The 115,343-nt window shown below is 65.2% G+C and carries 91 protein-coding genes (2 of these 91 running past the window's edge); 55 read left to right on the forward strand and 36 right to left on the reverse strand.

Going from position 1 to position 115,343, the window contains the following annotated elements; translation table 11 throughout:
* From O0881_RS00635 to O0881_RS00650, 4 genes are all read right to left on the reverse strand, one after another.
* A protein-coding gene (locus O0881_RS00635) for an alpha/beta fold hydrolase (RefSeq protein ID WP_289909618.1) crosses the window boundary here: on the reverse strand, positions 1-960 show its 5' portion. 99 nt of this gene lie to the left of the window's left edge; 960 of the gene's 1,059 nt are visible here — the first part of the coding sequence; the start codon lies at positions 958-960; the stop codon falls past the left edge of the window.
* Between the two features lie 101 nt (positions 961-1,061).
* A complete protein-coding gene (locus O0881_RS00640; RefSeq protein ID WP_251349026.1) occupies positions 1,062-1,907 on the reverse strand; it encodes a universal stress protein in 846 nt (281 codons plus the stop codon).
* Positions 1,908-1,930: 23 nt separating this feature from the next.
* On the reverse strand, positions 1,931-3,736 hold the full coding sequence (locus tag O0881_RS00645) for an alpha/beta fold hydrolase (RefSeq protein ID WP_289909621.1): 1,806 nt from the start codon (positions 3,734-3,736) through the stop codon (positions 1,931-1,933).
* 330 nt (positions 3,737-4,066) lie between these two features.
* Positions 4,067-4,228 carry a hypothetical protein gene (locus O0881_RS00650; RefSeq protein ID WP_289909622.1) on the reverse strand — a complete coding sequence of 54 codons (162 nt, stop codon included), beginning with the start codon at positions 4,226-4,228 and terminating at the stop codon, positions 4,067-4,069.
* Here O0881_RS00650 and O0881_RS00655 point away from each other — a divergent pair.
* Positions 4,227-4,415 (forward strand): hypothetical protein, encoded by a 189-nt coding sequence (locus O0881_RS00655; protein ID WP_289909623.1) that lies wholly within the window; start codon positions 4,227-4,229, stop codon positions 4,413-4,415. The two genes, O0881_RS00650 and O0881_RS00655, sit on opposite strands and share 2 nt — an antisense overlap.
* Here the strand turns inward: O0881_RS00655 and gcvA are convergent.
* The gene (gene gcvA, locus O0881_RS00660) at positions 4,412-5,314 is read right to left on the reverse strand and encodes a transcriptional regulator GcvA (protein ID WP_289909624.1); all 903 of its coding nucleotides are present in this window, start codon (positions 5,312-5,314) and stop codon (positions 4,412-4,414) included. The two genes, O0881_RS00655 and gcvA, sit on opposite strands and share 4 nt — an antisense overlap.
* Positions 5,315-5,437: 123 nt before the next feature.
* Here gcvA and O0881_RS00665 point away from each other — a divergent pair, with 123 nt between their 5' ends.
* From O0881_RS00665 to O0881_RS00675, 3 genes are read left to right on the forward strand one after another with little or no spacing between them, the layout of a single operon-like run.
* A complete protein-coding gene (locus O0881_RS00665; protein WP_289909625.1) occupies positions 5,438-6,835 on the forward strand; it encodes an MFS transporter in 1,398 nt (465 codons plus the stop codon).
* Positions 6,832-7,455 (forward strand): glutathione S-transferase family protein, encoded by a 624-nt coding sequence (locus O0881_RS00670; protein WP_289909626.1) that lies wholly within the window; start codon positions 6,832-6,834, stop codon positions 7,453-7,455. Before O0881_RS00665 ends, O0881_RS00670 begins: the two co-directional genes overlap by 4 nt.
* Before the next feature lie 18 nt (positions 7,456-7,473).
* Positions 7,474-8,496 carry an LLM class oxidoreductase gene (locus tag O0881_RS00675; RefSeq protein ID WP_289909627.1) on the forward strand — a complete coding sequence of 341 codons (1,023 nt, stop codon included), beginning with the start codon at positions 7,474-7,476 and terminating at the stop codon, positions 8,494-8,496.
* A 7-nt stretch (positions 8,497-8,503) separates the two neighbouring features.
* On the opposite strand, the gene O0881_RS00680 is transcribed toward O0881_RS00675, so the two are convergent.
* The 8 genes from O0881_RS00680 to O0881_RS00715 form a co-directional block, all read right to left on the reverse strand.
* Positions 8,504-9,790, reverse strand: coding sequence for a DUF445 domain-containing protein (locus O0881_RS00680; protein ID WP_289909628.1), 1,287 nt, complete (start codon positions 9,788-9,790; stop codon positions 8,504-8,506).
* Between the two features lie 77 nt (positions 9,791-9,867).
* Complete coding sequence (locus tag O0881_RS00685) at positions 9,868-11,265, reverse strand: amino acid permease (protein ID WP_289909629.1); 1,398 nt, start codon at positions 11,263-11,265, stop codon at positions 9,868-9,870.
* A 209-nt stretch (positions 11,266-11,474) separates the two neighbouring features.
* On the reverse strand, positions 11,475-13,262 hold the full coding sequence (locus tag O0881_RS00690) for an MFS transporter (RefSeq protein WP_289909630.1): 1,788 nt from the start codon (positions 13,260-13,262) through the stop codon (positions 11,475-11,477).
* 44 nt (positions 13,263-13,306) lie between these two features.
* On the reverse strand, positions 13,307-14,401 hold the full coding sequence (locus O0881_RS00695) for an amidohydrolase family protein (RefSeq protein ID WP_289909632.1): 1,095 nt from the start codon (positions 14,399-14,401) through the stop codon (positions 13,307-13,309).
* 3 nt (positions 14,402-14,404) lie between these two features.
* Positions 14,405-15,172 carry a DeoR family transcriptional regulator gene (locus O0881_RS00700; RefSeq protein WP_034781637.1) on the reverse strand — a complete coding sequence of 256 codons (768 nt, stop codon included), beginning with the start codon at positions 15,170-15,172 and terminating at the stop codon, positions 14,405-14,407.
* A gap of 35 nt (positions 15,173-15,207) precedes the next feature.
* On the reverse strand, positions 15,208-16,551 hold the full coding sequence (locus O0881_RS00705; RefSeq protein ID WP_289911432.1) for a D-tagatose-bisphosphate aldolase, class II, non-catalytic subunit: 1,344 nt from the start codon (positions 16,549-16,551) through the stop codon (positions 15,208-15,210).
* A 5-nt stretch (positions 16,552-16,556) separates the two neighbouring features.
* Entirely contained in the window at positions 16,557-17,504 is a 948-nt protein-coding gene (locus O0881_RS00710) for an ROK family protein (RefSeq protein ID WP_289909634.1), read from the reverse strand.
* Positions 17,491-18,639 carry an SIS domain-containing protein gene (locus O0881_RS00715; RefSeq protein ID WP_289909635.1) on the reverse strand — a complete coding sequence of 383 codons (1,149 nt, stop codon included), beginning with the start codon at positions 18,637-18,639 and terminating at the stop codon, positions 17,491-17,493. The genes O0881_RS00710 and O0881_RS00715 overlap by 14 nt, the downstream gene beginning before the upstream one ends.
* Positions 18,640-18,984: 345 nt before the next feature.
* Here O0881_RS00715 and O0881_RS00720 point away from each other — a divergent pair, with 345 nt between their 5' ends.
* From O0881_RS00720 to O0881_RS00740, 5 genes are all read left to right on the forward strand, one after another.
* A complete protein-coding gene (locus O0881_RS00720) occupies positions 18,985-22,335 on the forward strand; it encodes a TIM-barrel domain-containing protein (RefSeq protein ID WP_289909636.1) in 3,351 nt (1,116 codons plus the stop codon).
* Positions 22,336-22,439: 104 nt separating this feature from the next.
* Positions 22,440-25,385, forward strand: coding sequence for a TonB-dependent receptor (locus O0881_RS00725; RefSeq protein ID WP_289909637.1), 2,946 nt, complete (start codon positions 22,440-22,442; stop codon positions 25,383-25,385).
* 503 nt (positions 25,386-25,888) lie between these two features.
* The gene (locus O0881_RS00730) at positions 25,889-28,933 is read left to right on the forward strand and encodes a TonB-dependent receptor (protein WP_289909638.1); all 3,045 of its coding nucleotides are present in this window, start codon (positions 25,889-25,891) and stop codon (positions 28,931-28,933) included.
* 66 nt (positions 28,934-28,999) lie between these two features.
* Positions 29,000-30,391, forward strand: a complete 1,392-nt coding sequence (locus tag O0881_RS00735) for a Gfo/Idh/MocA family oxidoreductase (protein WP_289905232.1) — start codon at positions 29,000-29,002, stop codon at positions 30,389-30,391.
* 127 nt (positions 30,392-30,518) lie between these two features.
* Positions 30,519-31,835 (forward strand): DUF3472 domain-containing protein, encoded by a 1,317-nt coding sequence (locus O0881_RS00740; protein WP_289909639.1) that lies wholly within the window; start codon positions 30,519-30,521, stop codon positions 31,833-31,835.
* A gap of 10 nt (positions 31,836-31,845) precedes the next feature.
* On the opposite strand, the gene O0881_RS00745 is transcribed toward O0881_RS00740, so the two are convergent.
* Complete coding sequence (locus tag O0881_RS00745) at positions 31,846-32,358, reverse strand: hypothetical protein (protein WP_289909640.1); 513 nt, start codon at positions 32,356-32,358, stop codon at positions 31,846-31,848.
* 247 nt (positions 32,359-32,605) lie between these two features.
* Here O0881_RS00745 and O0881_RS00750 point away from each other — a divergent pair, with 247 nt between their 5' ends.
* The 3 genes from O0881_RS00750 to O0881_RS00760 all read left to right on the forward strand — a co-directional run bounded on the left by O0881_RS00750 (position 32,606) and on the right by O0881_RS00760 (position 36,640).
* Complete coding sequence (locus O0881_RS00750) at positions 32,606-33,118, forward strand: sigma-70 family RNA polymerase sigma factor (protein WP_289909641.1); 513 nt, start codon at positions 32,606-32,608, stop codon at positions 33,116-33,118.
* Positions 33,091-34,092, forward strand: a complete 1,002-nt coding sequence (locus O0881_RS00755; protein WP_289909642.1) for a FecR domain-containing protein — start codon at positions 33,091-33,093, stop codon at positions 34,090-34,092. The genes O0881_RS00750 and O0881_RS00755 overlap by 28 nt, the downstream gene beginning before the upstream one ends.
* Before the next feature lie 85 nt (positions 34,093-34,177).
* A complete protein-coding gene (locus tag O0881_RS00760; protein ID WP_289909643.1) occupies positions 34,178-36,640 on the forward strand; it encodes a TonB-dependent receptor in 2,463 nt (820 codons plus the stop codon).
* A 4-nt stretch (positions 36,641-36,644) separates the two neighbouring features.
* Here the strand turns inward: O0881_RS00760 and O0881_RS00765 are convergent, their stop codons facing one another.
* Together O0881_RS00765 and O0881_RS00770 are read right to left on the reverse strand one after the other, a co-directional pair.
* Positions 36,645-37,022, reverse strand: coding sequence for a SirB2 family protein (locus tag O0881_RS00765; RefSeq protein WP_289909645.1), 378 nt, complete (start codon positions 37,020-37,022; stop codon positions 36,645-36,647).
* 87 nt (positions 37,023-37,109) lie between these two features.
* The gene (locus tag O0881_RS00770; RefSeq protein WP_289909646.1) at positions 37,110-37,556 is read right to left on the reverse strand and encodes a GNAT family N-acetyltransferase; all 447 of its coding nucleotides are present in this window, start codon (positions 37,554-37,556) and stop codon (positions 37,110-37,112) included.
* A gap of 283 nt (positions 37,557-37,839) precedes the next feature.
* On the opposite strand from O0881_RS00770, the gene O0881_RS00775 reads away from it, so the two are divergent.
* From O0881_RS00775 to O0881_RS00785, 3 genes are all read left to right on the forward strand, one after another.
* Positions 37,840-39,084, forward strand: a complete 1,245-nt coding sequence (locus O0881_RS00775) for a nitrate/nitrite transporter (RefSeq protein ID WP_289911433.1) — start codon at positions 37,840-37,842, stop codon at positions 39,082-39,084.
* On the forward strand, positions 39,081-40,466 hold the full coding sequence (locus O0881_RS00780) for a NarK family nitrate/nitrite MFS transporter (protein WP_251348993.1): 1,386 nt from the start codon (positions 39,081-39,083) through the stop codon (positions 40,464-40,466). Before O0881_RS00775 ends, O0881_RS00780 begins: the two co-directional genes overlap by 4 nt.
* Positions 40,467-40,527: 61 nt before the next feature.
* Entirely contained in the window at positions 40,528-41,223 is a 696-nt protein-coding gene (locus tag O0881_RS00785; protein ID WP_077403725.1) for a carbonic anhydrase, read from the forward strand.
* Here O0881_RS00785 and O0881_RS00790 read toward each other — a convergent pair.
* Entirely contained in the window at positions 41,209-41,580 is a 372-nt protein-coding gene (locus tag O0881_RS00790) for a ribonucleotide reductase subunit alpha (protein WP_099393481.1), read from the reverse strand. The genes O0881_RS00785 and O0881_RS00790 overlap by 15 nt on opposite strands.
* A 245-nt stretch (positions 41,581-41,825) precedes the next feature.
* On the opposite strand from O0881_RS00790, the gene O0881_RS00795 reads away from it, so the two are divergent.
* The 9 genes from O0881_RS00795 to O0881_RS00835 all read left to right on the forward strand — a co-directional run bounded on the left by O0881_RS00795 (position 41,826) and on the right by O0881_RS00835 (position 54,242).
* Complete coding sequence (locus tag O0881_RS00795; protein WP_289909647.1) at positions 41,826-45,524, forward strand: nitrate reductase subunit alpha; 3,699 nt, start codon at positions 41,826-41,828, stop codon at positions 45,522-45,524.
* Between the two features lies 1 nt (position 45,525).
* Positions 45,526-47,076: a nitrate reductase subunit beta gene (gene narH / locus O0881_RS00800; protein WP_251348990.1), complete on the forward strand. Its 1,551-nt coding sequence runs from the start codon at positions 45,526-45,528 to the stop codon at positions 47,074-47,076.
* A gap of 9 nt (positions 47,077-47,085) precedes the next feature.
* Entirely contained in the window at positions 47,086-47,754 is a 669-nt protein-coding gene (gene narJ, locus O0881_RS00805; protein ID WP_289909648.1) for a nitrate reductase molybdenum cofactor assembly chaperone, read from the forward strand.
* 27 nt (positions 47,755-47,781) lie between these two features.
* Positions 47,782-48,468 (forward strand): respiratory nitrate reductase subunit gamma, encoded by a 687-nt coding sequence (gene narI / locus O0881_RS00810; protein WP_151094938.1) that lies wholly within the window; start codon positions 47,782-47,784, stop codon positions 48,466-48,468.
* 15 nt (positions 48,469-48,483) lie between these two features.
* On the forward strand, positions 48,484-49,230 hold the full coding sequence (locus tag O0881_RS00815) for a peptidylprolyl isomerase (RefSeq protein ID WP_034781603.1): 747 nt from the start codon (positions 48,484-48,486) through the stop codon (positions 49,228-49,230).
* Between the two features lie 88 nt (positions 49,231-49,318).
* Positions 49,319-50,305 (forward strand): GTP 3',8-cyclase MoaA, encoded by a 987-nt coding sequence (moaA, locus tag O0881_RS00820; protein ID WP_251348986.1) that lies wholly within the window; start codon positions 49,319-49,321, stop codon positions 50,303-50,305.
* 26 nt (positions 50,306-50,331) lie between these two features.
* Positions 50,332-52,233 carry a type IV pili methyl-accepting chemotaxis transducer N-terminal domain-containing protein gene (locus tag O0881_RS00825; protein WP_289905214.1) on the forward strand — a complete coding sequence of 634 codons (1,902 nt, stop codon included), beginning with the start codon at positions 50,332-50,334 and terminating at the stop codon, positions 52,231-52,233.
* 24 nt (positions 52,234-52,257) lie between these two features.
* Positions 52,258-52,920, forward strand: coding sequence for a response regulator (locus O0881_RS00830; protein WP_034781594.1), 663 nt, complete (start codon positions 52,258-52,260; stop codon positions 52,918-52,920).
* A gap of 110 nt (positions 52,921-53,030) precedes the next feature.
* Positions 53,031-54,242, forward strand: coding sequence for an NnrS family protein (locus O0881_RS00835; protein ID WP_289909650.1), 1,212 nt, complete (start codon positions 53,031-53,033; stop codon positions 54,240-54,242).
* A 3-nt stretch (positions 54,243-54,245) separates the two neighbouring features.
* Here the strand turns inward: O0881_RS00835 and O0881_RS00840 are convergent, their stop codons facing one another.
* The 7 genes from O0881_RS00840 to O0881_RS00870 form a co-directional block, all read right to left on the reverse strand.
* The gene (locus O0881_RS00840; protein WP_257218626.1) at positions 54,246-54,371 is read right to left on the reverse strand and encodes a hypothetical protein; all 126 of its coding nucleotides are present in this window, start codon (positions 54,369-54,371) and stop codon (positions 54,246-54,248) included.
* Between the two features lie 33 nt (positions 54,372-54,404).
* Positions 54,405-57,848 carry a response regulator gene (locus O0881_RS00845; RefSeq protein ID WP_289909652.1) on the reverse strand — a complete coding sequence of 1,148 codons (3,444 nt, stop codon included), beginning with the start codon at positions 57,846-57,848 and terminating at the stop codon, positions 54,405-54,407.
* 84 nt (positions 57,849-57,932) lie between these two features.
* A complete protein-coding gene (locus tag O0881_RS00850; protein WP_289909654.1) occupies positions 57,933-59,390 on the reverse strand; it encodes a response regulator in 1,458 nt (485 codons plus the stop codon).
* Positions 59,387-59,749 carry an Hpt domain-containing protein gene (locus O0881_RS00855; protein WP_289905210.1) on the reverse strand — a complete coding sequence of 121 codons (363 nt, stop codon included), beginning with the start codon at positions 59,747-59,749 and terminating at the stop codon, positions 59,387-59,389. The genes O0881_RS00850 and O0881_RS00855 overlap by 4 nt, the downstream gene beginning before the upstream one ends.
* A gap of 34 nt (positions 59,750-59,783) precedes the next feature.
* The gene (locus O0881_RS00860; RefSeq protein ID WP_289905209.1) at positions 59,784-60,410 is read right to left on the reverse strand and encodes a response regulator; all 627 of its coding nucleotides are present in this window, start codon (positions 60,408-60,410) and stop codon (positions 59,784-59,786) included.
* Positions 60,411-60,551: 141 nt separating this feature from the next.
* Positions 60,552-61,196 carry a hypothetical protein gene (locus tag O0881_RS00865; protein ID WP_289909655.1) on the reverse strand — a complete coding sequence of 215 codons (645 nt, stop codon included), beginning with the start codon at positions 61,194-61,196 and terminating at the stop codon, positions 60,552-60,554.
* A 49-nt stretch (positions 61,197-61,245) separates the two neighbouring features.
* Positions 61,246-62,925 (reverse strand): methyl-accepting chemotaxis protein, encoded by a 1,680-nt coding sequence (locus O0881_RS00870; protein WP_289909656.1) that lies wholly within the window; start codon positions 62,923-62,925, stop codon positions 61,246-61,248.
* A gap of 312 nt (positions 62,926-63,237) precedes the next feature.
* Between O0881_RS00870 and O0881_RS00875 the strand changes: the two genes are divergently transcribed.
* Positions 63,238-65,688 (forward strand): membrane-bound PQQ-dependent dehydrogenase, glucose/quinate/shikimate family, encoded by a 2,451-nt coding sequence (locus O0881_RS00875; RefSeq protein ID WP_289909658.1) that lies wholly within the window; start codon positions 63,238-63,240, stop codon positions 65,686-65,688.
* 64 nt (positions 65,689-65,752) lie between these two features.
* On the opposite strand, the gene O0881_RS00880 is transcribed toward O0881_RS00875, so the two are convergent.
* Positions 65,753-66,844, reverse strand: a complete 1,092-nt coding sequence (locus O0881_RS00880; RefSeq protein WP_289909659.1) for a hypothetical protein — start codon at positions 66,842-66,844, stop codon at positions 65,753-65,755.
* A gap of 21 nt (positions 66,845-66,865) precedes the next feature.
* Positions 66,866-70,336, reverse strand: coding sequence for a DUF748 domain-containing protein (locus O0881_RS00885; RefSeq protein ID WP_289909661.1), 3,471 nt, complete (start codon positions 70,334-70,336; stop codon positions 66,866-66,868).
* 255 nt (positions 70,337-70,591) lie between these two features.
* Here O0881_RS00885 and O0881_RS00890 point away from each other — a divergent pair, with 255 nt between their 5' ends.
* From O0881_RS00890 to O0881_RS00935, 10 genes are all read left to right on the forward strand, one after another.
* A complete protein-coding gene (locus O0881_RS00890) occupies positions 70,592-72,736 on the forward strand; it encodes a TonB-dependent siderophore receptor (RefSeq protein WP_289909663.1) in 2,145 nt (714 codons plus the stop codon).
* Entirely contained in the window at positions 72,736-73,431 is a 696-nt protein-coding gene (locus O0881_RS00895; protein ID WP_289909664.1) for a hypothetical protein, read from the forward strand. Before O0881_RS00890 ends, O0881_RS00895 begins: the two co-directional genes overlap by 1 nt.
* Entirely contained in the window at positions 73,421-74,452 is a 1,032-nt protein-coding gene (locus O0881_RS00900; RefSeq protein ID WP_289909665.1) for a substrate-binding domain-containing protein, read from the forward strand. Before O0881_RS00895 ends, O0881_RS00900 begins: the two co-directional genes overlap by 11 nt.
* Complete coding sequence (locus tag O0881_RS00905; RefSeq protein ID WP_289909666.1) at positions 74,449-75,456, forward strand: substrate-binding domain-containing protein; 1,008 nt, start codon at positions 74,449-74,451, stop codon at positions 75,454-75,456. Before O0881_RS00900 ends, O0881_RS00905 begins: the two co-directional genes overlap by 4 nt.
* A 55-nt stretch (positions 75,457-75,511) precedes the next feature.
* Positions 75,512-75,907: a DUF2946 domain-containing protein gene (locus O0881_RS00910; RefSeq protein ID WP_289909667.1), complete on the forward strand. Its 396-nt coding sequence runs from the start codon at positions 75,512-75,514 to the stop codon at positions 75,905-75,907.
* Between the two features lie 88 nt (positions 75,908-75,995).
* Positions 75,996-78,083 carry a TonB-dependent receptor gene (locus O0881_RS00915; RefSeq protein ID WP_289909668.1) on the forward strand — a complete coding sequence of 696 codons (2,088 nt, stop codon included), beginning with the start codon at positions 75,996-75,998 and terminating at the stop codon, positions 78,081-78,083.
* 284 nt (positions 78,084-78,367) lie between these two features.
* Entirely contained in the window at positions 78,368-78,799 is a 432-nt protein-coding gene (locus tag O0881_RS00920) for a hypothetical protein (RefSeq protein WP_289909669.1), read from the forward strand.
* 119 nt (positions 78,800-78,918) lie between these two features.
* The gene (locus O0881_RS00925) at positions 78,919-80,238 is read left to right on the forward strand and encodes a D-serine ammonia-lyase (protein ID WP_289909670.1); all 1,320 of its coding nucleotides are present in this window, start codon (positions 78,919-78,921) and stop codon (positions 80,236-80,238) included.
* Complete coding sequence (dsdC, locus tag O0881_RS00930; protein ID WP_289909671.1) at positions 80,238-81,173, forward strand: DNA-binding transcriptional regulator DsdC; 936 nt, start codon at positions 80,238-80,240, stop codon at positions 81,171-81,173. Before O0881_RS00925 ends, dsdC begins: the two co-directional genes overlap by 1 nt.
* 43 nt (positions 81,174-81,216) lie before the next feature.
* Entirely contained in the window at positions 81,217-82,029 is an 813-nt protein-coding gene (locus O0881_RS00935; protein WP_289909672.1) for a ferritin-like domain-containing protein, read from the forward strand.
* Between the two features lie 26 nt (positions 82,030-82,055).
* Here the strand turns inward: O0881_RS00935 and O0881_RS00940 are convergent, their stop codons facing one another.
* Entirely contained in the window at positions 82,056-85,490 is a 3,435-nt protein-coding gene (locus O0881_RS00940; RefSeq protein ID WP_289909673.1) for a hypothetical protein, read from the reverse strand.
* A 264-nt stretch (positions 85,491-85,754) separates the two neighbouring features.
* Between O0881_RS00940 and O0881_RS00945 the strand changes: the two genes are divergently transcribed.
* Complete coding sequence (locus tag O0881_RS00945) at positions 85,755-85,985, forward strand: hypothetical protein (RefSeq protein ID WP_251348963.1); 231 nt, start codon at positions 85,755-85,757, stop codon at positions 85,983-85,985.
* Between the two features lie 5 nt (positions 85,986-85,990).
* On the opposite strand, the gene O0881_RS00950 is transcribed toward O0881_RS00945, so the two are convergent.
* A complete protein-coding gene (locus tag O0881_RS00950) occupies positions 85,991-87,040 on the reverse strand; it encodes a DNA topoisomerase IB (RefSeq protein ID WP_099664193.1) in 1,050 nt (349 codons plus the stop codon).
* Positions 87,041-87,132: 92 nt separating this feature from the next.
* On the opposite strand from O0881_RS00950, the gene O0881_RS00955 reads away from it, so the two are divergent.
* Positions 87,133-87,516 carry a DUF1232 domain-containing protein gene (locus O0881_RS00955; protein ID WP_099664192.1) on the forward strand — a complete coding sequence of 128 codons (384 nt, stop codon included), beginning with the start codon at positions 87,133-87,135 and terminating at the stop codon, positions 87,514-87,516.
* Here the strand turns inward: O0881_RS00955 and O0881_RS00960 are convergent.
* The 3 genes from O0881_RS00960 to O0881_RS00970 form a co-directional block, all read right to left on the reverse strand.
* On the reverse strand, positions 87,513-88,703 hold the full coding sequence (locus O0881_RS00960) for a serine hydrolase domain-containing protein (protein WP_251348961.1): 1,191 nt from the start codon (positions 88,701-88,703) through the stop codon (positions 87,513-87,515). The genes O0881_RS00955 and O0881_RS00960 overlap by 4 nt on opposite strands.
* Before the next feature lie 109 nt (positions 88,704-88,812).
* The gene (locus O0881_RS00965) at positions 88,813-90,108 is read right to left on the reverse strand and encodes a cation:proton antiporter (protein ID WP_289909674.1); all 1,296 of its coding nucleotides are present in this window, start codon (positions 90,106-90,108) and stop codon (positions 88,813-88,815) included.
* Between the two features lie 50 nt (positions 90,109-90,158).
* On the reverse strand, positions 90,159-91,286 hold the full coding sequence (locus O0881_RS00970) for a mechanosensitive ion channel domain-containing protein (protein WP_289909675.1): 1,128 nt from the start codon (positions 91,284-91,286) through the stop codon (positions 90,159-90,161).
* 258 nt (positions 91,287-91,544) lie between these two features.
* On the opposite strand from O0881_RS00970, the gene O0881_RS00975 reads away from it, so the two are divergent.
* The 4 genes from O0881_RS00975 (at position 91,545) to O0881_RS00990 (ending at position 96,934) form a co-directional block, all read left to right on the forward strand.
* Complete coding sequence (locus tag O0881_RS00975) at positions 91,545-93,821, forward strand: trehalose-6-phosphate synthase (RefSeq protein WP_289909676.1); 2,277 nt, start codon at positions 91,545-91,547, stop codon at positions 93,819-93,821.
* Positions 93,821-94,582 carry a trehalose-phosphatase gene (otsB, locus tag O0881_RS00980; protein ID WP_289909677.1) on the forward strand — a complete coding sequence of 254 codons (762 nt, stop codon included), beginning with the start codon at positions 93,821-93,823 and terminating at the stop codon, positions 94,580-94,582. Before O0881_RS00975 ends, otsB begins: the two co-directional genes overlap by 1 nt.
* A 3-nt stretch (positions 94,583-94,585) precedes the next feature.
* A complete protein-coding gene (locus tag O0881_RS00985; RefSeq protein ID WP_289909678.1) occupies positions 94,586-96,415 on the forward strand; it encodes a glycoside hydrolase family 15 protein in 1,830 nt (609 codons plus the stop codon).
* Positions 96,416-96,574: 159 nt separating this feature from the next.
* Positions 96,575-96,934, forward strand: coding sequence for a hypothetical protein (locus tag O0881_RS00990; RefSeq protein WP_289909679.1), 360 nt, complete (start codon positions 96,575-96,577; stop codon positions 96,932-96,934).
* Between the two features lie 103 nt (positions 96,935-97,037).
* Here the strand turns inward: O0881_RS00990 and O0881_RS00995 are convergent, their stop codons facing one another.
* Positions 97,038-97,961 (reverse strand): LysR family transcriptional regulator, encoded by a 924-nt coding sequence (locus O0881_RS00995; RefSeq protein WP_289909680.1) that lies wholly within the window; start codon positions 97,959-97,961, stop codon positions 97,038-97,040.
* A gap of 116 nt (positions 97,962-98,077) precedes the next feature.
* Between O0881_RS00995 and mdcA the strand changes: the two genes are divergently transcribed.
* Genes mdcA through mdcH form a run of 9 tightly spaced genes read left to right on the forward strand, consistent with a single transcriptional unit; the run spans position 98,078 to position 105,391 of the window.
* Complete coding sequence (mdcA, locus tag O0881_RS01000) at positions 98,078-99,754, forward strand: malonate decarboxylase subunit alpha (protein ID WP_289909681.1); 1,677 nt, start codon at positions 98,078-98,080, stop codon at positions 99,752-99,754.
* An 8-nt stretch (positions 99,755-99,762) separates the two neighbouring features.
* On the forward strand, positions 99,763-100,644 hold the full coding sequence (locus O0881_RS01005) for a triphosphoribosyl-dephospho-CoA synthase (RefSeq protein ID WP_289911434.1): 882 nt from the start codon (positions 99,763-99,765) through the stop codon (positions 100,642-100,644).
* Positions 100,631-100,939: a malonate decarboxylase subunit delta gene (locus O0881_RS01010; RefSeq protein ID WP_289909682.1), complete on the forward strand. Its 309-nt coding sequence runs from the start codon at positions 100,631-100,633 to the stop codon at positions 100,937-100,939. The genes O0881_RS01005 and O0881_RS01010 overlap by 14 nt, the downstream gene beginning before the upstream one ends.
* A complete protein-coding gene (locus tag O0881_RS01015) occupies positions 100,936-101,790 on the forward strand; it encodes a biotin-independent malonate decarboxylase subunit beta (RefSeq protein ID WP_289909683.1) in 855 nt (284 codons plus the stop codon). Before O0881_RS01010 ends, O0881_RS01015 begins: the two co-directional genes overlap by 4 nt.
* Positions 101,787-102,599 (forward strand): biotin-independent malonate decarboxylase subunit gamma, encoded by an 813-nt coding sequence (gene mdcE, locus O0881_RS01020; protein ID WP_289909684.1) that lies wholly within the window; start codon positions 101,787-101,789, stop codon positions 102,597-102,599. The genes O0881_RS01015 and mdcE overlap by 4 nt, the downstream gene beginning before the upstream one ends.
* 54 nt (positions 102,600-102,653) lie before the next feature.
* On the forward strand, positions 102,654-103,082 hold the full coding sequence (gene madL, locus O0881_RS01025) for a malonate transporter subunit MadL (protein WP_289909685.1): 429 nt from the start codon (positions 102,654-102,656) through the stop codon (positions 103,080-103,082).
* A complete protein-coding gene (gene madM / locus O0881_RS01030) occupies positions 103,075-103,839 on the forward strand; it encodes a malonate transporter subunit MadM (RefSeq protein ID WP_219308892.1) in 765 nt (254 codons plus the stop codon). Before madL ends, madM begins: the two co-directional genes overlap by 8 nt.
* Positions 103,839-104,456: a malonate decarboxylase holo-ACP synthase gene (locus tag O0881_RS01035; RefSeq protein WP_289909686.1), complete on the forward strand. Its 618-nt coding sequence runs from the start codon at positions 103,839-103,841 to the stop codon at positions 104,454-104,456. The genes madM and O0881_RS01035 overlap by 1 nt, the downstream gene beginning before the upstream one ends.
* A complete protein-coding gene (gene mdcH, locus O0881_RS01040) occupies positions 104,453-105,391 on the forward strand; it encodes a malonate decarboxylase subunit epsilon (RefSeq protein ID WP_289909687.1) in 939 nt (312 codons plus the stop codon). The genes O0881_RS01035 and mdcH overlap by 4 nt, the downstream gene beginning before the upstream one ends.
* Here the strand turns inward: mdcH and O0881_RS01045 are convergent.
* Together O0881_RS01045 and O0881_RS01050 are read right to left on the reverse strand one after the other, a co-directional pair.
* A complete protein-coding gene (locus O0881_RS01045; protein WP_289909688.1) occupies positions 105,388-107,691 on the reverse strand; it encodes a TonB-dependent receptor in 2,304 nt (767 codons plus the stop codon). The two genes, mdcH and O0881_RS01045, sit on opposite strands and share 4 nt — an antisense overlap.
* Positions 107,692-108,013: 322 nt before the next feature.
* On the reverse strand, positions 108,014-109,273 hold the full coding sequence (locus O0881_RS01050; protein ID WP_289909689.1) for a PepSY-associated TM helix domain-containing protein: 1,260 nt from the start codon (positions 109,271-109,273) through the stop codon (positions 108,014-108,016).
* 238 nt (positions 109,274-109,511) lie between these two features.
* Between O0881_RS01050 and O0881_RS01055 the strand changes: the two genes are divergently transcribed.
* From O0881_RS01055 to O0881_RS01075, 5 genes are all read left to right on the forward strand, one after another.
* The gene (locus tag O0881_RS01055) at positions 109,512-110,342 is read left to right on the forward strand and encodes an alpha/beta hydrolase (RefSeq protein WP_289909690.1); all 831 of its coding nucleotides are present in this window, start codon (positions 109,512-109,514) and stop codon (positions 110,340-110,342) included.
* Between the two features lie 11 nt (positions 110,343-110,353).
* Positions 110,354-111,895 carry an ATP-binding protein gene (locus O0881_RS01060; protein WP_289909691.1) on the forward strand — a complete coding sequence of 514 codons (1,542 nt, stop codon included), beginning with the start codon at positions 110,354-110,356 and terminating at the stop codon, positions 111,893-111,895.
* A gap of 19 nt (positions 111,896-111,914) precedes the next feature.
* Positions 111,915-112,430: a hypothetical protein gene (locus O0881_RS01065; protein ID WP_289909692.1), complete on the forward strand. Its 516-nt coding sequence runs from the start codon at positions 111,915-111,917 to the stop codon at positions 112,428-112,430.
* A 6-nt stretch (positions 112,431-112,436) separates the two neighbouring features.
* Entirely contained in the window at positions 112,437-112,883 is a 447-nt protein-coding gene (locus tag O0881_RS01070) for a hypothetical protein (protein WP_289909693.1), read from the forward strand.
* Between the two features lie 120 nt (positions 112,884-113,003).
* Complete coding sequence (locus O0881_RS01075; protein WP_289909694.1) at positions 113,004-113,702, forward strand: amino acid racemase; 699 nt, start codon at positions 113,004-113,006, stop codon at positions 113,700-113,702.
* 49 nt (positions 113,703-113,751) lie between these two features.
* Here O0881_RS01075 and O0881_RS01080 read toward each other — a convergent pair whose 3' ends face one another.
* The gene (locus O0881_RS01080) at positions 113,752-114,969 is read right to left on the reverse strand and encodes an MFS transporter (RefSeq protein WP_083299622.1); all 1,218 of its coding nucleotides are present in this window, start codon (positions 114,967-114,969) and stop codon (positions 113,752-113,754) included.
* Positions 114,970-115,263: 294 nt separating this feature from the next.
* Positions 115,264-115,343 carry the 3' portion of an SRPBCC family protein gene (locus O0881_RS01085; RefSeq protein WP_289909695.1) on the reverse strand. The gene runs 337 nt beyond the window's last position, so the window shows 80 of its 417 coding nt (coding positions 338-417); its start codon lies beyond the right edge, outside the window; the stop codon is at positions 115,264-115,266.

Below are 115,343 nucleotides of genomic sequence, written 5' to 3' on the forward strand. Positions count from 1 at the left end.
GTGGCTGCTGCCGGGCAGGGCGGCGGCCAGGCGCTCGCCGTCGGCCAGGCGCAGCGGCCGGATAAAGTCGAGTACTTCCTGCGCGGCGGCCCGGGTGGCGGGATCGGCTTGCAGCAGCCATGGAAACAGGTTGCGCAAGGTGCCGGGATCGACGGTGACGATCAGCGCCGGCGCGCGCACGCGGCGGTAGTCGGGCGAAAAATTGTGCGCGGCCACGTCCATGGCCCTGGCGATGGCGGGCGGCGTGTTCGGCCGCACCGAACCGTCGGGCAGCACTTCCAGCGCATCGCGCCAGTTCGCTTCCAGCGCGGGCCACCATTGCTTGTTGATACGCCTGGCATAGGCGATCGAGGCGTCCAGCGATGCCAGGTCGGCTTGGCCGGGCGGTGGTTCGTCGTAGGGCGTCGGTGCGGGTTCTTCATAGCCGCCGCTGGCCAGGTAATCGAAGGTCGTGTCCAGGTAGGCGAGGCCCCGCACGCGCCGCGGGTGGCTGCCGGCGAACAGGGTCAGTTCGTTGCCGGCGATGGAGTGCCCTGCCAGGATGATGCGCGGCACCTTCAGTGCGTCCAGCACGGCCAGCAGGTCGGCCACCAGGGTGGCGGGAGCGTAGCTGGCGTCGCTGGCGGGCGTTGGCTTGCTCGACGAACCGTAGCCGCGCCGCGTGATGGCCAGCACGCGGTGGCGGCGCGCCAGCGCGGGCGCCAGGCTGTCGAACGCATGCGCATTGGCGCCCAGGCCGGCCAGCAGCACGATCACGTCGTCGCTGCCGCCCCTTGCCGATGGCCAGTCGCGCACGTGCAGGCTGACGCCGGGGGCGACGCCGATCTGCCGGTCCGTCACGCCGGATGCGCGCGGCAGCGAATTGCCGCCGCATGCGGCGAGGCTGGCCAGCGCCGTCATCCCCGATAGAAAGTGTCTGCGGGCGTGGAAATGCGCGGGGGCGCCGTGTGTCTTGCTCATGCTGTACTCCTGGTGTGGGTGAGGGCATGAGCAGTGTCGCCGCCGCGCATGAAGCGCGGATGAGGGGCGGGTGAAGGAAGGCTGAAGGTCCTCCGGCCGCGCTAGTGCGACACCAGCACCGGCAACGTCGTCTCTTGCAGCACCGTGCGCGTGACGCCGCCCAGCAGCGCTTCGCGCAGGCGCATGTGGCCGTAGCAGCCCATCACGACCAGGTCGCAGCGCCGCTGCGCGGCCATGGCCAGCAGGGCCGTGCCCACGTCCTGGCCCGGCGGCGTGTCGTGCTGCAGCACCTCGACGTTGACGCCGTGGCGCGCCAGGTACAGGGCCAGGTCGGCGCCCGGCTGCTCGCCGTGCGCGGCCGGCTGGGCGTGCGAATTGACGACGGCCAGGGTGACTTGCCGCGCCTTTTGCAGCAGCGGCAGCGCATCGGTGATGGCGCGCAGCGCTTCGGCGCTGCCGTTCCAGGCCAGCAGCGGATGCTGCGCGGCGCCCGCCGGCGCGGCGGAGGGCGCGTGCGGCACCATCAGCACGGGCCGGCCGCAATGGAGCATCAGGTATTCGGCCGTGCCGGCGATGACGCGCGACGGCGTATCCTGCGCATCCGTCTGGCCCAGGATCAGCAAGTCGCAATAGCGCGCCTGCAGCAGCAGCGCGCCTTGCGCGTCGTCGTCGACGAAGCGCGTTTCGTAGGCGCCCAGGCCTTCCTCGCGCGCGATGCGCTCGAAGTCGTGCAAGGCTTCGCTGGCCTGGGTGCGCAGCGCCTGCATCTGCGCCGGCGCAAACTGCAGCGCGTTGACGCCGCCGCCATACGCGTAGCGCGAGATGCCGCTCATGGCCGAACCGATCAGGTGCGCCCCTTCGGCGATGGCCAGGCGCACGGCCAGGCGGATGCGCTGGGCGCAGTGGCGGGAATTGTCGACGTGGACCAGCAGGGTGGTGTAGGGCATGGCGTTTCCTCGGTTGTCAGTTGTCAGGTCTGCAGCACGTAGCTGCCCGGCGCGTCGCCCAGGTCGGGGCCCATGGCCGGCGGCGCCACTTGCGCGCCCGCTTGCTGCGCCAGCCAGGCTTGCCAGGCGGGCCACCAGGAACCGTCATGGTGCGGCACGTCGCGCTGCCAGCTGTCCGCGTCGACATAGGGCGCGTCGTGGCGGTGCGTGGCCAGCTGGTAGCTGCGGCGCGGCTGGCCCGGCGGCGAGACGACGCCCGCGTTGTGGCCGCCCGAGGTGAGCAGGAAGGTGACGTCCGTGTCGGTCAGCAGCTGCAGTTTGTAGACGGAGCGCCACGGCGCCACGTGATCCGTCAGGGTGCCGACGGCAAAGATCGGTGCATCGATGTCGGGCAGGGCGATGTGGCGGCCTGCCGTGCGGTAGCGGCCTTCGGCCAGGTCGTTGTGCAGGAACAGGCGGCGCAGGTATTCCGAATGCATGCGGCAGGGCATGCGCGTGGCGTCCCCGTTCCATGCCATCAGGTCGCTGTCCTGTTCATCTTGTCCCAGCAGGTAGTGGTTCAAGCGGCGCGACCAGATCAGATCGTTTGAGCGCAGCAACTGGAAGGCGCCCGCCATCTGCTTCGTATCGAGGTAACCCTGCTTCCACATGGCCGCTTCCAGGAAGCTGACCTGGCTGTCGTCGATGAACAGCGACAGTTCGCCCGGCTCCTTGAAGTCCACCTGCGAGGCCAGCATGGTGAGGCTGGCCAGGCGCGCATCGCCATCGCGCGCCATCGTCGCGGCGGCAATCGCCAGCAGGGTGCCGCCCAGGCAGTAGCCGGCCGCGTGCACCTGCGGCGCGCCCGTGATGCGGGCAACGGCGTCGAGCGCATCCATCACGCCCAGCTGGCGGTAGTCTTCCAGCGACAGTTCGCGGTCTTCTTCCTGCGGGTTTTTCCAGGAAATCATGAACACCGTGTGGCCCTGGCCCACCAGGTAGCGCACCAGCGAATTGTGCGGCGACAGGTCGAGAATATAGAACTTCATGATCCAGGCGGGCACGAACAGCAGCGGCGTGGCATGCACGCTCTCTGTCGCGGGCGCGTACTGTATCAATTCGATCAAGTCATTGCGGTAGACCACCTTGCCCGGCGTGACGGCCACGTTCCCGCCTACCTTGAACGTGGCTTCGCTGGCCGCGCCGGCGCCCATGGCGGCGCGCTGCCAGTCGTCGGCCGCGTGGACCATGCCGCGCGCCAGGCTGGCGCCGCCGCTCGCGAGGGTGGCTTGCTGCACCACGGGATTGGTCAGCAGGAAGTTCGACGGCGCCAGCATGTCGAGCCACTGGCGCACGGTGAACGTGACGACATCCTCGTGGTGCGGCGAGACGCCGCGCACGCCCGTGGTGGCGCGGTGCCACCACTGCTGCTGCAGCAAGAAGCCCTGGTAGACGAGATTGTAGGGCCAGCGTTGCCAGGCCGGGTCGTCGAAGCGCCGGTCCTGCGGCAGCGGCGCGATGCACGGCGGCTCGGCGGCGCCGCCGGTCAGGGCCGATTGCCAGGCATATTGCTGCCAGCGGCCGATCTTCTTCCACGCTTCCTGCAGCAGCGTTTGCTGCTTCGATGGCGCCAGCGCCAGGTGGCTGAGCCAGTCGGCATACGCGTTGCCCAGCGCGGCCGGCGAAATGCCGCCCGTAAACTTGCCCAGCCAGGCGTTCAGCAGCAGGTCGAGGGCGGCGCCTTCCGGCGCGCTTTCCGGATAGCCGGGAACCGGCACGCCTTGCCAGGCGCTGCCCAGGCGCTCGTGTGCAAACTTTTGCTCCGCATTGCTCGACTGCGTCTTGTTCATCCGGGGCTCCCGTCATTTTTTTACAGGATAGCAAGAGCTTGTTCAAAAAATTATGATCTACATCAAGTTTGGCCGGATGCCTGCGGCCGGCAACCTGCCGCCGGAATGGCCAAGTCCGTTTGCTGTATAAACGACATTTATTTAAATGAATTTACTGATTGCAATGATTAAAAGTGAATTTTTCATGCGGTAATACCCGGATTCGATGGCGGCGCCAGCCTCCAGTTCCCCATTCTACACTCTGTCAAGGCGGATTTCTTTGCGCCACGACGCATGCTGGCAAACCAAAAAATTGTTTCTTTTTGGATTTATTTATTGTATTTGGTAAATTTATGCAGCAAAATACCATTGCAGCCTGAGCAGCAGGCGTGCAGGCCGTTCAAGCCGGCGGGACAGGCCGGTAACCGGAATCGAGGAGAGGGGCATGCTTACCAGGATGACAAGCGGCAGGGCAGATGCCTGCAGGGGCAATACGGCGTTCAGGCGCGGCATGGCGCGCGATACCGCGGGCGCTGCGCGACCGGCCCTGGGCCGCCTGCAGGCGCTCGCCTACCTGGCGCTGCTGTTGGCCGTGCTGCCCGCCGCAAGCTGCATCGCCATGGGACGCGCCGGCGTGCCGGTGCTGTTCAGCACCGCGTGCGGCGTGGTGTCGTGCGCGGCCGGGGGCGATGTGTTCTAGCGCGTGGCCTGCGCTTCCTCGCAAATCCATGCCATGAATGCCTGCACGGCGGGGCGCGTGGCTGCGTCGGGCCGCGTCACCAGGTAGTAGGCAAAGCGCGCCGGCCACGGCAAGTCCAGCACTTGCACCAGGCGCCCGGCGGCGATTTCCTCCTGCGCATACAGCTGCGGCACCAGGGCCAGGCCCTGGCCCGCCTCGGCCGCGCGTATCAACAGAAAATCATCTTCGAAGGCCGAGCCGCGCAGCGCCCGCGCCGTATCCTCGCTGCCGTCCGGCGCGCCATGCGCGGCCAGCCACAGGGGCCAGTCGGCGCGGTCCGTATCGTGCAGCAGCGGGTAGCGCAGGCAATCGGCCGGCGTGGCGATGGGCGGTTGGCCCGCCATCAGGGCGGGGCTGGCGACGGGCACCAGCACGGGCGCCATCAGGCGCGTCACCTGCAAGCCCGGATAGTCGCCCAGGCCGTGGCGCAAGGCTACGTCGACCCGGTCGCGGCGCAGGTCGACCAGCGCGGATGTCGCTTCCACGCGCACTTCGATATGGGGATGGCGCTGGTTGAAGCGGCCCAGGCGCGGCACCAGCCACGCGGCGGCAAACGTGGCGACCGTGCTGACGGTCAGCGTCTGGCGCGCGCCCATGTCTTCCAGCGCCTGGCTGGCGCCGGCGATCTGCGCGAAGGCGCCCAGTAGGGCGGGGTGGACCATGGCCCCCGCCTCGGTCAGGCGCAAGCCCTGGCGTTCGCGCGTAAACAGGGGCATGCCGACCCGTTCTTCCAGCAGGCGGATTTGCTGGCTGACGGCGCCCGACGTCACATGCAGCGCTTCGGCGGCCGCCTTGATGCTGCCGCGCTGGCCCACTTCGACAAAGGCGCGCAGCGCCTGGAGCGGTAAAGGATGCGTCATCGATATAGTTTTTCTAAAGTTAAGCGCGAAAAAACATCGTTTCTGTTTCGCTCTTGGAAAACGCATTATAGGGGAATGCGGCGTTGTTTTGACGTCGAGTAAAACTATATCGATAGGAGCTCCATGTTACTTTCACATCGGCAACTTTGCCTGCTTTTGCTGTGCACCACGCAATTCGTTGCCTTGCTCGATTTTTCCATCACCATGATTCCCTTGCCGCAAATCCAGCACAGCCTGGGCTTCACTCCCGGCGGGCTGCAATGGGTGATCAATGCGTATGGCGTGGCCATCGCCGGCTTCCTGCTGCTGGGCGGGCGCGCGGCCGACCTGTTTGGCCGCCGCCGCGTCTTCATCGCGGGGCTGCTGCTGTTCACGGCCGCCTCCTTGCTGGGCGGCTTTTCGCACAGCCCGGCCATGCTGGTGGCCACGCGCGCGCTGCAGGGCTTCGGCGCCGCCATGTTTTCGCCGGCCGCATTTTCCCTGCTGCTGGCCGTGTTTCCCCAGCCGGCGCAGCGCAACCGGGCGCTGGGCGCCTGGACGGCCGTGGCGGCCAGCGGCTTTGTCGCGGGACTGATACTGGGCGGCTTCATCACGGACCTGCTGGGCTGGCGCTGGGTGCTGTGGATCAATGTGCCCGTCGGCTTGCTGGTGCTGGCCCTGTCGCCGGCCTTGCCTCAGGGCCGGCCCGATGCCGCCGCGGCTGGCGGCTCGCTCGACGTGTGGGGCGCGCTGCTGGTGGCGTCGGGTGCGGCGACGCTGGTGTTTGCCTTTGCCAATAGCGAGCATGTGGGATTGGCGCATCCGCTCACGTTTGCCCTGGTCGCGCTGGCGCTGGCCTTGCTGGCGCTGTTCGTCTGGGTGGAGGGGCGCGTGGCCACGCCGCTGATGCCGCTGGCCGTCTTCCTGCGCCGCTCGACGGGCGGCGCGAATATCGTCTCCCTGCTGGCCAACACGGCCCTCGGTCCCACCTTTGTCGTCGTGGCGCTGGCCATGCAGGAAGTGCTGGGGTTTTCCGCCACGCGCACGGGACTGGGCTTGCTGCCGATGGCCGTTGCCTTTACCCTGGCCAGCGCGTGGGCCGGACCGGCATTGATCGCCCGCTGCGGCACCAAGCCCGTCATCGTTGGCGGCATGCTGCTGTTCATCGGCGGCCTGGCCATGCTGGGCGCGTCGCTGGCCACGCTGGCGTCGTGGGCCGCATCCATCCTTCCCGGCACCGTACTGGCCGGCATCGGCTATGGCCTGGCGTTTCCCGCCTGGACCGTGGCCGGCATCGATGGCGTGCCGGAAGCGGACCATGGCTTGGCGGGCGGCATGCTGACGACCACGCAGGAAGTCGGCTCGGCCGTCGGCCTGGCCGTGGGTGTGGCGGTCAGCATCGCCGTGCTGGCCGGCGGCGGCACGGCCGCGCAAGGCTACAGCGGCGCCATCCTCGTTTCCGCCTGCCTGGTGGCGGCGGGCCTGGCCTGCGCCATCGTCATCCTGCCCGGCAAGGCCGCGCGCCAGGAGGCGGCGCCATGATGGAGCTCTATACCGACAGCTCGCCCAACGGTTTCAAGGCCACCATCGCGCTGGCCGAACTGGGCTTGCCCTATCGATTGCGCCATGTGCGCATCGAACAGGGCGAGCACCGCTTGCCCGCCTTCCTGGCCCTCAATCCGCACGGGCGCATTCCCGTGCTGGTCGACCACGACACGGGCATCACCGTGTTCGAGTCGGCCGCCATCCTGCTGTACCTGGCGGAAATGACGGGGCGTTTGCTGCCGGCGCAGCCGCAGCTGCGCTGGGCCGCCATCACCTGGCTGCAATTTCACGCGGCCAGCATGGGGCCGATGCTGGGCCAGCGCGTGCACTTTGAGATCGCGGACGCAGGCGCGAACGTGTCCGCCACGGCGCACTTCCGCCACTTGTGCGACGCCGCGCTGGCCACCATGGACGGCCGCCTAGCGGACCACGCCTACCTGGCCGGCGACGACTATTCCATCGCCGACATCGCCAGCTTCGGCTGGCTGCACATCGCCGACCTGGTCGGCTTCAAGCTCGATGACTGGCCGCACGTGGCCGCCTGGTACGCCCGCGTGGCGGCCCGCCCGGCCGTGCAGCTGGGCATCACGCTTCCCGCGCCCGCCACGGGCGCTTGACCTATATCAAGGAGCAATATGACGATCGATACCGGCGGCGCGTCTTCGCACGCGTTTGCCCACCATGCAGGCTACCGCCGCATGTTCGCGCCCGGCGCGCTCACCCTCGGCATTTATCTGCCGCTGCGCTTTTACCAGGGCGACATGCAGGCGCTGGCGGGCCAGGCCGACCTGGTCGCCGCCATGGACCGGCAAGGCTTTGCCGCCGCCTGGGTGCGCGACATTCCCCTGTTCGACCCGCGCTTCGGCGACGCGGGCCAGCTGTTCGACCCGTGGACCTATCTGGCGTATCTGGCGGCGCGCACGGAGTCGCTGGCCCTGGCCACGGGCAGCGCCATTTTCACCCTGCGCCATCCGATCGACCTGGCCAAGGCGGCTGCCAGCGTCGATCAGCTGTCGGGCGGACGCCTGGTGCTGGGCACGGCGTCGGGCGACCGGGCCAGCGAATTTCCAGCGTATGGCGTGCCATACGCCACGCGCGGTGCGCGTTATGCGCAGGCCGTGCACATGTTCCGCCAGCTGCTGCGGGCAGGCCCCGCCAGCATCGACGGCCCGCTGGGCAGCCTGGCTGGCCTTGAACTGCTGCCCAAACCCGTGACGGGCGCCATTCCCCTCGTCGTCACCAGTTCCTCGGGCCAGCCGCTGGAGTGGATCGGGCGCCACGCCGATGGCTGGCTGACGTATCCGGAAGCGACGGATACGCCGGAGGGGCCGCGCCGGCTGGCGGACAAGATCCGCGCCTGGCGCGCCTGCATACCGGATGGCGGCTTTCGCCCGCACATGTGCAACGAGTGGCTGGACCTGGTGGACGACCCCGATTACCCGCGCACGCCCGTGCGCAGCGGCTATGTGCTGCGCACGGGACGCAGGGGCTTGATCGACTTGCTCGGTGAATGGCGGGACGCTGGCGTCAACCATGCGGCGCTGGGCATCCAGCATGGCCAGCGCCCGGCCGCGGAGGTGCTGCAGGAACTGGCGCAGGAAGTGCTGCCGCATTTTCCCTCGCATGCGGCGCCGGCCAAGGCCGTGCCGCGCTGGTGAAGGCGGCCTAGAACAGCTGAGTAGCCGTATAAATCAGCAAGCCGGCCAGGCCGCCCACGATGGTGCCGTTGATGCGGATGAATTGCAGGTCGCGCCCGATGGCCAGTTCGATGCGCTCGCTCATTTCGTCCTTGCTCCACAGGTCCAGGCGGGCGGCGATGAAGGCGCCCACCTCGCCCCGGTAGCGGCGCACCAGCGCGCCGCTACCGGCGACGATGGCATCGTTCAGCCATGCCCGCGCAGCCTGGTCCGCGCCCAGCACCTTGCCCGTGTTCTGCGCCAGGCCGGCGATGGCTTGCGCCAGCACGGGCTGGTCGGCGTGCAGGTCGGCCAGCAGGCGCGCGCGGAGGTGGTTCCAGACGTCGCCCAGCATGGCTTGCACCGTATCGCTGGCGATCAGCTGCAGCTGGTAGCGGTGCACGGTGTCCTGCCACTGCGGGTCGGCCTTCAGGTGCAGCGCGCTGTCGGCGATCCAGCCGGCGATGCGCTGGCGCAGCGGGTGAGCCGGATCGACGCGCACGGCGAGAGCGAATTTCTGCAGCGAGGCGATCATGCGCGGTTCATACGCTTTCACGGCTTTTTTCACCAGCGCGTTCTCGATCTGGAAGGCGCCCAGCACGAAGTCGCCGATGGCGGCGTGGTGGTGCTCTTCGTCCAGGTAGGCGGCGCTGCGGTCGAGCAGGAAGTCCAGCAATTCCTGCGGCTTGCCGTCGGCGATCAGCGCATCGATGCAGTCGGCCGCCACGTCCGACAAATTCAATTGGCCCAGGTAGCTGCTGGCCTGCTCGCGCAGCAGACGCCCCAGTTTGTCGTGGTCGGCCATCGCCAGCAGCTGCCTGGCGACACCGGCGCCGGCCATGCCCAGCTGCCGCGCGTGGGTCTCGTCACCGAGCCAGGCGCCCAGGCGCGCGGCGGGGTCGGCTTGCACGATGCGTTCGGCGATGCCTTGCTCGGTAATGAAATGGTTTTCCACGAAGGCGCCCAGGCTGCGGCCGATGTCCGCCTTGCTGTTCGGGATGATGGCCGTATGCCACAGGGGGATGCCCAGCGGGTGGCGGAACAGGGCGACGACGGCGAACCAGTCGGCGATCGCGCCCACCATGGCCGCTTCGGCGAACGCTTCCACGTAGCCCCAGGCGGGGTGGCCGCCTCGCTGCGAACGGGCCACGGCGAAGACCAGCGCGGCCAGCAGCAGCAAGCCGACGGCCAGCCACTGCATGTTGCGCAGGCGCGCGCGTTTGAGCTGGTCCGTGCTCTGGTCCAGCTGTGCGATGAGGTCGGGGGAACGTTGCATGGATGGCGGCCTGCGGTGGTTGCGAGACCGCCATCTTAACTGGGGCAGCGACAGGATATGTCGCTGCAGGGGATTTTTTACTGCGGCGGGTGCAGCAGCGAACGGCGGCGCGCGTAGCCGAAGTAGATGACCAGGCCGATCACCAGCCAGATGGTGAAGGCCACCCAGGTGACCCAGCTGAGGAAGCTCATCAGGCCCACGCACAGGATCACGGCCAATGCCGGCACGTACGGCACGCCGGGGCAGCGGAAGGCGCGCGGCAGGTCGGGACGCCTCTTGCGCAGCACCACCACGGCAACCGATACCATGGTGAAGGCGGCCAAGGTGCCAATGTTGATCAGCTCAGCCAGGATGTTGAGCGGGATCACGGCGGCGATCAGGCCAAAGACGATGCCGACCAGCCAGGTGGCGAAGAACGGCGTGTGGAAGCGCGGGTGCACGGTGGACAGGCGCTTGGGCAGCAAGCCGTCGCGCGACATGGCGAAGATGATGCGCGTCTGGCCAAACGCCATCACGAGGATCACGGTGGTCATGCCGAGGATGGCGCCCAGGTCGACGAAGCCGGCGATCCAGTTTTCGCCTGCATACTGCAGGGCCAGCGAGACGGGATGGTCGACGCCGAGGAATTTTTGATACGGCACGATGCCCGTCATGATGGCCGAGACCACCACGTACAGCACGGCGCACACGGCCAGCGAGCCGATGATGCCGATCGGCAGGTCGCGCGACGGTTTCTTGACTTCCTCGGCGGCCGAGGTGACGGCGTCAAAGCCGATGAAGGCGAAGAAGACGAGGGCGGCGGCGCTCAGCATGCCGTGGTAGCCGAACGGCATGTAGGGCTGCCAGTTGGCCGGCTGCACGTGGCGCGCGCCGAAGATGATGAACAGCAGCACCACGCCTACCTTGATGGCGACCATGATGTTGTTCAGGCGCGCCGATTCGCGCACGCCCCAGCCCAGCATGGCCGTCAGGGCCAGCATGATGACGAGGGCCGGCAGGTTGATGAAGGTGGTCACGCCGGGCAGCGCGCCGGGGGCGGCGGTGAGCGCGACGGGCAGGGCGATGCCAAAGCCCGACAGCAGCGACTGGAAGTAGCCGGACCAGCCGACGGAGACGGCGGCGGCGGCCAGGCCGTATTCGAGCAGCAAGTCCCAGCCTATCATCCAGGCGGCCAGTTCGCCCAGGGTGGCGTAGCTGTAGGTGTAGATGGAGCCGGCCACCGGCACGGTGGAGGCAAATTCCGCATAGCACAGGGCGGCGAAGCAGCAGGCGACGGCCGCCACGACAAACGACAGCGACAGGGCGGGGCCGGCCGTCAGCGCACCCGTGCCGGTGAGCACGAAAATGCCCGTGCCGACGATGGCGCCGATGCCCATGAGGACAAGGTCGAAGGGCCCCAGCACCTTGGCCAGACCTCCTGGCTTCTTGCTGTGGGCAATCATGTCATCCAAATTCTTGGTTCTAAATAAGCTCACTGTGTCTCCTGGTGGTTTTTGTCATGGCGCCATTGCCGCCTCGTGAGTAGCACGACGCAGCCAGATTCTAGCCCAGGCGGCCAGGATTCCAGAAGGAAAACCGTACTGTGGCGTGCGCGCCAGCCCTGTAAACTTGTCCAGCAGGCAAAAAAACAGCCCCGGAAGTGCCCGGGGCTGAAAAGGAGACTGCTACAAATGGTTACTTTGGCTTACTTTGAAAAGTGCGCCTCGATCTCCTCCAGTGTCTTGCCTTTGGTCTCCGGCAGCAGGAAGGCCGCCGCCAGGAAGTACAGCACGGTGCAGCCGGCGCCAAAGAAGAACAGCGTCGAATAACCGTGCAAGCCCACGGTCGGCAGGAAGATGGCGGCGATCACCGTCGAGACGAACTGGTTCACCAGCAGGGCGATGCTCATGCCGTTCGAGCGGATGCGGGTCGGCATCAGCTCGGACAGGGCCAGCCACACGCACACGCCCGGCCCCACGGCAAAGCTGGAAACGAACACGCAGATGGCAATCGCCACCAGCCAGCCGTGCGTGGACGAGGGCACGGGGCCCAGGCTGGCCTTCTCGATGCGCAGCGGCGCCTCGCGCCCGGCGGCCGGGTCGGCGAAGGGGTTCAGGTGCAGCTTGCGGAAGAACACGCCGATCACGCTGTCGGCCTGCACGGCGTCCGCGCGGGCGATCGTCACCTGGCGCAGCACGGGATCGTCGCTGCGCAGGCTTTTCACGTTGGTGAACGGGCCGTAGGCGTAGGCGATGGTCAGCTGTTGCGGCGTGCCGTCGGTTGCCGCGCCCAGGGCCGCCAAGGTGGCCGCATCGAGGTGCAAGGCCAGGCTGTCCGCTTGCACTTGCGCCGCGATGGCGGGGCGCACGTCGGCCAGGTGCGCTTCGGCGCCGCGGAACAGCAGGCCGGCCGCCAGCAGCGAGACGACGATGCCGCCCGTGCCCAGCATCAGCAGGAATTTTCGGCCCTTGCGGTCCACCAGCAGCACGGCCACCACCGTCATCACGGCGTTCAGCACCTTCAACAACACGTCCGCCATGTTGGCCGAGGCGCCGGACAGGCCTGCCTGGTTCAGGATATTGACGACGTAGGCGAGGATGGAATTGATGCCCGTCGCCTGGGTGCAGGCGAGGATCAGGCAAGCGAGCAGGAAGGGCAGCACGTAGCGGCGGCTCAGCAGCGGATCCCTGGCCTTGCCGCCGGCCTTGGCCGTATTTTCCGGCGTATCCTGCATCTCGCGCAGTTCGATGTCGGCGTCGGCGGGCAGGCGCGTGCGCAGCAGCGACTGGCGCGCCTGCTCAATGCGGCCCCGTTGCGCCAGCCAGCGTGGCGATTCGGCCAGCAGCAGGGCGCCGACGGTAAACACCAGGCCCGGCGTCAGGCAGACCCAGAAGATGCTGCGCCAGGCGTGGTCCTTGGCGGTGAAAATGGCGGCGATGCGGCCCGCTTCCGGCAGCGCTTGCGCCGCCTGCGTGGCCGTTTCCACCGTCTGCGCCTGCAGCAGGCCAATCAGGGCTGCTGCCACCAGGCCGATGGTCAGCAGCAGCTGGAACAGGGCCGCGCCCCGTCCGCGCTGCTGCGCGGGCAGGCATTCGGCCAGGTACAGGGGCACGACGACGCCGATCAAGCCGCCGCTGATGCCTTGCAGCAGGCGGCCCAGCAGCAGCGGCATGTAGCCGTCGGCCAGCGCGATCAGCGGGATGCTGGCGCTGAACAGGGCGCCGGCCAGGAACATCACCCAGCGCCGGCCCAGGATATCGGCCAGGGCGCCGGCGAACAGCGAGGAGAGGACGGAGCCCAACAGCACGGCGGCGACGATAAAGCTCAGCTGCTGGGCCGTCAGTTTCCAGGCCACGGACGCCGTCGATTCCAGGTAGGGCAGGGCGCCGGCGATGATGCCGATGTCTATGCCGTACAGCAATCCCCCCATGCCGGCAATAAATAGCAGGTAGCGCATGGCCCACACGGGGGCCTTGTGTGACGTGTCGTGCATGAAAACTCCGGGACGGGGTTGGGGGCTGGGTCTAGAGACTGAATCTAGCGGGTGGAAAGATCGATGGTCGCGCCTTCGACGAAGACGGACACTGGCTGTAATGTGGAATCGAGGACGACGATATCGGCCCAGGCGCCGGGCGCCAGGCGGCCCCGTTCGGATTCGCCCAGGTAGTCGGCCGGGTACAGCGACAAGCGGTTCGAGGCGTCGGCCAGGTCCAGGCCCAGGTCGACGAAGTTGCGCAGGGCCTGGTCCATGGTCAGCACGCTGCCGGCCAGCGAGCCCGTGGCCAGGCGCACGCAGCCCAGGCATTTATAGACGCGCTGCGTGCCCAGGCCGTATTCGCCGTCCGGCATGCCGGTGGCCGAGGTGGCGTCCGTCACGCCGTACAGGCGGGGGATGGCGCGCAGGGCCGCGCGCAGGGCGCCCTTGGCCACGTGCTGCAGGTCGGGGATGATTTCCGCGTACTCGGCATGCGCCAGCGCGGCGCCCACCATGCCCGGGTCGTAATGCGTCATGCCCGTCATGCCGTTGTACAGATGGGTAAAGCCGGAGACGCCGGCGTTGAGCGCCGCCACGCCTTCGTCATACGTGCCGGCGCTGTGGCCGATCTGCACGCGCATGCCCATCGCCGCCAGTTGCGGGATCAGTTCCAGATGGCCGGGGATTTCCGGCGCCATGGTCAGCACCTTGATGGGGGCGATGGCGTGGAAGCGCTGCACCAGCGCCAGGCTGGCCTGCACCACGTCGGGCGGCTGCGCGCCCAGGCGGTGCAAATTCAGGAACGGGCCTTCCAGGTGCACGCCCAGCATGCGCGCGCCGTTGGCAGGGCGCTCGGCGATGACGCCGGCCAGGCCGTGCAGGGCGCGCAGGATCGACGGCTCCTTGGCCGTCAGGGTGGTGCCCAGCAGGGCCGTGGTGCCATGGCGCGCATGCACCTGCGCCACGGTGGCGCCCGCGTCGTCGCCTTCCATGATGTCGACGCCGGCCGCGCCGTGCACGTGCAGGTCGATGAAGCCGGGCAGGATGGTCAGCGCGCTGTCGGCGGCAGGGTCTTCTTGTATCTGGACGATGCGCTGGTCAAAGGTGATGGTGCCCGTGATCCAGCCAGATGGGGTAAGGATTCTGCCGCTCAGCATGTGTTATTCCGCTATAAAAAGTTCGATGCCCAGCTTTTGCAGCCCTTCGCGGTACTCCTGGCTGATGCTGGCATCGGTGATGACGGTATCGACGCGGTCCAGCTGCACGATGCGGTGCAGGCTGACGCGGCCGAACTTCGAGGCGTCCGTGAGGACGATGATTTTCTTTGCCCGTTCCACCATCTTGTGGTTCAGGCTTGCTTCCGCTTCGTGGTGGGTAGTCACGCCAAACTGCAGGTCGAAGCCGTCCACGCCCAGGAACAGCTTGTCGAAGCTGTACGCCTGCAGGCAGGTTTCGGCCTGGCTGCCCTGGATCGACAGCGACTGCTTGCGCAGCAGGCCGCCCGTGAGGATCAGGTCCACGCCGGGCGCATCGGCCAGTTCCCACGCGATGTTCAGGCCATTCGTCGCCACCGTCACGCCCGTCGCATCGCGCAGATGGCGTGCCAGCGAGATGGTGGTGGTGCCCGAGTCGATGATGATGTTGTCGCCCGGTTCCACCAGCCGCGCCGCATAGGCGCCGATGCGCTCCTTCTGCTCGTGGTTGATGGCGTCCTTCTGGCGTATCGTGTGCTCGGGCGGCGGCGTGCGCGTCAGGGTCGCGCCGCCGTGGCTGCGCGTGGCCATGCCTTGCGCTTCCAGCGCATTCAAGTCGCTGCGGATGGTGACCGCGGACACGCCGAGCTTTTCCACCAGATCGGTCACCTGCACCGAGCCCTGCTGGGCAAGCATTTGGAGGATGGATTCACGGCGTTGGCTGGTATTTCGCATGGTGGCGGGCTCAGTAAAAAATGAAAATACCGAGCTTAACAGATTGCCGCTTCGGCAATGACGGGGACTGCCGCATTGCGGTTGCAGGCGCGCGCATATTGCGCCAGCAAGCTGCCGATCTTGTGCTCGATCAAGGCCGGTGCCTGCGCTTGCAGGCTGCCCTGCACCACGGCCAGGTACTGTTCCGGCAAATGCTGGCTCAGCAGCGGCAGCGGAATGGCCACGGCGTCCAGGTTGGCCAGCAGCTTGCCGACGGCGGCCGCCACTTCCGGCTCGCCCCAGTAATAGCGGCAACGGTCGCTCAAGCCGTAGCGGCGCATCAATCGCTGTTCTTCCGGCGTACCCAGGTAATGCTTGATCCAGTTCTTCGGCTTGGCCACCATCACGTCGTCGAGCACTTGCATCAGCTGCGAGGTGGCGTGCGCCGGCAGCAGTTCTTCCTCGATCTGGCACAGGGCGAACAGCGCTTCGCGCAGGGCGAAGGTGGCGGCCGGGCCCACTTTCAGGATGGCGAAGTGGTCGCGCACCATGGCATGCAGGGCGGACTCGCGCTGATAGTCGGTGGAATGGGCTTCGAACACGAGGCCAGGCTGCTCGGCGACAAAGGCCGACAGCTCGGCGGCGGCATCCGCATCGTAGTGCTGGATGCTGCTCTGGTCGAAATCGACGCCCGGCTGCACCACCATGGCGATGACGCGGCGCCAGGCGCCATGCAGGCCGTTGTCGAGGAAGGCGCGGCGGTGCACGTCCAGCGTGCGGCGCGCCGCTTGCGGGCTGGTGACGGCGCCGGCCTGCGCCAGCGACGCTTCGCCGCCGGGAATCGGCACTTCTGTACCGATCACATAGACGGGCGGCGCGAAGCCGGCGGCGGCCGCCGCTTCCTCGGCGACGATGCACAGGCGCGCGGAACGGGCGGCCACGGTTTCATCGTCGAGCTGCAAGGGGTCATCCACGCAGCGCATGCTGCAATCGAGGTGGATTTTATGGAAACCGGCCGACGCATACGCGGCGATCAGGGTTTCGGCGTGATTCATCGCGGTGGTCGCATCGAGGTGCTGCCATGCGTTCGGACCCAGATGGTCGCCGCCCAGCACCAGGCGGCTGGCGGGGAAGCCCTGTTCGCGGGCCAGGGCCAGCATGGTGTCGCGGAAAACGGCCGGCGTCATGCCCGTGTAGCCGCCGAACTGGTCGACCTGGTTCGAGGTCGCCTCGACCAGCAGCACGGTGTCGTATTCGCTGGCCACGCGCATGGCGGCGCGCAGCACGCTCGGGTGGCTGCAGCAGACGGCGTACAGCCCCACGCGCTCGCCGCGGCGGTGCGCCTTGATCACTTGCTGGATCGGGGACAGGGTAAAAGTCGGGTTTTCCGCTTGCGTCATCATGTTTAGGCCTTTGTATGTTGTCGTATCAAAAGGGCCGCGCCGCGCGCGCCGCCGGCGTCGCCAAAGCGGGGCGGCAGGATAGGCGGCACGTGCACGCCGGGGAACAGGTGGCGCTTGACGGCGGCCGGCAGCTTGTCGTACAGGTGCGGCAGCTTGGACAAGCCGCCGCCGAGCACGATGACGTGCGGGTCGTAGGCCAGGACCAGGCCGGCCAGCGCGTGGCCCAGCACATCGAGGTGCACGGCGACCGTGCGCTGGGCCACGGCGTCGCCCATGTTGGCGCGCGCCACGATGGCCAGCGGTTCGGCGCCGTCGCCGCCAAAGTGCGCGTGGAGCTTGCGCATGGCGGGGCCGGAGACATAGCGTTCCAGGCAGCCCGCCTTGCCGCACGGGCAAGGGTATTCGGCCAGGCCATGCTGCGCCAGCAGGGTGGCGGGCAGGCTCCAGTGGCCCCATTCCCCGGCCACGCCGTTAAAGCCGCGCAGCAGCTGGCCGCCCACGCAGTAGCCGCCGCCGGCGCCCGTGCCGAGGATGGCGCCGAACATGCTGGCGGCATTGTCGGCCGCGCCGCCCTGCGCTTCCGACAGGGCGAAGCACTGGCAATCGTTGCCGATGGCGACAGGGCGCTGCAAGGCTTGCTGCAGGGTTTGCGCCACCAGGCGGCCGTTCAGGGCCGGCACGTTGGAACTGAGCTGGCGTCCGCTGGCGCTGTCGATCACGCCGGGCAAGCCGATGCCGACAGGCGCCGTCGTGCCCAGGGCGGCGTCGCCGCGCGTCACCAGGTCGACGATGGCTTGCACGAAGGCGGCAAAATCGTCGCCCGGCGTGGCTACGCGTTCGCGGAACGCTTCCGTCAGCACGCCATCGTCGTCACGGAAGGCGACCAGCTCCATCTTGCTGCCGCCGATGTCGATGCCGTGGTAGCCGGCGGTGCGATTAGAATTGGTCATGGCCATAGATGGTGACGCCCTGCACGACACGGTTGACGATGCCGCCAGCGAATGGATTGTCGGGGCGCAGTTGCAGCAGCGCGGACTGGTGCAGCGCATATTGCTGCGCCATCAGCAGCCACAGAGGGGCCAGCCAGGCGTCTGGCCAGGCCGGCGCATCGGCCGCTAAGTTGGCAGATAAGTCGCCGCCGATGCCCACCGTCAGGCAGCGCTGCGCCACGCTGTCGCGCTGCAGTTCCTTCAATAAATCGTCTTCGTACTGGCGCGCCAGCGGCTTGCTGCTGCGCAGCAGGATCACCAGCGATTCCGTGGTGACGGCCGATTTCGGGCCGTGGCGGAAGCCCAGCGCGGTATTCGCCATCGCCATCACGCGGCCGCCCGTCAATTCCAGGATTTTCAGGGCCGCTTCCTTGGCCAGCGCTTCCAGCGGGCCGCTGCCCAGGTAGACGACGCGCTGCACGGGTGTTGAACCCAGCTGCGCCACGGGGACCGACCAGTCGCGCAAGGCTTGCTCGCCCAGTTGCGCCAGCGTGTCGAGGCGCGTGAGATCCGTGTCCTTGCCCAGCACCGACAGGGCCGCCAGCAGCATGCTGCTAAAACTGCTGGTCATGGCGAAGCCGCGGTCGCAGCTGCCTTCCGGCATCAGTAGGTTATAGGTGTTGCCGTCGTTGGCGCCCTGGCGCGCCAGCTTGCCATCGGCGTTGCAGGTGATGTTCAGGAAACGCGCGCCGGGCACGACTTGGCGCAGCAGTTCCACGGCCGCCAGGCTTTCCGGGCTGTCGCCGCTGCGGGCAAACGAGACGAGCAGGGTGGGCGCATCCGCTTCCAGGTACAGCTCGTGATGCGTCAGCAGGGTCGTGGTGGCGATGGCGCGGATCTGCGCGGGCCAGGCCGCGTTCAGGGTATCGACGACGATTTCGCCCACATAGGCCGAGCTGCCGGCGCCCGTCAGGATGACGCGTTGCTGTGGATTGGACAGCGCGTCGCCTAGGAAGGCGGCCAGGCTGGCTTGCTCGTTGCGCAAAATGTCGGACAGCGCGCGCCAGATGGCTGGCTGGTGGGCGATTTCCTCGGCCGTGTGCAGGCCGCCGATGTCGCGCCAGGTTTGAATGTCACGCTGAAGAAGGGTAGTCATGGAGTGTCAGTAAAGTGTTTGTTGGAGAAAGCATAAATACTAAATTTCGAAAAGTCAAATACGAAAGTAAAACGAAAGTAAATTTTTAATCCACTTGCGAAATAGTGTCGTTTTAACGGTGTCGGAGCGTGCTGCAGTGCAGCGTGAAAGCGTGTGACGGCGCGGCCTGTCGCTGAAATGCGACGATAACGAAAGTATGTATCGTGATTTTTTAGTAAAACGTAAGATAAATGAGCTGATTTTAGGTATTTTATTAATAAATTGGCGTCAAAACTTTCTTTTGGTTGACGATATTTATTTTTCTTCTTAAAGTAATTTCATTGAATTACTTCTGAAAGCCAGCCGATGAAACCTCTCCCGCTTCCCCGCCGCTTCCTTGCCGCCTGTGTCCTCGCCGCCCTTGCCACCCTGTCTGCGCCTGGCCTGCAGGCCTCGACCATCGGCAATCTGCAGTCGCTCTCCGCCGTGCACTCGGCCGACGTGGCCAAGGGCGAGGCGCTGGGCTGGGATGTGCGCAGCGATACGGGCATGCAGCTGCGTATCAGCCTGCCGCAGGCGGACGTGCTGCGCATCCAGGCGGGCGGCAAGGGAGGCTTGACTGGTCCCGGCGACAAGGCCGCGCCCATCGTCGTGGGCCAGCCGGCCCCACAGGTGGCATACCAGATCGACGAACAGCCCGGCCATATCCTGATCAGCACCGAAGCCCTGAGCCTGCGCATCGACCGCAAGCCGTTGCGCTTTACCTTGTACCGCAAGGGCGACGCGGTGCCCCTGTGGCGCGAAGTGCAGCCGCTGTCGCTCGACGACAAGCAGGGCGTGCAGGTGCTTTCCAGCCTGCCCGGCGAACGATACTTTGGCGGCGGCCAGCAGAATGGCCGCTTCGAATTCAAGGGCAAGCAGGTGCCCGTGTCGTATTCGGGCGGCTGGGAAGAGGGCGACCGGCCGAATCCCGCGCCATTTCTCATGAGTTCACGGGGCTGGGGCATGCTGCGCAATACCTGGTCCGACGGGAACTACGACTTGCGCGACAAGGAACAGATCTCGCTGCAGCACGCGGAAGGCCGCTATGACGCGTATTTCTTCGTCGGCAAGGACTTGCGCGACGTCGTCGCCCGCTACACTGACTTGACGGGCCGCGCCCGCATGCTGCCCCGCTGGGCGCTGGAATACGGTGACGCCGATTGCTACAACGATGGCGACAACGTGAAAAAGCCCGGTTCCGTGCCGAAGGGCTGGACCGATGGCCCGACCGGCAAGACGCCGGACGTGGTGGAAACCGTGGCGCGCCAGTACCGCGAACACGACATGCCGGGCGGCTGGATTTTGCCCAACGACGGCTATGGCTGCGGCTATACGAATTTGCCGGAAACCGTGAAGGGCCTGGCCGGCTATGGCTTCCGCACGGGCCTGTGGACGGAGAACGGCGTCGACAAGATCGCGTGGGAAGTGGGCCAGGCGGGCAGCCGCGTGCAAAAGCTGGACGTGGCGTGGACGGGCAAGGGCTACCAGTTCGCCATGGATGCGAACAAGTCGGCCTACGACGGTATCCTGAACAACTCCGACAGCCGTCCGTTCCTGTGGACGGTGATGGGCTGGGCCGGCATCCAGCGCTACGCCGTGGCATGGACGGGCGACCAGAGCGCCAGCTGGGATTACATCCGCTGGCACATCCCGACCCTGATCGGTTCGGGCCTGTCGGGCCAGGCGTATGCGTCCGGCGACGTGGACGCCATCTTTGGCGGCAGCCCGGAAACCTATCTGCGCGACTTGCAGTGGAAAAGCTTTACGCCCGTCCTGATGGGCATGTCCGGCTGGGCCGCGGCCGAGCGCAAGCATCCGTGGTGGTTCGAGCAGCCGTACCGCGACATCAACCGCCGCTACTTGAAACTCAAGATGCGATTGACGCCGTATATGTATACGCTGGTGCGCGAAGCGGAGCAATCGGGCGCGCCGCTGGTGCGGGGCCTGATGTGGGACTATCCGCAAGACCCGGCCGGCTACACGGAAGCCTATAAATACCAGTTTCTGCTGGGCCGCGACGTGCTGGTGGCGCCCGTCTACCGCAGCCAGGCCGTCAGCGGCGGCTGGCGCAAGGGCATTCACCTGCCGCAGGGCACGTGGTACGACTACTGGGACGGCCGCCAGGCCACGGCGGACGCGAAAGGGCGCGACCTGGACATGCAGGTCACCCTGGACAAGCTGCCCGTGTTCGTGCGGGCCGGCGCCATCTTGCCCATGTATCCGGAAATGCTGTACGACGGCCAGAAGCCGAAGGACCAGCTCACGCTCGATGTGTACCCGCACGGCGATTCTGACTACACCCTGTATGAAGACGACGGCAGCACGCGCCAGTACCAGGGCGGCGCCTACAGCCAGCAAGTCATCCGCATGCGCCAGACGGGCGGCGATGTGCAGGTCGACATCGGCGCCGTCGATGGCCAGTACCAGGGCCAGGAAGCGCGGCGCGGCTATGCGCTGCGCATGCTGGCGGGCCAGGCCCCGGCCGCCGTGCGGGCCGGCGAACGGCTGATCGCGGCAGCCGGCGACCGCGCCGCCTACGACAAGGCGGCAGAGGGCTGGTATTTCGATGCTGCCGCCCGCCAGGGCACCCTGCACGTGAAGGTGGCGGCGCAGGATATCCGCCAGGCCTTGACCTTGCAGGTCGCCGGTGCGCTGGCCGTGGTGCGGCTGGACGCCGACTTCCCGGCCGCGCCCGTGCCGGGCCGCGCCTTGCCGGCCGATGCCATGCAGGTGGTGGGACGTCCCTTTGAGGAAAATGGCTATCCGCTGGAAAACGCCTTCGACGGCAAGCCGGAGACGTGGTTCCGCACCGTGCGCAGCCCGTCCGTGAAGAGCGGGCCGCACGAATGGGTGATCGGCTTTACGGAACGGCGCCTGGTCGACGGCATCGAACTGGCGCCGCGCAACGACCAGCACTGGAAGCATGGGCAGGTGCGCGACTATGAAATCTACATCGGCGACAACAATGGCGAATGGGGCGCACCCCTGCAGCGCGGCACCCTGAAACTGGAACAGGGCACGCAGACAATCAATTTCCCTGCCACGGCCGGGCGCCTGCTGCGCTTCCGCGTGATGAGCACGCAAAATCCGGAAGGCGATGGCGCGGCGTCCACCGACCCGATGGTCACGGCGGCGCAAGGCGCACCGGTGGCGCGCGCGTTCGATGCGGCGCTGGCGACCGACGTGGCGCCCGTCACCCTGTCCGAATTCCGCGTGCTCGAGCACCGCGTGGCCGAAGGCGAGGAGGTGCAGCGCTATCTGTCGGACCTGGCGCTGCCGAAGAATATCGCGAAAGACAGGCCAGCCGGCAAGGCGGCCGAGATGCGCATGAACGGGCTGTGGTTCCGCAAGGGCCTCGGCGTGGGACCTGCCAGCCGCATCGACTTGCAGTTGGCGGGCAACTGGAATCTGCTGCGCGCCGACCTGGGCGTGGACGATAGCTGCCGCAGCGCGGGCGGCTTGCAATTCCAGGTCTGGAGCGGTGAGCGGCTGCTGTATGACAGCGGCCTGGTCACGGCTCCCGGGGTGGTCAAACCCGAAATCGACGTGCGCGGCCTGAGCCAGCTCAGTTTGCGCACCCTGGGCGCGCGCGGCGCCCGCCCGGCCCAGGTCTGCGGCAACTGGGCCAACGCCGTGTTGACCGGCACGGAAGGCGCGACAGTCAAGCCGCGCTAAGCAACTTCACTTCATCATTTCACCAAAAACGAGCCCCTCTTCGGACCGGGGAGGGGCTCTTGCAACCTGACGAAAACAAATCACTGATAAAAAGGGAGATGGGAATGCACTTGAAAAAACTGATGGCCGCCATGGTGGCGGTAGGATTAGCATCGACGGCGCTGGCAGCGGAGGAAGAGAAACTGACGCGCGTCGAAGTGACGGGGTCCAGCCTGAAGCGCATCAACGCGGAAACGGCGTCGCCCGTACAGGTGATCAACGCCAAGCAGATCGAGAACATGGGCGCGCTCACCTTGCTGCAAGTGCTCGACAACCTGCCCGCCGCCCGTCCGGCGCAGCAGGATTTCCGCTCGATGTTCACGGGCTCGGATGGCGGTTCGCAGGCGAACCTGCGCGGCCTCGGCGCGCAGGGCACCCTGGTGCTGTTGAATGGCCGCCGCCTGTCGTTCTATGGCGCGCCGGCCGGCTTCCAGACCATGTTCGTCAATATCGACGCCATTCCCGCCGCCGCCATCGAGCGCATGGAAATTTTGACGGACGGCGCGTCGGCCGTGTATGGTTCCGATGCCGTGGCCGGCGTCATCAACGTGATCACCAAGAAGTCGTATCAGGGGCTGGAAGCGCGCGCCAATGGCGAGTTTTCGCCCAGCGTGAAATCCTATGGCGAGCGCCAGGCCAGCGTGCTGTATGGCCTGGGCGACCTGGCCAGCGACGGCTACAACATCTACGGTTCCGTGAACGTCTACCAGCGCGACCGTATCGCGCTGGCCGACACTTGGCAGAAGCGTCCCGCGTATTTTTATGCGAATAATCCCAACTTCATTCCGAACATGCGCGTGGGCGTCGGCAGCGAACCGGGCACGATGAACCCGGGGACCTTCTTTGTCTTCGACAAGGCCAACAACAATGCCCGCACCCAGCGCGCCGCGCCTGGCTGCAACACCAGCATCACGGAAGCGTCGGGCACGCGCTGCGTGTGGAATGCGCTGCCCAACCAGCTCGACACGGGGCCTACCTCGGAGCGGGCCACGGCGTATCTGAGTGGCCGGCTGAAACTGGGCGGCGACCTGGAAGCGTTCGCGGAAGGCGCCTTCACCCACATCAAGATGCGCGGCGAAAACGGTCCGTCCAGCTTCAACAGCGGCAGCACGAACAACTGGTTCGCCCGTAACACGGGCAATACCCTGAACACCTTCGCCACGCCTTTCCTGAGTCCCAACAACGTCTACCTGAAAGGCAAGCTCGATGCCGACATGGTGGCCAAGATGGGCGGCGCGGCCGGCTTGAACTACCTGCTGCAGGATGCGACGGGCCACTTCGGCCAGAAGAACGTCGATGAAAACTACCGCGCGCTCGTCGGCCTGCGCGGCAGCATCGGCGGCGGCTGGGATTTTGAAACGGCGCTCAGCGTGGCGGGCAGCCATTCCACGCTGTTCCAGACGGCGAACATCAACATCAAGGGTTTTGAACAGGCATTCGGCCCGTTCACGAAAGATCCCGTCAGCGGCCGCACGCTCATTTCGGACAATCCCGCCTACAAGTTCGGCGAAATCAGCGAGGCCAATGCGGCGCTGCTGCGCGCCGCCTATCCCACCTTCGCCATCGAATCCTGGACCAAGCTGATGACCTGGGATGCGAAGCTGGAAGGCACCTTGTTCAAGCTGGGCGAGCGCGAAGTGCGCGCCGCCGTGGGCACCAACGTCATGCGCGAGAGTTTTCTCACGCCCGGCAACACGGATGCGGCCAATGGCCTGATCACGCAGCAGGGCGGTTCCTGGTTCGACGGCCGGCGCACCATCGCCGCCGTGTTTGGCGAGGTGGTGGTGCCGCTCAGCGACACCCTAGAAGTGAATGCGGCCGCGCGCCTGGACAAATATCCGCACTTCGCCGCCAACCTGGCGCCCAAGCTGGGCGTGATCTGGCGCGCGCGGCCCGACCTGATGCTGCGCGGGACGTATTCCGAAGGCTTCCGCGCGCCCAACCTGGCCGAATCGGGCACGGGCGGCGTCTTTGCGCAGGTGGGCGGCATCCGCGACACGGTGCGCTGCGATGAAACGAATGCCATGGCGCGCGCGCTGATGAAGTCCAAGGTGGCGACGGATGCGGACCTGGGCAAGAGCCTGCTCAATTCGAATTGCTCCACGACGGTGGGCGGCCTGACGCCGCCGAACCAGAACCTGCGTCCGGAGAAGGCCAAGATTTCCACCGTAGGCCTGGTACTGCAGCCGGTTAAGGACGTGAGCATCTCCATCGATTACTGGTTCATCAACCGCCGCGACGAAATCGTGCGCCAGGACTTCAACGAGCTGTTTACGGAACTGGTGGACAAGTACGGCCCGACCCTGGCCGGCACGCCCAGTGCCATCCGCAATGACCTGACCGACGCTGACCGTGGCAATGTGGCGGCGGTGGCGGCCATGTGCGCCAATCCCGCCAACGCGGGCGTGTGCGCGGGCGGCGTGCCCGGCTACTCGGTGGGCAACCTGGGCGGCTTGATCAACTCGTATTCGAACCGTGGCCGCACCCTGATGGACGGCGTCGACATCGATGCGCGCACGCGCTTTTCGCTGGGAGACATGGGCAAGCTGAGCACGGGCATTGCGGCCACCATCCGCAAGCGCGACACCCACGACAGCGAAGACGGCAGCGACATCAAGGGCAACACCGTCGGCTACTACGATTCGCCGCGCTACCGCGCCACCGTCAACGCCGACTGGAGCTACCGCAACTTCGTCAGCAGCGTCTTCATCAATTACTCGGGCAAGACGCGCTGGGCGTATGGCCCCTGGGACAAGGACAACACGCCGGAAAACTGCACCGCCGCCTCCGTGGCGCTGCCGGCCGGCCAGTGCAAGGGAGCGCCGTCGTACACCACGGTGAACCTGGCGTTCAGCTGGAAGCCGATCAAGCACCTGGACGTGGGCCTGAACGTGAAAAACGCGTTCAACAAGCAGCCGTACTACGACCCGAACGGCTGGGAAGGCTACAACCATAGCCAGGACCTGTTCGGCCGCCAGTTTGCCCTGTCGGCCAGCTACAAGTTCTTTTAAGGCGTGACACTGCCCCGGTTCGCCAGCCTGCCTGTGGCGGGCCGGGGTTTTTTCACGAAAAAGAAAAGACAATGTTCCGAAATGCACAATACGAAAGATAAACGTAAGCGAAAGACGTTTGCCCTGTCGTCTTTCGTGTTTTCCTCCCCTGATTCCCGCACGTATCGTCCTCTGTTTGCCACCTTCCTGCAGACGCGTGTATCTGCCACACCACGATAACGAAAGTTATTTGACGCTCAACAGATTAAATCGAAAGATAAATTGCATTTATTTGCTCGATTGAGCGATAAATTACCGTTTTAACTTTCTTTTTGTTGACGATACTTATTTTTCTTTTTAAAGTAATCCCAAGAAAACGAAAATCAGCCGATACGGACTGATTTCCCGAAAGGTGCAACTGCCTGGCTGCACCGGCCGACGACCACCATAAAAATTGCGTTCCCCCGACTCCACCCTGGAGCGGGGAGGGCGCGCATAACCCTCGATATAGACGGAGAGACATCATGCATAGCACCCGACTCAAATTGCGCGACATCAGCCGCGCCGCCGCGATCGTGATCGCCCTGGCGGCCGGCGTGCCAGGCCAGGCCTGGGCACAGTCGAACGCCACGAGCACCATTTTCGGCGAAGTGAGCGCGCCGGCCGGCGCCACCGTGGTGCTGGAAAACCTGGCGACGGGCGTGCAGCGCAGCCTGACGCCGGATACGTCGGGCCGCTATGTGGCCAACTCCATGCCGCCAGGCCGCTATGCGGTGCGCGTACTGCGTGCCGGTTCGGTGGAAGCGTCGCAGGAAGTCGAGGCCCTGATCGGCGCCGGCGCGGAAGCGAACTTCGGCCCGGCCAGCGCGGCTGGCCCCGTGGGCCAGGAGCAGACCGTCGTGGTGAAGGCGTCGCGCAATCCGATCGACGTGTCGAACACCAACAATGGCGTGATCTTCACGGCCAAGGAATTGAAAGCGCTGCCGGTCGGCAACGACGTCGCCTCCATCGTGCAGCTGACGCCGGGCGTGGCGCGCGGCACCAACAGCGTATATGGCAATGCACCATCGATCGGCGGCTCGGGCCAGTCCGAAAACGCGTTCTACGTCAACGGCTTCCCCATCACCAACCTCCTGACCCAGGTGGGCGCGTCGGAGCTGCCGTTTGGCGCGATCTCCAACCTGCAGGTGCTGTCGGGCGGCTACGGCTCGGAATTCGGCCGCTCGACGGGCGGCGTGATCAACATCACCACCAAGAGCGGCGGCAACAAGGTCGAATTCGGCGGCAAGGTCTCCATCATTCCCCGTTCGCTGAAGGGCACGACGGAAAACCGGTATTACCCGAACACGGGCGCCAATCCGGACACGGATGGCACCTTGAAGTACTGGAACCGCGATAACGGCAGCACCAGCAAGGTGGTCGGCTTGTACGGCAGCGGACCGCTGATCAAGAACAAGCTGTTCGCCTTCGTGGCGCTGGAGCAGACGCGTACGGACGGCGGCGCCGTCGCCGGTGCGCGCGATGACTCGGACAAGGTGCTGCCGAACGGCTGGCGCGAGAGCAAGAGCAAGGTTGACCGCATGATGGCCAAGCTGGACTACAACCTGACGGACGACCATCACTTTGAGTATACCAAGCTGTATGACCGCACGACTACGGACAGCCAGAGCTATGGTTTCGACTATGCCACCTTGAAACGCAACAACGTGGCTGGCGGCGGGAGCGAGACCACCATCAACTGCTGCGGCTCGTCGGCTGCACCGGGTGCCAATGTCGACATCTTCAAGTACACGGGCTACCTGACGGACAACCTGACGGTGACGGCGATGATGGGGCAATCGCGCACCAGCCACCGTCGCACTCCCGAAGGCTATGACCCCAGCCTGGCGCAAACTAAGTCCATCCAATCGACGCAAGTCCCTGGCCTGGTCTACATGAACCCGCAATCGGTCACGGGCACCCTGACCGACCCTTCCTCGGAGGATCGCCAGAAGGCCAAGCGCCTGGACCTGGAATACAAACTGGGCAAGCATTCGCTGCGCGGCGGCATCGACCGCATCGACGTGGAATCGAAAGTGGGCCTGAGCCTGGCCGGCGGCTATCGCTGGAACTACCTGCGGGCGACAGATCCGAATCTGCCGATCAACGGCGCCTTTGAAACGCCGGCCCAGGGCGGCGGCTACGGCAAGGATGGCTATTATGTCAGCAAGGACCTGAACGCCAACCTGGCCCGTCCTACCAGCGTGCAATCGGCGCAGTACATCCAGGATCACTACCAGGTCACGGAACGGGTGCTGCTGGATCTGGGCCTGCGCCGCGAACAGTTCACCAACTACAGCACCGATGGCGTGGCCTTCATTTCGCAGCGCAACATGATCGCCCCCCGCGTGGGCGCCACCTGGGATTATCTGGGCGACGGCACCCTGAAATTCTTCGCCAACGGCGGTCGTTACCACTTGCCGGTGCCATCGAATTTGTCGAGCAACATGGCCAGCCCCTTCCTGGCCACCAGCGAGATGTTCACCTACACGGGCGTCGATCCCGTCACTGGCGCGCCGACGGGCCTGCACGCCATCAGCAAGCCGTATTCGGCCAACAACGCGTATGGCCAGAGCCGCGACGCGCGCGAAGTGACGGCCGTGGGCCTGAAGCCGCTGTCGCAGGATGAATTCTCGCTGGGCTTCGAACGCGCCCTGAGCAAGAAGCTGGTGGTGGGCGCCAGCTTCCTGTACCGCAAGCTGAACGACACCAACGACGACGTCTGCGACGAGCGTCCGCTGCAAGCCTGGGCCACGCGCAACGGCGTCGACACGGGCAACTGGAGCGGCTTCCAGTGCGCCATCATCAACCCTGGCCGCGACAACAGCCTGATGGTGGACTTTGACGATGGCAAGGGCCTGCGCCGCGTGGATATTTCGGCGGCGGAATGGGGCAACCCGCTGCCATCGCGCACCTACCGCGCCTTGAACATGTTCATCGAGCACCCGTACACGAATGGCTGGTACGGCAAGCTGACCTACACCTTGTCCGGCCTGAAGGGCAATATGGAAGGTCAGACGGACAGCATCGGCGGCGGCGACGTGGGCCTGACGGTCAGCGACGACCACAAGGAACTGATGTACAACGCGTATGGCTACCTGCCGGGCGACCACCGCCACGCCTTCAAGGCCTACGGTTTCATGCAGGTCATCCCGGACGTGATGGTGGGCGCCAACCTGTCGCTGACCTCGGGCGCACCGCGCAACTGCATCGGGGCGCTGCCCGATAACCTGAGGTTCGAGAAAGATTACGACGATTCCTACTTCTATTGCAATGGCAAGCCGGCGCCGCGCGGCAGCCAGGGCCGCCTGCCGTGGCAAGCCCAGCTGGACATGAATGTGGCCTATACTCCCAGCGCCGTCAAGGGCCTGAGCCTGAAAGTGGACGTCTTCAATGTGTTCAACAGCCAGACCGTGACCCGCTACACCGAAACGCGCGAAGACCATGGCGCCATCTCCCGCAATTACCTGCAGGTCGATGGACGCACGGCGCCGCGTTCGGTGCGCTTCACGGCTGAATACACCTATTAAACTGCAGCCGGCCCGCTGTATGGCTGGCCGGCGACGAACATTACCAATGGAAGCGAGTAGAGACCAATGACAACACAAATCAATCGACGCAATTTCCTCTCCGCCAGCGCCGCGCTGGCCGGTGGCGCCATGGCCGGCAGCGCACTGCTGCCCGGCGCCGCGAACGCCGCCCGCGTGGCCGGCCGCGACAAGGTGCGCCTGGGCGTAATCGGCACGGGCATGCGCGGCCAGGTGCTACTGGCTGAACTGGTGCGCCGCGACGACGTGGAAGTGGTCGCCCTGTGCGATATCGAGCCGATCATGCTGAAACACGCGCTGGGCCAGGTGGAAAAGGCGGGCAAGCCCCGTCCGCGCACGTATGGCGAAGACCGCGACCAGAAAGCCTACAAGCGCATGCTGGACGCGGGCGGCCTCGATGGCGTGATCATCGCCACGCCGTGGGAATTCCATGCGCCCATGGCGATCGCCGCCATGCAGGCGAAGATCGCCGTCGGCTGCGAAGTGGTGGCCGGCATCACCCTGCAAGACCACTGGGACGTGCTGAACACCCAGCTGAAAACGGGCACGCCGTACATGTTGCTGGAAAACGTGTGCTACCGCCGCGACGTGATGGCTGCGCTGCAGATGGTGCGTGCGGGTCTGTTCGGCGAACTGCTGCACCTGCAGGGCGGCTACCAGCACGATTTGCGCGCCGTCAAATTCAACAGCGGAAATCCGGCCAAGCCGTATGGCGGCGGCGTGGAATTTGGCGAAAAAGGCTGGTCGGAAGCCCATTGGCGCACGCAGCACTCGGTCGAGCGCAATGGCGAATTGTATCCGAGCCACGGCATCGGCCCATGCGCCATGTACACCAACATCAACCGCGGCAACCGTTTTACGCGCATCAACGCCTTCGCCACCAAGGCGCGCGGCTTGCACGACTACATCGTCAAGCAGCCGGGCGGCGCGCAGCATGCGAACGCCAAGGTGAAATTCAAGCTGGGCGACGTGGTCACCACCACCCTGGCGTGCGAAAACGGCGAAACCATCATCCTGCAGCACGATACGAGCCTGCCGCGCCCGTATTCGCTGGGCTTCCGCGTGCAAGGCACGGATGGCCTGTGGATGGACTTGAACAATGCCATCCATATCGAGGGCGTCAGCAAGCCGCACCAGTGGGATGACTTCAAGGCTTACCAGGACAAGTATGAGCACCCGGTCTGGCGCAAGTATGCCGCGCAAGCGGAAGGCGCGGGCCACGGCGGCATGGACTTCTTCGTCATCCACGCCTTTGTCGAAGCCCTGAAGGCCAATGCGCCGATGCCGATCGATATCTACGATGCCGTAACGTGGAGCGCCATCACGCCCCTGTCCGAGCAATCGATCGCCGCCAACTTCCAGACCCTGGACTTCCCGGACTTCACGGGCGGGCAGTGGAAATCGCGCAAGCCTATCTTCGCCCTCGACGGCAAGTACTAAGCCCCATTCGCCCGCTACCGCGCTTGCCGCCGTAGCGGGTTTTTTCTGTCCCAATCCGTTTTTCAACCGCGGCGCACACCGCAGGACTTCTTGCGCCTGTTGCACGCCGTACTACCAGGAGACGTTGATGAAACACAGAAGTTCATTACTCTGCGCAGTTCTTCCCGCCATGCCATTGCTGCTGGCAGCCTGCGGCGGCGCCACTGCCACCACTACCCCAGACATGGGCGGCACCGCCTTGCTGGCTACGGGCGTGGCCGCAGCGGTCACGCCCGCCACCGTGGAACTGGCCGGCAATGCCTTCATCACCAGCGGAGACAAGGGCGCCGTCATCGACGAGCATGGCCTGGCCGGCTGGAGCAATCCCGATGCCGTCGCCAGCACGTATTTCCGCGTGGACGGGGCGGGCCCCGTCCAGGTGGCGCTCGATGCCAGCCTGGCCGATGGCGGCAACAGCACCATCCGCGTGAAGATCAATGGCGCGCCGTTCGACGTCAAGCTGGCCGGCAAGGCCCGCAAGACCTATGCCGTCGGCACGGTCAATGTGCCGGCGGCCGGTTATGTGAAGGTGGACATGCAGGGGTTGACGCGTGCAAAGGCCACGTTTGGCGACGTCGCCGCGCTGAAGGTGACTGCGAACGCGGCGCTTAATTACGCTAACGACCCGGCCAATTACTACTGGTCGCGGCGCGGCCCGTCAGTGCACATGGGTTACACGGTGCCGGCCAATACCGAGTATTTTTATAACGAGATGACGATCCCCAAGGGCCAGGACGCCATCGGCTCCTACTTCATGGCCAACGGCTTTGGCCAGGGCTACATGGGCATCCAGGTGAAGTCGCCCAGCGAGCGCTGGATATTGTTTTCCGTCTGGGACGCCGACAATGGCGCGAAGACCACCCTGGTCAGCAAGGGCGCCGGCGTGGTCGACAACGCGTTCGGCGGCGAAGGCACGGGCGGCCAGACCTATTTGTCGTACAACTGGGCGGCCGGCACCACGTACCGCTTCATCACGCGCGCGCGGCCGGACGGCAAGGGCGGCAGCGATTACTCGGCCTGGTTCTACGCGCCCGAGACGGGCAAGTGGCGCTACATTGCCACGTGGAAGCGGCCGGCGATTTCCACGTATCTGACGGGCGTGCATTCCTTCCTCGAGAACTTCATCGATACCCTGGGCTACACGGAACGCCGCGTCCAGTTCGGCAACCAGTGGGCGAGGAACGTTTCAGGCGCCTGGTCCGAAGTGACGGCAGGGAGGTTCACGGGCGACGCCACGGCCACCCATGGGCAGCGCATGGATTACGCGGGCGGCCTGGAAAACGGCAAGTTCTACCTGCGTAACGGCGGCTTCTTTGCCGACTACGTGAAAACCAGCCAGAACTTCACGCGGCCCGCGACGGGGCAGGCACCAGCCGTCGATGTAGCGGCCTTGCCGATGCAATAGGCGTTGATCCTTATCCTGGCCGCTTGCCCACCATCGCTTCGATGCCGCGATAGTAAGTGAGCGGCCGGCCTATCGTCACTCCCATCAATGCCGCCGCCTGGATGATGTCGCCTGTATCGCGCCGGTACACGACCAGCGCATCCATCTGGTCGGTGCCGTTGCCGTCGATCTGGATCAGGTCATAGCCGCCTTCGTCCACGGCGCGCTGCGCCAGTTCCGCGTCCAGCCACTCGAAATAGGGCAGTGCGCTACCGTCGCCTCCCTCGAGCATTGCGTACGGAAAGTCGGGGAATTCGTCGAACATGTCCTGTATCTGTTCGTGCAGCTCATCGAGCTTGTCGCCCGACGCCGTATAGCCAGCCAGGTGCCAGAGGATCGCCACCGCGTAGGCATGCGCATCGCTGTCGATCCATTCGTCGCGTGGCGCGGACGGCGCGTTGGTGATGGCGGTGACGGCCGCGTCGAGTTCCTCGCCTTCCAGGTCACCGCAGGTCAGCTTGGTCAGCAGTTCAGATAACAGCATGTTTGCCTTTCAATGGAGGGACGCCAGGCCAGGATGGCCGGCTGGGTGATGTTGTCAATACTATCATTGCCGCGTACCGGGGCGCGCCCGGTAGAACTTGCACCGTGCACTGCGCCGGCGGACGTGGTCAGCCTGGCAATTTTGGAAAGAATCGCGTCAAACTGGCATTTGCAGGCCGCTTGCGCCGCAGCACCGCCTAGATATAGAATGCGAATCATTATTATTTGCGACCCAGGGAGCATGCGACGTGTCGGCAGCCCAACCCGGCGTTCACCAGGAGGTGGGCAGCCTGTACCACGATCATCACCGCTGGCTGCAAGGCTGGCTGCGGCACAAGCTGGGCAACGCGTTTGACGCGGCCGACGTGGCGCACGACACCTTCATGCGCCTGCTGAACCGCGACGAGGCCATCGCCGCGCGCGAGCCGCGCGCCTTTTTGACGACGGTGGCCAAGGGTGTGCTGGGCAATCTGTACCGCCGTCGCGACCTGGAAGCGGCCTACCTGGAAACCCTGACCAACCTGCCCGCGCAGTGCGCGCCCGATCCCGAGGCGCAGGCGATCCTGCTCGAAGCCCTGTTCGATATCGACCGCCGCCTCGATGGCCTGGCGCCCGCCGTGCGCCGCGCTTTTCTGCTGTCGCAGCTCGACGGCATGCCGCAGGCGGCCATCGCGCTGGAACTGAACATCTCGCTGGCCACCGTGCAGCGCCACCTGGTCAAAGCCATGCACCAGTGCTTCTTTTCCCCGTCGGCGCCGTGATGGGCGCCCTGACGCCGGAAGCGGCCAGTCTGCAGGCTGTCGAATGGCTGGTGCGCCTGCAGGCCGGAGACGCCACGCCTGAAGTGGAGCAAGCCTGGCGCGCCTGGCGCGGCAGCGACCCGGAAAACGAGCAAGCCTGGCAGCACGTGGAAGGCTGCATGGCGCGCATGCGTGCCTTGCCCGCGCCGCTGGCGCACGGCACCCTGGCGCGCAAGCCCGCGCATGCGCAGGCCAACGCGGCGCGCCGGCAGTCGCTCAAGCTGCTGGCGCTGCTGGCCGTGGGCGGCGGCGCCTGGCTGGCGGGCGGCGACGAACAGGCGGCCTTCTGGCTGGCCGATTACCGCACCGGCACGGGCGAGCTGCGCCACATCGTGCTGGCAGACGGCACGCGCATCGCGCTCAACACGGCGTCCAGCATCGAGGTGCGCTACGATGCGGGCCAGCGCCTGGTGACCTTGTTAAAAGGCGAGATCATGGTCAGGACGGCGCGCGATACGGCTGGCCGTCCTTTTTTCGTGCGCACGGCGCAAGGCCGCTTGCAGCCCGTGGGTACGCGTTTTGCCGTGCGCGCGGAAGGGGGACGCACGCACCTGGGCGTGTTCGCGGGCGCCGTCGATATTCTGCCGGAACAGGCGCCCGCCGCCGTGCGCTGGCTGCAGGCCGGCCAGCAAGCCAGCTTCACGGCGGCGCAGATCGGTAGCGTGCAAACCTTGCCTGCCGGCGCGGATGCGTGGACGGCCGGCATGCTGGTGGCGCACGATATGCCGCTAGCCGATTTTGTCGGCGAACTGGCCCGCTATCGCCATGGGCGCCTGGCCTGCGATCCGGCCATCGCCCACCTGCGCGTGTCGGGCATCTATCCGCTGGCCGACACGACGCAAGTGCTCGACATGCTGACGCGCACCTTGCCCGTCGACGTGCGCCAGAGCACGCGCTTCTGGGTGACCGTGGTGCCGCATCGGAAGCATCCATGATTATTTTCCGAAAAAGTGAGGGGTTTTCGATTTTCGCGTGACATAGCGAGTGAACCCTTCATTCACTTTCAGGAAAACAGTCCGCATGCCCAGCACAACACCTATTTACGCCACTTCCGTTTCCAGCACATGCCGCCGCAGCGTGGCGGCGCTGGCCGTCAGCCACGCCCTGTGGCTGCTCGCCGCCGGCGGCGTCTCGGCCGCCGCACCCCTCGCTCAGGCAGCCAATGCAGCGCGCATCGAGCTGGCGATACCCGCCGGCACCCTGGAACAGGTGCTGGTGCGCTTCGGCCAGGAGACTGGCACCATGATTTCCTACCAGGCCGCCGCCGTGGCGGGCAAGCGCAGCGCGGGCCTGGCGGGCAGCTACAGCGTGCCGCAAGCGCTGGGCGCCATCGTCGCCGGCTCGGGCTTGCGCGCCGTACCGCAGGCGAACGGCGGTTATGTGCTCGACGTGGCGGCGGCCGATGGCGGCCAGACCATGCCCGAGATGAAGGTCAGCGCCAGCTTTGATGCGAACGGCGCGACGGAAGGCAGCGGTTCCTATACGACGCAGACCATGCGCTCGGCCACGCGCCTGGGCCTGTCCGTGCGCGAGACGCCGCAAGCCGTCAGCGTGGTCACGCGCCAGCAGATGGATGACCAGAACCTGCAAACGGTGGAAGAGGTGCTGCAAAACGCGGCCGGCGTGGCCATCAACCGCTACGACAGCGACCGTACCTCGTTCTTCGCGCGCGGCTTTTCCATCTCCAGCTATCAATACGACGGCATCCCCACCACGGTCGACAATGCGTTCAGCGTGGGTGACAGCACCCTGGACATGACGGCCTACGACAGGGTCGAGATCGTGCGCGGCGCCACGGGCCTGCTGACGGGCGCGGGCGAGCCGTCGGCCACCATCAACCTGGTGCGCAAGCGCGCGTCATCTAGTCAGCTGGCCGGGAATGCATCCCTGAGCCTGGGCTCCTGGAACAATGCGCGCGCCAGCGCGGACGTCTCCACGCCGCTCACCACGGATGGCAAGGTGCGCGGGCGTGTCGTGGCCAGCTACCAGGACAGCGAATCGTATGTAAGCCTGTATCACGCCAAGAAAGCCATGGCGTATGCCACCGTGGAAGCGGACCTGGCGCCTGGCAGCGTGCTGATTGCCGGCTATGAGTACCAGGATAATCGCCCGCGCGGCGGCATGTATGGCGGCTTGCCGCTGTGGTATGCGGATGGCGAACGGGCCACCTTGCCCCGTTCCGCCACCACGGCAACCACCTGGAGCCGCTGGTTCAGCACCAGCCAGACGGCTTTTTTGCGCCTGGAGCAGGACCTGGGCAAAGGCTGGAACCTGACGGCCATGCTGAATCACGGCTGGGGCAATTATTCGGCGGCCGAGCTTTTCGCCAATACCTGGCCGGACAAGGCCACGGGCCAGGGCGTGACGGGCTACACCGGGTTTTACTCGGGCACGCGGCGCCAGGACAGCGTCGACGCCTATGTGCAAGGACCGGTGCAGCTGCTGGGGCGCACGCACGACCTGGCGTTCGGCGTCTCCGGCAGCAACCAGTTCTCCAGCAACCCGGGCATCTCGGGTGGCAGTGTCGATTATGGCAATTTCCATCAATGGGAGGGCGTGACGCCGGAGCCGGACTGGAACGACGCGAATTTCTCGCGCTGGCAGCTGCTCGACACGGTGCAGCAGCGCGGCATCTACGGTACGGCGCGCTTTTCGCTGGCCGACCCCTTGAAACTGATCGTCGGCGCGCGCTACAGCCGCTACAAGGCGGACCACGTCGACGACTGGGGCGGCAGCTATGCGTATGCCAAGCACGCCGTCACGCCGTACGCGGGCCTGGTGTGGGATATCGATGCGCAGCATGCGCTGTACACCAGCTACAGCAAGATCTTCAAGCCGCAGGGTAACCAGGACCGCTTCGGCCGCTATCTCGATCCCGTGCAGGGCAAGAATGTGGAAGCGGGCGTGAAGGGCGAGTATTTCGGCGGCCGATTGAACGCGGCGCTGGCCGTGTTTCGCATCGCGCAAGACGGCCTGGCGCAGGAGGACACGGGGCATTTCGTCGGCAATTCGCTGACGCAGGCGTATTACGCGGCTGCCGGCACCACCAGCAAGGGCGTGGAACTGGACGTCTCGGGCGAGCTGACAAAGGGTTGGAATGTGTCGGCCAGCGTGTCGCACGCGGCGGCCGAGGACAACACGGGCGCGCGCCTGAACAGCTATGTGCCGCAGACGCTGGCGCGCGTGTTTTCCACGTATCAGCTGCCTGGCGACTGGCGCGCGTTATCGGTGGGCGGCGGCGTGAACTGGCAGAGCGGCGCCTACCGCGACGCCACCGGGCCAAAGGGCACGGAGCGCGTGGAGCAGGGTGGTTACGCCGTGGCCAGCCTGATGGCGAAGTACGCGCTGTCGCGCCAGTTGTCCCTGCAGGCGAACGTCAACAACCTGTTCGACAAGCATTACTACAGCCAGCTTGGCATGTATAACCAGGGTTACTGGGGCGCGCCGCGCAACGCCAGCGTCACGTTGCGCTACATGTTCTGATGCATCAGAGCGGCCAGGCCTGCTTGGTGACGGCCACCGCGACGATGTAGGCGAATACCAGCACGGCGAGCGCGAAGGCGGCGCCGCGCACGGCCGGCGTCTTGCCGCGTTTTAGCGCGATGGTGCCCAGCACGATGTAAGCCACCAGCGCGCACAGCTTGGCGGCCAGCCACGGCTGGCTGCCCGGCGACTGGCCGCTCCACACGGCCAGGGTGATGGCGCTGGCCAGCAGGGCCGTGTCGACCAGGTGCGGCAATATCTTCACCCAGCGCTGCTGCAAGGCGGGCGAGGCGCGCAGCATCCACGCGCCGCGCAGGAGGAAAAGAAAGCCGCTGGCGGCGGCGCAACCCATGTGGAAATGCTTGAGGCTCAGATAATCCATGTGTGTGGTGGTGGGCGATGATTGACGATGGCGCCAGCATAGCCGCCTTTGGCGCGCCGCGCCATACGCCGTCGGGATAAGGCCGCCCTAGCGCAGGAATTTGACAAACACGAGTTCAGGATCGTTTTCGTCGAGATGCTCGATCTGGCCGCTGCGCACGAAGCCGGCGCTGGCGAACAGCCGTTGCGCAGCCAGGTTGCTCTCGTTCGTCGAGGTGAACAGCTTGGCCGTATGGCAGGCACTTTCGGCCGTCGTCAGCAGGCACCGCCCCACGCCGTGCCGCTGCTGCCCGGGGGCGACCACCACCAGCGAGACGAAGCCGTAGCCGAAGAAGTCGCCGTGCGTGAGGGCATAGCCGGCCACCTGGCCCGCCCGCATGGCCACCAGACAGTGTCCCTGGCAGACGGCGGCGCGCACGGCATCGCCCCGGCTGGCGTGCGCCTGCGCGTACGCATCGCAGGCCAGCATGGCTGCCACATCGCCAGCCTGGGCCACGCGGGTGATGATGGGGTCTGTTTCGTGCCTGTTCTGCATGCCGCTCCTTTTTCTCCAGGCGCCGAGTGTGCCAAAAATCCCTCCGCTTGTAAAACACCCGCCATCCAGGCTAGGTCCGCGCCGCGCCATCTAGTCACTTTTGCCGATACGGCTATCCAGATTGCCTTTCCAGAATCACCCTGTGACCGATAGTGCCTTTCCCCTCTGCCACGTAAGCTGGTCGGGACGGCTGGCCAGACGGCCAGTGCATTCATGGAGAAACATCGTGGCTACCCTAGATGGCACTAAGAACAACAGTAGTAACAAGGCAGTCGAACCCGGCATGCGGCGCAAGCAGTTTTCCGTGTTGGTCAGCAGCACCTTCGCATTTACCATCTGCTTTGCAGTCTGGATGATGTTTGCCGTACTGGGCATCCCCATCAAGACCAGCCTGGGATTGACTGAAACACAATTCGGCCTGCTGGCCGCCATGCCCGTGCTGACGGGCTCCCTCGTGCGCGTGCCCCTGGGCATCTGGACGGACAAATACGGCGGACGTCGCGTCTTCTTCTGGCTGATGCTGGCCAGCGTGGTGCCGATCTACCTGATCTCCTACGCCACCGCCTACTGGCATTTCCTCGTGCTGGGCATGTTCGTCGGCCTGGCGGGCGGCTCGTTTTCCGTCGGTACGCCCTACGTGGCGCGCTGGTATGAAAAGGAGCGCCGCGGCCTGGCGATGGGCATCTTCGGCGCCGGCAACTCCGGTTCCGCGCTGACCAAGTTCGTCGCGCCCGGCATCGTCGCCGCTTTCGGCTGGCAAATGCTGCCCAAGGTGTATGCGGTCGCCATGCTGGCCACTGCCATCATCTTCTGGTTGTTTTCGTACTCGGACAAATCGCATCTGGCGCCGTCGGGCGAAAGTTTTACCGAGCAGATGAAGGTGCTGAAGGATCCCCGCGTGTGGCGCTACTGCCAGTACTACTCGGTGGTGTTCGGCGGCTACGTGGCGCTGGCGCTGTGGATGACGAAGTACTACGTGGCTGAATACGGCTTCGACCTGAAGCACGCGGCGCTGCTGGCCGCCTGCTTCTCGCTGCCGGGCGGCGTGCTGCGCGCGTTTGGCGGCTGGATCTCCGACAAATACGGTGCGGCGAAAGTCACCTGGGCCGTGATGTGGGTGTGCTGGGTGTGCTTCTTCCTGCTGTCGTATCCGCAAACCCAGATGGTGGTGGAAACCGTCACCGGGCCGCTGGCCTTCCATATCGGCCTGTCGCCGCTGTGGTTCACCGTGCTGCTGTTCATCGTCGGCATCGCCATGGCCGTGGGCAAGGCATCCGTCTTCAAGTTCATCGGCGATGATTTTTCCGACAATATCGGCGCCGTCTCGGGCGTGGTCGGCCTGGCCGGCGGCTTGGGCGGCTTCATCCTGCCCGTGATGTTCGGCGCCCTGGTGGACTTCACCGGCGTGCGTTCGAGCTCCTTCATGCTCTTGTACGGCACCGTCTGCGTTTCCCTCGTCTGGATGTATTTCTCGTTCAAGCCGCTGCGCGCGGCACCTATCCCTCAACCTGCAGGAGCAAAAGCATGAGCCGCTACATGATCAATACGTGGGAGCCGGAAACCCCGAGCTTCTGGCAAAACACGGGCAAGGCCACGGCCGCGCGCAATCTGTGGATCTCGATTCCCGCGCTGCTGCTGGCGTTCGCCGTGTGGATGGTGTGGAGCGTAGTGGTGGTCAACCTGCCCAACATCGGCTTCACCTACAGTAACAACCAGCTGTTCTGGCTGACGGCCTTGCCGGGCCTGTCCGGCGCCACCTTGCGCATCTTTTATTCGTTCATGGTGCCGATCTTCGGCGGGCGCCGCTGGACGGCCATTTCCACCGGGTCCCTGCTGATTCCCGCCATCGGCATCGGCCTGGCCGTGCAGGATGTGAACACGGGCTATCCGACCATGCTGATCCTGGCGCTGCTGTGCGGCTTCGGCGGCGGCAATTTCGCCTCGTCGATGGCCAACATCAGCTTTTTCTATCCGAAGGCGAGCAAGGGCTTCGCGCTGGGCATGAATGCTGGCCTGGGCAACCTGGGTGTGTCGGTGGTGCAGTTCGTCGTGCCGCTGGTGATCACCTTCGCCGTCTTCGGCGCCTGGGGCGGCGATTCGCTCACCTGGGTCAAGAATGGCGTGAGCAAGGACATGTGGCTGCAAAACGCGGGCTTTATCTGGGTGCCGTTCATCGCCTTGAGCACCTTGCTGGCCTGGTTCGGCATGAATGACCTGGCGTCGGCGAAGGCTTCGTTTTCCGAACAGGCGGTGATCTTCAAGCGCAAGCACAATTGGCTCATGTGCTGGCTGTACACGGGTACCTTCGGCTCCTTCATCGGTTATTCGGCCGCCTTTCCGTTGCTGATTAAGATCCAGTTCCCCGACGTGAATCCGCTCGATTACGCCTTCCTCGGTCCCCTGGTCGGTGCGCTGGCGCGCGTGGCCGGTGGCGTGATTTCCGATAAATTGGGCGGCGCCCGCGTCACGTTATGGTCGTTCCTGCTGATGATCGGCGCCGTGCTGGGCGTGCTGTACTTCATGCCGCAAGCCGGCGTGGGTGGAAGTTTCACCGGTTTCTTCTGGATGTTCATGCTGCTGTTCGCCGGCACCGGTATCGGCAATGCGTCGACCTTCCGCATGATCCCCGTGATCTTCTTGACGGAACACCAGCGCGCGGCCGCCGGCAAGGGCAAGGCGGAGCAGGAGCAAGCCATCGTCGACGCCAACAAGGAAGGCGCTGCCGTCCTGGGTTTTACGTCGGCCGTGGCCGCGTATGGCGCCTTCTTCATCCCGAAGAGCTATGGCACCTCGATTTCGCTGACGGGCAGCCCCGACGCGGCCCTGTGGTGCTTCATCGGCTTTTATGTCAGCTGCATCGCCATCACCTGGTGGTGCTACGCCCGTAAAAACGCGCCGATGCCTTGCTAGTTAGCGTCAGAATGCCTGGCAAGTCCTTCTTGCCGGGCGTTGTATTCAGTAAGAGGTAGTCATGGAAGAACTGGAAAAATTCGTCAACGGCTTCAGCCTGTTTCAGCAGCAGTATTTCAGCGAGCCGCAGACTTTGTACGACAGCCTGCGCGACGGGCAGCGGCCCTCGACCTTGCTGATCGGCTGCTGCGATTCGCGGGTCGATCCCATGCTGCTGACGGGCAGCGATCCGGGCGACATGTTCGTCGTGCGCAATATCGCCAACCTGGTGCCGCCGTGCACGCCCGACGCGCCGCCCGGCGTCAGCTCGGCCATCGAGTTCGCCGTCTGCAAGCTGGAAGTGGCCAGGGTCATCGTGCTCGGACATGCGCGCTGCGGCGGCATCCGCGCGCTGCTCGAACCGCAGCCGCGCGCGGAAGGCCAGGAAACGGACTTCGTGGGACAGTGGATGCGCATTGCCGAACCGGTGGCGCAGCGGGTGCGGCGCGAGCTGGCGCACCGCTCGTCGGCGGAACAGCACCATGCGTGCGAACTGGCCAGCATCCTGCAGTCGCTGGACAACCTGCTCACCTACCCATGGCTGAAACGGCGGGTGGAGCAGGGATTATTGAAATTGCATGGATGGTATTTCGACATCGACAGCGGGGCGCTGATGGCGTATTCGGCGCGCCAGCAGCAGTTTTTGCCGCTGGTCTGTCCCATCGAAAGGGCGCGCCACCTTCATGAGCGCCCTTGGCCGGATTCAGCTAAAACGTAACAAATCCCCGCTGCGGTCAAACGCCAGCAGGCTGTCGATGCGGCCTTGCTCGATGGCCGTCACCATGGCGCGCAGGGGCGCTTCGCATTCCTGCGCCGCCGGCGGCTGGCCGTCCTGGCCCGCCAGTCCCGCCACGAAGACCACGTCCCAGTGCGTCTGCATCTGTTTCGACTCCTCCTTCAATGTTTCGAAGCTGTCCAGTTCCTCGGGCAGCTTGTCGGCGCACATCACGGGCGTGAGTGACTTGCCCTGGCCGCCAGGCTGGGCCTGCGCCTGCGTAAAGGTGAACAGCAGGCGTTGCGGCTGTTCCTGGTTGCGGGCGCTGCGCAGCAGGCTGGCGTAATCGGTAATCGACATGGTGCTCTTTCTCTGTGTTGAACGATGACGACAGGTATACCGCAGCGCCGCCTTGCCGCCCATAGGCAATAGTGACTATCCGGGTGACTACGCGCCTATGCATTCCTGGTGCCGGAAACCGACTTCTTGCCAATACCGCCGAGCATGGCGCATCGCTAGACTGTTTGTATCGACGCTTGAGCCATCCTGCTTGCAGCGTTTTTTAAGACCTGGCGCCGCTGCCTGCGGCGCACTGTGGAGGTAGCATGAGTCACTTTCTGGACCGCCTGAAATTTTTTAGCAAGCCCGCCGAGCCGTTTTCAAACGGCCATGGCACCGTGGTCGATGAAGACCGTACCTGGGAAAACGCCTACCGCCAGCGCTGGCAGCACGACAAGATCGTGCGCTCCACGCATGGCGTGAACTGTACCGGCTCGTGCAGCTGGAAGGTGTATGTCAAGAATGGCCTGATCACCTGGGAAACCCAGCAAACCGATTACCCGCGCACGCGGCCCGACCTGCCCAACCACGAACCGCGCGGCTGCCCGCGCGGCGCCAGCTATTCCTGGTACGTGTATTCGGCGCAGCGCGTGAAATATCCGATGGTGCGCGGCCGCCTGATGGAAATGTGGCGCGAAGCGCGCAAGACCATGGACCCCGTCACGGCCTGGGACTGGATCAGCCAGGACCCTGTGCGCTCGCAGCAGTACAAATCCATCCGCGGCCTGGGCGGTTTCGTGCGCGCCACGTGGGACGAATCGAATGAAATCATCGCCGCCGCGAATGCGCTGACGATCAAGAAATACGGCCCGGATCGCGTCGTCGGTTTTTCGCCGATTCCCGCCATGTCCATGGTCAGCTATGCCTCCGGCACGCGCTACCTGTCGCTGATCGGCGGCGTGGCCCTGAGTTTCTACGACTGGTACTGCGACTTGCCGCCGGCCAGCCCGCAAGTGTGGGGCGAGCAGACGGACGTGCCGGAATCGGCCGACTGGTACAACTCGACCTATCTGATGGTATGGGGCTCGAACGTGCCGATGACGCGCACGCCGGACGCCCACTTCTACACGGAAGTGCGCTACAAGGGCACGAAAACCGTGGCCATCTCGCCCGACTACGGCGAAATGGTGAAGTTCGGCGATATCTGGCTGGCGCCGAAGCAGGGCACGGACGCCGCGCTGGCGCTGGCCATGGGCCACGTCATCCTCAAGGAATTCCACTCGGAAGGGCAGAGCGCCTACTTCCGCGACTATGCGCGCCAGTACACGGACTTCCCGATGCTGGTGCTGCTCAAGGAGCATAACGGCACCCTGGTGCCCGACTACTTCCTGCGCGCTTCGCACCTGGACAACAACCTCGACGAAACCAACAATCCGGAATGGAAAACCCTCGTCATCGATGAAACCACGGGTGCGATCACCGCGCCGGCCGGCTCCATCGGCTTCCGCTGGGGCGAATCGGGCAAGTGGAACCTGGAGCAGAAGGCGGGCGGCAGCGGCGCGCCCATCGTGCCAATGCTCTCCATGATCAATGACAGCGACGCCGTCACGGAAGTGGGTTTCGCCTACTTCGGCGGCAAGGATGCGTCCGACATGCTGCTGCGCAAGGTGCCGGTGAAAACCATCCGCCTGGCCGACGGCAGCACGGGTCTGGTGACCACCGTGTTCGACCTGACTCTGGCCAACTACGGCATCGATCGTGGCCTCGGCGGCGAAAACGTGGCCGAAAGCTATGACGACGACGTGCCGTACACCCCCGCATGGCAGGAAAAGCACACTGGCGTGAAGCGCGCCGACGTCATCACCGTGGCGCGCCAGTTCGCGGAAAACGCGGACCAGACGCGCGGCAAGAGCATGGTCATCGTGGGCGCCGGCCTGAATCACTGGTACCACATGGACATGACCTATCGCGGCATCATCAACATGCTGATGATGTGCGGCTGTATCGGCCAGTCGGGCGGCGGCTGGGCCCATTACGTGGGCCAGGAAAAGCTGCGTCCGCAAACGGGCTGGACGCCTTTGGCCTTCGCCCAGGACTGGGTGCGCCCGATGCGCCAGATGAACGGCACCTCGTTCTTCTATGCCCACACGAGCCAATGGCGCCATGAAAAGCTGGAAACGGGCGACATCGCCTCGCCATCGGCAGCCGGCGGCACGGGCGACCTGACCCTGCTCGACTACAACGCCAAGGCCGAGCGCATGGGCTGGCTGCCATCGGCGCCGCAGCTGCAAACCAATCCGCTGGAAGTGGCCAAGGCCGCGAAGGCGGCAGGGCAGGCGCCGGCCGCGTATGCGCTCGACCAGATCAAGGCGGGCCAGCTGCAGTTTTCGTGCGATGACCCGGACAACCCGGCCAACTTCCCGCGCAATATGTTCGTCTGGCGCTCGAATATCCTCGGCAGCTCGGGCAAGGGTCACGAGTACTTCCTGAAATACCTGCTTGGCACGCAGAATGGCTTGCTCAGCGACGAGGACGACTGCCTCACGCCGAAGCAGGTGAAAGTGCGCCCGGCCGCCGAAGGCAAGCTCGATCTGCTGGTGGTGCTGGACTTCCGCATGTCGACCACGTGCCTGTACGGCGACGTGGTGCTGCCGACGGCCACCTGGTATGAAAAGGACGACTTGAACACGTCGGACATGCATCCGTTCATCCACCCCTTGTCGGAAGCCGTGCAGCCCTTGTGGCAATCGAAGTCGGACTGGGAAATCTACAAGGGCATCGCCGAGAAATTTTCGGAAATCGGCGGCGAGCTGCTGGGCACCCAGCAAGACATCATTTTGACGCCGCTGATGCACGACACCCCAGGTGAACTGGGGCAGCCATTCGATCCCAAGGATTGGCGCGCGGGCGAATGCGACGCCATTCCCGGCAAGACCATGCCGAACATGACGGTGGTCGAGCGCAATTACCGCGACGTCTACAAGAAATTCACCTCGATCGGCCCGCTGCTGGAAACCATCGGCAACGGCGGCAAGGGCATTTCCTGGAAAACGGGGCATGAAGTAGAGGTATTGCGCGGCGTGAACCGCACGGTGCTCGACGAGGGCGTGTCGAAGGGCCAGCCGCGCCTCGATACGGCCATCGATGCGGCCGAGATGATTCTGTCGCTGGCGCCGGAAACGAATGGCCACGTGGCCGTGAAAGCCTGGGCCGCGCTGTCCGCCATCACGGGACGCGAGCACACCCACCTGGCGCTGCCGCGCGAGCATGACAGCATCCGCTTCCGCGATGTGCAGGCGCAGCCGCGCAAGATCATTTCCTCGCCCACCTGGTCGGGCCTGGAAAGCGAAGAAGTCAGCTACACGGCCGGCTATACCAACGTGCATGAACTGATCCCATGGCGTACCCTGACGGGCCGCCAGCAGTTCTACCAGGATCACCTGTGGATGCGCGATTTTGGCGAGGGGCTGTGCGTGTACAAGCCGGCCATCAACACGAAGACGACGGAAGCGCTGCTGGGCACCAAGCCGAACGGCAACAAGGAACTGGCGCTGAACTTCCTGACGCCGCACCAGAAGTGGGGCATCCACTCCACGTATTCGGACAACTTGCGCATGCTGACCCTGTCGCGCGGCGGTCCCCACGTGTGGCTGTCGGAAACCGACGCGCAGACGGCCGGCATCGTCGACAACGACTGGATCGAAGTCTTCAACGTGAATGGCAGCCTGACGGCGCGCGCCATCGTCAGCCAGCGCATCCCGGCCGGCATGACGATGATGTACCACGCCCAGGAAAAGATCATCAATGTGCCTGGCGCGGAGATGACGGGCAAGCGGGGCGGCATCCATAACTCGGTGACGCGCGCCGTACCCAAACCGACGCACATGATCGGCGGCTACGCACAACTGGCGTACGGTTTCAATTACTACGGCACGGTGGGCTCCAACCGCGATGAATTCGTATTGGTGCGCAAGATGAACAAGGTCGACTGGCTCGAAGGCCCGTTGCAGGAAGAAGGAGCATAGTATGAAAATCAGAGCGCAAATCGGCATGGTGCTGAACCTGGACAAGTGCATTGGCTGCCACACCTGTTCCGTCACCTGCAAGAACGTGTGGACCAGCCGTGACGGCGTCGAGTACGCATGGTTCAACAACGTGGAAACCAAGCCAGGCATCGGCTATCCGAAGCAGTGGGAAAACCAGGACAAGTGGAATGGCGGCTGGCGCCGCACGGACGCGGGCAAGATCGAGCCGCGCCAGGGCAGCCGTCTGAAAATCCTGGCGAATATCTTCGCCAACCCAAACCTGCCCGCCATCGACGAGTATTACGAGCCGTTCACCTACGACTACGAGCACCTGCAAAGCGCGCCGCTGTCGCAGACGCCGCCGACGGCCCGTCCCATCTCCGTGCTGACGGGGAAAAAGATGGAGAAGATCGAGTGGGGCCCGAATTGGGAAGATGACCTGGGCGGGGAATTCGCTCAGCGCAGCAAAGATAAACTGTTCGACAACATGCAGAAGGAGATGTACGGCACGTTCGAAAACACCTTCATGATGTACTTGCCGCGCCTGTGCGAGCATTGCCTCAATCCGACGTGCGTGGCGTCTTGCCCGTCCGGCTCCGTGTACAAGCGCGAAGACGACGGCATCGTGCTGATCGACCAGGACAAGTGCCGCGGCTGGCGCATGTGCATCTCCGGTTGCCCGTACAAGAAGATTTACTACAATTGGTCCTCCGGCAAGGCGGAGAAGTGCACCTTCTGCTTCCCCCGCATCGAAGCGGGCCAGCCGACCGTGTGCTCGGAAACGTGCGTGGGCCGCATCCGCTACCTGGGCGTGCTGCTGTATGACGCCGACAAGATCGAGGCTGCCGCCTCCGTGCCGCAGGAGCAGGACCTGTACCAGGCGCAGCTCGACCTGTTCCTCGATCCGCACGACCCTGCCATCATCGCCGAGGCGCGCCGCCAGGGCATCCCCGACCTGTGGCTGGAAGCTGCCGTCAAGTCGCCCGTCTACAAGATGGCCGTCGAGTGGAAGGTGGCGTTCCCGCTGCATCCGGAATACCGCACCTTGCCGATGGTGTGGTACGTGCCGCCCCTGTCGCCGATCCAGGCGGCCGCCGAATCGGGCAAGCTGGGCGTGAACGGCATGCTGCCGGATACGCAAAGCCTGCGCATTCCCGTGCAGTACCTGGCCAATTTGCTGACGGCCGGCGACCAGCCGCCCATCGTCTCGGCGCTGGACCGCATGCTGGCCATGCGTGCCTACATGCGCAGCAAGACCGTCGAGAAGGTGGAAAACCTCACGGTATTGAAGCAGGTGGGCTTGACCAAGGCGCAGGTGGAGGACATGTACCACATCATGGCCATCGCCAATTACGAAGACCGCTTCGTCATCCCCAGCAGCCATAAGGAAATGGCGGAGGACAGCTTCAACGAGAAGGGTTCGTGCGGTTTCAGCTTCGGCAACGGCTGCTCGGACGGCACCAGCGAACCGACCTTGTTCGGCAAGAAAAAACACGGTTCGGCCATCTTCATGCAGATGCCGAAGTCGCGCAAAACGGCGCCCGGCGCTTAAGGAGCTCATATGGAACACGCTATGCATCACTACCAAGTCCTTTCTCGTCTGCTGCTGTATCCCGAGCCCGAGCTGATCGAACACCTGCCGCAGCTCGATGCCGCGCTGGCGGCCGTGCCGGAGCAGCACGCGCTGCTGCAGCCCTTGCTGGCGCACCTGGAAAGCAGCAGCCTGATCGACCTGCAGCAGCAGTACGTGGCTACGTTCGACCGCAACCCGTCGCACTCGCTGCACCTGTTCGAGCATATCCACGGCGAATCGCGCGACCGGGGCCAGGCCATGGTCGACCTGATGGAGGAATACAAGCGCCACGGCCTGCAAATGGTGGGCGACGACTTGCCCGACTTCGTGCCCCTGTTCCTGGAGTTCCTGGCACAGCTCGACGAGGCGGCTTCGGCGCCGCTGCTGGGCGACGCCGTCCACGTGCTGGCGCACATCGGCCGCAAGCTGACGGCCAACGGCAGCCCGTATGCGCCCATCTTCACCTTGCTAGAACGCCTGAGCCCCGTGGCGGCCGAAATGCTGGCCGAACCGCCGGTGCGCGACATGGATGAAGCGCTGGAAACCTTCGGTCCCGGTGCGGACGGCGTCGAGCCGTTGCTGCGCCAAGGTCAGGGCCAGGTCGCGGGCGGCGTCCATCCCGTGCATTTTCACCCGCAGCCGCGGCGCGCAGCTTGAATCGCGTCCGCATGAGGAGAGTACATCATGAGTAATTATTTGCATCAATTTGTGTATGGCATTTATCCATACATCGCGCTGGCCATCTTTTTCCTGGGTAGCCTGATCCGTTTCGACCGCGAGCAATATACGTGGAAGTCCGATTCCAGCCAGCTGCTGCACCGCGGCAGCCTGCGCCTGGGCAATATCCTGTTCCACATCGGCATCATCGGCCTGCTGTTCGGCCATGCGGCCGGCTTGCTGACCCCCGTCTGGGTATGGGATACCTTGGGCGTGTCGCATAGCCTGAAGCAGGGCGTGGCCATGGCGGCCGGCGGCGTGATGGGCGGCCTGTGCCTGGCCGGCATCCTGATCCTGCTGGCGCGCCGCTTCGGCAATGAACGGCTGCGCGCCGTCACCACGGCCGGCGACAAGCTGGTGATGGTGTGGATCTTGCTGACCTTGCTGCTGGGCCTGTCGTCGATCTTCGTCTCCGCTTCGCACATGGATGGCCACATGATGGTCTTGCTGATGAACTGGGCGCAGCACATCGTGACCTTCCGCGGCGACGCCGCCAGCTTCATCGTCGATGCGCCGCTGGTGTTCAAGCTGCATCTGTTCATGGGCATGTCGCTGTTCGTCATCTTCCCGTTCACCCGCCTGGTGCACGTGTGGAGCGGCTTTGGCGCCATTGGATATCTGGGCCGCGCCTATCAACTGGTGCGCCGCCGCTAAGAAAGGAGCTACATCATGGGAATCTCCGTCAATGGCATCGATATCGACGATGCAGACATCGCGCAGGAGCTGCCGCATCACGACGGCGCCGGCAATCCGCTGAAACAGGCCGTGCATGAACTGGTGCTGCGCCGGCTCCTGCTCGACGAAGCCGAACGCCTCGGCGTGCAGGGGGGTAGTACTGACGACCGCATCGAAGCGCTGTTTGCGCAGGAAGTGCGCGTGCCGCCCGCCGATGATGCGGCTTGCCGTACCTTTTATGCGCAGCGCCCGCAGCTGTTTAGCAGCGGGGCGCTGGTCGAGGCGCGCCACATCCTGTTCCAGGTGACGCCCGAGGCGCCGCTGGAGCTGCTGCGCACGACGGCGCAAGCCGTGCTCGATGCCCTGAAACTGGCGCCCGAGCGCTTCGGCGAACTGGCGGCGCAGTATTCGAACTGCCCGTCCGGCGCCCTGGGGGGCAACCTGGGCCAGCTGTCGCCGGGCCAGAGCGTGCCGGAGTTCGACGCGCTGCTGTTCCGCCTGGAAGAGGGTGCGCTGGCTGGCCATTTGCTGGAAACGCGCTTCGGCTACCACATCGTGCAGGTGCTGCGCCGGGTCGAAGGCCAGGCCATCGCCTACGAGGCGGTGCAGGCGCAGATCGCCGACCGCCTGTCGCGGGCCGCGTGGCAGCGCGCTGTGCACCAGTATCTGCACTTGCTGGTGGGGCGCGCGGAGATCGCCGGTGTCGAGCTGGAAGGCACAGCCAGTCCGTTAGTGCAATAGACCGGAAGGCGTAGGCCGCTAGGCCTTCTGGGGCACAGCCAGATCGTGCCCCAGCCTTTACAATCAAGGAAGAAACAGGAGTAGCGTCATGGGTAGCGTCAAGTTGCAGGACCGTTTTGGCCGTTCGATCGATTATGTGCGGCTGTCCGTCACCGACCGCTGCGATTTGCGCTGCAGTTATTGCATGCCCAAGGGCTTTCGCGGTTTCGAAGAGCCGAAGGACTGGCTGACGTTCGACGAGATCGAGCGCCTGCTGGGTATTTTTGTGCGCCTCGGCACGCGCCGCGTGCGCCTGACGGGCGGCGAGCCCCTGTTGCGGCGCAACCTGCCGGAGCTGGCGCAGCGGCTGTCCGCGCTGCCCGGCTTGCAGGATTTGTCGCTGTCGACCAATGCCACGCAGCTGGGCAAGCATGCCGTGGCCCTGCGTGCGGCCGGCGTGGACCGCATCAATGTCAGTCTCGATTCGCTGGACCGCGCCTGCATGCAGCAGATCACGGGGCGCGACAGCCTGCAGCCGATTCTCGATGGCCTGATGGCGGGCAAGGGGGCCGGTTTCGATCCGATCAAGATCAATATGGTGGCCATGCGCGGCGTCAATGATAGCCAGATCGAGGCCATGGCGGCCTTCTGCATCGAGCAGCAGTTCATCCTGCGCCTGATCGAAGCCATGCCGATGGGCAGCACGGGCCGCAATGCCCGCTACATGCCGCTCGGTCCCGTGCGCGAGCGCCTGGCGGCCCGCTTTGGCCTGGTGCCGCAGGCGATGGAGCTCGGTGGCGGGCCGGCGCGCTACATGGCGACCCCCGACGGGCGCTCGAGCATCGGTTTCATCACGCCCATGTCGCAGCATTTTTGCGCCACCTGCAACCGCGTGCGCCTGTCCGTCGATGGTACCCTGTACCTGTGCCTGGGCCAGGAAGAAAAATTCGCCTTTGGCCCCATGTTGCGCGGCGGGGCCACGGATGCGGAGATCGAAGCGGCGATCCGTGCCGCCATCGAACTCAAGCCGCAGCAGCACGATTTCAATACGCAGCCAGACAAGATTATCCGTTTTATGGCCCAAACCGGAGGCTGAACGGGGCGGTGCCAAGTAAAGGGTGTATGAAATTTAAAGCGATGTTTTCCTCCTGGCAGAAGCTGTCGACCAAGATCGTCGGCGCGCTGCTGCTCATGCTGGTGCTGGCCCTGAGTGCCATCGGCTGCACCCTGTTCCTGTCGTGGCAGCTCGAAGGCAGTTCGGCCGCCATCAACGAGACGGGCCGGCTGCGCATGCAGACCTACCGCCTGACCCTTTTGCTGGCCAGCGACGCTGGCGAGCAGGCGCGCCAGCAAGTGCTGCTGATCGACGAGACCCTGGCCAAGATCGGCCATGGCGACCCGCAGCGCCCCTTGTTCCTGCCGCCCAGCAGCGCCATCAAATCCGAATTCGAGCGTATCGGCACCGCCTGGCGCGGCGCCCTGCGTCCGGCCGCCCTGGCCGCCGACTCCAGCGCGCGCGCGCGCCAGTTCGAGCATGACGCCGACACCTTCGTGGGCCAGGTCGACCAGCTGGTGCGCCTGATTGAACACGATAGCGAACAGCGCACCTTCTGGCTGCGCGCCTCGCAACTGATCCTGGTCGGCATGGCCGTCATCGGCACGGTCAGCATGATTTACCTGATGTTCATGCTGATCATCGAACCCGTCACGCGCCTGCGGCTGGGCATGCAGCGCATGAAGGAACGCGATTTCAGCGTGCGTCTGGCCGTCGAGAGCAATGATGAATTCGGCCAGCTGGCCAGTGGCTTCAACCAGATGGCCGACCGCCTGCAGGCGCTGTACGGCAACCTGGAAGAGGGCGTGCGCAGCAAGACGGCCACGCTGGAATACCGCAACCGCGAACTGGCGCTGCTGTACGAAAGCGCTGCCTTCCTGCAGCGCCCGCAGCCGCTGGAAGACATCTGCGGCGGTTTCATGCAGCGCATCGTCGACTATTTCGAGGCCGACGGCTCCACCGTGCGCGTGCTCGACGCCGAGCGGGGCAACCTGCACATGGTGGTGCACCACGGCCTGTCCGAGGAACTGGTGGCGTCCGAGCATTGCCTGAAGGTGGGTGACTGCCTGTGCGGCACGGCCGTCGAGATGAAGGTGGCGAAGGTGCACGACATGCGCCGCATCGACAAGGCGCACGAGCTGCGCTGCCACCGCGAGGGCTTCGCCACCGTCTCCGTCTTCCATATCCACGCGCACGAACAGCACCTGGGCTTCTTCAACCTGCATTTCCGCCATGCGCGCGTGTTTTCCGCGCGCGAGCTGGCCTTGCTGGAAACGCTGGGCCAGTTGCTGGGCATCGCGCTGGAAAACCTGCGCCTGGCCGCGCGCGAACGCGAAATGGCCATTTCCGAAGAGCGCAACCTGGTGGCGCAGGGGCTGCACGACAGCATCGCGCAAAGCCTCAATTTCCTCAACCTGCAAGTGCAGATGCTCGACGACTCCGTGCGCAACGCCCGCTTCGACGAGGTGGCGGGCATCGTGCCGGCCCTGCATGCGGGCGTGAAGGAAAGCTACGAAGACGTGCGCGAACTGCTGGCGAACTTCCGCAGCCGCCTGATGGAAGATGACCTGATCGGCTCCCTGCGCGCCGCGGTGGACAAATTCCGCCGCCAGACGGGCATCGACGCCGAACTGCTGGCCGATGTCGACGGTGCGCCATTCCCCCGCGAGCAGCAATTGCAGTTATTATTCATCGTGCAGGAAGCGCTGTCGAACATCCGCAAGCACGCCCAGGCCAGCCACGTCGAGGTGCGTCTCGCCGACCACCAGGACTTTACCTTGACGATCAGCGACAATGGCGTCGGCTTCGACGCTTGCGCCGTGCTGGAAAAGGGCGACAGCCATGTCGGCATCCACATCATGCGCGAGCGCGCGCAGCGCATCGAGGCCACGTTCGACGTGCACGCCTGTCCTGGCGGCGGCACCACCGTCGAACTGCATTTGTCGCGCGAACAGCGCCGCGCCGCCTAAGTAACCACCTGAAAGTACAAAAAAATGGAGACACCCGATAAACCGATCACCGTCATGCTGGTGGACGACCACGCGCTGTTCCGCAGCGGCATACGCTCGCTGCTGCAGCGGCATACGGACTTTTCCGTCGTGGGCGAGGCGGCCGATGGCGTGGAAGGCATCAAGCGCGCCATCCAGTTGCAGCCCGACGTGGTGCTGCTGGACCTGAACATGGCCGGCATGTCCGGCGTGGAAGCGCTGCAGCTGATGCAGCACGATTGCCCGGACACGGCCATCGTCATGCTGACCGTGTCCGAAGATGCGGAAGACCTGGCGACGGCCTTGCGCGCGGGTGCCTGCGGCTACCTGATCAAGAATATCGACGCCGATTACCTGGTGCGCGCCATCCGCCGCGCGGCCGCCGGCGAAGTCGTCATCGCCGAAGCCATGACGGGCAAGCTGGTGGCGCAGCTGCAGGCGGGCACGCGGCGCGAGGAGCCCGTGTCGGAACTCGACAAGCTCACGCCGCGCGAAAAGGAAATCATCGACTGCCTGTCGCGCGGCGAGAGCAACAAGGGCATCGCCCGCACGCTGGACCTGGCTGAAAGCACAGTCAAGATCCACGTGCAGAACGTGCTGAAAAAACTCAACCTCACCAGCCGCGTGCAGGCGGCCGTGTACGCGGTCGAGCACCGCCAGGGCAAGTAGCCTGCGCCGGCGGCTAGTCCTTGCGGGCTAGCCGTCTAATCCTTTTGCCGATGGCGGCAGCTGTGCTTTTAAAGTAGTATATTGAATATATCTTTAAATGCGAGTCCATCATGGCCATCACCCCGATCAGCGAACCATCTCCTTCTCCCGCCGCCCCCGGCGCTGCGCCTTGGCATGCCGGCCACGCCGTCTGGCAACTGGGTTTCCGCCCGTTTTACCTGCTGGCGGCCGTGTTTGCGGCCATCAGCATTCCCCTGTGGCTGGCCAGCTACTTCGGCGTGCTGGCGGGCGGCTTGCACGTGGGGCTGGGCTGGCATATGCATGAAATGGTGTTCGGCTTCGCGCTGGCCGTCGTCGTGGGCTTCCTGTACACGGCGGGACGCAACTGGACGGGCTTGCCCACGCCGCATGGCGCGCCGTTGATGGCGCTGGCGGCGCTGTGGCTGGCGGGGCGCGTGGCCATGCTGTGCGGGCCAAGCCTGCTGACGGCGCTGGTCGACTGGCTGTTCCTGCCACTGGCCGCCTGGCCCCTGTATCGGGTGCTGCGCCGCTCGGGCAATACGCGCAACCTGTTCCTCGTCGGCTTGCTGGCCTTGCTGGCGCTGGCCAATGGCCTGTTCCACGCGGCCGTACTGGGCTGGCTGCCGCTGTCGCTGTTCCTGCCCGTGCAGGCGGCCATCTTCATCATCGTGCTGATCGAATCGGTGATCGGCGCGCGCGTGATCCCCATGTTTACCCGCAATGGCGCGCCTGGCAGCACGCCGGTGGCCAGCCCGCGGCGGGCCTTGATCGCCGTGGCCTGCATGGCGGCGGCCGCGATCGCGTGGCTGGCCGGCGCGCCGGCCTGGCTGACGGCGCCGCTGGCCTTCTGCGCTGCCGGCGTCTCGCTGTCCAACCTGCTGGCCTGGCAGCCGCAGCGCACCCTGGGCGTGCCGCTGCTGTGGATACTGCACCTGTCATATGCGTGGATAGGCATCGGCTTTGCGCTGCTGGCGGCCGCCAGCCTGGGCCTGCTGCCGGCCAGCGCCGCGTTTCACGCGCTGACGGTGGGCTCGATGGCGGGCCTGATCATCGGCATGATGACGCGCACCACCCTGGGCCACACGGGGCGGCCGTTGAAAGGCGGCAGGGCGGAAGCGGCGATGTACTGGCTGATCCAGCTGGGCGCGCTGGCGCGCCTGCTGGCCGCCGTCGGCCCCGCACCGCTGGCCATGCCGCTGCTGCTGGCAGCGGGCGCCTGCTGGTCGCTGGCCTTTGGCCTGTATGCGTGCGTGTATGCGCCGTACCTGTGGCGCGCCAGAGTGGATGGCCGCGAAGGCTAAGCGTCAGAAAGGGCGCCAGGCCAGCAGTTTCCTGATTTCCGGCGTCCAGTAGGACAGCGATTCGCCCACGACGAATAGCAGCAGGCCCAGCATCAAGGCTCTCAGCAGTAAATCCCTGCACCAGATCATGGCGTCTCCCAAAATTTCATATTGGCAAGTTTATCATTGGCATGCCCGGCCATGTTGCGTTTTTGGTACGGCCGCCTGGTCGGGCGGCGGCGTCCGTGCCGTAAAGGCGGCGACAGCCTCGAAGGCGTGCGCCAGCGCCTGCTCCAGTGTGTCGAGCGCGGTGGCCGCATCGTCGCCGGCGTGCAGCAGCTGTTCGGCATGCCGGGCCGCATGCAGGGTGGCGGGCAGGGCCAGGCTGCCCGCCTCGCCGGCCAGCTTGTGCGCCAGCGCGGCCGCGTCGCCGCGCGCATCGGTCGCCAGCAGCGCCCGCATGGCGCCGACCGTGTCGCCGTAGGTGTTGCTAAAACGCAACAGGTGATGGCGGTAGGGCGCTTCATCGAGCCACTGCGCCATCCCTTGCGCCAGGTCGATCGCGGGCGCCGCGCCGCCCGGCGGCTCGGTCATTGCCATTTTAACCATGGCAGGCGGCAGGGCAGGCAGCCCTTGCGCATGACGCCGGTGCGCGCGCGCCACCAGGGCGATGGTCTGCGGCACGTCGAACGGCTTGCTGATGAAATGGTTCACGCCCGCTTCCAGTGCCGCCGTGCGCTGCGTCTGGAAGGCGCCGGCCGTCAGCGCCACCACGGGCAAGTCCTGGAACTGCGGCAACTGGCGCAGCGCGCGCGTCGCCTGCAAGCCATCCATGACGGGCATCTGCACATCCATCAGCACGATGTCGACGTCGGCGGGGTGGGCCAGCAGCCAGTCCAGCGCCTGCCGGCCATCGCAGGCGAACGAGGGCACGGCGCCCTGGTCGCACAGGATATGCCTGACCACGTCGCGGTTGATTTCGCTGTCGTCGACCACCAGCACGCGCACGCCGGCCAACTGGCGCTCTTCCAGCGGAACCAGACTGGCGTCCATGCCGGCGTCCCTGGCGCGCTGCTGGCGCGCAGCCATCGCCGCGTTGTACAGGCTGGAAGCGGTCACCGGTTCGTTGAGGATGGCATCGGCGGCATAGACCGGGTCGGTGCGCCGCCGTGCCGGCGCCATTGCCGGCGCGCCGCTGGCGGCCAGGATGACGACGGGGCAGTCCTGCGGCGGCAGGTATTCGCGCAGTGCGCGCGCCGTCGCTTCGCCGTCCAGGTCCGGCATGCGCGCGGCCAGTACCACGACGCCGGGCCGCTCGCCCTCGGCGCAGGCCAGCGCATAATCGAGTGCCGCCTGGCCGCAGGACACGGCATGCACGCTCCAGCCCAGGCCGCGCGCCACGGCGCCCACCGCCTCGCGCGTGCCGGCGTTGTCGTCGGCCAGCAAGACATGCAGGCCCTGCATGTCGGGCGAGGACAGGGCGCCGGCGGGCATCAATTGCAGGGGCACCGTGAAACTGAATTCGCTGCCCTGGCCCAGGCCGCTTTTCAGCTGCAGGGTGCCGCCCATCAGGCGGACCAGTTGGCGGCAGATGGTCAAGCCCAGTCCCGTGCCGCCGAAGCGGCGCGTGGTGGAACTGTCGGCCTGGGCGAAGGCGGAAAAGATCGCTTCCTGCGCCTCGGGGGCGATGCCGATGCCCGTGTCGCGCACGCAAAAGCGCAGCACCGCGGCGTCGCCGTCGCGGCTGTCCAGCGTGCTCAGCAGCTCGACCGTGCCCTGCGGCGTGAACTTGATGGCATTGCTGCCCAGGTTGACCAGCACCTGCTCCAGCCGCAGCGCGTCGCCCAGCATGTGGTCGATACCGTCGGGCAACGGCCCGATCCGCACCTCAATCGGCTTGTCGTGCGCGGCAACGCCCATGCTGGCGGCAATCTTTTCGATCACCTCGGCCAGGCGGAACGGCGCCTGTTCGATGCGCATGTGGCCCGCCTCGATTTTCGAGACGTCCAGCACGTCGTTGATGATGCCCAGCAGGGACTGGCCGGCGGCGCGGATCTTGCGCGTCATCAACAGTCCATCTTCATCCAGGCGGCCCCTTTCCAGCAGCCAGGCCATGCCGAGGATGGCGTTCAGCGGCGAACGGATTTCATGGCTCATGTTGGCGAGGAATTCCGCCTTGCTGCGGTTGGCCGCTTCGGCCCCGTCGCGCGCCAGCAGCATGGCCGCCTCGGCCTGCTTTTGCGCGGAAATATCCTGGGCAAAGATCAAGGTGGCCGGCCCATCCTTGAGCATCACGCGCGTGCTGGTCTTGAGGGTGGGCACGGGCCGGCCCTGCTTGTCCAGGCCGACGGCTTCAAACACCTGTTCGCTGGCCGAATCGGCCTCGATCAGCGTCTCGTTGCTTGCCAGTGCCACTTGCGAGTCGGCCGTGAGCATGGTGCGCCAGGCCAGGCCGCTCAGGTCATCCTCGGGCGCATAGCCATGCAGGTGGCGGTAGCGCGGATTGGAATACACGAAGCGCCCATGGCGCAGGATGGCTATCGCCACGGGCGCATCTTCGATCAGGGTGCGAAAGCGCGTTTCGCTGTCGGACACGGCTTGCATGGCCTGGCGTTCCCTTTCCTGTTCCACCTGCCAGGCCGCCTGCTGCCGGCGCCGCCGCTGGCTCCAGAACAGCAGGCTGGCCGCGGCCAGCGCCAGCATGGCAAAACCCAGCACGTAGACCAGCGCCTGGCGCCGCAGGGGGGCCGCGATGGCCGCTTCTTCGCGGCTCAGGCCGATGATCAGGGCGCGGTCCATGTGCAGCGCGGCGGGGGCGATGGTTGCCATCGCTATGACGCGGGGGGAGGCGGACCCGCCGGCGCCGGCAATCTCGACGCCGCTCAGCACGCCCGCCTGAAAGCCGCTGTCGCGAAAGCGCCGCAGGAAGCTGCCGGGCGCGTCCACATTGCCGCCATTGGCGTTCCTGGGGGGATAGTTCAGGAATTGCCGGCCGTCGCCATGCACGACCACGGCCCAGACGTCGGGCGCATACATGGCGGTGCGGAACTTGGCCGTGAAATAGTCGGGGTCGAAGGTGGCCACGACGACGCCGGCGAAGCGGCCTTGTCGGTCCTGCACCATGCGCGCCGCCGTGATGACCAGGTCCCGCTTGAAGGACAGGAAAGGCGCCGAGATGTACAGCATGCGCGCATCGGGGGCGTCGCGCGCCGTCTGGAAGTAGCCGCGGCGCGAAAAATCCTGGCCGGCCAGTTCCGGGATGTTGGTGGCGACCGGCTTGCCGCCGGCATCGATGACGAGCATGGTGCGCACGCCCGGCATGGCGTCGACCAGCGCGGCCAGGCGCCGGGGCAGCGCTTGCCCGGCGTCGGGCGCGGCGCCGGCGGCAAGATAGTCGCGGATCACGCCGTCGAGCACCAGGTTGGTCGAAGCCAGGTCGACTTCGATATTTTTTGCCAGCAGCGCCGTCAGCACGCTGAGCCTTTCGCGCTCGGCCGCATCGTGCCGCGACGCTTCGGCCAGGTGCGCGTAGGCGAGGGCGGCAGCCACGATCAGCAGCCCAAGGAGCAAAAACAGCCATTCGATCAATCGCCTGTGCACTGCCGCCGCGTCTGTGTGGTAGGTCATGTGGCGATGCTATACCCGATATGCACGGAGAACAACTTTTGCGCATGACTACGCAGGTGATAGTGTGGCCAATTTGCCGCCAGGCTAGTGCGCCAGCCAGCGTTCCACCATGGCGCGCAGCTGGGCGGCCGTGAAGGGCTTGGACAGGTAATCGTCCATGCCGGCCGCCGCGCAGCGCTGCCGGTCGTCGTCGGTGACGCCGGCCGTGAGGGCGATGACGGGCAGGCGCCGTGCGCCGCTGGCCGCTTCGCGGGCGCGCAGGGCCTGGCACGCCTGGTAGCCGTCCATGACGGGCATCATGCAATCCATCAGGACCAGGTCATACTGCTGTTCGGCCAGCGCTTGCAGGCCCAGCGCGCCGTTCTCCGCCGTGTCGATGGCGTAGCCGCAGGTGCCCAGCTGCAGGCACACCAGCTGGCGGTTCAGCGCCGTATCCTCGACCAGCAGGATGCGCGCGCCCGGCGCTTGTGCCGGCGGCTTGGCGGCATCCGCTGGTGCCGCGCGCTCCTGCAGCGCCAGCACCATGTCCGCGTCGCGCTCCTGGCGCCGCAGCAGGGCCAGGATCAGCGCGACGGCCGCGGCCAGCACGAGCAGGCTGACGACGGCCGCGCCGCCCATGGTGAGCAGCATGCGCCGCCAGCCCGCCAGGTAGACGTCGTCCGTCACGGTCACGTTGATGGCCAGCGGATAGTCGCGCACCAGCCGTATGGCGGCCAGGCGGTCCACCGCGCGCCCCTGGTCGGCGACGCGCGGCGAGTCCACCTGCAGCACGCCATCGGTCTTGCCCTGTTCCAGCAGGCGGTAGGTGCTGCCCGTCAGGTTGCGCTTGCCCATCATGGCGGGTACGGCCGGCCAGCGGGCCAGCAGCGTGTAGTCGCTGCGGTACAGGGAAAAGGCCGTGTGTTCGCCGATGCTGGTGTTTTGGAAGAATGTGCTGAAGAAGTCGCACGACAGGCCCACCAGCACCACGCCCAGGAAGCGGCCGTCCGTGCCGCTGATGCGCCGGCTGATATAGAAGGTCCAGGCGCCATCGCCCTTGTTTTGCACGGGCGCGCTGACATGCATGCCGCCGTCCGGGTGGCGCCGGTGATACTCGAAGTAATCGCGCTCGTCGAGGCGGATGGACGGCGCGGGAAAGGCGCGGCTGAAGGCCAGCACGCTGGCATCGCCGCCGACGATGGATACCCCGTCCACCTGCGGCACGCCGCCGATCTTGTGTCGCAGCATCTGCTGCATGGCCGGGGTGCCGACGGCGGCGGCCAGCGCTTGCGCATCCGCCGGGGCGGCGGCATCGATGTCGCGGCTGACGCCGTCGAGCACCAGCCTGGCCGCCGTCATGCTCTGCGCCGTGTTTTCCGCCAGCAGCAGCGACAGCTTGGACAAGTCCTGCTTCCAGTCATCGACGGCTTCGCGGTGCAGCAGCACGCCGGAGACGACGATGCGCAGCGCCAGCAGGCCCACCAGCACCAGACCCACGAAGGCCGCCGTGGTGCGCGGCCGATAGCGGTGCACCAGGCGCAGGGCGGCCTGGCGCGCGTTCATGCCTGAGCGCCCGTGTAGTCGAGCATGCTGCGGCGTACCTCCTGCTCCACGGCGCCGACCAGCGCCGCCGTTTCAGCTAGCCAGCCCGTTGCCGGCACGCCCTGGTGGCGCACCAGCTGCTCGAATTCCGCCAGGCGCGCCGCCAGGGCGCTGGCGCCCAGCAGGACGACGGTGCCGCGCAAGGTATGGCAGCTGTGCACGATGGCTTGCGCGGCACCGCCGCGCACGGCCTGCTCGACGCGGGCAAACATGGCCGGCGCCGTATCGAGGTAGGTCTGCGACAGGGCGCGGAACATTTCCAGGTCGCGGCCGGTGGCCTGGAACAGCACGGCAGGATCGATGTGGCGATAGGCTGGCATGGCGGCTCCGTGGCGAGGGGAAGGCGGTGGCCGGCTAGGCGGCCAGGCTGTTGCGCCGCGCATGGCCGGCGCAGCAGGCGCGCAGATAGCCGCGCAGTTCGTCGTAATTGACGGGTTTGGCAAAGAACACCACGCCGGGCGGCACGCCGCCCCGTTCTTGCAGTTCCTCCGGCGTCAGGCTCGACAGCATGGCGATGTGCATGTCCGCCAGCAGCGGGTCGGCCAGGATGGTGCGGATCACCTCGTAGCCGTCGATGCCTTCCATGATGATGTCGGCCAACAGGATGTCGGGCTGGTCGCGGGCGATTTCCATCAGCGCCTGGTAGCCGTTTTCGCAAAAGCGCAAGTCCGCCTGCAAGCCCCAGGAACCGATCTGCTTTTCATACAGCGCCCGTTCGATCGGATTGTCTTCGATGACGAGGATGGACGGCGGGCGGCCCGACGGGACGGGGCGGTTGGCGCGTGCGGCACGCTGCTCCTGGCCCGGCTGGCCGGGATTGCCCTTGTAGGCTTCGACAGCCGCGAGGGGAATGCGGCGGTGGCCGCCCTTGGTCTTCCAGGCTTCGATCACGCCGGCCTCGACCAGTTGCTGCACGGATGTCACCGAGATGCCGAGGATTTCGGCGGCCTTTTGGGTAGTGCAAACGTCTGCAGTGTGCATGATGGGCTGTCTGGTCGCGGATGAAGTTGAAGGAGATGATACGCAATCGCGCTCAAAAAATCAATTTTAACGAATTAGATGAATTCAATAAAAACCTGGCTGGTTCAGGGTCGGGCAGGCGCGCCACGCCGACGCCCGCGCTCATGGCCGGCTGCCTGCGCCGCTGCGCTCCTCGGCCAGCACCGCGCCCGTTTGCAGGGCCGTGACGGCTTGCGACAGTGTGTCGAGCGCCATCAGCAGTTCCGCATGCAGGCGGCGCAGCGCGCCGATATCGTTGGCAAAGCCCGCATGCACGGCCTGGCGCGCCAGCGCCTGCAAGGGGAGCAGGCCCATGGCCAGGCTGCCGTCGAGAATCTCCTGCGCCAGCACGCGCGCCGGGGCGGTCCGCTCGCAGCGCAGCGCATGGGCGATGCCGGCGAGGCGGTCGCGCGTCTCGGCCACGAACAGGGCCAGAATCTCGCCCTGCAGGCGCCGGTCGTGGCCGAACATGGCGTCCAGGCGGGCCAGTTCGAACGGCGGCGCGCCCGGCGCCCTGGGCGCTTGCGGCGGCGGTGCGCTGTCAGCCCCCCTGGCCGGCGGGGCAGCTTTGCGCATCTGCAGCAGTTGATGCAGGTCGGACGGCGTGCTGGCGCCGGCCGCTGGCGCGCGGCCAGACTGGCGCCAGCGGGTGCGGCGCCAGAGCAGGGCAGCCAGCAGCAACAGCAGTCCTGCCAGCGCCAGCGCCGGGCGCATCAGCGACAGCTCTTCGCAGCGCAGGAAGGGGTGGATGGAGAGAAAGGCGTTCATGGCGGTGCTCCAATGCGGACGATGCGCGTGATCCTGCGTGAGGGCGGACCTAAAATACTTCCCAGTCGCCGGCATCGGCGCCGGCCGGCGCCGTGTTCCCGGCCTGGCCCGCGTGGCGCGTGGCGACCAGCCTGAGCGTGGCCTTGTGCTGTGCGGGCCGCCGGGCGGCAGGCGCGCGGGGCGCCGCGCCGGCTTGTCCTTGCGCCAGCTTGAAGGTGCCTACCACGTCGGCCAGCTTGGCCGCCTGTTCCTGCAGCGATTGCGATGCCGCCGCCGCTTCCTCGACCAGGGCCGCATTCTGCTGCGTGACTTCATCCATCTGCGCGATGGCGCGGTTGATTTCCTCGATGCCTGTGCTTTGCTCCACGCTGGCGGCCGAGATTTCGCTGACGATGCCGGTGACGCTGCGCACCGTGTCGACCACTTCCGTCATGGTCGCGCCGGCCTGCCGGACCAGCTTGCCGCCTTGTTGCACCTGTTGCACGGAGTCGCCGATGAGTGCCTTGATTTCCCTGGCGGCGGCCGCCGAACGGTGCGCCAGGTTGCGCACTTCGGTGGCCACGACGGCAAAGCCGCGTCCCTGTTCCCCGGCACGCGCCGCTTCCACCGCCGCGTTCAGGGCCAGGATATTGGTCTGGAAGGCGATGCCGTCGATGACCCCGATGATGTCGGCGATCTTGGCGGACGAGCTGTCGATCGCTTGCATGGTGCGGATCACGTCGCCCATCACTTGCCCGCCCCGCTGCGCCTGGTCCGAGGCGCTGACGGCCATTTGCCGGGCCTGGCGGGCGTTGTCCGCATTTTGCCGCACGGTGGCCGTCAATTCTTCCATGGCCGACGCGGTTTCTTCCAGCGAGCCGGCCTGCTGCTCCGTGCGCGCCGACAGGTCCAGGTTGCCCGCCGCGATCTCGCTTGACGCCGTGCCGATGGTGTCCGTGCCGGCACGCACTTCGGCCACGATGCGCACCAGGCTGCCGCTCATCTCCGCCAGGGCTGTCATCAGCTGGCCCACCTCGTCGTGCGAGGCGGCGCTGACCTGCACGCTGAGGTCGCCGCTTGCGATGGTGCGGGCCACGCCGATGGCATCGGCCAGCGAGGCGGCGATGCGCCGCGCCAGCAGCAGGCCCATGCCGGCCACCAGGGCCGTCACGGCCAGGGTCAGGCCGCTGGAAATCCAGCGCGCGCTGGCCGCGGCCGCGGCGCCGTCGGCAGCCCCCTTGGCGGCCAGGGTTTCGTTGTAGCGGTGATGGGCGGCGAGGGCGTCGACCAGTTCCTTGATCAGGGGCTGGCTTGCCATCAGCATGTCGCGTGCGGCGTCGAGTTCGCCCGCCTTCGACAGCGCCAGCACCTTGTCGCGCACGGCGTCGTAGCGCAGCAGCACGGCACGGTCCGTGGCCAGCAGCGCCTTGTCTTGCTCGTCTGAAATGTTTTCCTTTTCATACTGGTCGAGCGCCTTGCCGACCGCCGCGCGTGCCTCGTTGATGCCCGCTTCCAGCTTGTCGCGCCTGGCGGCGTCCTTGCTGGCCATGTGCTGCCAGACGGCCGTGCGCATCTGCGTGAACGGCACGAACGCCCGGTTCAGGGTCAGCAGGCTGGGAACCGTGTTGACGGTGGCATAGCTGGCCGCCGTGTACACGCGGTCCATCTGGTAGATGCCGAAGCCCGCCAGGGCGGCCAGTCCCAGAACGACGGAAAGGATCAAGACGTACAGCCGTTTAGCGATGGTCATGATGGGCGCCGCTCCAATGAAGTGAAATTCAAGAAAAATACTTTGCCTGGATGAGTTTTTTCATTTTACGCCAAAAATTTGTTTTATTCGAGAAATTTGTTGTTTATCTATTTTAATTTGTGTTCTTCATCAAAATCGCATCACAGAGGCTGGCTGAACGCGCATGTCGTGTATAAAAAGCCACACGGCACGCGGCGGGAGTTCTGGCGTGTGGCACGCTTTGTCAATTAGTGAAAAAATGCAATTTCATTGATTGCCATCAAATACGGTGCGCAGGCGCGTGCCGCCGACTGACTCTTGTAAAGGAGCATCATGACTGCCTCTGCCCGGCCTGGACCCTTGCTTGTCATCACCGCAGTCATCTTTATCTTGCTGGGCCTGGCGCTCGTTGGCGGCGGCGCCTGGCTCGTCAGCCTCGGCGGTTCCTGGTACTACGTCGTGGCGGGTATCGGCATGATAGTTGCCGGCGCGCTCGTGTGGAAAAGGCGGCGCAGCGCCCAGCTCTTCCTCGCGCTGCTGCTGTTCGGCACCCTGATCTGGTCCGTGATCGAAGTGAAGTTCGACTGGTGGCAATTGCTGCCGCGCCTCGATATCTGGTTCGCTGCCGCCGTCTGGCTGCTGCTGCCGTTCATCGACCGCCGCCTCGATCCGCCGCTGATCGCGGGAGCAAAGCCGCGCGACGCTGGCAAGAGCGCGCTGCTGGCGGCCGTCGTGGTGACGGCCGCCGTGGGCGTGTTCTCGCTGTTTCAGGATTACTACACCTTGCATGGCGAAGTGCCGGCCGAGAACATGGCCGCCGTGCCCGCAGGCGATTTCGCGCCCGGCGTGGCGCCCAACGACTGGGCCGCATATGGCCGCTCCGGCTATGGCGACCGCTATGCGCCGGCCGCGCAGATCACGCCGGCCAACGCGGCGCAGCTGAAACAGGCGTGGGTCTACAACACGGGCGACTTCAAGGGGCCGACGGATCCGGGCGAGATCGCCAACGAAGTCACGCCGCTGAAAGTGAACGGCATGCTGTACCTGTGCACGCCCCATAACATCGTCATCGCGCTGGACCCGGACACGGGCAAGGAAATCTGGCGCCACGATCCGAAGATCAACCGCGACGCGTCCAGCTACCAGCACATGATCTGCCGCGGCGTCGCCTACTGGGACGTCAACGCGGGCCGCGCCAAGGACAGCCCGGCGCCGGAAGCGGCCGGCATGGAATGCCCGCGCCGCATCTTCGCGCCCACCATGGATGCGACCTTGATCGCCGTCAATGCCGATACGGGCGAAGCGTGCAAGAGCTTTGGCGAAAATGGCGTCATCGGCTTGTACCACGGCATGGGGATGAAGAAGCGGGGCTTCCTGATGCCGACGTCGCCGCCGGCCGTGGCGCAAAACGTGGTGGTGATGGCCGCCAGCGTGACCGACAATTTTTCCACCGAGGAACCGTCTGGCGTGATCCGCGGCTACGATCCCGTCACGGGCAAGCTGATGTGGAACTGGGATGCCTCGAACCCGGACGACACAGCGCCGATTGCCGAGGGGAAAACCTACACCAACAATTCGCCGAATTCCTGGGGCGTTTCCAGCGTGGATGAAAAGCTGGGCATGGTGTACATCCCGATGGGCAACGAAACGCCCGACACGTGGGGCGGCAACCGCAACCCCCATGGCGAGAAATACAATAGCGCCATCGTCGCGCTGGACCTGGCGACGGGCAAGGTGCGCTGGGTGTACCAGACCGTGCACCACGACATCTGGGACATGGATATCGGCGGCCAGCCCACCCTGGTCGACATCGACACGCCGAAAGGCAAGGTACCGTCCGTGGTGGCCACGACAAAACGGGGCGATATCTATGTGATCGACCGGCGCGACGGCAGCCTGGTCGTGCCGGCGCCGGAAAAACCCGTGCCGACGGCCAACGCGGCCCCCGGCGACAAGCTGTCGCCCACGCAGCCATTCTCTGCCCTCACTTTCTTGCCCGAGAAAAACATCAGTGAAACGGATATGTGGGGCACGACGCCGTTCGACCAGCTGGCGTGCCGCATCATCTTCCGCCAGCACCGCTATGAAGGGCCGTTCACGCCGCAAACGGTGGCAGAAGGCAAGATCAAGGGCGCCATCATTTCGCCCGGTCCGCTCGGCATCTTCGAGTGGGGCGGGGCGGCCGTCGATCCCGTGCGTCAGTTGCTGCTGGTCAACCCCGACTATATGGGCTTCCTGGAACGCCTGGTGCCGCGCGCGCAAGCCAATGCGCCGGGCGGCACGGGCACGGAAATGGGCTTGCAGCCGCAGACGGGCGTGCCGTTTGCCGTGGAAATCAAGCCCTTCCTGTCGCCGCTGGGCTTCCCATGCCAGGCGCCGCCCTGGGGCTATATCGCCGCCGTCGACTTGCGCACCATGAAAAAAGTGTGGATGCACAAGAACGGCACCACGCGCGACAGCGCCCCCGTGCCCATCGCCTTGCCGCTGGGCGTGCCCAGCCTGGGCGGCATCAGCACCACGGGCGGCGGCGTGGCCTTCCTCAGCAGTACGCTCGACTACTACATCCGCGGCTACGACGTGCGCAACGGCAAGACCGTATGGAAAGCCCGCCTGCCGGCCGGCGGCCAGGCCACGCCGATGAGTTATGTCTCCGACAAGACGGGCAAGCAATATGTGGTGGTGATGGCCGGCGGCCACGGTTCGCTGGGCACGAAGATGGGCGATAGCCTGGTGGCGTTTGCCTTGCCGGACGAGGCGGTGAAGGAGGCGGGGAAAGGGAAGTAAGCGCTACGCATCCGCGGCATGGACCGGCCATGCCGCGGATGCGCTGCCATTGAAGCGTTCGACCTTATTGCAAGCGGCGATTCAAGACGATCAGTTCGGCATTGCCCGCGTTATCGTCTGCCATCGGGTAGAGCACTACCGCATAAGCACGATCGCTCGTCTTGTTGATGCTTGAAATGATCAAGTTGTCACGGGGTATAGACAAAAGCTCGTTGGTCAGCAAGTTCCTGTAGCCTTGCTCATCTTTGCTATAGAAGATTTCCAATAACTCATCATTTTTCGTGGTCAGCCAGCCATTTCCAAACTCGCTATTGAAGCGGGTGATGAAAGTGTCGTCGGCGATGTTGACTGGTTGCCATGTATTGAACAATGGGTCAGCAAAATCCACCAATTCAATGACGGTACTTGCACCATTCTCATCTATTTTCTGGATAACGAGCTTGTCTTTTTCCTGCGCCAGCAGATAAGAATTCCCATCGAAGGAAGCGCTTAATATCTGCAAAACATAGACGCCATCCGAGTCGATTTCGCGATGGCGAATCACATTGCCTTTTTCATCAAGCTCCCGGTGCAGCAGCAGGCTGTCTTCATTGGCCAGCAAATGAATCGCCTTGTTGGCAATGCTGATTCTGTTATTTGCGGGCAATGGGATCTTGATATTGTTTTTCTTTTTTAGTTTTCCATTGATAAATTCGATGGCCAGGATCTTATCGGGTTTGCTGTCATAGAAATCCACATCGTGAAATATCGAACAGGTTTCCGTTGTTCCAATGAAGGTTCCTGTAAATGGACGGCTGCCCTTCGGTATTTCCACATCTTCACGGTCAAAGATGGGAATGCTGATTTCCAGTTCCTTGTCAGGATGATAGGGGATGACGGACACATAGTTGTCCTGAGCCGGACTCAGGAACAATGTCGGCAAGATGCCGTCATCCTCGATGTAGTTGTCGATATTGCCATTAATCCCGACCACCGTATAAATCAGCTTGTACGTGCCATTTTTTGCATACACATAGTTCGCCAGCAGCGTCTTTTCAGCAAATGCAATGCTGTCTTTTGCCGATACCTGTGTCTCAGCGACGAGCGTTGTCATGGTGCACAAGTCGCCCTGTATAACAGACGATGCATAGGGCGTTACCTTGTCGAGGTTTTTCATGCGTCAGATTATCTCCGTGTCTTATTGCGTGGCCAGTCCCAGCTTCAGTCCCACCAGCTTGCCCGGCGCGGCATCCGTTTTTTCGGGCGCGCCCGCGCTGACCCTGGCCGCCGGCGTGCCGTCCTGCTGCAGGGCCGCCAGGATGGCCGCGCTGCGCTGGGCGCCCAGCTTGCTCAAGGCGTCGGCAGGCAAGGGTTGTTTGGCTTCCAGCTGCTCGCGCAAGCCGTTGTAGAAGGCGCCCGTGTCGGCCACTTGCGGCTCTCCCTCGATCAGCTTGCCCAGGCGTTGCAAGACGGGAATTTTGGCCGCCGCCGCAGCGGAGGCGCTGGCGGAGGCTGCCGCCGCTGTGGCTGGTACGGCCGATTCCGCCGCCTTTTTCTGCTTGTCCAGCTCGGCCTTGCCGAAGCGTTCGCCGTACAGGTCGCGCAGGGCGCCCCGTATCTTGCGTTCGCCCAAGTTCAACGGCCCCGGTTCCTCGCCCGCTTCCAGCTTGATGCCGGCCTTGGCGGCGACGGCGCGGCGCACGGCCTGGGCGCGCAGGGCGGCCGCATCCGTGTCGCTGTACTGGCCCGGCACGGCCAGCTTCAGCTGTTCGCGCTTGGCGAGGATTTGCGCCACCTGCTTGAGCTTTTCCCGTTCCGGCGGCAGCAGCACGGCGCTGCCCGCATCGAAATCGATGGCTTCGAGCTTGTCGGCGCTGATGCCCAGCAAGTTGCCCAGCGCGCGGAACGGCGCCGTGACGATCTTCGTCAGCACATTGCCCACGGCTTTCCAGATCAGGGCGCCGTAGCTGAATTGCGGGTCGTTCATGTCGCCCGACACGGGCAAGCCCAGGTCGATGCGCCCGTCGCTATCCTTGAGGATGGCCAGCGCCAGTTCCAACGGCAGTTTCAAGGCGTCCGGGCTGTCGATGCGCTCGCCCAGGGTCAGCTTGTCGAGCACGATCTGGTTGGTGCCGTCCAGCTGGCGGTTGCGCACCTTGTATTGCAAGTCCAGCGAAATCTTGCCTTCAGCCACTTTGTAGCCGGCGAACTTCATCGTATACGGCGAGGCGGACACCATGTCGACGTTCTTGAACACCACGTTCAAGTCCGTATTGTCGGTCGGGGCGAACGGATTTAATTGACCACGCACGCGGGCCAGGCCGAATTCGTCGATGCGGCCGTCGAGTTCGATCTGGCTGCGCGCATCGCGTTTCGTCGACAGGCCCGTGACGACGCCGTTGAGTTCATAGATCTTCGCGGCGAACTGGGGCCGCAAGCTCAGGTCGGCAAAGTCCAGCTTGGCATTCTGCAGGCGCACGCGGCGCACGCGCACGGGGAAGGCGGCGTCGGCGGCCGGCGTGGCGGTGGCCGACGGCGCGGGCGCTGGCGCGGCCGGTTCCGGCGCTTTCACCAGCAAGCGCTGCGCGTTCAGGCTGCGGTCGTTTTCGATGATCAACTGGGCGTTCGGTTCGACCACGCGCAATTCGGGGATGTCGACAAAATCGGGGCCCACGCTGGCCGTCAGCTTGTCGGCGCGCACGCTTTTCCACGAGGCAAAGCGCTTGCCATCCGTTTCATTGAGCACGAGGCCGGCGATGTCCACGCCGCCCACATAGCGTACTTTCGGCGCCTTTGGCGCGCCGCCGCCCGTCGTCAGGCGGCCGCTGCCGGAGAGCGAGCCGCCCGCCAGCTTCAGTTTCAGATGTTGCGCCAGCAAGGGTTGCACGGGGGCAAGGGTCAGCTGTTTCAAATTCAATTGGGCATCGACGGCGCCCGTGCCCGGCACGAACTTGCCGTTGGCAGTGAGCAAGCCGCCTTCGCGCAGGCCCACGCCCAGCTCGAACGGCAGCGCCTGCTGCATGTCGTTGCTGACGTTCTGCAGGGACAATCTGGCATCCTGCAGATTGCCCTTGATACCCGTGCCCGCATCGTCGAAACGGGCGCCGAACTTGCTCAGCTCTACCTTGTCTACCTTGGTGGACCACGGCGCGGATGGCGCATCCTTGGCCGGGTCGGTTTTGCCGGAGGCAAACACGGGCAGCTTTTGCGCAATCGCAAATTCGCCCTGGCGGTTGCGCGCCAGGTCGATCTGCGCGCCGCTGGCCGTCACGGAACCCAGGTGCACGGCATGCGCCGCCAGGTCGATCTTGCCTTCTGTAAAGCCCAATTGGGCCAGCTTGAACGGCGTTTGCGCGCCCCGCTGCATGGCGAGGTCGGCCAGGCTGAAGCTCGCGCCGTCGATCACGGTAGCCATGCCCGCTGGACCTTGTTGCAAGCCCAGTTGCAGCTGCAGTTGCAATTGTTTCGCGCTTAGCTGCAAGGCTGGCGAGACGGTTTCATCGATGGCGGACACGTCCACATTGGCCAGCGCCAGCTGTTTCAAGTCCACCTTCCATTTGCCAGGCTTGGCTGGTGCGGCAGGCACGGTGGCGGTAGGCGCGGGATTGCCCGGCAGCATCAGGTTCGCCACGTCGATCTCGCCCTTGCTGTCGCGGCGCACGGCCACCTTGCCGCCGTACAAGTTGATTTTATCCACGCTGACGCTCTGGCGCGCCAGGTCGGCATTCACGCCGGCGACGCCCAAAGTATTGAGGGAAGTAAATGCCTCGCCTTTTCCGTCGCGCACCAGCGCCAGGTCGTGCAGGGCCAGGCCCGCGCCTTTGACGGTCGCTTCCAGCTTGCCGTCCGCATAGGAAAAGGCGTAGGGCAGGCGCGCCGACAATTGTCCGCTCGTCACCGTGGCGCGCGTATAGGCTTTCAGGTAGGCGGCCAGGCCGGGCAGGGAAGCGTCGTTCAATATCAGTTCGCCTTCCCCCCGGATCGGGCTGAGCGAGGCCGTGCCGCGCCAGTGCAGCTTGCCGCCGCGCGCCGCATCGGCGCTGAGGCTGTAGCTGCCGTTGGCGTCGGGCAGGGTTGAGATATTGTCGAGCGTAAAGTTGATGGGCGTGAAGTTGTCCGCATAGCCCGCCTTCTGGTCGTGCCAATCCACTTTGCCTTGTTCCAGCGCAAAGTGGGCGATGACGAGGCGCGGCATGCCGCCTTCGCTTTTTTCCGGATGGTTGCGTTGCCAGGTGGCCAGCACTTCGGCCAGGTTGAACTTGCCGTCCGGCGTGATCGTCAGCTGGGCTTGCGGCGCCGTGATGCGGATTTCCGCCAGGCTCCAGGCGCGGCGCACGATGGATTTCCATTCCAGTTGCACGGCCAGGGCGCCGATGGACAGCAGCGGTGCGCCGTCCTTGCCATCCGCGCCGGCTGCTTCCTTGAAAGCGATCTGGTCCGCTTCCAGGCGCAGGGTAAACGGGTTGAAGCGCACGTCGGCGATGCTGGCCTGGCGCGCGAGTTCTTTCTCGGCAAATTTGGGTAGCTGGTGCTTGATGACGTAGGGCACCAGCCAGAAGCCGGCCGCGCTGTAGGCGGCCAGGGCGCAGCCTGTGCCAACGGCCCAGCGCTGCCAGCGTTTCCAGCGAAATGTTTTCGTCTGCACGCTTTTGTTGTCGATTGTATTCACAAACTTACCTTTTGATCTTGTTGGGCGGCACATCTTGCACGCCGTGACTGTCAGTATGCCTCTTTGCGGCTGTGTCTGCAAAATCCAGACGTGTTCAAGTGATAACAGGCGGCCTGGCGGACTGTTTATCTTATGAAATTCTCTGATTCTCACGAATTGTCACTTATTTATTGCGAATGATTCTCGTTACGGATATTATGCGCGGTAACTTGAAGTTTCCTTCTATCACTGTTCTCTGTTGAAAGACCCGTTTATATGCGCGCAGCTTTTCCTTCCTTGCAACTACTTCCAGTGGCCGCAGCCCTGTCGCTGGCTTTCGCTTCCCACACAGCCTGCGCCGCCAATGGCGCCAACGGCCAGGACGACTTGACGGCTGGCGATGAGAAAGTCATGCAGGCGGTGCAGGTGACGGGGGCGCGCGCGCAAGGCCTGGTGCCGACCACCACCGAGGCGGGCAGCTTCCGTGGCGCCAACATCATGGACGTGCCATCGACCGTCAACGTGATCACGCGCGAATTGCTGGAACAGCAAGCCGTGTCCGGCCTGTATGACGCCGTGCGCAATACGGCTGGCGTGACGCGCCAGCAAAACGGCGGCGATACCTGGGATCAGCTGGTGGTGCGCGGCATCGCCGTGGAAAACCGCACGAATTACCGCCTCAATGGCTCGTTGCCCATCATGAACTTTTCGCAAGTACCCATGGAAAACAAGGAGCGCGTGGAAGTGCTGAAGGGTGCCTCGGCCCTGTATTACGGCTTCACCTCGCCGGCTGGCGTGGTCAACTTCGTCACCAAGCGCGCCGGCAGCAAGCCGGTCACGAGCATGGGCCTGAGCCTCGATGACCGTGGCAGTGCCGTGGCGAATCTCGACATTGGCCGCCGTTTTGGCGCGGAGCAGGAATTCGGCGTGCGCGTGAATGCAGCCGGCGGCACCCTGGGTTCTTATCTGGATAATGTGGGCAACGGCAACCGCAGCTTCATTTCCACGGCGCTGGACTGGCGCGTGACGAACAAGCTGCTGCTGAAAGCGGATCTGGAATACGACCGCCGCCGGGTGACGGAGCAGGCGGGCGTGGCCTTGCCGGCCGCCGTGAAAGGCGTGATCAGCTTGCCGCGCGCCGTCGACCCGCGCAAGCTGATCGGCCCCGACTGGTCGAATTTCGAGGCGCAGACGAAAAACGCGCAATTGCGCGCCGACTACGCCATCACGGATGGCTGGGCCCTGACGGTCGAGGCGGGTCACTCGGAAACGGCGCGCGACCGCCGCCTGGCCATCTTCCGCCTGAACAATGCGGCGGCGCTGGCCACGGGAGCCGGCCGCATCACGGGCAATATGCAGCATCACGTGACGGCGTCGGACTTGCTGCGCGCGGAACTGGCCGGCACGTTCAAGACGGGTTTCATTGCCCATGAACTGACCCTGGGTGCATCGCGCACGGACAAGTCGCAAGACCCTATTTACCAGAGCAATTACACGATCGCCTCGCAAAACCTGTACAACCCCGTGCCCGTGACGAATGTCGTGTTCGGTCCCAAGCCGACTTCGCCGACGACGGCCGCGCTGGACACGCGCGACACGGGCCTGTATGCGCTCGACCGCATGGTCTTTAGCCCGCAGTGGCAAAGCGTCATCGGCGTGCGCCGCACCAGCTATCAAAGCGACCAGGGCGCCAGCCACTATGACGTCAGCAAGACCACGCCCATGGTATCGCTGGTCTACAAGCTGACGCCGGCGATTTCGTTCTACGCCTCGTCGGCGCGCGGCCTGGAAGAGGGCGAAACGGGGCCGACGGGTACCGTCAACCAGAACGTCAAGATGGCGCCCGGCGTGAGCAAACAGAAGGAACTGGGCGCACGCTGGCTGACGCCTGGCGGTACCCTGGTGTCGGCCGCGCTGTTCGACATCACGCGTCCCGGCTACTACACCAACAGCAGCAATGTGTTCACTTCGGATGGCGAACAGCGCTACCGCGGCCTGGAATTGTCGACCCAGGGCAAGCTGACGCGTCAGCTGTCGTGGCAAACGTCGGCCCAGTTCCTCGACCCGAAATTCGAGCACATCAACGCCGACTACAACGGCAAGGCGCCGGAAAACGCGTCCAAGCGCACGGCCAGCGCCTTCCTCGCCTACGCCCTCGACGCCGTGCCTGGCCTGTCCGTCAATGGCGGCGCGTATTACTACAGCGCCCGTCCCGTCAACGACCTGAACCAGGCATTCCTGGGCGGCGTGACCTTGTTCAGCGCCGGCGCCCGCTATGCCAGCACGGTGATGCAGAAATCCGTCGTCTGGCAGCTGAACGTGGAAAACGCGGCCGACAAGCGCTACTGGGCTGGCGCCGGCACGCGTCTGGCGTCTGGCGCGCCGCGCGCCATCAAGCTGAGCATGAAGGTGGACCTGTGATGCGTCTCGTCAAAACCGCGCTGGCGGCGGCACTGCTGGCAGGCACCTTGCATGTGCAGGCGGCGCAGACTGCACCTGGCAAACAGGTGTTGCTGGTGGTGCGCCTGGAAGGCAAGAGCCTGCCTTTCGACCAGAAAATCAAGGAACACCTGGAATCGCGCGGCTATGCCGTCACGCTGCACAGCCAGTACGCGCCCGTGTCCGGCGCGCAAGGCAAGGACCTGGTGATCCTGTCGTCCACCATTCGGGGCCGCGACCTGCTGGGCGCCTACCGCAACGTCACGGTACCCGTGCTGACGTGGGAAAACGATTTGTATGACGACATGTCGATGACGGGCAAGCGGGCCGGCGTGGACTATGGCACGGTGGAAAAGTCGCGCTATGTGTGGCTGGTCAACGCGCCGCACGCGCTGGCAGGCGGCTTGCCGGCCGGCACGGTGGATATCTATCAAAAGCAGGCGACCATGAGCTGGGGCAAGCCTGGCCTGGGCGCGACGACCATCGCCACCATCTATGGCGAGCCGGAAAAAGCCGCCATCTTCGGCTATGAAAAGGGCGCCACCATGGATTACGACAGCCTGGCGCCCGCCCGCCGGGTCAGTTTCTTCCTCGATAACGAAACCTTCACGAATCTGTCGCCGGCCGGCCTGCGCCTGTTCGACGCGGCCGTGGACTGGGCCAGCGATGGCAAATAGCCCATCCTTGCCGCTGGCCGCACTGATGCTGGCCATGTCCGCATCTGCAACTGCAACGGCCGCAGCCACGCTCGACCCCGCCTTGCCCGCCTACGTGCCGCAGGCCGTCAAGGTGCCGGCCACGGCCGGTTACCTGGACCGCAAGACGGGCGCGGCCATGATAGGCGGCGCCGAACACGTGGCTTCCGTCGTTGGCCAGTGGAATGCCCTGTTTGCGGCCAGCCACCCGGGCATCGTCCTGGGGTTTGACGGCAAGGGTACCAGCAGCGCCGTGCCGCTATTGATGCATGACAAGGTGCTGTTCGGCGCCATGGGCCGCGCCATCAATGCCATTGAGCTGGTGCCATACCGCAAGATAGTGGGGCGCGACGCGCTGGAAATCCGCATCGCGCACACGGCATCCACGCCGGGCGAGCACCTGGCCACGTCCCTGGCCGTGTACGTGAACCGCGCCAATCCCTTGACGCGGCTGACGGCGGCGCAAGTATCGCAAATTTTATCTATCGGCAATCCAGGCGGCGACTTCAGCCGCTGGGGACAGCTGGGCTTGAGCGGCGAGTGGCGCGAGCGCGCGATCCACCCGTACGGCACGGCCGCGTACACGGGCTTTGGCGACTACTTGCAGCGTGAACATTTCCAGGGCAGGGCGCTGGCAGCCAGCCATGAAGAGCTGGGCAACACGGCCGCCATCACGGGCCGCATCGCGCAAGACCCGGCCGGCATCGGCGTGGCCGCGCTCGGCGTGCAGCACCCGCAGCTGCGCCAGCTGGCCATCGTGGGTGCGGATGGCCAGCCGACGACGGGCACGGACGAGGAAGTGGTATCCGGCCGCTACCCGTACGGCCGCTACGTGTACCTGTACGTGCGCCGCTTGCCCGGCCAGGCCGTCGATCCGCTGGCAAAGGAATACCTGCGCCTGGTGCTGTCGCGCGAAGGACAGGCCATCATCGCCGCGCAGCCGGGCGGCTATCTGCCCCTGACGGCCGCGCAAGCCAGGGCTGAACTGGAGAAACTCGAATGACGCCGTTGAACAAGACCGCACTGGCCGTTTGCTGCGTGCTGGCGGCCGCCGTGCAGGCCTCGCCCCTGGCCGTTGATCCCGCGCAAACCTATGTGAACCGTGACGGCACGGTGGCCATCGTCGGCAATGATGGCCTGGAAGAAGTGATTACGCAGTTGAACGCGCTGTTTACGCGCCAGCATCCGCAGGTGCGCTTCAGCCTGCATATGGAAGGCTCATCGGCCGGCATGCCCGCGCTGACGGCGGGCGCCACGGCGTTTGCGCCGCTGACGCGCGATATGTGGCCGGGCGACCAGGCGGCCTTCCGGCAAGTCTTCGGTTACGACGCCACTCCCGTGCGCATCGGCTACAACGGCCACGGCCCCCGTCCGCCGGCCAAGACGCCGCCTGCCGTGTACGTGCACCGCGACAACCCGCTGGCGGGCTTGACGATGGAGCAGCTGGGCCAGGTATTCACGGCAGGCGCACCGGGAGGCGACGCCAACCTGTGGTCGCAGCTGGGCGCGACAGGGGATTGGGCGCCGCGCCGCATCCACGCCTACGGCTTGCGCGACGATGGCGGCTTCGCCACGGGCTTGCGCCATGCGCGTTTCGGCAAGCGTCCGTTTGCCGCCAGGTACGAGGCGCTGGCCTCGCGCGAAGCCGTGATCCGCGCCGTGGCCGCCGACCGCTATGGCATTGCCGTGCTGGGCTGGGTCAATGCGGCACCCATCTCGGACCAGGTGCGCGTGCTGCCGCTGGCGGCGGCCCGGGGCGCGCCATACTACGGTCCCGACAAGGCGACCGTGCGCGCCGGCAATTACCCGCTGACCATGCCCGTGCAGCTGTACGTGAACCGCGCGCCGGGGAAGGGGCTCGATCCGTTGGTGAAAGCGTACTTGCAGCTGGCCCTGTCGCCCCAGGGACAAGCCATCATTCTGGCCCAGCAAGATAGCGAAGAGGGTTACTTGCCGCTCAGCGAACAGGACTTGCAGGCCGAGATCAAGAAACTGGACGCTTTGTAAAGTTTCTTTGACCATATGGCTGGCTGCAGGGCAGGGCGGCCGCTATAATGCCGCCATGTTTATTCGCCAAGGCCGCGCCGTCGTCGTCCTGTGGATCGCGTGCCTCGCCATCCTCATGGCCGCGCTCGCCCCCACCTTGTCGCGCGCGTTCACGGTCGCCAGCGGCCAGGCCGTGCCCAGCTTCGAGATTTGCTCGGTGGCGGGCGGCATGAACATGCTGCCCGTGAAATTGTCCACGGACACACCCGATCCCGCCAAGGGCGGCATGCGCATGGGCGATTGCCCGTGCTGCAGCATGCATGCCGACACCCTGGCGATACCGCCCACCTCCCTCGTGATCGCTTCCGGCGAACTGATCACGGGCTTGCTGCCCGAGTTGTTCTACCAATCCGCCACGCCCCTGTTCGCCTGGACGCCTGTCCAGCCCCGTGGCCCGCCCGCCGCTTTCTGATCTGTCCTTTCCCTGAACGGCCTTGCTTCGCACCCGTCGTGCGCTGGCGCCTGTTCGTCTTGCCCATACAGAAACTGAAAGCAGCACCATGAAACATTTACCGTTATTGATTTCCCTCGCCATCGCCATGCCTGCCGTGGCGCAAACGCGTACCGAAGCCGGCACTACCGTGTTGCCCGAAATGAAAGTCATCGTCACGGCCATAGGCGACGGCTACCGTCCTGCCGCCGACACGGCATTAATGCTGTCTAGCACGCCCGGCTACAGCGTGGCGGCCGGTGGCGGCGTGTCCGGCTTGCCGGTAGTCAATGGTTTCGCGGATGACCGCATCAAGATCCGCATCGACGGCATGGAAGTGACGTCCGCCTGTGCCAATCATATGAATGCGCCGCTGTCCTACATTGATCCGCAACAAGTGCAGCGCATCCGCCTGATCGCGGGCGTGACGCCCGTCAGCGCGGGCGGCGACAGCATCGCTGGCACCATCGAGGTGCAGTCGAACGCGCCCGTGTTCGCCCAGCCCGGTGCAGGCTTGCTGACGCAAGGCAGCTTTGCCGTCTCGGGACGCAGCGTCAACAACAGCGTGGCGACCAGCGTGAATGCGTCGGCCGCCAGCGACACCCTGAGCGTCGGCTACAGCGGCGCTTACACGCGCGGCCACAGCTATGAAGACGGCCGTGGCAACACCGTGCTGGCCAGCATGTATGAAAGCATCAACCAATCCATCGTGCTGGCGGCGAAAGGCCAGGGCCAGCAGCTGACCCTGCGCGCCGGCGTGCAGCACATCCCGTACCAGGGTTTTCCCAACCAGTACATGGACATGACGGACAACCACGGCCAGTTCGCCAATCTCGCTTACAAGGGCGAATTCGGCTGGGGCGTGCTGGACGCGCGCGCCTACTGGCAGCAGACGGACCACGAGATGGGCTTCTTCAGCAGCGAGCGCAAGGGCTCGATGCCGATGCTTACGCATGGACGCAACACGGGCTATGCGTTGATGGCCAGCTTGCCGATGGCGGCGGGCGAGTTGCGCCTGGGCCAGGAGTGGCACGGCTTCCGCCTCGACGACTACTGGCCGGCCGTGCCCGGCTCCATGATGATGGGGCCGCGGACCTACCTGAACATCAATGACGGCAAGCGCGACCGCACCGTGCTGTTTGGCGAACTGGAAACGCGCCACGATGCGCGCTGGACCAGCGTGCTGGGCGTGCGCGGCGAATCCGTGCGCATGGACACGGGCGACGTGCAATCGTATGGCACCAACATGATGAACATGCCGGACCTGATGGCCGCGAATGCCTTCAATGCGCGCAGCCGCAGCCAGCGCGACACGAATATCGATGCCTCGGCGCAAGCCACTTTCACGCCCGATGCGGCCAGCAGCTATGAATTCGCGCTGGCGCGCAAGGTGCGCTCGCCCAATCTGTACGAGCGTTATTCCTGGGGCCGCGGTTCGATGGCCATGACCATGACCAACTGGTTTGGCGATGGCAACGGCTATGTGGGCAATATCGACCTCAAGCCGGAGACGGCTTACACGGCGGCATTGACGGCCGACTGGCATGGCGGCGGCGAGGAGGGCTGGTTCGTGCGCGTCAATCCCTATTACAGCAAGGTCGACAATTACATCGATGTCGACGTGCTGGCGTCTTTCCACCCGTACATGAAAATGGGCGCGAATGGTAATTTGCTGCGCTTCGCCAACCACGACGCCAAACTGTACGGCGCCAATGTGGCATGGCAGCTGCCGCTGGCGCGCAGCAGCCAATGGGGCAGCTTGACCGCCAGCGGCAATGCGGCCTACACGCGGGGCAAGCGCAGCGATGGCGGCGACTTGTACCGCATGATGCCGTTCAACGCCTTGCTGGTCGTCGAGCACAAGCTGGGCGCCTGGAGCAACCGCATCGAAACGAAGATCGTGGCCCGCAAGGACAAGGTCGATGCGCGCCGCTTCGAACCGGAAACGGGCGGCTATGCCCTCGTCAACCTGCGCAGCAGCGTGGCATTGAACAAGATGACCAGCCTGAGCGCGGGCGTCAGCAACCTGTTCAACCGCGCCTACGCGGACCCGCTGGGCGGCGTCTACCTGTCGGGTTTGAAGGCGAACGGCGGGGCGCTGCAAGCCTTGCCGGCCGAGGGCCGGTCGATTGATCTGGGGCTGCAGCTGAAGTTCTAACAGCAATGGCGCCTTCCCGTTGCCGGCGCGGGAGGGGAAGGCGTCTGCCGTATGCGCCGCATCGGCGCTGGCCAGGTACTTGTGACAATGTGCGCATGTTTCTTCTTGGTAATTTGTTATGCTGCATAGCGTCCGGTTTTCGGCGTTTGCCGCACAGGCGGGCGATGGCGAGGTTTGCGGGTGTGGTATGAAGTGGGCGCCGTGCCGCTAAAGCCGTAGGGGGATTACTTTTCCTGGTTAATTCATCGTCATCCTGTTTCACCAATTAGTGCCATCGGAAACCTGTGAAATATCAAAAAATACTCGGCGAAGATGCCGCCGCCATCGTGCTGTCCCTTAGCGTTGTTGCATATGTGGCATCCCTGTTTTTAACGGCAATCGTGGACTCCCACGAAGTCTTGCTGGGCGGGGGCGTGTTATTGCTCGGCTGGCTAGGGCCGCTGGCCGGCAGTTTTGCCTGGTTTGCCAATCCGCTGCTTATTTTTGCCATGTATTTTTCGAAAGAGAAGCCCAGTGCCGCGATGCTGGCCGTTTTTTTTGGCTTTGTGCTGGCACTGACCACCTTTGGCATTAAAGAAATTCCTAGTGATAATGGTTCTTACGCGGTGCTGGGATTCGGCGCCGGATGCTATCTGTGGCTGGCCTGTTTTCCAGCCGTGTTTATTGCATCGTTCTTGAGCAGCAGAAAATCCAGGGCGCTTGCTCCTGGCAAATAGCCTTTTTTTCTGTTGCGGCATGACAGGTGACCTCCCGTCACCTGTTGGCTGATCAACCATCCTTTGCCAGGCGCGCCCGGATGCGGTCTAATCATGGCTTGTTCCTTCACGAGGTTGTCATGCTGCCCACTTCCGCCATCGCCGCGCTGTGCGAAAAATTTCCCCTGATTACAGAACTGATGGCCTTGCAGCCCTTGAGCTGGTTCAATCCCCGCATTGCGCCGGCGGCCGAGGCCTTGCACGACGTCGGCTTGACGGCGGACGATGTGGCGGATGCCGGCGCGCGCCTGGCGCGCTTTGCGCCATATCTGGCCAAGGCGTTTCCGGAAACGCAGGCCAGCGGCGGCGTCATCGAGTCGCCCGTCGTGCCGCTGCCCGCCATGCAGGCGGCGCTTGGCATGATGAGCGGTCAGCTATGGCTCAAGCAGGATAGCCATTTGCCCATTTCCGGTTCCATCAAGGCGCGCGGCGGCATCTATGAAGTGCTGAAGCACGCGGAAACGCTGGCGCTCGACGCCGGCTTGCTGAAGGAGGGCGACGATTACAGCGTGCTGGCCAGCGACGCCGTGCGCGCCTTCTTTGGCCAGTATGCGATCGCCGTCGGCTCCACGGGCAATCTGGGCTTGTCGATCGGCATCATGAGCGCGCGACTGGGCTTTCGCGCCACCGTGCACATGTCGGCTGACGCGCGGCAATGGAAAAAGGACAAGCTGCGCAGCCACGGCGTCACCGTCGTCGAATACGCGACCGACTACAGCGTGGCCGTGGAAGCGGGGCGCAGGCAGGCGGAGAACGACCCGACCTGCCACTTCGTCGACGATGAAAACTCGCACGACCTGTTTCTCGGCTATGCGGTGGCGGGCCAGCGCCTGAAAGCCCAGTTCGCCGCAAGCGGCGTCGCGGTCGATGCGGCCCACCCCTTGTTCGTGTACTTGCCGTGCGGCGTGGGCGGCGGCCCCGGCGGCGTGGCCTTCGGCTTGAAGCTGGCCTTTGGCGATGCCGTTCACTGCGTCTTCGTCGAACCGACCCACTCGCCGTGCATGCTGCTGGGCGTGCACACGGGTTTGCACGAGGGAATCAGCGTGCAGGAAATCGGCATCGACAATGTCACGGCCGCCGATGGCCTGGCCGTGGGACGCCCGTCCGGTTTCGTCGGACGCGCCATGCAGCGGCTGATCGACGGCTACGCCACCGTCACGGATGAAGAACTGTACCGCTTGCTGGCGACGCTTGAGCAAACGCAAGGCTGGCGTTTGGAACCGTCCGCCGTGGCCGGTTTCGCCGGCATCCAGCCCGTCCTGGCCGCGCCGCAATACCAGCAGCACCTGGAAACGGCCACGCATCTGGTGTGGGGCACGGGCGGCAGCATGGTGCCGGAGCAGGAGATGGCCGCCTACGTGGCGCGCGGCCGCGCCTTGCTGGCGGCCGGAGCCGCTTGATGCCGGCCAGCGCGTCGCCTCCGGCCACGCTTGGGGCCACGCTCACGGCCAGCCAGTTCGCCAACCTGCACACCTTTCTAGTGGCGGCGCGCCATGCCAGTTTCGCGCTGGCGGCGCAGGAACTGGCGCTCACGCCCAGCGCCGTCAGCCACCGCATCGCGCGGCTGGAAGCGGGGCTGGGTCTGCGCTTGTTCGAACGCCTGACGCGCCAGGTCAGGCTGACGCAGGACGGCGAGCGCATCTTCGCGGCCCTGCAAACGGGCTGGGACAGCCTGCATGCGGCCCTTGCCGGCGGCGATGCGCTGACGGGCAGCGTCACCGTGCATGCGCGCCCGTCGGTCGCGCAATGCTGGCTGGTGCCGCGCCTGGCGGGCTTCGCTGCACAGTATCCGGACGTGTCGATCGACTTGCGCGTGGGCAATGACGCCGTCGACTTTCGCGCCGGCCAGGTCGACCTGGCCTTGCACTATGGCGACGGCCACTTTCCCGGCCTCGTATCGCGCAAGCTGATGGATGAATGGCTGGCGCCCGTCTGCAGCCCGCAGTATGCGCGCGACCACGGCTTGCAGGATGCGCCACACAACTTGCCCGGCGCGACGGTGCTGCACGACACCCTGGCCTGGCCCGCCTGCGCGCCCGATGCCGAGTGGCGGTTGTGGCTGGACAAGCAGGCACCAGGGGCGAGTCTGCCCGCGCGCAGCCTGCGCTTCGACCGCGCCGACCTGTGCGCCCAGGCGGCCATCCACCACGCGGGCGTGGCCATGGGCCGGCGCCAGCTGGTGCAGCCGTGGCTGGCCAGCGGCCAGCTGATCCTGCCGTTCGGCGGATTCAACTTGGCCAGCCCGCAGGCGTATTACCTCGTGCACGCCGCGCGCACACCGCTGCCGGCCAGAGTGCAGGCGCTGTCCGACTGGCTCGTGGGGCAGGCTATTTGATACACTGCGCCCCTTACCAAGCAACGCGCCAGAAAGCAGCCCCATGCAACCATCTCCCTTGACCTCCACCGCGCCAGCGGAATTGCGCGCATCTGCGCTCGCTTGCCTGCTCGAACCCGACCCGGCAACGAAGGTGGCGATGGTGGCGGCCATGGCCGCAGCCGGGCTGGCGCTGGACGTCAAGGCGCCGCTGGCGCCATCCGGCGTCGTGCCGGGCCGGCCCGCGCGTCCGGAGCTGGTGCCGCCGCGCCTGGTGGGACGGCGCTCGATGATCACGCCGGAAGGGCGCGCCATGCTCGTTCACGCTTTGGCCCACATCGAATTCAATGCGATGAACCTGGCGCTCGACGCCCTGTGGCGCTTCCCGGACTTGCCCGCTGAATACTATACGGACTGGTTGCGCGTGGCGAAGGAGGAAGCGACGCATTTCGCCATGCTGCAGGCGCATTTGCAGGTGCTGGGCCACACGTATGGCGACTTTCCCGGCCACGACAGCCTGTGGGAAATGGTCGACAAGACGCGCGGCGACGTGCTGGCGCGCATGGCGCTGGTGCCGCGCACCCTGGAAGCGCGGGGGCTGGACGCGATTCCGCCGCTGCGCGCCAAGCTGGCGCAGGCGGGCGACATGGCCGCCGCCGCCATCCTCGACATCATCCTGCGCGATGAAGTGGGGCACGTCGAGATCGGCAACCGCTGGTACGGCTACCTGTGCGATCAGCGGGGGCTGGAATTGCGCGCCACCTATGCCGAGCTGGCGCTGCGCTACGAAGCGCCCACCCTGCGCGGCCCGTTCAACCTGGAAGCGCGGCGCCGGGCGGGGTTTTCGGAGCTGGAACTGTCCGACTTGCCTGCCTGAATACGCCCGGGGCGCCGCCCGGCTGTTCAAGGATGGGCCGTCATGCTCAGATGCCAGTGGTGCAAGTGGGACGGGTCGATGCTCACCTTGAGGGGTTTGGTCCACACCGGCACGCCCGGTATCCGCGCGTGCGGCGGGTTGGCGAAACAGCCGTCGATGAGGGCCAGCTTGATGAAGCGGTGGCCGATGTAGACGACGCGCGTGCTGGCGGCGCCCGCTTCCAGGGTCAGCATGGCCCGGTTGGCCGTGATCCATGCCCCCAGCCTGGCCAGTTTCGGCTTTTTCGGCAAGCCGGCCGCCACTTCCGCTTCCGCATCGTTGATCAGCTGCAAAATGGCGGCGCCATTGCCCAGGCCGCCCAGCTCGTCCGAGTAGCCGCCCGCGCCATCCGCGTAGCGCATGTCGATCTGCTGGCCATCGCTGTGGCCGTCGTGGTCGAGGATGGAGCGGCCTGACGCCTCCTGCGTCACGTGCTGGCCGCTGATATCGTTGAAACGGTAGGGTTTTCCCGCCAGCCAGGCGATGGTCAGGCGCGTGGCCCACGAGTCGCCGCCGTCATCGCGCGGCCCGTAGCGCCGCTTCGCCAGCGCCGCTTCGTTGTGGGCAAGATACAGCGGGGTGAACGCCGTGTCGCCCTTGAGCGCCACTTGCCCCCCTTCCGCGGGGTCGGACACCGCGTTGGCATTGCCGACGCGTCCCTTCAGGCGGACGGTGAGCACGGCTTTCTTGTCGATTTTCGGCCCCGGAAAGTCGGGCAGCTTCAGGCGCGGGAAGGTGATCCTGTCCTTGCCGCGGATGTTGGCCTGGTCGAGCAGATTGACCGTGCTGAAGGCCGGGTTGGCGCCGTCGGCCGACATGCCGATATTCACCTCGGTCAAGTTGACCCGCTCCGGCGAATAGCGTACTTCCAGTGAGATGGTGTGCCGGTCGGGCGTGTTTTGCGGCACGGACACGTAGGGGCCGGGGAGGTTGTGCGTGAGATTGCGCGGCTGCAGCAAGGGATGCAGGTCCGCATTGATGGGGAAGAAGCGCGCCCGCGTGATCTTCAAGCCCTTGCAGGCCAGGCTCAGTTCCACCGTGGCGAGCGTGGCCAGCAGGCTGTCGCCGATATTCGTGGCGCTGACGGCGCCCGTGATGACGAGCGGCCCCGCCCTGGTTTGCTGGCTGACATCCACGCATTCCGTCCTGACGGTGGTGCCTTGCGTGAAATGCGACTGATTGACGGCGCCCATGTTTGCCAGGTCGACGCCCGGCAAGCCGACCACGACGTAGGACCAGGTATCGTTGTACTGGCTTTGCTGGGTCGTGTAGGTGGGATATTCGGCCGTCCTGACGGTGATTTTCACGCCCACGTCCTGCGTGCCTTTCGGTACCGTGTAGTTGAAGGGCCGCACGACGGTCTGGTTTTGCGGGCCGGCCGTGGCGGTGAAGGACTGCGTGCCGTCCAGGTCCTCATCCTGCGGCGTGGCCGGCGCCGGCGCCGGCGCCGGCGCGGCCATGGCCTGCGCCGCTTGCCGCGCCGGCGGCGCGGCGCCATCCTGCGTCACGGGTGCGGCGATCCATGGCGCCGTCGCCGCCTGCAAGCCGGGGCCGGCGGCATACGGGTAGGTGATGCTGACGTTGACGATGGTGCTGGTGGGGAAGATGGCCGTGCTGATGCCGACGACATTCGGATGGTCGAGGTCGTTCAGGGTCAGCTGGTAGGTGTCGGGAATGACGCCGTCGAAATGGAAGGCGCCCGCCGCGTCGATCACGGCCACGCGGCGCAGGTGGAAGTTATAGCCAGTGAGCAAGATTTTCTTGCCGGCCAGGCCGCTGGCGTTGCCGCCTGCCGGCGTGCGCATCTGGCCCTGCAGCACGGTGGCGGCCTTGATGACGGTGAGCGCGTACGACACGGCAAATTCGCCATCCTGCGTGACAAAATTCAGGTGCAGCTGCAGCGCGCCAGCCGGCAGCACGTTCAGCAGTTGCTGCATGGCCGTGGCGCTGATGCTGAAGCTGCCCGTGTCCGCATGAAAGACCCAGTAGGAATGGATGGCCACCGTCGCGCCGCTCTGCGCCGCCAGGAAGCCGCCGCTGTCGTTGCGCAGGTTCATCGGCGCCACGCCCTCGAGGCGGAAGGAGAGGCCGCCGGGCTGCAGCGTATTGTTCGGCCCCAGGCCGCCGATGGCCAGCTTCGGCGGCGCGGGCGGCAGCGAGCCGTTCTCGAGCGGCTCGACATACACGTGCAGGGCTGTCGGCAGCTCGCTCTGGATCAGCAGGTCGAGGGTGGTGACGATGTTGCCCTTGGTGACAAAAAACTGCGCGTGCTGGTCTTCGCCCGTGTCGCCCGGGGTGGAAAAGCGCAGGCTGCCATCTTTCAGCAGCACGTCCGTCACGGCGCCGCTGGCCGCGACCTTGTCGGCTCCGGCGGGAAAGCCCAGTTCGGCCAGCGGCAGGCTGACCACCTGCGCCGGTCGCACGGGGTCGAGCGCCACGCTGGCGCCGGACGTGATGTTCCACGCCAGGCCGCCAAGCTCGAACGGACGCGTGCGGTCGATGCGCAGGGTGATGGTGTCGTCGGGAGTGACCGTCGCGCTCGCGTCCATGCCGCCGGCCAGGACGCTGTCGTCCACGATGCTGGCGCCGGCGGGTACGCTGGCCAGGATGGCGCGCACGTTGCTTGCCGCTTCGCTGCCATTGTTGCGGATGCTGATGCGGAACGTGTATTCGTAGATGCGGCGGTTGATGCGCTGCTCGCCCACCTTGCGCAATGCCGTCACCGTGAAGGGGCCGGCAGCCAGGCCGGCGTCCGCGCTGGCCGCCAGGGGCGCGGCCGTGTCCGGCCCCAGCGTATCCGCATCCGCCGCCAGCATGACTTTCGGCGTGGGCGGCTGCGTGGGATCGTTCGAACCGCCGCAGGCGCACAGGCTCAGGGTCAGCAATGGGGCCAGCACGGCGGCGGCCAGCTGCCGGCGCCGCAGGCACAGTATGGCCAGCACGCCGGCCAGCAGCAGCCAGGGCGTGGAGGGCAGGGCGATGGCGGCCGGCTGCGTGACGCCCGTATCGAGTTCGATGAAGGAAACGGGGTCGAGGATGGAAAACGGCTGGGCGCCGGGGCTGCCCGCGCCCAGGTAGTCGAAGGTGACGGAAAAGCCCGTGGCCGTGGCGCCGGGATTGATGCCGCCGGCCAGCGCCAGCGCGTCGAGGTAGCCGCTGGCGGGGATGGCGGGATCGGGCTGTACCAGCAGCACGTCCCAGCCGGGCGCCGTGGAAACGTTGTGCAGGCTGGCGTACCGGCCCACGCTGAAGAACAAGGTGAATTCCCCGATGGGCACGCCCAGGGTGGTATTGCTGACGGTATAGTCGTAGCGCCACTGCGTGCCGCCCAGCGCCGTTGCCGTGTAGCCGATGCGGGTGGCGTGCGCGGCGGACATGGCGCACAGCAGCAGCGCCAGCAGCACCTGTTTGATAAAACCCATGATCGTCCCCCCGTTGACTGGCGCCAAGCGTGCCCAGGCAAGAGGTCAAGCAGGAAGCGTTCCCGTACAAAATATGGTGTAAAAACAAGGGCTTGGCTGAGGCGGGCTGGCGCCGGTGTCAAATCCGCCGACACGGGTTTTTATGGCTGAGCCTGTCAGCGCTGTCCTACTTATCTTGTCGAAACTGTCTGATTGTATGCCTTGCGGAAACACGCGATGATGATGTTCATGCTGCAACAGCCAACCAGTCCGACGGAGTATGCGATGCAAAAGCCAGTCCAGTCCATCCACGTGAACAAGCCGTTCCTGCTGATTTGCCTGTTTACTTTCTCGACCCTGGCGGCCACCTTGATGAATACGGACGAGGCGCGGACGGACGATGCCCCACCGGCGCCCGTGGCGCGCGATGCAGGTCACGGCGCCTTACCCGTCTGCCGCAGCGACGCCCTCACGCTGTCGGCCCAGTGCCAGCCCCAGCCAGCCCGCCAGGCTTGATGGGGTCAGGCCTGCAGGCGCTGCTGCAGCAAGGCCAGCACGGCCGCTTCTTCCGGCGCCAGCGCCGGCAAGTTTTCCTGTAATTGCTGCCGCGCCCGCGCGCGCATGCCTTCCCATAAACTGCCATCCAGATACGATTCCAGCACGGCCGGGTGCACATAGCACTTGCGGCAGATCGTCGGCGTGTTGCCCAGTTTTTTTGCCACCGACTCGATCGCTTGCACGATGTTTTTCTTCGCTTGCGCCTCGGAATCGACCTGCTCGAACGCCTGCAGGGCCAGCGCGGCCAGCAGGGTGCCGGACCAGGTGCGGAAATCCTTGGCCGTGTAGTCTTCGCCCGTCACTTCGCGCAGGTAATCGTTGACGTCGCCCGAATCGACGCCGTGGCGCGCGCCATCCTCATCGACATATTGAAACAGTTCCTGCCCCGGCAGCTCGCGCATGCGCTGCAGCACCCTGGCCAGGCGCCGGTCGCTCAGGCGGATATCGTGGCGCACGCCGCTCTTGCCCTTGAAGCGGAAGGCCACGGCGCTGCCGTCGAGCTGCACGTGGCGCGTGCGCAGGGTCGTCAGGCCAAATGATTTATTGGTGCGCGCATATTCTTCGTTGCCGATGCGCATCATCGTCAATTCCAGCAGGTGGACGATGGTGGCCAGCACTTTTTCACGGGGCAAGCCGGGCAGCTGCATGCCGCGCGCGACGGCAGCGCGGATGGCGGGCAGGGCGCGGCCAAAACTGAGCATGCGCTCATATTTCACTTCATCGCGCACCTGGCGCCAGCGCGCATGGTAGCGGTACTGCTTGCGGCCCCGCGCATCGCGCCCCGTCGCCTGCAGGTGGCCAGTCGCGTGCGGGCAGATCCACACGTCCGTCCAGGCGGGCGGTATGGCCAGTGCCTTGATGCGCGTCAAGGCGGCGGCATCGCGCAGGAACTGGCCGTCCCCGTCGCGGTAGCGGAACTTGCCGGGCTTGCCCAGGCGGGCGATGCCGCGCTGGTGGTCGCCCGTGTAGCGCAGGCCGGCGGCGCGGGCCGTGGTGGTGGCGGATATTTCCATGACGATAGCTTACCTTGCACGCCGCGCGCCCGGCGCGCCGTTATGCTAAGGTGCGCATTCGTAACGCCGTGCGCGGCAGACAGGAGCAGCAGATGTTTGGCAGAAAAAAGAATCTGGAAGAAGACCACGCCCCCCAGGCCGACAAGCAGTATGAAAAGAAATACACGGATGACAGCTTCTGGGACAAGGTCGTCAAGTTTGCCAAGACGGCGGGGCGCGAAGTCATCGAAAAAGCCCTGTGGCTGTACTACGCGGCGCAGCAGCCGAACACGCCGCTGTGGGCCAAGACGGCCATCTATGGCGCGCTCGGCTATTTCATTTCGCCCATCGATGCGATTCCCGACATCACGCCCGTCGTCGGCTATGCGGATGACCTGGCCGTGCTGGCGGCGGCCGTCGCCACGGTCGCCACCTACATCACGGCCGACGTCAAGGAACGGGCCGCCGAGAAACTGCGCGGCTGGTTCGGCGCCTAGGCTTTCTTTGCCGCCGGCGCGCCGCTGCCCCCATGGGCCAGCAGGCGCAGCACGACTTCTTTCTGGAATGAACGAAACTCCTTGTCCGCGCTGACGTTGGCGAAGGCCAGCACGGCCGTCTTGCTGGCGCGGTCGACGCAGACGACGGACGCGGCGCCCGGGTCGCCGCCGCTGTGCGTGGCCAGCGGCTTGCCGTCGACGTCGCGCAGCAGCCACACCAGGGCCTGGCGCACGGATGAATCGGCGGGCACGACGGGAGCCGCTTGCGGGGCGAAAAACAGTTGCAGGGTGGCGTCTTGCAGGTAGCGGTGGCCATCGACCCGGCCACCATTGCTGAAAATGGCCAGGAAACGGGCGAAGTCATGCGCCGAGCTGCGCAGCAGGCCGGCCGGCCAGTCCGGATAGCCGACGGGCGGCAGCACTTGCAGGCCCGGCTCCTTGTGCACATACGGCTGGGCGACGACGGCGCGCCGCGGCAAGCCGGCCAGGCTCCACGCCGTATGGTCCATGCCCAGCGGTTCGAACAGGTGCTCGTGCGTAAAGGCGTCGAGGCCATCGGGGTTCACGCGGCCCACCAGATAGCCGAGCAGGGCGATGCCGACATTGCTGTAGCGCCATTCCGTGCCGGGCCGTGCCGCAAACGACACATCCGCGTCGTACCAGGCGCCGCCGCGCGACAGATAGCCCTTGACGAAGTCGCGCAGCGGTAATCGCGGGTCGCCCTGCACGGCAAACGCCGTCGTCTTTTCGTACACGGCGTCGGAAATGCCCGAGGTGTGGTTGAGCAGATGGCGAAAGGTGATGGGCACGTCGGGAAACTTCGGGTGCATGAGCGGGAAGTCCAGGTAGGCCGCCACCTTGTCGTCCAGCTGGAAGGCGCCCTGTTCCAGCAGCATCATGACGGCCGCGGCCGTGACGAGCTTGCTGACGGACGCGACATGGAACACCGTGTTGGCATCGGCCTTCTTGCCGGCCTGGATGTCGGCCCAGCCATAGCCGCGCGCGAAAATGGTCTGTTCGCCGCGCACCACGGCCACGCCCATGCCCGGCGTTTCCGTGCGGGCCAGTCCATCGCGCATGAAGCCGTCAAATTCCGTTTCCCACGCCAGCCTGGCCGGATCGGTGGCGCAGCCCGTTTGCAGCAGGGCCAGTGAGACGCCCAGTCCCAGCACGCTTCGTCGTTTCATTGATTCTCTCTTTTGCCATTTTTAATTATCTTAACAACATTTCCGCCCAGCATAGGGGCGATTGACAAAACATTGCTTTGAACCAATGACAAAGTTGGCCGACTGGTGCCTATTTGCGCCAGTAGCGTTCCAGCAGGGGCTTGACCGTCAGGCCGTGCGCGACGATGGACAGGATGACGACGACCAGGGTGATGTCGGCCAGTTCGCGCGCCAGGCCGCGCGGCAAGCCATGCGCGATGGCATAGCTGAGGTAGTACAGCGAGCCGATGCCGCGCACGCCGAACCAGGCGGCCAGCCCGCGCAGGCGCACGCTGGTGCCCGAAGCGAGCAAGCCGAGCATCACGCTGGCCGGGCGCGCCACCAGCAGCAGGAACAGCGCCACGCTCCACGCCTGCCAGCGCCAGGCGGCGGCCGTGACGGCGCCGCCCAGCAACAGTACCAGGGTCAGTTCGGACAGGCGTTCCAGGTGTTCCTTGAAGACGAGCGATTCGCCGCTGACCGTCAGCGTCACCTCGCCGTCGTGCGCCCTGGCAGCGGACGCGGCGTGGGTTTCCCCCGCTTGCAGCAAGCCTTGCCGGTCTTTCGGCGCACCGGCCAGCCGCAGTTCCGTCTGGCGCAGGGCCACGCCGGCAAAGAACACGGCCAAGAAGCCCCACGCGTGCAGCCAGGTCGCCACGCCGTACACGCAGGCGATCAGGCCCAGGGCCGCCAGGTCGTCCAGCATCGCGTGTTTCGGTTCCTTGGCGCGCACCTGCCAGGCCAGCCACGCCAGCAGCGCGCCGCCGGCCGCGCCCAGGGCGATGGCGCCCGCGCTGGCCCAGACCAGATCGCGCCACAGCCAGGTGGCGCCATGGGGACCCAGCTCATGCAGGCCCAGCAATCCCAGGCCCAGCATGACGAAAGGAAAGCCGCTGCCATCGTTCATGCCCGCTTCGCTGGTCAGGATGAAGCGCAATTGCTCGCTGTCGCCCGCATGGCGCAGCTGCACGTCCGTGGCCAGCACGGGGTCGGTGGGCGCGAGGATGGCGCCCAGCAGCACGCCCGCGCCCAGGGGCAGGTCCAGCACCAGGCGTGCAAAGGCCGCCACCAGGGCCACGGAGATGGCCATCGACAGCCACGCCAGGCGCAGCGGCGGCAGCCAGCGCGCCAGGCTGAACGGCACGGGCATCTTCACGCCGGCGGAAAACAGGGAAATGAGGACGGCGATTTCCGTCAGGGTTTCCAGCAGGGGCGCCTGTTGCACCAGGTCGAAGGCAAACAGGCCGAGGAACATGGGGCCCAGCAGCAGGCCCACGCCCAGGTAAGCCATGGCCGAGGTCAAGGGCAGGCGCGCGATGCCGTCGGCGCCCAGGCCGCGCGCCAGCATCAGGCAGCCGATCAGGATGAACCAGGCGGTGGTGCTCATGCGCCTTATTCTAGCGGCGCGCGGGCGAGGGCAGCGCGCCGCAGGTTTTGTCAAGCCTTGTGCTGCGCCTTGTACAGCGACACGCTGTCGTTCTGTGCCTGCATGGCGTGCAGCTCGATGGGGTCGTGCGTGGAGCGCAAGCGGGGCAAGCCGTGCGGATAGTGGGCCGTGATAAAGGCCAGCATCTGCTCGCGCACGATGCAGCGCAGCTCGAAAGCGAGGCCCGAATCTGCCGCACTGACGAGGAAGCGCACGCGCACGGCCCGCTCGTTCGAATCCGTCGCCTGCACCGTGCAGACGCGGCCATCCCATTGCGCGGCTCCTTCGCAGATGCGCGTCAGTTCCGCGCGCAGCGGGTCGAGCGGGATGCTGAAATCGAGCCACAGGAACACCGTGCCCAGCAGGGTGGACGAGCTGTGCGTCCAGTTCTCGAACGGATTTTCAATGAACCATTGCAGCGGCACGATCAGGCGGCGCTCGTCCCACACGCGCACGACGACATACGTGCCCTTGATTTCCTCGACCTTGCCCCATTCGCCATTGACGATCAGCACGTCGTCGATGCGGATGGGTTGCGAAAACGCAATTTGCAACCCGGCAATGAAATTGCCCAGCACGGGACGGGCGGCGATACCGGCCACCAGGCCCGCCACGCCGGCCGACGCGAGCAGGCTGGCGCCGATCTGCCGCGCGCCGGGCAAGGTCAGCAGCACGAAGGCCAGGCCCAGGATGACGACGATGGCGTGCGCGCTGCGCGTGAGCACGCGGGCTTGCGTGATCAGGCGGCGCGCGCGCAGGTTGTCGGCCACGTCGACGGGGTTGACTTCGGAAATCGTGATGGACAGGGCCTGGATGCATTGCATGGCCAGCCAGGTCAGCGCGATGATCAGCGCCACGCTGGCGAGATGCGACATGGCCAGCAAGCCCGGCGTGTCGTCGGGCGCGCCGGCCAGCACCATGCGCAGGCCGAAGACGATCACGCACAGCTGGCTGGCGCGGAAGGCCAGGCGCGTGGCGTTGGTGGTGAACGGGCGGCCATTGGCCAGCCTTTTCAGCAAGCTGATGCCGGCCCGGTGCACGCCGATGGCGACCACGGTGACGAGCAGGGCGGAAACGAGCACGGTCAGCGCCGAGCGCAGCGGGCCTCCCATCAGCGAGTGGAACGTGCTGAGATCCATAGGCGAAAACTCCTTGTTCTTAGTGAAATGGATGTCGGAAGCGGTATTTTACGGGCAGATGGCGTAACGGGGGCGTGCGTTGCCGTACGGATAAGACCTGCGTCAAGGTGGATACTGGAAGAAATTGCTGCGCTGCGCCATGCCACGTTGACGTTTCGCTACGGAAAGCAAACGGGCGTCGCCGCAGTGGAAACATAGTCATACTTGCCATGCTTTTTGTTTTTGCAAAGGAAAACGATGATAGTACGATCACTCCGAATGTCCTTGCGCTTCATCCTGCCACTGGCCCTGGTGCTGGGATTGTTTGCTTATATCGTGGTACCCCTGCTCGACAACATCACCCTGCGCTGGTATGTGCGTGACCTCGACAGCCGGGCAGAATTGCTCGCTGGAACCCTCCGGCCCTCGCTCACCGAATACCTGCCCGCGCAAGACGCCACGCGCGTCAAAGAACTGTTCCGGGGCGCCACGCGCGACGAACGCCTGATCGCCATCGGCTTTTGCGACAATGCAGGCCACTTGCTGTACCAGTCCGCGCAATACCCAACTTCCATCGGCTGCTGGAGCACGCCTCCCACGGGCGGCCTGTACAAATCCCTCGCGCAATTGCCGCAGGGCCAGGTCCACCTCAGCGAAACCCCCGTCATGCAGGATGCGTCCCAGCTGGGACGGCTGGTGCTGGTGCAGGACATGAGCTTTGTCGAGCGCCGCAATACGGATACCAAGCGTTTCATCTTTGCCTTCCTGGCCGTGCTGGCCGTGCTGATTTCCCTGATGACCGTGTTCGTGGCCCACCTGAGCTGGCGCGGCTGGCTGTCGGCCGTGAAAGATATTCTGCGGGGCGAATTGTTGCCGAAAAGTAATGGGGCCGTGGCCGCCGCCGCACCCGCCGCCGCGCCCGCGCCGCCGCCGGAAATGCAGCCGCTGATCGGCGATCTGCGCGAATTGCTGCAGGAATACCACCTGGAACGCCAGGGCGATAACGGCTGGTCGTCCGACTGGACGCCGGACAAGCTGCGCGGCTTGCTGGAAGCGGATCTTGCGGGAGATCAAGTGCTGGTGGTATCGAACCGCGAACCGTACATCCACACGAAAACGGACGATGGCAGCGGCGACATACGCGTGCAGCGCCCCGCCAGCGGCCTGGTGACGGCCGTGGAAGCCGTGATGCGCGCCTGTTCCGGCACGTGGATCGCGCATGGCGCCGGTTCCGCCGACCGCGAGACGGTGGATAAACTCGACCATGTTCCCGTGCCGCCGGACAATCCCAGCTATACCTTGCGCCGCGTATGGCTGACGGAAGAGGAAGAGCAGGGCTATTATTATGGTTTCGCCAATGAGGGCATGTGGCCGCTGTGCCATATTGCCCACGTGCGCCCCGTGTTCCGCTCGTCCGACTGGGAGCAATATGTGAAGGTCAACCGCCGCTTCGCCGACGCCGTGATCGCCGAAGCGAAGACGGACAACCCCGTCGTGCTGGTGCAGGATTACCACTTCGCCTTGCTGCCGCGCATGGTGCGCGAAGCCTTGCCGAAGGCGACGATCATCACCTTCTGGCATATCCCCTGGCCGAATTCCGAATCGTTCGGCATTTGCCCATGGCGCGAAGAAATCCTCGACGGCTTGCTGGGCAGCACCATCCTCGGCTTCCACACGCCATTCCACCGCAAGAATTTCCTCGAAACGGTGGACCGCTACCTGGAAACCCGCATCGAGCCGGAAGCGTCGACCATTTCCTACGGCGGCGAGATGACGCAGGTCGAGGATTACCCGATTTCCATCGCCTGGCCCGAGGATGACCCGGCGCAGCCCGACGTGGCCACCTGCCGCGCGCAAATTCGCAGCGAGCTGGGCGTGGCCCAAGACCACTTGCTGGGCATCGGCGTGGACCGCCTCGATTACACGAAAGGCATCGTCGAGCGCTTCCAGGCCGTCGAGCGCATGCTGGAGCAGCAGCCTGGCATGGTGGGCAATTTTACCTTTGTGCAAATCGCCGCCCCCAGCCGCGCTTCGCTCGATGAATATCAGAGTTTTGACGCCAGGGTGCGCAAGATGGTCGAGCGCATCAACCGCCGTTTCGGCAGCGGAGATTACGTGCCCATCCTGCTGAAAGCGGAGCACCACGGCCAGGACGATTTGCAGCGCTATTTCCGCGCCTCGGAAGTGTGCATGGTGACAAGCTTGCATGACGGCATGAATCTGGTGGCCAAGGAATTCATCGCCGCGCGCGACGACGAACTGGGCGTACTTGTTTTAAGTCAATTCACGGGCGCCGCGCGCGAGCTGCACGAAGCGCTGATCATCAACCCGTATCACATCGAGCAGGGCGCGGACGCCCTGTACCGCGCCCTCGTGATGCCGCCCGTGGAACAGCGCGAGCGCATGAAGAGCATGCGGGCCCGCGTGAAACATTTCAATGTGTACCGCTGGGCCGGGCGCATGCTGCTGGACGCGGCCCGTTTGCGCCAGCGCGACAAGGTCATGACCAAGATCGACGCCCACAGCCGCATCAAGCGGCGCAAGGGGATGATCTGATGGCCGATACCCCTGACGATAGCGCGGCCTTGCTGCAACTGCTGGGTACGCCCGGCACAGGCGTTTTCCTCGACTTCGACGGCACCCTGGTCGACCTGGCGCCCACGCCCGACGGCGTGCGCCTGGAAGCGGGCGTCATTGAGGCGCTGGCGCTGCTGGCCGAACGCCACGGCGGCGCGCTGGCCGTCATTTCCGGGCGTCCCGTTACGCAGATCGACGCCATGCTGGCGCCCCTGGTGTTGCCGGTGGCCGGCGTGCATGGCGTGGAGCGGCGCGGCGCCGATGGCACGTTCAGCGTGGCGGCCACGCCCGACGTGTCGCCCGTGCTGGCGCGCGCGCAGGCGCTGGCGGCGATGCACCCCGGCTTGCTGGTGGAATGCAAGCGGGGCGCCGTGGCCCTGCATTACCGGCTGGCGCCCGAACTCGAACAACTGTGCATGCAAGAAATGACGGCGGCCGTGCAAGCGTGCCCAGGGGTATTGCTATTGCATGGCAAAATGGTCCTGGAAGCCAAGCCGTCCGCCACGGACAAGGGCGGCGCCATCGCCGCCTTCATGCAGGAAACCCCGTTCGCCGGCCGCCGGCCCGTGTTCGCGGGCGACGACACCACCGATGAGGCAGGCTTTGTCTTTGTTCAACAAGCAGGCGGGCAGGGCGTGAAAGTGGGCAGCGGCCCCAGCGCCGCCACCCTGCGCCTGGCCAGCCCGCGCGCCTTGCGCGCCGCGCTGCTGGCCGCGTCCGTATCCCCTTTCAAGGAGTAGCCGATGACCATATCCCATGAACAAGCTGATGACACCCCCGGCGGCGCGCCCGCGCAAGCGTCCCTCAACTGCGGCGTGGTGGGCAATTGCGCCTTCAGCGCCCTGATCGACCAGGCGGGGCAGGTCGTCTGGTCGTGCCTGCCCCGTTTCGACGGCGATCCCGTCTTCAACCGCTTGCTGGACGACACTGAAAACGGCAGCGTGTGGGCCATCGACATCGAAAACTTCGCCCGCAGCGAGCAAGTCTACGAGCCGAATACGGCCGTGCTGCGCACGCGGCTGTACGATACGCAGGGGCGCGGCGTGGAAATCACGGATTTCGCGCCCCGATTCCTCAGCCGCGACCGCATGTTCCTCCCGCTGATGCTGATCCGCCGCGTCCGGCCGCTCGACCACGCCGTGCGCATCCGCGTGCGCCTGCGCCCCCGCTACGACTGGGGCAAGCTGGCGCCGCAGATCACGCAGGGCAGCCACCACATCCGCTACGTGGGGCCGGAACAGACCTTGCGCCTGAACACCGATGTATCGCTCAACTATGTACTGAGCGAAACGTATTTCGTGCTGGGCGGCACGGCCAACTTCCTGCTTGGCCCTGATGAGACCCTGGCCGGCGGCATCGACGAAACGGCGCGCATCTTCGAAAAGGAAACCATCAATTATTGGCGCACCTACACGCGGCGCCTGGCCGTGCCGCTGGAATGGCAGGACGTGGTCATCCGCGCCGCCATCACATTAAAACTGTCTTTATATGAAGACACGGGCGCCATCATCGCCGCCATGACCACCAGCATCCCGGAAGCGCCGGGCAGCAGCCGCAACTGGGATTACCGCTATTGCTGGCTGCGCGACGCCTTCTTTGTCGTGCGGGCATTGAACAGCCTGTCGGAAGTGGGCACCATGGAAGAATACCTGCGCTGGCTGACGAATATCGTCGCCCGCTCGAAGGGCGGCCACATCCAGCCCCTGTACGGCATCGGCCTGGAAGAGCAGTTGCCCGAATCCATGCTCGACCACTTGCCCGGTTACCGCGGCAACGGCCCAGTGCGTGTCGGCAACCAGGCGCAGGAACATTTCCAGCACGATGTCTACGGCAACATTGTATTAGGCGCGGCGCAGGCCTTCCTCGACCACCGATTGTTCCACCGGGCGGGAAAAGCCGAGTTTGCCGCGCTGGAAGCCGTGGGCGACCAGGCATTCAGATTGCACGCGGAGCCGGACGCGGGCATGTGGGAGCTGCGCACGCGGGCCAGGGTCCACACCTCGTCTATGCTGATGAGCTGGGCCGCCTGCGACCGCCTGGCCAAGGTCGCGCACAAGCTGGGCCTGGACGACCGGGCCGACCACTGGAACAGCCGCGCCGTGCTGATCCGCGAACGCCTGTTGCGCGAAGCGTGGAGCGAAGAGCGCCAAGCCTTCGCGGAAAGCCTGGGCGGACGCGACCTGGACGCGTCCGTGCTCTTGATGGCGGAAGTCAACTTCATCGACCCCATGGATCCCCGTTTCATCGCCACCGTCGATGCGCTGGAAGCATCGCTGTGCGACGGCCCCTACATGCGCCGCTACGAAGCGCCCGACGACTTTGGCAAGCCCGAGACGGCCTTCAACATCTGCACCTTCTGGCGCATCGACGCCCTGGCCCGCATCGGCAGGAAGGACGAAGCCCGCAAAATCTTCGAAACGATGTTGATGGCGCGCAACCACCTGGGCTTGCTGTCGGAAGACACGCATCCCGTGACGGGCGAAATGTGGGGCAATTTCCCGCAGACGTATTCGATGGTGGGCTTGATTAACTGCGCGGTGCGGTTGTCGGCGCCTTGGGATAGCGCGATTTGATTGTACCGTGCTCCAGTCTCGTGAGCAGTCCATGCCAGTCCCTATAATGGGCGCGTTGACCTGCTTGCGGGCGTTTTAGCGTCAGGTCATAACAATCGTTGGCGCGCAGGCTCACGAAACGCCGAATGGCATCCACACAGATGAATACGAAATATCGAGATGACGACCGTAAGCGAAATCTTAACGACAATAAATAAGAGTATTTTTTTTGAGACTATTTTTCAGAAAGATACTGACTGGGATGCTGCATTGTGCGCCAGGGACACTTTTGAGTTTGATGGCGCATGGTGTGCCAGCTACGAAAAAGTGAGCTCATCTTGTCCACCCGAGGGCGCCCTGGTGAGGGAGATCAGGGAGATCGCATTCAAGAAAGTGTATCAAGTCACTGAAAATTCCGACCTTGCTGGATATGTGTCGGACGACATGGGCTTGATTGCGCAGGCGTGTCACAATAAAGTCGAGATCGACTTTATCGACAATCTCTGGAAAACCTATATGCACGGAGAATTTCCAACTTGAGCTGATACTGCCCAGTTGAAGATTGCAAGTGGCCCCGTTTTCCATGCGCCCCAGCATCGCAGCGCGGCGCTCCTGTGCCACTGTTTCCACGTGCGACTCCATTTCAGCTATCAGTTGCGCGCTCGCCACGCCCATACAACCTGCACTCCGCCGCCAGCGCCAGCAGATTCGGGTCGCGCTCGCGGCTGCTCAGCATCAGCAGGGTGATTTGCTGGTGCGAGCCGTAGCGGGCGTCCAGGGGCAGCAGTTCGATGCGCGAGCTGAAGGCGCGGACTCTGCCGGGCAGCAGGCTGTAGCCGATGCCGCCGCTCACCAGGTTGATCAGCGAGAAGATGTCGCCCACCCTCATGGCCGTGTCGGGCACGAAGCCCGCCAGCTCGAATGCATGGTTGAAGCTTTGCGAGGTGACGAAACCCTCGTTGAGCGTGACGAATTTGTCGTCGCGCAATTGTTGCAAGTCCACGGAAGCGGCCCCCGCATAGGGCGAAGCCAGCGGCGCGGCCAGGAAGATGTCGTCCTGGAACAGGGGCACGGCCACGAGGCCCGCATGCTGTTCGTCTTCCTGGACGCCGACGATGATGGCGTCCAGCCTGCCATCGGCCAGGCTTTGCAGCAGGTCGCGGTTCGAGCCCAGGGTCAGGTCGATGTCCAGGCCCGGCCGGCGCAGTTTCAGGGCGATCACCAGTTGCGGGATGCAGTGCAGGGTCAATGAATACAGCGAGCCGATCTTCAGGCGCACGGGGTTGATGCCCGACATTTCGCGCACCTTGCGCACGCCTTCCTCGCACTCGGCCAGCGCGCGCCGCGCCGATTCGGCAAAGGTGTAGGCCGCATGCAGGGGGATCAGGCTGCGGCCCTCGCGCTTGAACAGGGGGCAGCGCAAGCCGTCTTCCAGCGAGTGCAGGGCGCGGTGCACGCTGACGGTGCTCTGGCCCAGCGCATCGGCCACCCGCGCCAGGTTGTTCAATTCCATAAAGCTGAGAAACACTTCCAGCTTCTTCAAGGTAATTTCTTCGTTGATGGCCATGGCTAGCCTCTTTTATGGCAGTTCATTAACTTCAAGGTAATGAACATGGTAGCAGGTTGATTGTCGCGGTGACGCTTTCGTTCTATCGTCGGGGTTCGATAGCTCATTCCGGAGGCATGATGTCAACCGCCACAGCAGCGCCAGCGCAGCGGCAAAAACAATGGGACACGCGGCGCACGGAGAAGCGCCGCCGCCTGGAAGCCGTGCGCCAGTACGCGAGCGGCCCCGTGCTGCAACAGGGCGACATGGTCGCCGTGCTCGAAGCGCTGCTTGCGCCGGGCGACCGCGTCGTTCTTGAAGGAAATAACCAGAAGCAAGCCGACTTTCTCGCCCGCATGTTGACCCAGGTCAACCCCGACAAGATCCACCATCTGCATCTGATCATGCCCAGCGTCAGCCTGCCCGAGCACCTGGACTTGTTCGAGCGGGGCATCGCCCGCAAGCTCGATTTCTCGTTTGCCGGCACGCAAAGCCTGCGCATCGCGCAATTCCTGCAGGATGGCTTGCTGGAAGTGGGCGCCATCCACACGTATATCGAGCTGTATGCGCGCCTGTTCGTCGACCTCACGCCCAACGTCGTCATGGTGGCCGGCTACATGGCGGACCGCCAGGGCAATCTGTACACGGGCCCCAGCACCGAGGACACGCCCACGCTGGTCGAATCGGCCGCCTTCCGCGACGGCATCGTCATCGCCCAGGTGAACCAGATCGTCGACGACGTGAGCGACTTGCCGCGGGTCGACGTGCCCGGCTCGTGGATCGATTTCGTCGTGCAGTCCGACAAGCCGTTCTTCATCGAGCCCTTGTTCACCCGCGACCCGCGCGTCATCAAGCCCGTGCACGTGCTGATGGCCATGATGGCGATTCGCGGCGTGTATGAAAAACACCAGGTGCAGTCGCTCAATCACGGCATCGGTTTCAATACGGCCGCCATCGAACTGATTTTGCCCACCTACGGCGAGCAGCTGGGCTTGAAGGGCAAGATTTGCCGCAACTGGGTGCTCAACCCCCATCCGACCCTGATTCCCGCCATCGAGACGGGCTGGGTCGAGAGCGTGCACTGCTTCGGCGCGGAGCTGGGTATGGAAGGCTATGCGGCCGCCCGGCCCGACGTGTTCTTCACGGGCCGCGACGGTTCCATGCGCTCGAACCGCGCCCTGTGCCAGCTGGCGGGCCAGTATGCGGTCGACCTGTTCATCGGCGCCACCCTGCAGATGGATGGCCTGGGCAATTCGTCCACCGTCACCAACGGCCGCCTGGCCGGTTTCGGCGGCGCGCCCAACATGGGCCACGATCCGCACGGCCGGCGCCACCCGACGCCCGCCTGGCTGGACCTGATCGAGACGGACGACCCGCTCGCGCGCGGCAAGAAGCTGGTGGTGCAGATGGTCGAAACGTTCCAGGACGGCGGCCAGCCGACCATCGTCGAATCGCTCGACGCCGTGGCCGTGGGCCAGGCCAGCGGCATGCCGCTGGCGCCCGTGATGATCTACGGCGACGACGTCACCCACGTGCTGACGGAAGAGGGCATCGCCTACCTGTACAAGGCCCGTTCGCTCGACGAACGCAAGGCCATGCTGGCGGCGGTGGCTGGCGTGACGCCCATCGGCCTGCGCCACGACCCGAAGACGACGGCGAAACTGCGCGCCGACGGCTTGATCGCGCTGCCCGAGGATATCGGCGTGCAGCGGGGAGCGGCGAACCGCTCGCTGCTGGCCGCGAAAAGCATCGCCGACCTGGTCGAATGGTCCGACGGCCTGTATCAACCACCCGCCAAATTCAGGAGCTGGTAATGATGACAATGATGACCACAATGACGACGACAGTGCCGGTGCAGGTACGCCCTGCGGCGCTGGCGCGCCAAGTGCTGCAGGCGCTGCTCGATGAAGTGACCCTGACGCCGAAACCGGGCCTCGTCGATTTGCGCAGCCGTGGCGCCCATGCGGACTTGAACTGGGCCCTGATGTGCCACTCGGCCTGCGTGCTGCAGCCCGTGTTTGCCGCCATGGCGCAGGCAGGCTGGGATTGTGACGATGACGACGAGCTGCGCCAGCGCATCGGCGCCATCGGCCGCGACGGCGAAGCGCTGATGCTGGCAGCGACGGGCGGCGTGAACACGCACCGGGGCGCCATCTGGGCCCTGGGCCTGCTGGTGACGGCGGCGGCGCAGCAGGGCGCGCGCGGCGCGTCGCTGGCGCCGCAAGCCGTGGCGGCGCGGGCCGGCGCGCTGGCCCGCTTGCACGACCGCGGCGCGCCTGGCGCCACCGGCAACAAGGGCGAGCTGGCGTGCCGCCAGTATCAGGTCGATGGCGCGCGGGGCCAGGCCCGTGCCGGCTTTCCCCTGGTGACGGGCGCGGGCTTGCCCGCTTTGCACGCCTCGCGCTTGCGCGGCGACAGCGAGACGACGGCGCGCCTGAACGCTTTGCTGGCCATTCTCAGCGGCCTGGACGACACCTGCGTGCTGTCGCGCGGCGGCGAGCCAGCCTTGCTGGAATTGCAGGCGGGTGCGGCGCGGGTGCTGGCCGCCGGCGGCGCGGCCACGGCCGCCGGCACCGAGGCGCTGGTGGCGCTGGAAGCGGTGGCGCTGGCGCGCGGCGTGTCGCCGGGCGGCGCGGCGGACTTGCTGGCGGCCACCCTGTTCCTCGATCGATTGACAGAAGGAGAAGCGCATGGAAACGCGTGACTATACGTTCCCGGCCGGGCCAGCGGCGGCGGGGCGCGCCCTGGCCGGCGTCGTCGGTTCGGGCGACCTGGAAGTGCTGCTGCAGCCGGGCGACGACGGCGTGACCCGCATCGTCGTCAACACGTCCGTCGATGGCAAGGGCGCCGTGTGGGATGCGCTGTTGCAGCGCGTCTTCGGCGGTGAGCCGTTGCCGGCGGCGGCCATCGTCATCAACGATTGCGGCGCCACGCCGGGCGTGGTGCGCATGCGCATCGAGCAGGCGTACGAAGAATTGCAAGCGGGGAGGGCGGCATGAGCACATTACAACAACTGCTGGAGCGCGACAGCTTCATCGAGCGGGGGGCGCGCAGCCGGGCCAAGGCCTTGTTGGACTCTGGCAGCATGCGCGAACTGCTCGACCCGTTCTGCGGCATCGCTTCGCCGTGGCTGCCGAAACAAGGCGTGACGGCGCAGGCGGACGACGGCGTGGTGGTGGCCAAGGGCTTGTTCGACGGCCAGCCGGCCGTGGTGCTGGCCATCGAAGGCGCCTACCAGGGCGGCAGCATGGGCGAAGTGGGCGGCGCGAAGATCGCCGGCGCGCTGGAACTGGCGGCGCGCGACAACCGCAACGGCGTGCCGACGCGGGCCGTGATCCTGTTCGAAACGGGCGGCGTGCGCCTGCAGGAAGCCAACCTGGGTCTCGCTGCCATTGCCGACATCCATGCGGCCATCGTCGACTTGCGCCGCTACCAGCCCGTGATCGGCATCACGGCCGGCACCGTGGGCTGCTACGGCGGCATGTCGATCGCGGCGGGCCTGTGCAGTTATCTGGTCGTCACGCGCGAGGCGCGCCTGGGTCTCAACGGCCCGGCCGTGATTGAGCAGGAGGCGGGCGTGGACGAATTCGACTCGCGCAACAAGCCGTTCATCTGGAGCCTGACGGGAGGCGAACAGCGCTTCCACAGCGGCCTGGCTGACGCCTATGTGGAAGACGACACGGCGCAGATGCGCGCCACCGTGGCCGCATTGTTCGCGCGCGGCGTGCCGGCGCGGCACCGCAGCGACCAGGCGGAAGGCTACCTGGCCCGCCTGGCGCAAGTCGACGCGGGCCCGCAAGCCACGCCGGAAGCCGTACGTTTGATCTACAGCAAAGGAGCAGCAGCATGAACGCCATTACCGACACGAGCCGCGGCGCCGTCTGGCTGGCGGCACTCACGAATACCGCTGCGCCGCTGGACGGCTATCCGCCCTCGGTGCGCGTGGTGGACGCGCCGCTGGCGGGCGAGCCGGCGCGCTACCTCGCCGTGCTGCCCGATCCGGACAACCGTTTTACGCGCGCCCGCACGGGTGAAATCGGCCTGGTCGAGGCGTGGCAGCTGGCGCGCGCCGTGCAGCAGGTGCTTGCCGAGGACCGCGACTTGGCGCTGAAACGGCCCATCGTGGCCGTCATCGACGTGGCCAGCCAGGCGTATGGCCGGCGCGAAGAGGCGTATGGCATCCACCAGGCGCTGGCCGGCGCGGCGGGCGCGTATGCCGAGGCGCGCCTGGCGGGCCATCCCGTGATCGGCCTGATCGTCGGCAAGGCCATGTCGGGCGCCTTCCTCGCCCACGGCTACCAGGCCAACCGCCTGATCGCGCTCGACGATCCGCAAGTGATGGTGCACGCCATGGGCAAGGCGTCGGCCGCGCGCATCACCCTGCGCACCGTGGAAGCGCTCGAAGCGCTGGCCGCCACCATCGCGCCCATGGCCTACGACATCAGGAACTACGCCACCCTGGGCCTGCTGTGGCAAACCTTGCAGGTGGCGCAGCCGGACGCGCCGTCGGAGCTTGATCTGGCGCAAGTGCGCGCCAGCCTGCAAGCGGCGCTGGGCGATATCCGCGCCGATCCGGAACGGGGACTGGCCAGCCGCCTGGGCGCGCCGCACCGCCAGGCATCGGCAAGAGTCAGGGAGGTGCTGGGGCAGCAGTGGTAGGTGCAACAACAGAGAAGACATCAAGTCATTCCTATTCCTATAACGGAGACAATCATGATCATTTACGGAACCGCATTGCTGGCACTGTGCCATTTGCTCGGCATCTTCCTGGGCGACCTGCTCGGGCAGCTGATGGGCGTCAAGACCAACGTTGGCGGCGTGGGCATCGCCATGCTGCTCTTGATCTGCGCCCGGCTCTACATGCAGCGCCGCGCGTGGCTGCCGCAGATGACGGAGCGGGGCGTCGAATACTGGGGCGCCATGTATATTCCCGTGGTGGTGGCGATGGCGGCGCAGCAGGACGTGGTGGCGGCCCTGCGCGGCGGCCCGGTGGCCGTGCTGGCCGCCATCGGTTCCGTGCTCGTTTGCGGCGCCGTGATTTCGCTGATTAACCGGTCGGAAAGCCCTGCCGCCATCGCTGCCGCTGAAGCTGACCGCGTGCAGTCCGACTCGATGTTGATGAAGGAGCACCGTCATGCTTGAAATCTTTGAAAAAGCCGCCATCCACAATGGCCTGGTGACGGCCTTCGCCTTCGTCGGCCTGATCATGCTTGTCTCGGTGGCGCTGTCGAAGTATCTGACCCTGGGCCGCGTGCACGGTTCGGCCATCGCCATCGTGATCGGCCTGGGCCTCGCGTACTGGGGCGGCGTGCATAGCGGCGGCCACAAGGGCCTGGCCGATTTGTCGCTGTTCGGCGGCATCGGCCTGATGGGCGGCGCCATGTTGCGCGACTTCGCCATCGTCGCCACGGCCTTCGAGGTGCAGGCGACGGAAGCGCGCAAGGCGGGCCTGATCGGCGTCGTGGCACTGATGCTGGGCGTGGTGCTGCCTTTCCTCGTCGGCGCCGGCGTAGCCTATGCGTTTGGCTATTCGGATGCCGTCAGCATGACCACCATCGGCGCCGGCGCCGTCACGTACATCGTCGGCCCCGTCACGGGCGCGGCCATCGGCGCCAGCTCGGACGTCATGGCCCTGAGCATCGCGGCGGGCCTCATCAAGGCCATCCTGGTGATGGTGGGCACGCCCGCCGCGGCGCGTTTCCTGCGCCTGAAAACGCCCCGTTCGGCGATGGTCTTCGGCGGCCTGGCCGGCACCGTCAGCGGCGTGTCGGCCGGCCTGGCCGCCACCGACCGCAAGCTGGTGCCGTATGGCGCGCTGGTGGCCACGTTTCATACGGGCCTGGGCTGCTTGCTGGGGCCATCGCTGCTGTTCTTTGCCGTCAAGGCGGTGGTGGCTTGATGGACGCCTGGCGCGCGCATGACTTGCTGTGGGCGTCCGGCCTGCCGGACGGTGCATGCTTGCCCGCCTGGGCCGACGCGGCCTGGCTGCAGGCGGCGCCGTTGGTGGTGCGGCGCGCCAGCACGGCGCCCGGACGCATCCCCGTGGGCTTGCGCGGCCGGCTGCGCAGCGAACGGCATGCGTGCGAAGTGGAGTCTTCCGCCGTGCTGCGCCGCGTGACGCCGGAAATGCTGGCGCGGCTGGCGCACACCACGCCGTCCGGTTTTGACTGTACTGCGCTCGATGCGCTGCGGCTGGTGGCGCCGCTGCTCGATGCCACGGGCTGGGCCTGGGGCCCGACGGGCGGCGTGGGCTTCGCCCTGGCGAGCGGCTTGCCCGTGCTGCGCGCCGACAGCGACCTCGATCTGCTGCTGCGCATCGCCGCGCCGCCGGACGCCGCGCAGGCCGACGCCCTGCGCGCCATCGCCGCCACGGTCACGGCGTGCCGGCTGGATCTGCAAATCGACACGGGCCATGGCGGCTTTGCGTATGCGGAATGGGCGGCGGGCCGGGGCAGGGTGCTGCTGAAAACGGACCACGGTCCCGTGCTGACGGCCACGCCCTGGGAGGGGGCATGAGCGTATTGTTTACCTTTCCCGGCCAGGGCGCCCAGTACCCCGGCATGCTGCACGCGCTGCCCGACGATGCGGCCGTGGCGGCGGCCCTGGCCGAAGCGGCTGAAGTGCTGGGCCAAGATTCCCTGGCGCTGGACACGGCCGAAGCGCTGGCGTCGACGCGGGCCGTGCAACTGTGCTTGCTGATCGCAGGCGTGGCGATGGCGCGTTCGCTGGCGGCGCGCGGCGCGCTGCCCGACATGGTGGCCGGCTTTTCCATCGGCGAGTATGCGGCGGCCGTGGTGGCCGGCGCGCTCGATTATGCGGATGCCGTGCGCCTCGTGGCGCGGCGCGGGGAGTTGATGGAACAGGCGTATCCGGCCGGCTACGGCATGGCAGCCATCATCGGACTTGATCTGGCGCAACTCGAGCCGCTGCTGGCGCAAGTGCATGGCGCCGCGAACCCCGTGTATGTCGCCAACCTGAATGCGCCGCGCCAGATCGCCATCGCCGGCAGCGAGCCCGCCTTGCAAGCCGTGATGGCGCTGGCCCTGGCGCAGGGCGCCAGCAAGGCCAAGCGCCTGGCCGTCAGCGTGCCGTCGCATTGCCCGCTGCTGGAAGGCGCGGCGCTCGACATGGCCGCCGCCTTCGAGGGCGTGACCGTGCGACGCCCCTCGCTCGTCTACCTGAGCAGCAGCGCGGCGCGCGCGCTGTTCGACCCGGCCCGCATCCGCGACAGCCTGGCCGCCAACATGGCGCGGCGCGTGCAGTGGACCGCCACGTCGCGCCTGGCGTGGGAGCGGGGCGCCCGGCTGGCGCTGGAAATGCCGCCCGGCAGCGTCCTGACGCGGCTGACGGCGCCCGATTTCACGGACGGCGTGGCCGTCTGCTGCGACGGCAACCGGGGCGACAGCCTACTGGCGCTGGTGCAGCGGGAGCGAAACGGCAGCGTGCCTTAAAGCCTGGCGCTCAGGCCAACGTGAAAGCCACGGCCCGGCAGGGGCGCAATGTATTTCAGTGGGGAATTGTGCGGCCTGGCATCTGTATCGAGCAGGTTGCTGCCGCTGATAAACACCTCGATGCCTGCAAACGGCGAATTGGCTACCTGCAGGGCGCGGCTCACCTGGAAGTTCACCATGGTGTAGCCGTCGAGCGGCACTTCCTCGCTGACACTCTTGCCCAGGTACTTTTGCTTGTCGTAGCGGGTGCCAGACAGCCTGGCTTTCCACCCCTTGTTTTCCCACTGTACATTTGCGCCATAGCGGTTGGTGGGCATATTGGGCAGGTAGGCGCCGTCGTTGTGCGCGCGCAGCTTGTCGGGGTTATCTGCCCTGTTCTTGACCAGGTCGGCAAATGCGGAGAGGTTCAGCTTGCCGTAGCCGCCAAGCTGCACGACCTGGGAGGCGTCGATCTCGAATCCCCTCACCGTCGTATCCGTCTGCTTCCAGTATTTCAAGGGCAGGCGATTGGCCATCTGGGCGCCCGAGTGGCCAAGGTAGAGATAGTTCTCGTACTTCATGACGTAGCCGGTGGCCGACAGCTGGAAGCCGCGGTTGGCGAACAGGCCGGTGAGCTCCGTATTCTTCGCGCGCTCGGCCTTCAGGTTCTGGTTGCCTTCTTCCTGGGTCATGATCGAATAGTGGCGGTTGCTCGCATACAACTCATTGACGTCGGGCGCTCTTTCCGACGATGCGTAGCGCAGCTTCGCGCCGAACAGCTGGCCCAGCTTGGCCGAGGCCCCCAGGCTATAGCTGTTCAGGCTGAACGACCTGTCCTCGAGTCGGGAGTTGCTCGCATTCCTCGACGTCTTGAAGCCGCTCTTGCGGATATCGTGCTCGACTTTTTCATGGCGCAAGCCCGCGTCGAAGGTGGCCCAGTCGACATCGACGCTTTCCTTGAGGAACAGCGCACGGCTGACCGTGTTCGCGTCGGGCAGGTACAGCTGCGGCCCGCTGCCGGCGATATCCCTGGCCTTGTGGCTCAAGCCCAGCATGCCGCTCAAGGGGCCCGCGCGCCGGTGCGCCAGCAGAAGCTCGGCTTGATTCGTGTCGAATTGGTAATCATTCGCCTTGATGGAACCCAGGCGCTCTCCCGACGCATTGTTCAGGCGTGACATGCGCAATTGCACGCTTTCAAGATACGCAACGGGGCTGGACAGCCGGGCTTCCAGCGCATATTTATCCTGTTTGATTACGACGCCGACGGGCAGCCCCTCGTCATAATTCGCCCCGAACGACTTGTTTTCCATGGAAAAGCCCGGCACGCCATACTCGCTTTCCTTGGAGTCGAGACTGACGGCCACGTAGCCCTGGTCGAAAAAGTAGGTCGTGCCGACGGCAAAGTGGGCATTGCTGGCATGGCTGTTGCCCAAGGTGCCGTGGTAATCGGGCGTCACGTCCTTGTTGATCTTGCTCTGCGTCATCGACGGCGTACCCGGCACGTAAGCGGGATTGGCCGGGTTGACGTAGGTCTTGCGCTGCCAGACGGAGGTGGGATTATTGGTGTAGAAGGAAAAATCACCGTCCGCCCAGTCCGGATTTTCCTTCATGAACTGGTCGATAAACGGTTGCGACGCCTTGTTGTAGATTTGCTGGATGCGCGCTTCCTTCTGGCAACTGTCTGCCAGGAAGGTGTTGACACCGCCGGTTGCAGGGAACAGCTGGCTGTTGCACGCGCCGGCCTTGCTGTTGCCGGGAATATCGTAATGCCCGATCTTCTGGAAGGACAGTTGCAGATTCGTCGAGAAGTGCTTGCCATCGTTGAAGTTTGCGCGCAAGCCTTGCGCGTCGGCATCGTTAAAGCCCTTGCGCAGGATCAATTCCACGTCCTTTTGTTTGTCCTCCATCTTCCTGGAAACGATGCCGGAATCGACGTCGACGCTGCCGCCGATGGCATTGCCGCCGAAACGCACGCTATCGGACGATTTGTTCACCGTCACGCTGCGCGCAAACAGCGGGTCGAAAGGGATGTTGATGTCGCCGCTGAGCGCATTCATGCCGAGGATGGACTGGCCATCTTCGAGGATCTGCACACGGCTGCCGCTCAGGCTGCGGATCACCGGCGCGCCCGCATTCGGCCCGAAGGCGCTGCTTTGCACGCCCGAGACATGCTCGAGCATGCCGCCCAGGGTCCGGTTCTGGGTTTGCGTATTCTCGACGAGGACGACGCTGTCGATGCTGGAAGGCCGGTCAGCCCGGACCTTGATGGTTTGCAGGGTGACGTCGTCCGCCGCGTAAGCGAGCGGGGCAGTGGACAGCATGGCAGCTGCGAATACGTGATGGCGCATAGGACTTTCTAAAAAGGTGGAAGGTGGTGCTGGACGCGGGCCCGGCGTGAAGGTGTTAATGCAATTGAGTTGCAATAATAGCTCGCACCTTATGTTATTGCAAGTAAACTGCATTTGATGGAATCGGCTGACTGGCGCATGGAAGCAGCGCAGCGCAGGCAGCCGGCATGTGCCGGCTACTGGGTTGGAAAGGGGGGAGGTGTGCTGGCCTTGCGCGTTGCGCGTGATCAGGCCGCTGGCAAGGTGTGCGGCGCAGACTGCATTGGTCCGCCTGCGCCGTGATGGAGTCGCTGCTTCAGGTGAAGTTCGCTGGCTTTTTCGCCTGCAGCCGGCGCGCGCGCCGTTTTCTTTCCCATATGACGATGCCCGTCACGGACAGCATGGCCACCATCAGGCCCATGCAGGACATCAGTATGCGCCCCGGCAAGCCGAGGATGCGGCCCGAGTGCAGGGGGAATTGCAGTTGCACGAAGACGTCGGCGGCCGTGCCTTCCCACGGCTTGTGCTGGCCGATGATGCTGCCGTCCATGCCGTCGACATACAGGTTCGACAGGCCCATGCCGGCCGCGCCGAATTCGTCGGCCGGGTCGAAGAAGGAGACGTTGTAAAACGAATAATTGCCGCCATAATAAATGCCGCCGATGGGCGCCGTGATGCCGCGCTGCGCGGCTTGCTTTTTGGCAATCTTCACCGCCTGCTCGAAGTCGATTGCGGGCGTGATATACGTGCCGTAGGGCGCCGGCACCTGCGTTTCGTACGGTCCCGGCGTGGTGGTGGACACGAGCGACATGACGGGATAAAACACTTCGCGGTACAGGTTCAGCGAAAACGAGGTAAACGCGACGACGATGATGACGGGCCACACCCACAGTCCGCCCGCGCGGTGCAGATCGAAATTGAGCTTGTAGCCGCCGGCCGCCCAGCGCAGCACCCACGACGGTTTCCAGCGCTGCCACCAGCTGGCGGCATCGCGGTGGCGCGGAGTTTCGTCCTGCGCGCGCGGGCGCAAGCGGCGCGGCGTGGTCAAGTAAAACGCCACCATGCTGTCGAGCAGCCACACCAGGGCCACCGTGCCCATCAGCCAGTAACCCCAGCGGTCCGTGCCCCAGAAGGCGGGCACGTGCAAGCTGTAGTGCAGGTGGCGCAGGAACGGCATCAGGCTGCGGCGCGACAGGGAAATGGCCGTCGAATCGCGCGTGCCCGTGATCTGTGCCGTGACGGGGTCGATGTAGACGGTGTTGTAGTCGAGCACGAACGGCTTGTTCGTGGCCGGGTCCGTCAACGGGCGCACCATGAAGGCGGCCGCATGGCCTTCTTCCAGGCCCAGGGTCATGTAATTGACTTCCACGCGCGGGTCGGCGGCGGCGACTTTTTGCGCCAGCACAAACGGCGGCTGCAGGGGGCCGCGGCCCGGCGTGTCCATGATGTCGGCGTTGAGCCATTCGTCCAGCTCGTGGTCCCACGACGTGACGGCGCCCGTGAGGCCCGCGACGATGAGAAAGAGGGCGATGGTCAGGCCGGCCCAGCGGTGTATGACAGTCCAGAAAGCGCGCATGCGGTACAAACCTTTAACATAAAACCGGCTTGTTGCCGCCAGCAGGCGCCACGGGGGCGCACAGGGAAAAGCCAGGCACACGCCTGCTATTTTGATAATGGGAATCGTTCTCATTATCCGCCGTGGCGTGGCGTTTGTCCAGCGACAATGGTGTTGCCCAGGGTCAAATGGCGCATGCTAAGATGCTAGCAAGAAGTTAATTTACATTCCACATGGAAATATTCAAGGCTGAGGCGGCATGCGCATAGAAGACCGGAACAATGTCCGCATTCGCGAATGCAACGGTGCGCCGCAGGCGGGCGCGGCTGCCACCATGGTGTTCATGCATGGCTTTGGCTGCGACCAAACCATGTGGCGTTACCTGGAGCCGCTGTTTCGTGCGCGCTACCGCACCGTGCTGTTCGACCTGGTCGGCAGTGGCGCTTCCGACCTCAGTGCCTATGATTTCGATAGCTACGCGCGGCTCGACGCGCATGGCGCCGATTTGCGCCAGGTCATCCATGCCGTCGGCGGCGGCCCCGTCATTTGCATCGGCCATTCCGTCAGCGCCATGAGCGCCTTGCTGGCCAGCATCGCCGAGCCGGAACTGTTCGCCGCGCAAGTCATGCTGGCGCCGTCGCCGTGCTATGTCGACGATGCGGCGGCCGGCTATCGGGGCGGCTTCAGCCGTGCCGATATCGACGACTTGCTCGATGCCATGGACAGCAATTACCTGGGCTGGTCCGCCGGCATGGCGCCTGCCATCATGGGCGCGCCAGGGCAGCCGGCGCTGGGGCAAGACCTGGCGAACAGTTTTTGCCGCACCGACCCCGTCATCGCCCGGCATTTCGCGCAAGCCACGTTCTTGTCCGACCACCGCGCCGTCTTGCCGCAGAACAGCACGCCGGCCCTGATCGTGCAATGCAGCGACGACTTCATCGCGCCACCTTGCGTGGGTGTGTACTTGCGTGAAATGTTGCCGCACAGCACCCTGCACGTGCTCGAAAATGTGGGCCATTGTCCGCACATGAGCGTGCCCGACGCCAGCTACCGCGCCATCCGCCACTTTCTCGACGGCCAACACCTGTAATGCGCGACACGATGCCTTCCTTGCCTGACGCCAGCACCTTGTTCCAGCACGCGGCCTGCGGCTTGCTGCTGTGCACGGCCGACGGCACCATCGTGCAGGCGAACGCCACCTTTTGCGGCTGGCTCGGCTATGGCGCCGGGGAGTTGCTCGGGAAAAAGAAACTGCAGGACTTGCTGACCATCGGCGGGCGCGTATTCCACCAGACGCACTGGCTGCCGCTGATGCAGGTGCAGGGCAGCGTGTCGGAAATCCTGCTCGACATGCGCCAGCGCCAGGGGCAGTCCATCCCCATGCTGTTCAATGCCGTGCGCCGCGAACATGATGGCGTGCGTTATGACGAGATCGCCGTCTTTGTCGCCAGCGACCGGCGCAAGTATGAACAGCAGCTGCAACTGGCGCGCAAGGAGGCTGGCGAGCTCAATGAACAGCTGGCGGCCGCCGACCGGCGCAAGGACGAATTCCTGGCGACCCTGGCGCACGAGTTGCGCAATCCGCTGGCGCCCATGCGCAACGTGCTGGAAGTGTTGCGCCTGGCGCAACTGGACGACCCGCAGCTGCGCTGGGCCCGCGACGTGCTGGGCCGGCAAGTGGGGCACATGACGCACCTGGTCGACGATTTGATGGAAGTGTCGCGCATCACGCAGGGGCGTTTGGAACTGCGCCGCGCCAGCGTGGAACTGGCGCCCGTGGTGGAGGCGGCCCTGCACAGCGTGGCGGAGCTGGCCGTGCAATCCGGCCACAAGGTGCTCGTGGAGCAATGGCCGCAAGCCATCTGGCTCGACGCCGACGCCACGCGCCTGGGACAGATGATCGCCAACCTGCTGACGAACGCCATCAAGTATACGCCCGCCAACGGCGTCATCGGACTGGAAGTGGCATGCACGGACAACGACGTGCACATCAGCGTGCGCGATTCGGGCATCGGCATCGCGCCCGAGCACCTGGACACGGTATTCGACCTGTTTTCGCAGCTGGAACCGGCCCTGTCGCGGGCCCAGGGCGGCCTGGGCATCGGCCTATCGCTCGTGCGCGGCCTGGCCGAGTTGCATGGCGGCAGCATCAGCGCGCACAGCGATGGCGTGGGGCAGGGCAGCACCTTCGCCTTGCGCCTGCCGCTGCCCGCCGTGCCCTTGCAGGCGCCGCCCGAACCCAACCGCCGCTTGCTGGCCGGCACGCGCGAAGGCAAGGTGCTGGTGATCGACGACAGCGCCGACGCGGCCGAAAGCCTGGCGCTGGCGCTCGACATCCTCGGCTATGACGTGCGCACGGCCTACGACGGCGCGGCCGGCATGGCGGCCGCGCAAACCTTCATGCCGCAAGTGATCTTGCTCGACATCGGCTTGCCGCACATGAATGGCTACGACGTGGCGCGGCTGTTGCGCAGCCAGCCCTGCGGCAAGGACGCCATCCTCGTGGCCGTCACGGGTTGGGGCCAGGACAAGGACCGCCAGATGGCGTCCGACGCGGGCTTTGATTTGCATCTGACCAAGCCCGTGGATTTTTATGAGCTCGATGCGGTGTTACAGAAGATGTTGCAGGCGGGTGCAGAATAGTAAGAATGAATTGAAGGTAATGGAACAACTGACAGAACTTGAAATCGCCGTTTTCCAGCTGCGCATGGGCTTTGGCCATGCCGACCGCTGCGTGGACTGGGCCGTGGAACGCCTGCGCCGAGACGAGGAAGGCGACGACCTGGAAGCCGTGCTGCTGGCCAGCGCCCGGGGCCGCGACGAGGTGCTGCCGCTGGCCGAGGTGATCATCGCGCGCTACCGGGGAATGCAGCGCCTCGGTGAACAATTCCTGGCCGGAAAATACATCGTCGAACTGCGCGCCGCCTATCTGGCGGGCCGGGAAAGCGCGGCGTCGCTCGATGCTATCTTTACCCGCCTGTACCCGGCGCTCGATTATCCCAACTGGCTGGTCATGCTGAGCCGCAATTGCGAGTATGCGATGGACGTAGCCGATTTCGAGCTGCCGTTCGAGGATGAATTCCGTTATATTGCCAGCCTGTGGGCGCAGGCGGAGAGCATGGCCGCGTTCGAGCGCGAATACCGCCGACAGACCTCCAATACCCATGATATCAAGTAGGTGCAGATGACTGACAATAATGTGCTGCGCGCGTTGGGACTCAGCGAAGCTTTGCTGGCTCATCTGGATGGTGATAGCGTTGCATCGCCATTGGATTACCGTTGCCAAGCGGCGCGTGCATGGCGTTCCTCGCCCATGGCAGGGAACGGTATCGTGGCCTTGTGGGAATGCGGCATGGTGCTCGATTACTTCAATCCTGCCAATGGCTGTTTCGAGCGCTGCAGCCTGGAAAATATTGACGAGGTGTGGCGCAGCTATGCATCGCTGCAAGGCTTACTGGCAGAACTATTTCTTAATGCATACGAGGATGAAGTGGATGACGCCGCGCTGTGCGCCTGCGCCAGCCTGTTTGGCTTCCATGCGATACAGCGTTTGCTGGCGGAGGCCGCTAACGCGGGAACGGGCTACAGGCAATGGCGTACGGGCTTTGGCGCGAGTTGTACGGACCGTTAAGTGGTCTGTCGCACCATCGTTGACATGCTTCACTTCTGACAGTCCTGTCCGCTTGCATCGCTGAGATAAATTGATATATCTCACCGTATAATTTGCGCAATTCTTTTCGCTGGGAATAATGTGCAAAACAAGACTATAGGTTTACTTGGCGGCATCGGCTGGGCTTCGACCCTGGAATACTACCGGCTCATCAATGAAATGCTGGTGGCGCGCATCGGGTCCGCGCACAGCGCGCGCATCATGCTGGTCAGCATGGACCAGGCCGATTTCGTCGCGCACGCAGCGCAGCCCGATTCCCATGCCATCGAGCAATTCCTCGTCGGGGAAGGGCAGCGCCTGCGAGACATGGGCGCGGACTTCTTCCTGTTGTGCGCGAATGGCGCGCACCGCTTCGCGCCGGCCGTCGTGCCGCGCATCGGCTTGCCTTTTATCAGTATCGTCGAGGAAACGGCAAAGCGGGTGCAGCAGTCGGGCATACGCAAGGTGGGTTTGTTGGGCGTCAAGCAGACGATGGCAGGGAGTTTTTACCACCAGGCGCTGGCGCAGCTGGACATTGCCACGGTGACGCCCGAGGCGGCCGACCAGGACATCCTCCACGACATCATCTATACGGAACTGGTGCAGAATATCTTTACCGATGCCAGCCGGAAATTTTTTCTCGCCATCATCGAGAAACTGCGGCGGCAAGGCGTGCAGGGCGTGATTTTGGGATGTACGGAGATACCGCTGCTGATTCAGCAGGGCGATGTGGACTTGCCGCTATTTAATACCACGGCCATTCATTGCGAGGCGGCGGTGGCGTTTGCCATCGAAGATTGAGCACTGGCAACAGAGCGGCTGCCTGGGCAGGCTGCCGCTCTCGTCATCATCAAGCCGGCTGCGCGCCGCTCACATTCCGGCTGCGGTTTTCCACCAGCACGGAAATACCGAGCACGACGATGCCGCCGCAGGCCAGCATGGCGCCCACCCAGCCCGTCGAGCGCAAACCCATGCCCATGGCGATGGCGATGCCGCCGGCCCAGGCGCCCAGCGCGTTGGCGATGTTGAAGGCTGAATGGTTGAGGGCGGCGGCCACGGTTTGCGCGTCGCCGGCCACGTCCATCAAGCGCGTCTGTACTGCCGGGGCGACGGCGATGCCGGCGCCGATGGCGAACAGGTTGATCGCCGTCAACCAGACATTGCTGCTGGTATAAGTAAAGGCGGCCAGCGCGGCCACGTTCCACAGCAGCACGCCAAAGATGGTCCACAGGCGCGAGCGGTCGGCCAGCCAGCCGCCGATCAGATTACCCACCGTCATGCCGATACCGATGATGGCCAGCAAGATGGAAATGACCAGCGGCGACACTTTCGTCACTTCCAGCAGGGTTGGCGTAATAAACGTGTAGACGGCGAACATGCCGCCGAAGCCGATCGCCACCATCAGCAGGGTCAGCCACACTTGCAGGCGGCGGAACACGCCCAGTTCGCGGCGCGGGCTGGAATCGCCGGCGGCCACCATGGGCACGAAGATACGCACCATCAGCATGGTCAGCAGGCCCAGCGCGGCGACCAGCAGGAAGGCCGAGCGCCAGCCCAGGGTCTGGCCGATGTAGGTTGCCAGCGGCACGCCGAAGATATTCGCCACGGTCAAGCCCATCAGGACGCGCGCGACGGCCTGGCCGCGCCGATCCGGTTCGGCCAGCGCGGCCGCCACCAGCGCCGCCACGCCAAAGTAGGCGCCGTGCGGGATGCCGGCCACGAAGCGGGCCACCACCAGCAAGCCATAATTTGGGGCGATGGCGCTGAGCAAGTTGCCGCCAGCGAACATCAGCATCAGACAGATCAGCATCAGGCGGCGCGGCATGCGCGCCAGGAAGATGGTGATCAGGGGCGCGCCGATGACCACGCCCAGCGCGTAGGCGCTGATCATGTGGCTCATCTGCGGCAAGGTCGTGCCCAGGTCGTCGGCCACCACGGGCAGGATGCTCATGGAGGCGAACTCGCCCGTGCCGATGGCGAGGCCGCCGATGGCCAGGGCCAGGTCGGCGTATCCAGCGCCAAAAGGCGCGGTGACGCGCGGAATCAGGGGATCTACGGAGGCGTGCATGTTCTTGTTAGTTGGGTAAAGAATGACAGGGCGGAGGGGCGCGCAGTGGCCCAGCCGGAGGTGGCAATGCGCCACCAGAGTCGACGGATGGCCGGTATTTTCGGGCTAGAAGAGCTGCCCAAAGACAACATTGTAAGAGATTCGGGCAAGCTCTGCAGGGCGCCGGCTAAAATCTGCTGCACTGCACACAACAGCGATTGCTCTTGTTGTTAACGATAACACGGAATCTGCGCGATTCCGCCACAGGGAGAGCGAAGAAAGCCTGGCTGTGGCGGAAATGGTCTTCCTTGCGTGTTACTTCGCTAACGATTGCTGCAGCGCTTCCAGTCCCGCCACATAAATGCCGTGGAACAGGTCCGTCACTTCCTGCTCGC

The sequence above is a fragment of the Janthinobacterium sp. SUN100 genome (assembly GCF_030397705.1).
GTDB lineage: Bacteria > Pseudomonadota > Gammaproteobacteria > Burkholderiales > Burkholderiaceae_D > Janthinobacterium > Janthinobacterium kumbetense.

Coding starts and splice junctions, on each gene's coding strand:
- O0881_RS00640 (WP_251349026.1), bottom strand. CDS start 1,907: ATGCCCTACACCACCCTGCTGGTCCACGTCGACAATTCCCGCCACTGC.
- O0881_RS00645 (WP_289909621.1), bottom strand. CDS start 3,736: ATGAACAAGACGCAGTCGAGCAATGCGGAGCAAAAGTTTGCACACGAG.
- O0881_RS00655 (WP_289909623.1), top strand. CDS start 4,227: ATGGCGCGCGATACCGCGGGCGCTGCGCGACCGGCCCTGGGCCGCCTG.
- O0881_RS00650 (WP_289909622.1), bottom strand. CDS start 4,228: ATGCCGCGCCTGAACGCCGTATTGCCCCTGCAGGCATCTGCCCTGCCG.
- gcvA (WP_289909624.1), bottom strand. CDS start 5,314: ATGACGCATCCTTTACCGCTCCAGGCGCTGCGCGCCTTTGTCGAAGTG.
- O0881_RS00665 (WP_289909625.1), top strand. CDS start 5,438: ATGTTACTTTCACATCGGCAACTTTGCCTGCTTTTGCTGTGCACCACG.
- O0881_RS00670 (WP_289909626.1), top strand. CDS start 6,832: ATGATGGAGCTCTATACCGACAGCTCGCCCAACGGTTTCAAGGCCACC.
- O0881_RS00675 (WP_289909627.1), top strand. CDS start 7,474: ATGACGATCGATACCGGCGGCGCGTCTTCGCACGCGTTTGCCCACCAT.
- O0881_RS00680 (WP_289909628.1), bottom strand. CDS start 9,790: ATGCAACGTTCCCCCGACCTCATCGCACAGCTGGACCAGAGCACGGAC.
- O0881_RS00690 (WP_289909630.1), bottom strand. CDS start 13,262: ATGCACGACACGTCACACAAGGCCCCCGTGTGGGCCATGCGCTACCTG.
- O0881_RS00695 (WP_289909632.1), bottom strand. CDS start 14,401: ATGCTGAGCGGCAGAATCCTTACCCCATCTGGCTGGATCACGGGCACC.
- O0881_RS00700 (WP_034781637.1), bottom strand. CDS start 15,172: ATGCGAAATACCAGCCAACGCCGTGAATCCATCCTCCAAATGCTTGCC.
- O0881_RS00705 (WP_289911432.1), bottom strand. CDS start 16,551: ATGACGCAAGCGGAAAACCCGACTTTTACCCTGTCCCCGATCCAGCAA.
- O0881_RS00710 (WP_289909634.1), bottom strand. CDS start 17,504: ATGACCAATTCTAATCGCACCGCCGGCTACCACGGCATCGACATCGGC.
- O0881_RS00715 (WP_289909635.1), bottom strand. CDS start 18,639: ATGACTACCCTTCTTCAGCGTGACATTCAAACCTGGCGCGACATCGGC.
- O0881_RS00720 (WP_289909636.1), top strand. CDS start 18,985: ATGAAACCTCTCCCGCTTCCCCGCCGCTTCCTTGCCGCCTGTGTCCTC.
- O0881_RS00725 (WP_289909637.1), top strand. CDS start 22,440: ATGCACTTGAAAAAACTGATGGCCGCCATGGTGGCGGTAGGATTAGCA.
- O0881_RS00730 (WP_289909638.1), top strand. CDS start 25,889: ATGCATAGCACCCGACTCAAATTGCGCGACATCAGCCGCGCCGCCGCG.
- O0881_RS00735 (WP_289905232.1), top strand. CDS start 29,000: ATGACAACACAAATCAATCGACGCAATTTCCTCTCCGCCAGCGCCGCG.
- O0881_RS00740 (WP_289909639.1), top strand. CDS start 30,519: ATGAAACACAGAAGTTCATTACTCTGCGCAGTTCTTCCCGCCATGCCA.
- O0881_RS00745 (WP_289909640.1), bottom strand. CDS start 32,358: ATGCTGTTATCTGAACTGCTGACCAAGCTGACCTGCGGTGACCTGGAA.
- O0881_RS00760 (WP_289909643.1), top strand. CDS start 34,178: ATGCCCAGCACAACACCTATTTACGCCACTTCCGTTTCCAGCACATGC.
- O0881_RS00765 (WP_289909645.1), bottom strand. CDS start 37,022: ATGGATTATCTGAGCCTCAAGCATTTCCACATGGGTTGCGCCGCCGCC.
- O0881_RS00770 (WP_289909646.1), bottom strand. CDS start 37,556: ATGCAGAACAGGCACGAAACAGACCCCATCATCACCCGCGTGGCCCAG.
- O0881_RS00775 (WP_289911433.1), top strand. CDS start 37,840: ATGCGGCGCAAGCAGTTTTCCGTGTTGGTCAGCAGCACCTTCGCATTT.
- O0881_RS00780 (WP_251348993.1), top strand. CDS start 39,081: ATGAGCCGCTACATGATCAATACGTGGGAGCCGGAAACCCCGAGCTTC.
- O0881_RS00785 (WP_077403725.1), top strand. CDS start 40,528: ATGGAAGAACTGGAAAAATTCGTCAACGGCTTCAGCCTGTTTCAGCAG.
- O0881_RS00790 (WP_099393481.1), bottom strand. CDS start 41,580: ATGTCGATTACCGATTACGCCAGCCTGCTGCGCAGCGCCCGCAACCAG.
- O0881_RS00795 (WP_289909647.1), top strand. CDS start 41,826: ATGAGTCACTTTCTGGACCGCCTGAAATTTTTTAGCAAGCCCGCCGAG.
- narH (WP_251348990.1), top strand. CDS start 45,526: ATGAAAATCAGAGCGCAAATCGGCATGGTGCTGAACCTGGACAAGTGC.
- narJ (WP_289909648.1), top strand. CDS start 47,086: ATGGAACACGCTATGCATCACTACCAAGTCCTTTCTCGTCTGCTGCTG.
- narI (WP_151094938.1), top strand. CDS start 47,782: ATGAGTAATTATTTGCATCAATTTGTGTATGGCATTTATCCATACATC.
- O0881_RS00815 (WP_034781603.1), top strand. CDS start 48,484: ATGGGAATCTCCGTCAATGGCATCGATATCGACGATGCAGACATCGCG.
- moaA (WP_251348986.1), top strand. CDS start 49,319: ATGGGTAGCGTCAAGTTGCAGGACCGTTTTGGCCGTTCGATCGATTAT.
- O0881_RS00825 (WP_289905214.1), top strand. CDS start 50,332: ATGAAATTTAAAGCGATGTTTTCCTCCTGGCAGAAGCTGTCGACCAAG.
- O0881_RS00830 (WP_034781594.1), top strand. CDS start 52,258: ATGGAGACACCCGATAAACCGATCACCGTCATGCTGGTGGACGACCAC.
- O0881_RS00835 (WP_289909650.1), top strand. CDS start 53,031: ATGGCCATCACCCCGATCAGCGAACCATCTCCTTCTCCCGCCGCCCCC.
- O0881_RS00840 (WP_257218626.1), bottom strand. CDS start 54,371: ATGATCTGGTGCAGGGATTTACTGCTGAGAGCCTTGATGCTGGGCCTG.
- O0881_RS00845 (WP_289909652.1), bottom strand. CDS start 57,848: ATGACCTACCACACAGACGCGGCGGCAGTGCACAGGCGATTGATCGAA.
- O0881_RS00850 (WP_289909654.1), bottom strand. CDS start 59,390: ATGAACGCGCGCCAGGCCGCCCTGCGCCTGGTGCACCGCTATCGGCCG.
- O0881_RS00855 (WP_289905210.1), bottom strand. CDS start 59,749: ATGCCAGCCTATCGCCACATCGATCCTGCCGTGCTGTTCCAGGCCACC.
- O0881_RS00860 (WP_289905209.1), bottom strand. CDS start 60,410: ATGCACACTGCAGACGTTTGCACTACCCAAAAGGCCGCCGAAATCCTC.
- O0881_RS00865 (WP_289909655.1), bottom strand. CDS start 61,196: ATGAACGCCTTTCTCTCCATCCACCCCTTCCTGCGCTGCGAAGAGCTG.
- O0881_RS00870 (WP_289909656.1), bottom strand. CDS start 62,925: ATGACCATCGCTAAACGGCTGTACGTCTTGATCCTTTCCGTCGTTCTG.
- O0881_RS00875 (WP_289909658.1), top strand. CDS start 63,238: ATGACTGCCTCTGCCCGGCCTGGACCCTTGCTTGTCATCACCGCAGTC.
- O0881_RS00880 (WP_289909659.1), bottom strand. CDS start 66,844: ATGAAAAACCTCGACAAGGTAACGCCCTATGCATCGTCTGTTATACAG.
- O0881_RS00890 (WP_289909663.1), top strand. CDS start 70,592: ATGCGCGCAGCTTTTCCTTCCTTGCAACTACTTCCAGTGGCCGCAGCC.
- O0881_RS00895 (WP_289909664.1), top strand. CDS start 72,736: ATGCGTCTCGTCAAAACCGCGCTGGCGGCGGCACTGCTGGCAGGCACC.
- O0881_RS00900 (WP_289909665.1), top strand. CDS start 73,421: ATGGCAAATAGCCCATCCTTGCCGCTGGCCGCACTGATGCTGGCCATG.
- O0881_RS00905 (WP_289909666.1), top strand. CDS start 74,449: ATGACGCCGTTGAACAAGACCGCACTGGCCGTTTGCTGCGTGCTGGCG.
- O0881_RS00910 (WP_289909667.1), top strand. CDS start 75,512: ATGTTTATTCGCCAAGGCCGCGCCGTCGTCGTCCTGTGGATCGCGTGC.
- O0881_RS00915 (WP_289909668.1), top strand. CDS start 75,996: ATGAAACATTTACCGTTATTGATTTCCCTCGCCATCGCCATGCCTGCC.
- O0881_RS00925 (WP_289909670.1), top strand. CDS start 78,919: ATGCTGCCCACTTCCGCCATCGCCGCGCTGTGCGAAAAATTTCCCCTG.
- dsdC (WP_289909671.1), top strand. CDS start 80,238: ATGCCGGCCAGCGCGTCGCCTCCGGCCACGCTTGGGGCCACGCTCACG.
- O0881_RS00935 (WP_289909672.1), top strand. CDS start 81,217: ATGCAACCATCTCCCTTGACCTCCACCGCGCCAGCGGAATTGCGCGCA.
- O0881_RS00940 (WP_289909673.1), bottom strand. CDS start 85,490: ATGGGTTTTATCAAACAGGTGCTGCTGGCGCTGCTGCTGTGCGCCATG.
- O0881_RS00945 (WP_251348963.1), top strand. CDS start 85,755: ATGCAAAAGCCAGTCCAGTCCATCCACGTGAACAAGCCGTTCCTGCTG.
- O0881_RS00950 (WP_099664193.1), bottom strand. CDS start 87,040: ATGGAAATATCCGCCACCACCACGGCCCGCGCCGCCGGCCTGCGCTAC.
- O0881_RS00955 (WP_099664192.1), top strand. CDS start 87,133: ATGTTTGGCAGAAAAAAGAATCTGGAAGAAGACCACGCCCCCCAGGCC.
- O0881_RS00960 (WP_251348961.1), bottom strand. CDS start 88,703: ATGAAACGACGAAGCGTGCTGGGACTGGGCGTCTCACTGGCCCTGCTG.
- O0881_RS00965 (WP_289909674.1), bottom strand. CDS start 90,108: ATGAGCACCACCGCCTGGTTCATCCTGATCGGCTGCCTGATGCTGGCG.
- O0881_RS00970 (WP_289909675.1), bottom strand. CDS start 91,286: ATGGATCTCAGCACGTTCCACTCGCTGATGGGAGGCCCGCTGCGCTCG.
- O0881_RS00975 (WP_289909676.1), top strand. CDS start 91,545: ATGTCCTTGCGCTTCATCCTGCCACTGGCCCTGGTGCTGGGATTGTTT.
- otsB (WP_289909677.1), top strand. CDS start 93,821: ATGGCCGATACCCCTGACGATAGCGCGGCCTTGCTGCAACTGCTGGGT.
- O0881_RS00985 (WP_289909678.1), top strand. CDS start 94,586: ATGACCATATCCCATGAACAAGCTGATGACACCCCCGGCGGCGCGCCC.
- O0881_RS00990 (WP_289909679.1), top strand. CDS start 96,575: ATGACGACCGTAAGCGAAATCTTAACGACAATAAATAAGAGTATTTTT.
- O0881_RS00995 (WP_289909680.1), bottom strand. CDS start 97,961: ATGGCCATCAACGAAGAAATTACCTTGAAGAAGCTGGAAGTGTTTCTC.
- mdcA (WP_289909681.1), top strand. CDS start 98,078: ATGATGTCAACCGCCACAGCAGCGCCAGCGCAGCGGCAAAAACAATGG.
- O0881_RS01005 (WP_289911434.1), top strand. CDS start 99,763: ATGATGACCACAATGACGACGACAGTGCCGGTGCAGGTACGCCCTGCG.
- O0881_RS01010 (WP_289909682.1), top strand. CDS start 100,631: ATGGAAACGCGTGACTATACGTTCCCGGCCGGGCCAGCGGCGGCGGGG.
- O0881_RS01015 (WP_289909683.1), top strand. CDS start 100,936: ATGAGCACATTACAACAACTGCTGGAGCGCGACAGCTTCATCGAGCGG.
- mdcE (WP_289909684.1), top strand. CDS start 101,787: ATGAACGCCATTACCGACACGAGCCGCGGCGCCGTCTGGCTGGCGGCA.
- madL (WP_289909685.1), top strand. CDS start 102,654: ATGATCATTTACGGAACCGCATTGCTGGCACTGTGCCATTTGCTCGGC.
- madM (WP_219308892.1), top strand. CDS start 103,075: ATGCTTGAAATCTTTGAAAAAGCCGCCATCCACAATGGCCTGGTGACG.
- O0881_RS01035 (WP_289909686.1), top strand. CDS start 103,839: ATGGACGCCTGGCGCGCGCATGACTTGCTGTGGGCGTCCGGCCTGCCG.
- mdcH (WP_289909687.1), top strand. CDS start 104,453: ATGAGCGTATTGTTTACCTTTCCCGGCCAGGGCGCCCAGTACCCCGGC.
- O0881_RS01045 (WP_289909688.1), bottom strand. CDS start 107,691: ATGCTGTCCACTGCCCCGCTCGCTTACGCGGCGGACGACGTCACCCTG.
- O0881_RS01050 (WP_289909689.1), bottom strand. CDS start 109,273: ATGCGCGCTTTCTGGACTGTCATACACCGCTGGGCCGGCCTGACCATC.
- O0881_RS01055 (WP_289909690.1), top strand. CDS start 109,512: ATGCGCATAGAAGACCGGAACAATGTCCGCATTCGCGAATGCAACGGT.
- O0881_RS01060 (WP_289909691.1), top strand. CDS start 110,354: ATGCCTTCCTTGCCTGACGCCAGCACCTTGTTCCAGCACGCGGCCTGC.
- O0881_RS01065 (WP_289909692.1), top strand. CDS start 111,915: ATGGAACAACTGACAGAACTTGAAATCGCCGTTTTCCAGCTGCGCATG.
- O0881_RS01070 (WP_289909693.1), top strand. CDS start 112,437: ATGACTGACAATAATGTGCTGCGCGCGTTGGGACTCAGCGAAGCTTTG.
- O0881_RS01080 (WP_083299622.1), bottom strand. CDS start 114,969: ATGCACGCCTCCGTAGATCCCCTGATTCCGCGCGTCACCGCGCCTTTT.